The following is a 115343-nucleotide window of genomic DNA, read 5'->3' on the forward strand; positions in this document are numbered from 1 at the left end:
CGCGAACAGCGCTCGAGACTTGCGCTTCGCGCGTGCGCTTCGAGCGCTGTTCGCGCGGCCGGGCCGCTGCGCCGCTGCGCGGCGGACCCTCCTCGAGGTCGGGTCGTGCGGGGTTGGGAGTGCGGTCATGGCGGACTCGAGTGGTGCTGTGTGGCCGGGAGCCCGGTAGGTGGCGGGCTCGAGTCGTGCCATGCGGGCTGGGTGTGCGGTTGGTGACGGGCTCGAGTAGTGCCACGCGGGCTGGGTCTGCGGTAGGTGACGGACTCGAGTAGTGCCACGCGGGCTGGGAGTGCGGTAGGTGACGGACTCGGGTGGTGCCGGGGCTGAGGAGCCTGGTAGGTGGCGCACCGGGGGCGGGTTTGGGCTGTTGTTGGGGAGGACCCGGTGGTGAGGGTGGCTTCGTGTCGGTTGCTCGGGGTGGACCGGTGGGTGGACCGGTCGGTCGCATCGCGGACCAAGCAACGGTTAGGGTGCGTAAGGATCGGGGACCGGCCGTGCGGTGTGGTCGGGGTCTGTCGCGTATCGATCGGCAATGGTGCTGGTCGTGGAGAGGAACGGCTATGAGCGAGTCCGTGGTGCGGGCGCGGGATGCGTCGACGGTGATGCTGGTGCGCGACGGTGCGCGCGGCATCGAGGTTTTCCTGCAGCAGCGGGTGAGCGGGATGGCGTTCGCGGCGGGGGTCACCGTGTTCCCGGGCGGCGGGGTCGACCCGGCCGACGGCACCGCCGACATCGCCTGGACCGGGCCCGAACCCGCCTGGTGGGCACAGCGATTCGGCACCGACGAGCAGTCCGCGCAGGCACTGGTGGCCGCGGCGGTGCGCGAGACGTTCGAGGAGTGCGGTGTGTTGCTCGCCGGCCCGACCGTCGACACCGTGGTGTGCGATTCGACGGTCTACCGAGAGACCCGTGGTCGGCTGGAGCGGCGCGAGATCTCCCTCGCGGGCTTCCTGGCCGCCGAGGGCCTTGTGCTGCGTGCCGATCTGCTGCGTCCGTGGTCGAACTGGATCACGCCCGAGGCCGAGCCGCGCCGCTACGACACCCGGTTCTTCGTGGCGGTGTTGCCGGAGGGGCAGATCGCCGACGGTGCGACCTCCGAGGCCGCGCACGTGCGCTGGCAGACCCCGGTCGAGGCGCTCGAGAGCTGGCGTGCGGGCGAGCATGTGCTGATGCCGCCCACCTGGTCGCAACTCGACGCCCTGTGCGAGTTCGCCGACACCGCCGCGGTGCTGGCCGCCGAGCGGCCGATCGCGCCGATCATGCCGAGGTATTCGCCGGGCGCCGACGGTCGCCCGCTGTCGGACTTTCCCGACAACGAACGGTATTTCGACCAGCTCCCGGACGTGGACGCGCTGCGCGGCCGGTAGGTTTGGCGCCATGGCCGAATTCGTCACCCTCGAGCTGCCCGCCGAGCCCTCCGCTCGCGGCGTCGCGCTGCTGCGCATCGATCGTCCGCCGCTGAACCTCGTCGACGCCCAGCTGGCCCGCGAGGTCGCGGCGGCCGCGCGCACGGTCGCCGACCACCCGGGGGTGGCCGCCCTGATCGTCTACGGCGACGAGCGGGTGTTCAGCGCGGGCGACGAGATGCGCGAACTCGCCGAGCTCGACTCCGGCCAGGCCGCCGCCATGGCCGCCGACCTGCAGGCCGCCCTCGGCTGCCTCACCCGCGTGCCACAGCCGACCGTGGCCGCCATCGCCGGCTATTGCCTCGGTGCGGGACTCGAGCTGGCGCTCGGCGCCGACCACCGCATCGTCGGCGACAACGTGAAGCTCGGTTTCCCTCAGATCAAGGCGGGCCTGATCCCCCTGTCCGGCATTCGCAGGCTCTCGCTGCTGATCGGCCAGAGCCGTGCCAAGGACCTCGTCTACACCGGCCGTTTCGTCGACGCCGAGGATGCCGCGACACTCGGCCTGGTCGACGAAGTGGTCCCCCCCGACGACGTGCTCACCGCCGCCCGCCGCTGGGCCGACCAGTTCGTCACGGCCGCCCCCCGCGCCCTCGCCGCCGCCAAAGCCGTCTTCGAAGCGGGCCCCCACGCCCACTCGACCGCCGTCACCGAGTGGTCGGCCCTCTTCGACACCGACGACACCCGCACCGGCACCCGATCCTTCGCCGCCGACGGCCCGAACAGCGCCGTTTTCACCGGACGCTGACTCTGGACCGGTCAGTCGACCAGCAGGAATGACGCGAAACAAGACCGGCGATTGCGTGCTGAGGGTCTCCTATTACTCTTGCGTGTTATGACGGTTCACCCCGATGATCCGGCGCCGAACCCGCACGCCACCGAGGCCGAGGTCGAAGCAGCGCTGAAGGACACCAAGCTCGCCCAGGTTCTGTACCACGACTGGGAAGCCGAGACCTACGACGACAAGTGGTCGATCTCCTACGACGAGCGCTGTATCGACTATGCCCGCGGCCGCTTCGACCTGGCGGTCGGCCCCGCTCCGCTGCCGTACGAGCGGGCGCTCGAACTCGGCTGTGGCACGGGGTTCTTCCTGCTCAACCTGATGCAGGGCGGGGTGGCCAAGACCGGTTCGGTCACCGACCTCTCGCCGGGCATGGTGAAGGTGGCGCTGCGCAACGCCGAGCACCTCGGCCTCGACGTGGACGGCCGCGTCGCCGACGCCGAGACCATCCCCTACGAGGACGACACCTTCGACCTGGTGTGCGGGCACGCCGTGCTGCACCACATCCCGGATGTGGAGCTGGCGCTGAAGGAATGCCTGCGCGTGCTCAAGCCGGGCGGGCGTTTCGTGTTCGCCGGTGAACCGACCACCGTGGGCAACTTCTACGCCCGCAAGCTCGGTCAGCTCACCTGGAAGGTGACCACCGAGGTCACCAAGCTGCCGTTCCTGTCGGGGTGGCGTCGTCCGCAGACCGAGCTGGACGAGTCCTCGCGCGCCGCCGCGCTCGAGGCCGTCGTCGACCTGCACACCTTCGATCCCAGCGACCTGGAGAAGATGGCTAAGTCGGCCGGTGCCGTCGACGTGAAGGCCACCACCGAGGAATTCGCCGCCGCCCTGTGGGGCTGGCCGGTGCGTACTTTCGAGGCGGCCGTTCCCGACGAGAAGCTGACCGTCGGGTACCGCATGGCCCAGTACCGTGCCTGGCTCGGCCTGAGCTGGCTCGACGAGAACGTGCTGCGCAAGGTGGTTCCGCGCGAGTTCTTCTACAACGCGATGATCACCGGCGTGAAGCCGGGCGCGGCGCAGAAGTAGGTGGGATACCGCTTCGGCCGCGACGATGTCGCCTTCCTCGGCAGCGCGGCGGGACGTGCCGCGCTCGCCGAGGTCGAGCGGCTGGAGCTGACGGCGGCGACGCACCTGCGCGATATCGAGCAGGTGCGTCGCTCGTTTCCCGAGCACGGTGCCGCCTTGATCGAGACCGTGCGGTTGCGGCGCAAGGCGCTGGCGAAGCTGCCCGCGGCGGGGGAGTGGCTGTTCACCGACGACGCGCTGCAACAGGCCACCCCCGCACTTGTCGCCCGGCATCGGGCCGCGCGGTTGGCCGGCCGTGCTGTGCACGACGTGACGTGCTCGATCGGTGCGGAACTGGCCGAGTTGGCGATGATGTGCCCCTTGGTGGTCGGCAGCGATCTCGACGATGTGCGGCTGTCCATGGCTGCGCACAATCTGGGGGTCGTCCCCCTCTCGCCGCCGGGGCCAGGATCTGTCGGCGCGTACCCGTCGGACTGTGGTGGCACTCATTCTGGCGGTGTCGTACCGCCACCTGCGGCTGATCGCGGGCCGGGCAGCGGCGGACAACCCGCAGCGATCATGCGGGTCGGTGTCCGAAACATTGTGCTGGCCAAGGCCGATGCCCTTGTCCCGACGACCCGCGACACTGTCGTCATCGCCGATCCGGCTCGCCGAGCCGACGGCCGCCGCACCTACGACCCCGCCAAACTCCAACCCCCGCTGCCCGACTTGCTCACTGCCTACGCGGGCCGCGACATCGCCGTGAAGTCCGCGCCTGGCCTGGACTTCGACCGGCTCGGGTGGGACGGGGAGATCGAGATCGTCTCCCTCGACGGTGCCGTTCGCGAAGCGTGCCTCTGGTCGCCCGGCCTCACCGAACCCGGCATCACTCGCCGCGCCACTGTCCTCGATTCTCGCGGTGGCGCAACAACTCTCACCGATGCCGAGCCCGACGACATTCCCGAACAAGCGCCTGGTGAGTGGATAATCGACCCCGACGGTGCCGTCGTTCGCGCTGGTCTCGTTCGCCACTACGCCGCGAAACACGGTCTCTGGCAGCTGGATCCGCACATCGCCTACCTCACCGGCGATACCGTGCCCGCCGGCATGCGCGGCTTCCGCATCGAAGACCGCTTCGATCTGCGTGAGAAGACCCTCCGTCAGGAACTGGCCCGCCGCGACTGCGGTGCCCTGGAAATCCTGGTCCGAGGCGTCGACGTCGATCCGGATGCCTTGCGCAAGAAGCTCAAACTCCGCGGCAACCGGCCCTTCACCCTGGTTGTCACCCGAATAGGCCGCAACGCCACAGTTTTCCTCTGCACCGCACAGGCGGCCCAGCTTTCCTGACACACCGCACCGCTACGGGGCCACGACTCGGTGCGGTTCGCCCGAATCAGGCCTCCATCTTCTTCACCACGCGCTGCACGGTGAGCCAGGTGCGGGTGGTGATGTCCTTGCCGTAGGTCTTCTCCAGCCGGGCCATGAAATCGGGCGTCTTGCCGGTGCTGTTGTCGATCACGGTGAGGAACGCTCGTGCGGCGGGGTCGTAGCCGATGACGCGGGTGAGCGGGTCGTCGGTGAAGGCGGACGTATCGGCTTCGCGCATGGTGTGTTTGAAGAAGGTGACGGTGAGATAGGAACCGCGTTCGTGGGTGAGTCCCTCGAAGGGGTCGCGATCGAGCAGCGCACGCAGTTCGGGGTGGCTGCGCACGATGGTGCCGCCGGGGATACCGAGTTCGGTCGCGAGCGCCTGCTGGATGCGGTCTTCGAGATCGTCGCGGTCGTCGTCGGTGCGGAACACCACGTTTCCGCTGCTCAGCACCGTCGCGACGCCCGCGAAACCGAGCCCTTCGAACACCCCGCGCAACTTGTCGTTGCGCATGTTCGGGTTGGTCGGCATGATCCCGCGCAGCAGCGCCGCATAACTGTCCACGTCGCGACCGTACCGACCGTCACCGACAGGAACGGTCCTGTCGGCGGAGTGTCGTTCAGGCTTGTGCGCCCGCGTTCTTCTTCCGTTCGATATCGGCCAGCGCCGCCAGGTAGGCCTCTCGTTCGGCGGCACCGGCGTCCCAGGCCACCTTGCGGTTCTTCACGACCTTGGCGGGTGCTCCGACGGCGATGCTGTAGTCGGGAACGTCGCCGCGCACCACCGCGTGCGCGCCGAGCACGCAGCCGCGGCCCACCCGGGTGTCGCGCAGGACGGTCACCTTCGCGGCGATCCAGGTGTCGGGGCCGATCCGCACGGGGCTCTTCACGATGCCCTGGTCCTTGATGGGCAGGGTGATGTCGTCCATCTTGTGGTCGAAGTCGCAGATGTAGCACCAGTCGGCGACCAGCGTCGACTCACCGATCTCGATGTCGAGGTAGGTGTTGACCACATTGTCCTTGCCGAACACGACCTTGTCGCCGATGCGCAGCGAACCCTCGTGGCAGCGGATGGCGTTGCCGTCGCCGATATGTACCCAGCGCCCGATTTCCATGCGCGCCAATTCGGGAGTGGCGTGGATTTCCACATTGCGGCCGAGGAACACCATTCCGCGCAGCACGATGTGCGGATTGGTGAGCCGGAATTTGAACAGGCGGTAATAACGCACGAGGTACCAGGGGGTGTAGGCGCGATTGGCGAGCACCCAGCGCAACGAATCCCTGGTCAGAAAACGCGCCTGCTGCGGATCGCGGCGGCGTGATCCACGCCAGCGCGCGCTCAGCGGCGCGCCCCACATGCTCGTCACGAACTACTCTCCCTCTTCCGACCTCGACGGCGTCCACCGGGTGAGCCCCGGGGATTCGGTCATCGGGTACACAGAGTACTTTCGCAGGGCACACTTACCGTGCCATACCCCGATCCTCGGCCCGATTACCCAGGAGATCAGCAGGTGCGAACTCGGACTCGCGTCGCCGCCTCGCTCGCTGCCGCCGGTGTGGTGGCGCTGGCCGGTTGCGGCACCGATGTGGACGACATCACCGTCGGCTCCGGAAAGGGTTGGCCCGCAGCCCATCACGACGGCCGCAACAGCGCGGCGAGCCCGGTGAGCGGTGCGTCGGCGATGACGTTGAGCTGGTCGCGGCCGGTGGGTGGGCCGATCGCCCAGCCGGTGACGATCGGCGGCGAGGGTCAGCTGTTCGTCACCACGAGCACCGGCAACTGCGCGGTGTTCTCCTATCAGATGCAGACAGGCCGCAAACGGTTCTGCAACCCGCTCGGTCCGTCGACGATCGAGGCGCCCACCGTGGTCGACGGCATCAACAATGTCTACGTCGGCGACGACGGCGCGGTGAATTCGTTCAACTACCTCGGTCAGCCGCGCTGGCGCACCCCCGTCGCCGGGGTGCCGGTGGCGATCCAGTTCACCGGTGACGGCCGCGTGCTCACGGTGACCCAGTCCGGCCAGGTCGACGTGCTCAGCCGCCAGACCGGCGAACGCGAGGTGCCGACCCTGCAGCTGCTCGGCGAACCCGACTTCCTGAAGTACCCCGGCCTGACGCGCCCCGCCTCCGGCGACGGCCTCGACGACTGCCAGGTCGGCGGCCCGCGCTGCGCGGTCGCCAACACCACCGCCGTCGACCCCGAGACCGGCCGTTTCTTCGTCACCGTGTGGGAACCGGGCAAGCCGATGGCGTCGCTGCGGGCGATGTCCTACGCCGACGGCACCGTGACGCAACTGTGGAGCGCCGACATGCTCACCGACGGCAGCGCGACCAGCCCGGCCCTGTCGTCCGACGGCGCCACCGTGTACGTCGGCGACAACAGTGGCCGCCTGATCGCGGTGAACACCGAGGACGGCAGCACCCGCTGGACCCACGCGCTCGGCTGGACCCCGCGCGGCCGCATCGCCCTGGTCGACGACCTGATCCTCCCGTCCGGCGACGACGGCTACCTGGCCGCCATCCGCGATCACGGCGACCGCGCCGACCGCGCCTGGGAACGTAAGGACCTGGCCCAGCGCGGCACCCCCGCCCTGACCTCCGGCGAGATCGGCTACACGGTCGCCGCCATCGGCGCGGGCCTGAATCTCATCACCTTCGACACCACCACCGGCACCACGATCGACTCCGATCCGCTGCCGAACGCCACCGGCACCACCACCGGCACATCGATGGGGCCCGAGGGTCAGGTCGTCGTCGCCACCCGCCTCGGCGAGATCTTCACCTTCACCCCGGACGCGTAGCTCAGTACGGGTTCGCCTGCGCGGTGAAGCGCGGGTTCAGCTCGCCGGCGAGGGCGCGGGGGAACGAGACGCGCGTCGGGTTGCCGTCGGCGGTGTAGCGCTGGTCGGGGTGCGCCGCGAGATGATCGAGCCAATGGGCCGAGTCGAAGGGCACCGCACCGCGGCCGGAACGGATGCGTGGCACACCGGCCGGATCGAGCCCGGCGTAGGGCGCCGGGGCCGGATTCGAGCCGACGAGCATCACGGCGTCGAAGGTGTAGGTGGTGCCGTCCCAGCTGCCTGCCGTGGTCAGGGATTGGTTGTCGGGGTGGATGCCGAGGGGTAGCGCCATCGTGCGCACGGTGGCGCCCGGCGCGGCGGCCGTCACCGCGCGCACGTTCTCGGCGAACTCGCGTTGCACGCTGTTGTCGTCCAGCGTCGACAGGTTCGGGTGCGTGGCCGTGTGGGCGCCGATCTCGTGACCGTTGGCCACCAGCCAGGGCAGGGCGCGCGGATCGCCCTGGAACGGTTCGTTGTTCACGTAGAAGGTGGCGACCGGCCGGAAATCGGGGTAGCGGGCGCCGAATTCGGCGAGGATGCCCGCGGCGCTGTCGGGGGCGACGGCGCCGGAGTCGGTGAAGGCGAGCTGGCTGGTGGTCGAATCGTCGAAGGTGAGGACCACCGGGTGGGTGCCCGCAGGGAGGTCGAGGCGGCCGGACACGTAGTCGGCGGCGGTCACCGGGCGGTAGCCCTCGCGGTAGAGACGTTCGAGTTCGTCGCGGAATTCGGCTGGGGTCTGGTCGTATTCGCCCGCCGGGTTCGCCGAAATCTGGTGATACATCAACACCGGGACGAGACCGAGCTCGTTGGCGCCGACTTCGGCCGGGTTCGGGGGTGCCGCCGTGGTGCTGTGGGCGGCGGGTGGGTCGATCGAGGCCGCCTCGGTGCTCGTGTCCGTGCACGCCGCGAGGGCGGTGGTCAGCGCGAGGATCGGCAGCAGTCGCGAAAGAGCAGGAGAACCACCTGTCATCAATGCGATATTACGCGGCGGCCTCGGTTTACAGTTGATCTACCGATACCCGCCACATCCGTGTCGGAACCGCGAAATAGTTGGCGTGTCAACAGTATTGGAAGGCGGTGTTGGCGTTGGGGTTCTCATTCCGTTCGGCCGTCCGGTGGCGGTGGACGAGCACCGTCGTCGGAGTCGGCCTGGCGATCGTCGTGGTCGCGCTCGTGGCCGGATTCGCTTTGAGTAGATCGGCCGTGGTGCCGCTCGCCGACACCACGCCACCGACGCTGACCGTGAACCCCGCCGACCCGGTGACGTCGTACCGGTCACCGGTGGTGGTGCGAGGCACCGCCGTCGACGCCGTTCGGGTCTCCATCGGCGCGGAATCGGTGACACCGGCCGAAGACGGGTCGTTCGAGTTCGCGGTGCCGTGGGCGCCCGCCTTCGAAGTGGTCGCCGCCGACGAGGAGGGCAACGCGGCCAGCAGCACCGTCGTCACCGCGCGGACCCTGCCGAGGATGCGGGCGGTGCACGTCACCGCACACGCCTGGTCGCACGACGGGCTGCGTGAATCGGTCCTCGACCTCGCGCGTGAGGGACGCATCGACACCGTGCAGCTCGACATCAAGGACGAGGACGGAGTGGTCGGCTACGACTCGCAGGTGCCCCTTGCCCGGGAGTCCGGTGCCGCCACGAAGATCTACGACGCGCCCGCCGCGCTTCGGCAGTTGCACGACATGGGTGTGCAGGTGGTCGGGCGCATCGTCGCGTTCCGCGATCCGACTCTCGCGTCGTGGGCGTGGCACAGCGGGCGCAACGACTGGGTGGTCCAGAATCCCTCCGGCCAACCGTATTCCAGCCATTACGGGCCGATCGCCTTCACCAATTTCGCCCATCCCGACGTGCGCCGCTACAACATCGACCTGGCCGTGGAAGGTGCGCGGCTCGGGTTCGACGGCATCATGTACGACTACGTCCGTCGCCCCGACGGCAGCCTTACGAGCATGACCTTCACCGGCCTCACCGACACGCCGTCGGCGGCGATCGCGGCCTTCCTCGCCGAGAGCAGGCACCCGGTGAACAGCGCGGGCGCCCACCAGAGCGCAGCCGTCTACGGCATCGCCTCCACCCGCCCCGACCAGATCGCCCAGGACATCCCTCTCATCGCCCGCCACGTCGACTTCGTCGCCCCCATGATCTACCCCTCCCACTGGAACCCCGGCGAATACGGCGTCGCCAACCCCAACGCCCAGCCCTACGACATCGTCTACCGCTCCCTCCAGGACTTCATCACCCAGACCAAGGGCACCAACGCAGGCGTCATCCCCTGGCTCCAGGACTTCTCCCTCGGCGTGAGCTACGGCGACGCCGAAGTCAAAGCCCAGATCGATGCCACCCGCGCCGCCGGTATCGACGGGTTCTTCTTCTGGAACGCGGCTACCCGCTACCACGGGGGTGGAATCCACCCCGCGTGACAGCGGGTCGACGACGTCGGGTCAAGCCTCGGCTTGACCGATATCGGCTTGCCGTGGCGCGGCGGGAACCCATTCGCGCAGCGGCTGAACCACCGTCCCGTAGAAGGTGTCGGTCGCGGAGGTGACGCTCGAGATGAAGCTCGCCGCGGTTCCGGCGCGACGGTTGCCCATCGGGAAGCTCTGCTCGAGTGTGAACGACACGATCGAGCCGGTTCGTCCCTCGATGAGCGACTTCGGGTTCGCCCGCACGACGTCGAGCAGTTCGCAGCTCTCGGTGCCGCGTTCGGAGAACACGGCCTCCACCTGCACCCGGCCCGGTGCCTCGGCGAGCTGCTTGATCAACCAGGACACCCGGCGCGCCGAGGTGCCTTCGTCGGGGGCGGCCATCGCGATGCGGCAGCGCACCTTGTTGGTGCGCACGTCGGCAACCACCGTGAGATCGCCGACGGTGTCGGGGATGCGCAGCACCGCCTCGAAGCAGCCGTCGGCGGCCAACCGTTCGGCGACGGCCGCGGCCCTAGCTGCCGGATCGGTATGGAACTTGCGCGGCAGAATGTGTTTGACCTCGACGCCGAGTTCGGCGGTGAGCCGCAGCGCGAGATGCCTACACAGCGAGACCCAGGTATCGGCGACCGTCAGCGCCTTCTGATCGCCCGCGCGCAACGTGCCCGCCATGACCGCGTCCCGCACGACGACCCAGTGCCTGCCCATGTCGACGAATTCCGCCGCGCCGGAACGGGGATGGTCGAGGTAACGCAGGAACTCGCCGAGAACCCAGGTCTGCAGCGGGTCGTCGATACTGCCGTGCGAGAGCAACATGCGTGCCTCGTGCGCCACCTCCGCCCACGACAGGTGCCGCAGGGCGACCTTCGTCAGCTTGCGGCGGTCGACCTGGACCGGCAGTTCGCCCGGACCGGCCGGGATATCGTTGGACAGGCTGACCACGACGTCGTACTTGCGGCGTCGCGCGACATCGAGATAGCTCTCGAGCTGGTCTTTCCTGAGCTTGCCGTTCCCGGTCTTCACCTCGAGCAACCCGGTCCACTGCTTGCTGCCCCGGCTCACCCGTAGCACGGCATCGGGCACCACCGTCGAATCGCCTGCCTCGTACTGCACTTCGATATAACCCTCGAAGGCACCGACCGGTGCACCCATCCTCGCGCAGACCGCCCGCGCGAAGGGGCGCACGGCCTGCATCGTCGCGACGAGCGCCGAAGTGGTACGCCGTTCCTGTTCCTCACCTGCACCGATGCCGAAGACCGAGAACAGCCGGGCGGGCTGCCAGGTGTCGGATTCGGCCTGGCGGAACTCGATCGGCTTCGACTTGCGCACCGGTCGCTTGGCGGTGCGTACACCACGTGCGGGCGCGGCGGCAGGCGCCGGCTCGGTGACAGTGGTCGCGGGCGCGTCGTGAACCGGTTCGGCCGCTGGCTCGCCATCGTCGATCGACACCCCGAAATCCGTTGCCAGTCCGGCCAGTCCGGATTCCCAGCCCTGCCCGACGGCGCGCACCTTCCAGACGCCTTCGCGGCGGTAGACCTCGCCGAAGACGAAGGCCGACTCGGTGTCGGCGTCGGCAGTCACGTACTCGGCGAGGGAGCGGCCCGCCGCGTCGATCACATGCAGGGCGAGCTTGCCGAGTGTGCCGAAGGTGCCGGTGCCGACGCTGCCCGCCAGCGCGACGGTGTGGATGCCGGCGGGAAGTGCGGAGAGGTCGATCGAAATCCTGGCCTGCCGGCCTTCGTCCGTCACGCTTGTTCCGAGGAATCTGACCGAGCCGTCGGGAGATTCGGGCTGGTTGTAGAAGACGAAATCGGCATCGGAGGCGACGCGTCGGTCGGCGCCGAGTAAGAGTGCCGAGGCGTCGAGTTCGACAGTCGGCTCGGGCCAGCCGATGACGATGTCGACGCGTTCGACATCCGTCGGCAATGCGATGTTCTGGCCCTTGGACAACAGCGGAGACGACACAGCAGCTCACCCTTCGAGGCTCGGCACGACGATCACCGCAAGGCGAATACGGCCGACCGGCCGCCGACCCCCTTGCCGCACACCGCGATTCAGCGGTGGCCGAAGGATGTCGGCCGCGAACCCCGCACTGTTACACAGCTCACGTTTAGAACCTCAACGCATTGGGAAATCGTCGGCGTCATGTGCGTAAGCGACGTCTACTTCGGATCCCGCTCCGGGAGAGGGCGTTCGGGGATGGTAGGGCGGCCGAGTGGGGTGCGGACCCGGCGTTTGGCCGTGGTGTAGACCTGGGTGGTCTCGGCGGCCACCACGTCCCAGGCGAAGTCGGCGGTGAGGCGTTCGCGGGCGGTGTAGGCGCGGTCCTGGGCGGTGAGCGGGTCGTCGAGGACGGCGCGGGTGGCGTCGACCAGGCCGTCGATGTCGGCGGGGGCGAAGGAGGCGCCGGTGACGCCGTCGATCACCGCTTCGCCGAGTCCGCCCGCGGTGGAGGCGATCAGGGGTACGCCTGCGGCGGCGGCTTCCAGGGCGACGATGCCGAACGGTTCGTAGCGGCTGGGCAGGACGATGGCGTCGGCGCCGTGCAACCAGCCGAGCAGTTCGGTGTGGCCGAGATTGCCGACGAAGTTGACCGCACGCGCCACCCGGTGCACGCGAGCACGTTCACGCAGCCAGTCGAACTGAGTGCCGATCCCGGCGACGGTGAGGGTGGTTCCGGGATGCGCGCGCCGGATCCTCGGCAGCGCGGCGATCGCGTCCTGCACACCCTTCTCGTACTCGAGCCTGCCCACATACAGCAGCCGGGGCGGTCCGGAACGTGGTGCGCGCGGCCGGAACGTCCACGACGTGACGTCGATGCCGTTGCGGATCACCGTGATCGGGGGAAGTTCGGGGCCGTAGAGCCGCTCCACCTCGTCCTGCATGGATGTCGAGCAGGTGATGAGCTGATCGGATTCGTTGGCGAGCCACCACTCCACCGAGTGCACCTGCCGGTTCACCCGCCCCGACACCCAGCCGCTGTGGCGCCCGGCCTCGGTGGCGTGAATGGTCGACACGAGTGGCACGTCGTAGAACTCGGCGAGCGCGATCGCAGGGTGGGCGACGAGCCAGTCGTGCGCGTGCACCACATCGGGCGTCCAGCCGTCACCGACGCCGGGTTTGCCGAGCGCGACGCCCGCGCGCACCATCGCGTGCCCCATGGCCAGCGTCCAGGCGAGCATGTCCTCGCCGAAGTCGAAGCACGGCGGGTCCTCGGCGACCGCGACGACGAGAACACCGTCGGCGATATAGGAATGGGTCGGGTGGGTGAGCGAATCGGTGCCGGTGGGCCTGCGGGCGAGCACGACCACTTCGTGTCCGGCCGCGGCCAGTTCGACGGCCAGGTGATGCACATGCCGACCGAGCCCACCGACCACGACCGGCGGGTACTCCCACGACACCATCAAAATCTTCATGACGATCCTTCGGCGACCGACGGGACGGCGGTCGGCAACCGCCGTGCGTCCAGACCTGGGAAGAGTCCGTCGGCCGCGCTCCATCCTGCCGCGAGACGGGTCGCTTTGGCGAACTGACCGGCGCCGATCGCCTCCGCGAGTTCCCGCACCGCATGCGCGTGTTCGTGGGCGCGGTCGCGCGCGTAGCCCGCGGCGGAGTCCTTGCTGACCATGAACGCCCAGTCGCTGGACACGGTCAGGATCGCTTCGCGCAGCAATTGGTCGGCGACCGGATCGCGCAGCGCACCGTCGCGGCGCACCTTGTCGAGGGTGTCCAGGGCCAGCCGAACCACGTCGGCATTGAGCTCGACGAGGTCGGCCACCTGATCGCCCGCCCACACCCGCCAGTCCTTGCCGGAACCCCACGACGAGTCGTTGAGCTGCACGGGTTCGCCCACGAACCCGTTGGCCCTGGCATCGGCGAGGGTGCCGACGGTGACCCCGGCCTCGGGCAACGCGCGCAGCACTTGCTCGAGCCACTGCGGTCCCTCGTGCCACCAGTGGCCGAACAGTTCGGTGTCGAACGCGGCGACCACGAGCGCGGGCCTGCCGATCCGTTCGGACTCCTCGATCAGCCGGGCGCGCACGGTCTCGACGAAGTCGGCGACATCGCGGGTGACGGCTTCGGCGGCGAGTTCGGGATCGTAAGGGGCCTTGTCAGGACCGGCGACCGTTTTGCCGGTGACCCGCGACGGCTTGAGTCCGGTCGCATGGTCGTAGTGGTGGAAATCGCGGTACGCGCTCTGCCCCGGATAACCCTGTTTGGGCGACCACACGCGGTAACTCACCTGCAGATCGCGACCGAAGGCGACCACATCGGCGTCGCGCACCGGCCTGCCCAGGCTGGTGTCGCCGCGCAGCGACGGTCCGTCGACCATGAAATGCGTCACACCGGCGGCGTCGTAGCCGAGTTCCATGCCCGGCGTGTAACCGCACTCGGGCGCCCAGATTCCCGTGGGGGTGGTGCCCCAGCGCAACCGCGCGTCGGCGAGGCCTTCGGTCAGCTGGTACTGACGCAGGCGGGGGTCGAGCAGCGGCTGGAAGGGGTGCGCGAGCGGACCGCCGAGCAGTTCGATGGCGTCGGCGTCGATCAGCGACCGCCAGACCGGCGCGCTGCCGTGGCGCCAGTCCTGCTCGAAATCGGCGAGAGCCGTTGCGGCGAGCCGGTGTTCGTGCCTGCCGAGCGCCACATTGCCCGCCATGGATGCCTCGTCGGCACGCAACTGCCAGTTGCCGAGCCAGTGATGCATGCCCGCCAGACAGTGCGGGTCGTCGAGCTGGGCGGCGAGCACGGGGGTGATCCCCAGGCTGAGCAGATGTGAGCGACCTTCGGCGGCAAGGGTTTTCAGCACCCGGACCAGGGGAAGATAGGACGCGGCCCAGGACTGGTACAGCCACTCCTCACCCACCGGCCAGCGCCCGTGATGGGCCAGCCAGGGCAGATGCGAGTGCAGGACCAGTGTGAACTGGCCCGGGACGGAGCGAGAATCTGTCAACGCCTTGCCTTTTCGGCGATCGCGACCAGGTCCAGGCTGGCATCGATATCGCCTTCACGCAGGTCGAAATCGTCGATGGTCACGGCGGCGACGTCGGCGGTGAGGTCGGCGGGCCACGGTTCACCGGCCAGCGCGCGCTCGATCTGGGCGTCGATGAACGACCCACCGTGCTTGGCGTCCAGCGCTTTCAGGGCGTCACCGTGGTGCACACCGAGCATCCGCGACACCGTGAAACCGGCCTCGACCAGCAGCTCGGTGAGTTCGGCGGCGTTGAGTTCGCGCGTGTGGAACGGGTTGAGCGGGGTGTCGCGACCGGGGGAGAAGGTGATGCGGTTCGGGGTGCTGATGAGTAGCCGCCCGCCCGGGCGCAGCACGCGCAGGCATTCGCGCAGGAACTGCGCCTGGTCCCACAAATGCTCGATGACCTGGAAGTTCACCACCACGTCGACCGATTCGTCGTCGAGCGGGAGGTCGGCGAGATTGCCCTGGATCATCTCCACGCGCGGGTAGCGCGCGCGTACGTGCGCGACGGCGCCCTCGTCGTAGTCCACGCCGATCACCCGCTGGGCGACCCCGGCGATCATGTCCGCGCCGTAGCCCTCGCCCGAGCCCGCCTCGAGCACGGTCTTGCCCGCGCAGTGCTCGAGCAGCCGGGCGTAGGCGATCTCGTGCCGACGGAACCAGTAGTTCTCCTCGGCGATACCCGGCACCGTCCGCTCACCGGTCAGCGGCAGTGGGTCATGTGTTGCGTCCACCGGTGCGGCAGGGATCACAGCCTCGCTCATGGCCTCGACGTTACTGGTACCGATGGTCCGCTCCTGAGCCAGGGACCTGTTGCGCAAGTAGGTTACCCACCGGTAACTTAGCGTAGGGTACTGTTCCCCTCTGAGCACCCACACGGACGTACGGCCCAGCTCGTGCGGCCCACCACTCACGTGTAACCCAGAAGGAGGTCGACGAAGACCGATGCCGAACATCGTCGTACTCATCAAGCAGGTCCCCGACACCTGGTCCGAGCGCAAGCTGACCGATGGTGACTACACCCTCGACCGTGAGGCCGCCGACGCCGTCCTCGACGAGATCAACGAGCGCGCCGTCGAGGAAGCGCTGCTGATCAAGGAGGCCCAGGGCGGCGAGGTCACCGTGCTGGCCGCCGGTCCGGATCGCGCCACCGAGGCCATCCGCAAGGCGCTGTCCATGGGTGCCGACAAGGCCATCCACATCAACGACCCCGCGATCCACGGCTCCGATGCCGTGCAGACCGCCTGGGTGCTCGCCGGTGCGCTCGGCCAGGTCGAGGGCGTCGAGCTGGTCATCGCAGGCAACGAGTCCACCGACGGCCGCGCGGGTGCGGTCCCGGCGATCATCGCCGAGTACCTCGGCATCCCGCAGCTGACCCACCTGCGCAAGCTCACCGTCGACGGCGACAAGATCACCGGCGAGCGCGAGACCGACGAGGGTGTGTTCAAGCTCGAGGCGAGCCTGCCCGCGATCGTCTCGGTGAACGAGAAGATCAACGAGCCGCGCTTCCCGTCCTTCAAGGGCATCATGGCCGCGAAGAAGAAGGAAGTTCAGGTCTTCACCCTCGCCGACCTGGGCATCGACCCGTCGACCGTCGGTGTGGCCAACGCGGGCACCGCGGTCACCGCCGCCACCCCGAAGCCCGCTCGCACCGCGGGCGAGAAGATCGCGGACGAGGGCGAGGGCGGCAACCAGATCGCCACCTACCTCATCGGCCAGAAGATCATCTGATCCGGACCGTCCGAGAACTTCCTAGGAGAAAGAACAATGGCTGAAGTACTTGTGCTCGTCGAGCACGCCGACGGTGCCGTGAAGAAGGTCAGCACCGAACTGCTCACCGCCGCACGCGCGCTCGGCACCCCGGCCGCCGTCGTGACCGGTGCCCCCGGCACCGCCGACAAGCTGGCCGCCGCCCTGGCCGCCGCGGGCGCCGAGAAGATCTACGTCGCCGAGGGCGACGAGGTCGAGAGCTTCCTGGTCACCCCGAAGGTCGACGTGCTCGCCTCGCTGGTCGAGTCCGCCGCCCCCGCCGCCGTGATCGTCGCCGCCACCGCCGAGGGCAAGGAGGTGTCGGGCCGCCTCGCCGCGCGCATCGGCTCCGGTCTGCTCGTCGACGTCATCGGCGTCAACGAAGACGGCTCCGCCCTGCACTCCATCTTCGGTGGCGCGTTCACCGTCGATGCCAAGGCCACCGGCGACGTGCCGGTGATCTCGGTGCGCCCCGGCTCCATCGAGGCCGCCCCGCAGGCCGGCGCCGGTGAGCAGGTCGCCGTGGCCGTGCCCGCGCAGGAAGAGGGCGTCGTCAAGGTCGTCTCCCGTGAGCCGGTCGTCGCCGGTGACCGTCCGGAGCTCACCGAGGCGAGCATCGTCGTCTCCGGTGGTCGCGGTGTCGGTTCCGCCGACAACTTCTCGGTCGTCGAGGCGCTGGCCGACTCGCTCGGTGCCGCCGTCGGCGCCTCGCGTGCCGCCGTCGACTCGGGCTACTACCCGGGCCAGTTCCAGGTGGGCCAGACCGGTAAGACCGTCTCCCCGCAGCTCTACATCGCCCTCGGCATCTCCGGTGCCATCCAGCACCGCGCGGGCATGCAGACCTCGAAGACCATCGTCGCGGTCAACAAGGACGAAGAGGCTCCCATCTTCGAGATCGCCGACTACGGCATCGTGGGCGACCTGTTCAACGTCGCCCCGCAGCTGACCGAGGCCGTCAAGTCCCACAAGGGCTGACACCGCCGATCCGCAGGCCACTCCCGGCTCGCGAAATCTGTTGTCGCACAGGCGCAGCAGATTTCGCGAGCCGTTCGTGTTTCTGGTTGCGTGAAACGTCAAGTCCTACTGACACTGCGGTGGGTATGCGGCCCGTGCGGTGCAGCGTGTGACGGCGGGATTCTCGGGTTGCCGGGGCTTGATCGGGGTGACCAGTACGTTGTTGTCTCTGTCTCTCGGGTTTATCGGATCGCTGTGCGGCGTTACGGTTTCGGTGATGAAGCGGGGCACATCATGGTGGGATTCGGAGCCACAGGGGATAGAGCATTTTCCGGCCGACGAGTACGTGACGCAATGCGGAAAATCGGCGGGGCAGTTCCCCGCTCATCCGAGGTGGTGGAAAGGGGAGTTCGCGTTGTCGGTGATAGCGGGAGCGTTGCCGGTGGAGAAGGCGGTATATGCCGCGTTCGGTCGGTCGCTCGTGCCCGGCGACTGCGTTCGACACTTTCGGGTCGGTATGTTGACCACCGCAGAATATTGGGCCTACAGGTTCCCCACCAGGCGGAACCCGGCACATGGACGGATCTCCGCGCCGGTGACCGGTGACCGTGTTGTTGATCATCAGTGCTGGTGGGAGCGGGCCGACCGTGTCACACTGGAGAAACTCGAGGCAGGGCCGGAGGTGGCGCATGTTCCGTAACCGCAGGCGCGCTCCTTTCGATTGGATGAAAGGGTTCGACGTCGGCGAGCTCGCCGGCGCGCGCGTTGTCGCGTTGAACGGATATTCGGCGATGGCCAAACTCGGCAAAGGTGCATTACTCAATTGGGTTTTCGACCAGCCCGGCGCCGACACGACTTTCCACCTTTTCGTCTACCTCACCGACTCCGAATCTCAGCGGGTATTCGACGCCGAATACGACGCGGGCATGCTCGAGCCGGTGCGTCTCGATCTGCGGCACCGGGGTGCAATCCTGGCCGTCGAGACCGACGGCGAGGTGAGTACCCGCCGATATGTCATTCCGGATCGCGGTCTGGAAACCGAGTTCATCGCCGATCTGATGGTCGCCGCCAAACATCTTCCCGAATACGTTCAGGCCGTTCGTACCGGGTCGAACGCTCAACTGGAAATGCTGGAGCGCGACGAAGCTTCTGCTGAGACGAGGGGTTCGGCAGGCCGAGACAGCTGGACGCAATTGACACCCGGTTTGCATTCGCGAGCCCGCCACCGCGCCGGCTTGCGAGACAGGCTGAACGCAGTGCTGGACCGGGCAGACAACAGCCCCGACGACGAAGCGGTACGCAACGTGCTGCGGACGACCTTCGCTTGAATTCCGATCGAACTGCTTGACGCGCGGTTCGATCGGGGTCTGGGCTGACTCACTGTGCGCCGAGGGCCATCCAGTGCTCCGGGTTGCTGAGTGGCTCGAAGCCGAGTTTCTCGTAGACGCCGTGGGCGTCGTGGGTGGCGAGCATGATCCGGCGCAGGCCGTAAGGGGCGAGGTGGTCGCGGACGGCGGTCACCAGGGCTGTGCCGAGGCCTTTGCCCCGGACCGAGCGGTCGACGTACACGTCGCAGAGCCAGGCGAAAGTGGCGCGGTCTGTGACGACCCGGGCGTAGGCCACCTGCTCGCCCGAAACACTGTCGTAGACACCGAAATTGAGGGAACCGGCCATCGCGCTGTCCTGCTTCTCCCGCGTTCTGCCCTTCGCCCAGTACGAGTCGGTGGACAGCCAGGTGTGGACGCGATGCGCGTCGATGCGGGCGGTGTCGGTGGAGACTTCGTAGCCGGATGGGAAGTCGGGGGTCAGCGGATCCGTCATGTTCGGAAGGCTGTCAGGTTCGGTGGTGGTCTGTCGAGGGCTTTGGAATTCGATTGACGGCAGGAGTCGGCGTCGGCAGGGTGGGCTGATGGTGCCGGGTGGATTGTCTGTGGAGTTGCCGTCGGCGGTCGAGGAGACGGTTCGAGCGGTGTTCGGTGCGGCCGGTGCGCGGTGGATCGACGAGTTGCCGGACGTCGTGGCCGGGCTGGCCGAGCGGTGGGCGCTCAGCGAGTTCACCGCGCCGTTCGGCGGCGGAACGCACGCCTACGTCGCCGGGGCCCGGCGCGGCGACGGACCGCATGCCGTACTGAAGGTGCCGATGGTCGACGAGGAGAACATCGCCGAGGCGACCGCCTTGTACGCCTACGACGGTGACGGCGCTGTCCGGCTGCTCGAATTCGACCCGACCACCGGTGCGATGTTGCTCGAATGGGCCTTCCCCGGAACGGAACTGCTCACCCAGCCCGGCTTCCCGAGCCTCGAGGGACGGCCGGAGAACGCAGAGAAGGTGAAGGCGGCATGCGAGCTGTACCGCAGGCTCCGACGACCGGCGCCTGCCGTTCCCGACAGCTTTCCGGCCTTCCCCGCCGCGACCGACGTCATAGACGGCCTCCGGACCGGGCTCACCGACCCTGCTGTGGCGCAAGCGATCTCACCGTCTCTACGGACGTCGGTGGAGCGCTGGTGCGTCACACTGAGCGAGCCGGACGGTCCCCTCCTGATCGTCAACCGCGACACCCACCTCGGCAATATCGTTGCCGCCGAACGCGAACCATGGCTACTGATCGACCCGAAGCCGTGCCTCGGTGAAGCGTCCTTCGACGCGGGCTTCCTCCTGATGATCCAGATTCAGTCCGACCCGACCCCCGAGCACGCCGACACGGTGATCGCCGCCACGGCAGCAGCACTCGACGTGGACCCCGAACGCGCCCGCGGCTGGGCCCTCATCCGCACCGTCGAGGAACTCACCTGGGCAGTCGAAGACAACGACCCGGAAATGCGCGATCTCCACGCCGCGGTCGCCAACGCGCTGGCGCGACTCCCGTTCGAACGCACAGCCGAGTGATCCCCTAGCCGGCGAGAAGGGTTTCCAGCGCGGATCGCAAGCAGGCGCGGGTAACGTGCTCACTGCGAGCGGGGGAGCGGTGAGGAGTGACGGTGCTACAGACGGGGGCGAGTTTCGCCGGGTACCACCTGGAAGGTGTGCTGGGACAGGGCGGGATGGGGACGGTCTATCTGGCCAAGCATCCTCGACTGCCGCGCAGTGTGGCGTTGAAGGTGCTGAATCGGGAGTTCAGTGCCGATCACGAACTGCAGCGGCGGTTCGAGCGGGAAGCCGATGTCGTTGCGCAACTGGACCATCCGGGGATCGTCGGGATCTTCGATCGGGGGACCGACGACGGGTACCTGTGGATCGCGATGCAGTGCGTGCGCGGCACCGATGCGGCCACCTGGGACGCGCGCGCGTACCCGGCGGACGTCACCGCGCGGTTGATCGGGGAAACGGCCTCGGCCCTGGACTACGCCAACCAGCACGGTGTGCTGCACCGCGACGTGAAGCCGGGCAACATCGTGATCGCCGACCCCGAGCACGGACGCGACATCCGCGCGATCCTCACCGATTTCGGGATCGCCCGGGTCGCCACGGCCAACACCCAGCTCACCGCGACGGGCACGTTCACCGCCACCCTGGCCTACGCCTCACCCGAACAGCTCTCCGGGGAGGTCGTCGATCATCGCAGCGATCAGTACTCGCTGGCCTGCACCCTGTTCGCCATGTACGCCGGTCACCCGCCCTACACGGCGACCAACCCGGGCCAGGTGGTGGCGGGACACCTGTCGCAGCCGGTGCCGCGACTCACCGCCCTCAGGCCCGACCTACCACCGGCCGTCGATGCGGTGATCGCCCGCGCGATGGCCAAGCGCCGCGACGAAAGATTCAGCAGCGCCACGGAATTCACCACAGCGGTCAGTGACGCGCTGGAGGGCAGGCATGTGGCGGCGCCGTTGCCGAGCCCCTCGCCACAGCCGCACGTATCCGACGGGCATGCGTGGCAACCGGGACCCGACGGCGCGTACCCGGCGCACAGCTCCGGTGGGCACGTGCGGCAGTCGTGGAGCGCTCCCGGACAACACGCGCCCGCCGACAACTACGGGCAGCAACGGTCTGGCCGCACACCCCGTCCCGGTGACGCCTTCGGCGGATATCAGCCGTCGGGAATGGACTACGCCGCACCCGTGGGGACTCCGTGGCGACCGCCCGTGGCGGCGGTGAACCCGTGGAACGCCCACGGGCCGGCGCCGTCGAAAGCCACCGCCGTATTCGCCGGTGTCATGACCCTGGTGGCCGGCCTCGGTGTCCTGCTCTTCCTGATCTACGGCATCACCGAAACGCGCGCCGAGATCGACAGGGGTGACGATCCGGCCGGATCGTTCATCGCGATCGGCGTCATCCTGTGTGTGCTGGCGTTCACCACGGCGGGCGGTGTCCTGATCCTGTGTGCCCGGACCGCGGGGCGGGTCATGTCGATCATCGCCGCGGTGCCGCTGGTGATCCTCGCGCTCGTGGCGGTGGTCGGATCCGCGACGAGTGCGTACTACGGCACGACCGCCGGGGCCGCGGTGGGATTCGTGCTCGAGGTCGCGGTGATCGCCTGCGCGGCGTCGCGGTCGACCGGGAACTGGATCCGCCACCACAAGACCCGGCGCGCCGCGCGATGGTGACTCACCGTCGCGAAGGCCTGATCAGTGGTGGTGGAGCGCGTCGAGCAGCGTGCGCACGATCGGATTCTCCCGCGCGTCCTCGCGCAACACCGCCGACACCGGGATCCGCAACCGGTGGTCGGTGAGGTCGAGGGTGAGCAATCCCTTGGTCGGTCCCTCGTAGAGGATCGTCCAGGACTCCGGCCGGTTGAGTAGCTCCATGGTCGCTGTGTGGTCGGGTGGGATCGGGGGACCGAAGGTCGGGCCGGTCGGGAGGTCGGCGAAGGCCGAGCGGATGAGTGTGTGCAACAACACCTGCTCCTGTTCCGGGGGGAGCAGCAGGGGGTAGGGGCTGAGTTCGGCGAGGGTCACCGCGCCGCGTTCGGCGAGCGGATGATTGCTGGAGATGGCGATCACGAGGTCCTCCACCCACAGCTGTTCCACGGCCAGACCGGGCTGCTCCACGCTGCCGCGGATCAAGGCCAGATCGCAGTCGCCGTCGGCGACGGCGGTGATCCGCTGACGGAACGGTTTGATGACGTATTCGATCTCGGCGTCGGGGTGCGCGGCCCGCGCGGTGGCGATCGCGGACAGCGACGGCGCCGCGAAAGACATGTTGGCGGCCAATCGAATTCGCGGCCCGGTGGTGCGCACGGCCGCCCGGATCGCCGACTCGAGACTCAGCATCTGCTTGGCAAGGGGGAGCAGTCGCAGCGTCGCTTCGGTGGGTACGACGGCCCGGGTGGTCCGTTCGAAAAGCTGGGCGCCGAGGTCGCGTTCCAGGCGCGCGATCTGGTGGCTGATGGCCGACTGGGAGATGAAGCAGCGGCTCGCCGCACGGCTGAAACTGAGCTCCTCGCAGACCGCCACGAAGTACGAAAGTTGACGTAGTTCCACCTGCTGACCTCCCATATATTAGTTATGCAGATAAGAGTCATCTTCATTATGCGCCCACGCGGGGGAAACGTTTGCGTTCCGCATCGCGTTTACTCATAGGAAAGGATTCATTACCGATCTTGGAGAGCGCGCGATCATGGAACACACCGATGTCGTCATCGTCGGCTCGGGCTTCGGCGGACTTGCCGCAGCCAAGCAGCTGGCCAAGTCGCGAATCAACTTCGTGTTGATCTCGAGCACCCCGGAGCACCTGTTCCAGCCGCTGCTGTACCAGGTGGCGACCGGCGTACTCGACTCCGAAGAGATCGCCCCGCCGATCAAGAACGTACTGCGCCGCCACCCCGAGGCCGACGTCCGCCTGGGCAAGGTCACCGGCATCGACGCCGACGCCGCCGTGCTCACCTACGAGACCGCCGAGGGCACCCGCCAGATCCGCTACGGTTCGCTGATCGCGGCCACCGGCGCCAGCCAGAGCTACTTCGGCCGCGACGACTTCGCCGACAAGACCTTCTCGCTCAAGACCATCGACGACGCCGAACGGCTGCGCGACCAGATCGCCACCGTCTTCGCCAAGGCCGAGCACGCCGACGAGGCGACCAAGCGCAAGCTGCTCAGCTTCGTGGTCGTCGGCGCGGGCGCGACCGGTGTCGAGGTGGCGGGCCAGATCAAGGAACTCGCGAAAAGGCACTTCCACCAGAAGGTCTCGGTCACCCTGGTGGAGGGCGCCGACGCGGTGCTCCCGCCGTTCGGCGGCGGGCTCTCGGAGTACGCCAAGCGGTCGCTCGAGGGTAGCGGTGTGCAGGTGCTGCTCGGCACCTTCGTCACCGACATCGCCGAGGGCAAGGTGACCGTCCGCGACAAGGAGGGCATCGAGCGCGGTATCGCCGCCGAGACCGTGGTGTGGTCGGCGGGTGTGCAGGCGGGCGGCTTCGCGACGCTGCTGGCCGAGGCCACCGGCGCCGAGACCGACCGCGCGGGCCGCATCCTGATCAACCCCGACCTGACCGTCGGCGGGCACGCCGACATCTACGCCATCGGCGACATGACCTCGCTCAACGGCTACCCCGGCCAGTCGCCGGTGGCCATGCAGGAGGGGCGCCACGCCGCCGACATCATTCGCGGCAAGAAGGACGCAGGCACGCCGTTCGTCTACTGGGACAAGGGCAGCATGGCGGTGATCAGCCGTTTCAGCGCCGTGGTGAAGCTCAACGAGCGCATCACCTTCCGCGGCACCATCGCCTGGGCGATGTGGCTGGCCGTGCACCTGCTCTACCTGGTGGGCTTCCGTAACCGCTTCGCGGCGGTCGCGGGCTGGTTGGTCGCCTTCATCGGTACCGCCCGGCCGGGCTTCGCCGAAGCGGCCGAGACGCAGGTCGACGCGCCTTCGGCCGCCGCCGGTACCCGGCCCGGGGTCGAGGACAACGCCGACCGGCGCGAGCGCGTCTCTGTCTGACAGCTACGACAACGACCCGTCACCGCGTGACGGGTCGTTCGTCGTTCGCCCGGGCACGTCAGTGATGTGACGTGGCCGCGAACGTGGGCACGCTGGCCAGCAACTGCCGGGTATAGGCCGCGGACGGGCTCCCGTAGATCTGCGCGCACGTCCCGGATTCGACGAGCTTGCCGTGGCGCAACACCGCCACCGCGTCACTGACGTGGCGCACCACGGCAAGATCGTGGGAGATGAACAGCATCGTCAACGCGAGGCGGTCGCGTAGATCGAGCAGTAGATTGAGCACCTCGGCCTGCACCGAACAGTCGAGCGCGGAGGTGATTTCGTCCGCGACGATCACCTCCGGTTCCACCGCGAGTGCCCGTGCGACTGCGATGCGCTGACGTTGACCACCGGAGAACTCGTGCGGATAGCGCCGGGCGACAGCGGGATCCAGCGATACCGTCGCCAGCCAGTGCTCGATCGCCGCACTGTGCCTGCGCGGATCGGCGCGCACCGGGTCGACGGCCTCGGCGATGGCCGCGCCGATGGTCATGCGCGGGTTCAGCGACGCGTAGGGATCCTGGGAGATCAGCTGTACGCGTCGCCGCAACGCGCGCGACGACTTCCCGGTGAGCGGTTGCCCATCGAGGGTGATCTGCCCGGCGGCAGGCGTCACCAGCCCGACCACCGCCTTGGCGATCGTGGACTTGCCTGATCCGGATTCGCCGACCAGACCGAGGGTTTCGCCGGTCGGCACCCGCAGCGAGACATCGTCGACCACGGTGGTCGCTCGCCCCTTCGGGCCGTAGGCGATGCTGAGTCCGGTGATTGCCAGACCTGTGTTCATCGTGCCGGAACCTCCTGTGCTGTGGGCGCATTGACGACGTGGCAGGCCACCCCGTCGATCCGCGGCGGTAGCTCGGTCGCGCAACGCGGCACCGCGAGCGGGCACCGTGGCGCGAAAGCGCAGCCCGCCGGGCGGTCGGCGGGTGCCGGCGGGCGGCCGGGAATGGTCGCCAGCCTGGCGCCGGACGCGCTGCCGTCGAGGGTGGGGCTGGCCGCCAGCAGCGCCCGGGTGTAGGGATGGCGTGCCTGCCCGGCTCGTAGTTCGTCCGCGGTCAGCTCTTCGACCACCCGCCCCGCGTACATCACCACCACGCGATGGCACAGCGTGCCGACCACCCCGATGTCGTGGGAGATGAACAGCATGCCGGTGCCGCGGTCGTTGATCTCGCGCAGCAGGTCGAGAACTTCGGCCTGCACCGTCACGTCGAGTGCGGTGGTCGCTTCGTCGGCGATGATCAAGCGGGGATCCGGCAGGACGGCCGCGGCGATCATCGCGCGCTGACGCATCCCGCCCGAGAGCTGGTGCGGGTACTGGCCGAGTACGGTCTCTGGTTCACGCACATGCACCCGGCGCAGGGCTTCGGCTGCCGCCGACAGAGCCTCGCGACGGCTGGATCCGCGGTGTACACGCAGTACTTCGGTGAGCTGGGTACCGATGCGCAGCGCCGGATTGAAGGAGGCCGACGGGTCCTGGTAGACGATGCCGATGGCGGTCGCCAACCGCACCGGGTCGCTGTCGGCGCCGGTCAGGTCGAGCCCGTCCAGATCGAGGCAGGCCGCGCGCACGGTGAGCTCGTCGGGCAGCAGCCGAGCCACTGCCATCGCCGTCAGCGACTTGCCCGAACCGGATTCGCCGACGAGGCCGACGATCTCGCCCGGTGCCACCTGTAGGGATACCGAATCGACAAGGCGCACACCACTGTCGAGCTCGACGCTGAGGTCGGTGACGGTCAGCAGCGCGCCCGGCTCGGGCACGGTCGGGGCCACCGGCTTCGGGGCCGCCGTGGTGCGTCGTGGTCGGGTGCGTTCGCGCGGATCGAGCGTCGCGGCCAATCCGTCGCCGATCAGGGAGGCGAACACCCCGGTCAGCGTGATGGCCACGGCGGGACCCAGCGCCTCCGCCGGTGTGGTGTACAGCGAACGCAGGCCACCGTTGAGCAGCGAACCCCAGTCGAATTGGGGATTCTGCACGCCGAGCCCGAGAAACGACAGGCCCGACAACGCGACCAGGACCTGCGCGTAGGCGGAGGAGAACAGCACCAGCAGCGGCCCGGCGATATTGGGCAGCAGATGCCTGGTCATCACCCGCAGCGGAGACACACCGAGTAGCTTCGCCGCGGCGACGAAGTCGCGCCCGGCCACCGAGCCCGCGAGATTTGCGGTGAGCCGCGCGAACGACGGTGAGCCGCCGAGCACGATGGCGATCACCGAGGCGGTCGGGCCCGCGCCGAGGATGGTCGCCACCACGAGCGCCATGATCAGTGTCGGTGCGGTGACCATGATGTCGATGACGCGCAGCCCGACTTCGCGTACTCGCGGACCCGACACCCACACCGCGGTGCCGATCGCTATGCCGAGCGCCGCGGCCAGCACGGTGGCCACGGTGGTCAGCACCAGCGTGAGCCGCGCCGCGACCAGCGTTCGCGCCCACACATCGCGCCCGAGCGAATCGGTCCCGAGCCAGTGCTCGGCGGTGATGCCCCCGCGGACGGTGTCGGACATGGCGGTGGCGGTGTCGCCGAGCAGCGGTGGCGCGAGCAGGGCGACGAGCACGACGGCGGTGAAACCGACGGCACCGGCGACCAGGGAGGGATGGGGACGGGTCTTCATCGGTTGCCTCCGACCAGCGAGGAGCGCGGATCGAGGATCGCCAACGCGATATCGACCAGCAGGTTCAGCACGGCGGCCAACAGGCCGAGGACCAGGACACAACCCTGGATCACCGGGTAGTCGCGGACCAACAGCGCGTCGACCACCCGCTGTCCGATGCCGGGCCAGGCGAACACAGTCTCCACGATCACCGTGCCGCCGAGCATCGAGGCGAGCACCAGGCCGCTCAGTGTCATGACGGCCGTGAGTAGATTGGGCAGCACGTGGCGCAGGTAGAGCCGCGACGGGGGCAGCCGCCTGCCGCGCGCGGTGCGGATGTAGTCCTGCGACAACACGTTTCCGGCTTCGCGCCGTACCACCCGCGCCATCACACACATGCTCGGCAGGCTGATCGCCAGTACGGGCAGGATCAGGGACTGCGTGGTCTGCGCACCACCGGCGGGCAGCACGCCGAGAGTGATCGCGAAGACCACCACCAGCGCGGTACCGACCACGTATTCCGGTATCGCACCGAGTAAGCCGGTCGACAGGGTGAACACTCCGTCGGTGCGCCCGCTGTGTCGTGCGGCGACCGCGATGCCGAGTGGCAGCGCGACCGCGAGGACCAGGATCAGCGAGAACACCGCCAGCTGTGCGGTGAACGGCAGCCGCGTCGCGATCACATCCGAGACGGCCTCCCTGGTCTGGAACGACCGGCCGAGGTCACCGTGCAGCAGCCCCGACACGTAGTCGGAGAAGCGGGTGAGCAGTGGCCGATCCAGGCCGAGCTCGGTGCGGATGCGGGCGATATCGGCCTGGGTCGCGTTCTGACCGGCCAGCGATTCGGCCGGATCGCCGGGAATGAGCTGGATCATGCCGAAGGTGACCACGACGAGCACCACCGCCACCGCGAGGAGTCCGGCCGCGCGGCGCACCGCGAAGCCGAGCCATCCCGTCACGAGCCGACCCGCAGGGTGCTGAGGTCGATCTGGCCGTTGGGGATATGTGCCCGGACACCCTCGCTGAACACGTAGCGCACGTTGAGCGTCGACAGCGGCACGATGTCGACCGCGCTGAGCAGGCCCGCCTGACCCTGCTGCCAGGCGGCGCACTTGGCCGCCTGATCGGTGGTGACGACGGCGGCGCGCAGCCCCTGATCGAAGACGGCGTTGTGGGTGGCGCCGTAGTTGCGCCCGTGCGGCGGTTCGGCGCCGGTGAGCAGGTTGGACGCGGTGAGCAGCGTGGTCGACAGCGACGCCATCACGTTGATGTCCCAGTCACCGCCGGGCAGCACCGAGGAAGCCCAGGTGTTGTTGTCGACGTTGACCAGCTTCACTTCGGCACCGGCCGCACGCAGCGCCTCGGCGACGTAGGTGTTTCCCGCGCCGTCGGCGATCGCGTTGGTGCCGGTCACGGTGATCTTCTTGCCTGCGAGCACCCGGCTCGCGGCGGTGAGGTCGTGCCGGGTCAGCAGGGCCTCGTCGGTGTTGGCGCAGACATTGGCGGTGTTGTCGACATAGCTTCTCAGCAGCGTTCCAGAGCCGCCGAGAACCTTGTCGTAGGCGGCCGCGTCCATGGCTTGCGCGACGGCCTTGCGGAATTGCGCATCGGCACCCGGCTTGCCGGCGCGCTGGTTGAAGAACAGGAAGTTGCGCACCATCGGCGCGGTGGCGGTGTCGAAGCCCTGTTCCAGCCGGGCACCGTCGGGGCCGGTGAAGCCGGCGAAGTCGAGCTGACCGGTCTGCAGCAGGTTGGCGGCGGCCGATTCGCTCTTGACGATGCCGAGCTCGATCGTGGCGGGCGAGCGGCCCGACCGGTCGGCGGCGAAGTCGGCGAACGCGTCGAAGCCCTCGCGCAGGGCCAGCGTGTAGCGGGAGCCACGTTCGCTCGCGGTCATGACGTAGGGCCCAGTGCCCGCGCCCGCCACCGAGCCGGTGGCCAGACCCGTCGGGTCTGCCAGGCCGGGCGCGCAGATGATGCCCGAGTTGACCAGGCCGAGCGAGGGGAGCAACTCCGACCACGGCGTGGCCATGCGCACCGAGACGGTGCCCGCCGCGTCGTCGCCGGTGATGGTCGTCTTGTCACCGGCGTTGGCCGGGCCGAACGTGTACGCCGCACCCGGGGCCGTCTTGCGGAAGTACTCGAGTGAGGCCGCGACCTGGCCCGCGGTGAGGGGAGCGCCATCGGAACAGGTGAGCCCCTTCTTCAAGGTGAAGGTGGCCTGCGTCGCGGTGACGTCCCAGGCGGAAGCGAGCCGGGGCACGACGACGTTCTTGTCGTCGAGGCCGACCAGAGTCGAGTAGAGCAGCCGGTCGACGGCGTATTCGGAGGACCCGGCCGCCCGCGCGGGGTCGAAGCTGCCCACGTCGGAGGTCAGGGCCAGGCGCACCGCGGCCTCGTCCGCCGCACCGGGACCGGCGGTCTGCGATGTCGTGCACGCGGCGAGTGTCGCGACCGCCGCGACACACGCTGCGAAGAGGGGGCGTTTCATGCGAACTCCTTGATGCGTGAGGTGACATCAAGGAATCAGCGCCGCTGCCGAGCCCCGTTGTAACGCAAATATCAGCCAGCGGGAGTGGAAGCGCGCTGAAGATCCGCCTTTCGAAGGGGGCGGGCCGCCGATATCCGCCACAGGACGGATCTATGTCACACCCGCTCGATCGCCGCCTCGGGCCGACGAGTACGTGGACCGAATGCTATGGGGCGACAGCCGTGTCGGTCGACGTGGAGCGGCCGCGCAGGATGTCGACCAGGGCGTCCTCGGCACTCGACGCCGCGCTGTCCTCCCAGCGCCCGATCGGGATGTGCCGCAGGTGGCGCCCGTGCGGGTCGAGCAGGGTGGCGCCGATCTTCAACGGCCACAGGGCCATCGATCGATCGGCGATGGCCAGATCCGGCAGGTCTTCGGTCAGGCGGGTCTCGAACGCGGGCATGTCGGCCATCGTGCGCAGCCAGACATTGAAGATCAGGTTGCGCGGTCCGGTCAGCGAGTAGCACATGCGGGTCTCGCGCATGGCGGCGATGGCGGCGCCGATCTCCGGGACGCGGGCCAGCGGCGCGGCGGCCCAGAAGGTGACGCTGAGCGGCCAGCCGGAGGCGAAACGGGCCACCTCGCAGCGATAGGCGATGGCGTTGTCGTGCTCGAGCCTGGCCAGCCGTCTGCGCACGGTGGTCGGGCTCATTCCGGTGCGCTCGGCCAGTCCGGTGACCGATCGGCGGCAGTCGCGGCTGAGTTCGGTGACCAGCGGGATGTCCTCGGCGTGGATGGAGCCGTAGCCGGGGGAGCGGCGGTGCGGCCGGGTGAGCAGCGAGGTGTGTGCCATCCGGGCCCGGTCGAGCCGCCACCTGCTGCCCTCGGTGAACGAGTTGGTCACCACCTGGGATCGGGTGGTGACCACGCCGTCGAGGGTGCCGAGCCGGAAGGTGATGTAGCGGGCCAGCGAGGCGTGGTCGAAGAAGGCAGCGGTGACCATCAGATCGCGCGCACCCGTGGTGAGTTCCACGGTCACCAGGTTCACATCGAGCGCGAGTTGCGCTGCTACCTCGTGCAGCCGCCCTGGGGCGCAATCGATTTCGATGACCGCGAGGATCGGTGACACGCCGTCGATGCTGAGCGGATAGCAGGTGAGCCAGGCCAGTCCCGCACTCTGCAGGCGTGCCCAGCGGCGTGCCGCGGTCGACCCGTCGATACCGAGGGCGCGCCCGATCTGCTGCCACTGCGCCCGCGGCGCCACCTGCAACGCTGCCACCAATTGGTAGTCGAGTTCGTCGAGGGTGGGCGGAATTCTGCATGCTCGGGCCTTTCGATGGCGAGATCCGGCGAATTCTATCCGCCCGCCGACACGGTGGGCACGGTGATGTCGCCCCGCCCATTCCACCGAGGAGCCACCGTCGTGAACGACATCAGCACAGCACCCACACCGTCCCCGCTCGCCGGGCTCGGTCGTTCGATCGTCGCCGCGCCGACCGAGGACCGCTGGCAGCGGGTGTACCGGCAGCTGCACGCCAACCCGGAACTGTCGGGCGCGGAATTCGCCACCGCGAGTCTGGTGGCCGAACAGTTGCGCGCGCTGCCCGGCTGGGAGGTCACCGAACGAGTCGGTGGCACCGGCGTTGTAGGAGTGCTGCGGGGTGGGCCGGGCCCGGTCGTGTGGATGCGAGCCGACATGGACGCGCTGCCGGTGCAGGAGGACACCGACCTGGACTACGCCTCGACAACCGCCGGAGTCATGCACGCGTGCGGACACGATGTGCACGTCGCTGCCCTGCTCGGCGCCTGCGCGGAACTGGCCGCGGACGGTGTCGTCACCGGAACGGTCGTCGCGATCTTCCAGCCCGCCGAGGAGACCGGTGCGGGCGCCGCCGGGATGCTGAACGACGGTCTGCTCGAACGCTTTCCGCGCCCCGACAGCTGCCTGGGGCAGCATGTCGGGCCGATGCCTGCCGGGCTGGTCGTCACCCGCGGCGACGTCGTGATGGCCGCGTCGGACTCGATTCGGGTGCGGCTGGCGGGCACCGGTGGTCACGGGTCGAGTCCCCATCTGGCGGTGAATCCGTTGACCATGGCCGCGTCGCTGGTCCTGCGCTTGGAGGGCTCGGTCGCGCGCCAAGCCGCTCGGGGATCGGGCCCGGTGCTCACCGCGGGATCGCTGCACGTGGGCACCAGGCCCAACATCATCGCCGAGACCGCCGAACTCCTGCTCACCCTGCGCACCTTCTCGGAGCGCTCGCGCGCGCAGATGATGGACGAGATCGAGCGGATCGTCGCTGCCGAGGCCGCCTCGGCGGGCACTCCCGTCAAGCCCGAAATCGAGTTCTACGACCACTTCCCGATGACGGTGAACACTCCTGGTGTCACCGAACGGGTGATGGGAGAACTCGCCACCACGGGTCTGGCCGTCCTTCCGTTGCGCCGACCGCTCACCGGCAGTGAGGATTTCGGACTCCTCGGCACCGCGGCGGGCTGCCCATCGGTCTTCTGGCACGTCGGTGGTTTCGCGGCCGAGCGGTTCAGTGCCGACGATGCCGCGTATATGCTCGACGAAGGAACTCTGCCTGCGCGTTTCCCGATGAATCACTCGTCGCGTTTCGCTCCCGATCCGGCGGTGGCCCTACCCGCCGCGATCACCGCGATGGTCGCCGCGGTACGGGCGGAACTGGGTGTCGGCGAACGTTGCGCGGCCGTGAAATGAACGCTCGGTGTGACCCCCGTCTCGTTCACCGAACGGGCATCGACACGACACTGGAGCGTCGCCCCGATGCCAAGTCGGGCTGGCTTCATCAAGTGCATGACAATTTCGTCCGTGTTGACCGCGCCGGCGCCGGACTCCGGGGTGGGGAAGTCTCGCTACTCGCTCGTCGTCGCCTCCGACGCCGAGCATCGCGAAGCTGCGCAGCGCCTGCGCTTCCAGGTCTTCGCCGCCGAACCCGGTTTCCAGATGCCCGACAACGGTACCGGTCTCGACGCCGACCGGTTCGACGAGCACTGCGACCACCTGCTCGTCCGTGACGAGTTCACCGAACAGTTCGTCGGTTGCTACCGGATGTTGCCGCCGGACAAGGTGATCGCGGCGGGCGGCTACTACACCGCCACCGAATTCGATCTCACCCGCCTCGATCCCGAGGGCCACCGCATCGTGGAGATGGGCCGGGCGTGCGTGGTGCCCGACCACCGCAACGGCTCGGTGCTCACCCTCATGTGGGCGGGCATCCTGCACTACATCCAGCTCACCGGTTACGACTGGGTGATGGGGTGTGTGTCGGTGCCCATGCAGGACAGCCCGCAGGACCCCGCCGGGGTGAACGTGCGCGGCGTGCGCGACATGCTGCTCGGCCGCCACTCCTGCGACCCGGAACGCTATGTGGAGCCGTACAACCCGGTCGTCGTCGACGGACTGTCCCTCGACCAGCTGACCCCGCCGAGCCGCCCGAAGCTACCGCCGCTGTTACGCGGCTACCTGCGCCTGGGCGCCGAGATCTGCGGCGAACCGGCGCACGACCCCGATTTCGCGGTCGCCGACTTCGTCGCGCTGCTCGGTATGGAAACCATCAACACCCGGTACCTGGAGCGGCTGCAGAGCGCGGCCGCCAATTTCGACGGGAAGTAACCGCCATGGTGTTCGACGCGCCGCCCGCCCCCCACTCGCACTCGTGGATGCCGTCGAGCCCCTGTGGTTCCGGCTGTATCGAACCGATCGACGAGGTCGGTACCGCCAGAATGCTGACCAGGCTGGCCGGGGTGGCCGGACTGGTGCTCGGTTTCCCGGTCCTGACAGTCGCCACCCCGAAGGCGCGTCGCGAGGACATGCAGCGCCGGTACGCCCGAGCGGCGTTGCGCTGCTTGGGGATGCGACTGCGCGTCGTCGACAACCGCGGAGCCGACGCCTCGGCGGCGGGGTTCGCCGATCCGGGCACGCCGATGATGGTGGTGGCCGGGCACATCGGCTGGGCCGACGTGGTCGCGCTGGCCGCCGTACAACCGGTGAGTTTCGTGGCGCGTGCCGACATGGTCGAGTGGCCGCTGCTCGGCAAGCTGGCCCAGCTCACCCGCGTGATCCCGATCGAGCGCGCCCGGTTGCGCGAGTTACCGGGTGTGGTCGGGCAAGTCGCGCAACGGCTGAGTGCGGGCAATCGGATCGTGGTGTTCCCCGAGGGCACCACCTGGTGCGGCCGGGCCTACGGTTCGCTGCGCCCGGCGATGTTCCAGGCCGCCGTGGACACCGCCACCCCGGTGCAGCCGGTGCGGTTGCGCTACCTCGACCGCGACGGAATGCCGTGCACCGTCCCGGGTTTCGTCGGTGACGACACCTTCGCCGACTCGGCGAAGCGGGTGCTGCGCAGCAAAGGCATGACCGTCGAGATCGTGCTGGAACCGCGCGAGCACCCCGGCACCGACCGTCGCGATCTGGCACGCCGGTGTGAGCGCGCCATTCGCGGCGCCGACCGCTCGCGCCACGGTGTGCTCGACACGGAATGGATCGAATCGGGCAATACGCGCGTGCAGGATCCCTCGGTGACGCAGTTGGAGCCGGTGTCCACCGGAGCTACTGCCTGGTAACCCTCCCGGTCTTGTTTCGGTGGCGGAGGTCGCGATCGCGGCCTCCGCCACCGGTATTTGTCCTGCCGCGGAGCAGGTGCCGCCCGCAAAATGTGAAAAGGGCGCTACCGCAGCGTGTGCGTGCGATGCTGCCCTGATCACCGCGTGACCTGCGAAGCTGACCGAAGAGTCCCCTTTACCCACTTCTCTGTGAAGTGAAACCTGTGAATTGGCTATGCCATGAACTAAATGAGATATTTGCGGTACCGTCACGCAGGATTTTCCCGATACGCCGGGTGTAGTCGTCGCCCGGCGGCGTGTGAGCAGTGCGAACGCATGGGTCGATCCATGGTGAAGGGAAGCGTTTCCGGTGACCGAGCAAGTTTCTGGCGTCCGTCGACCCCGCCCCGTTCGACGTGGACGAGTATCGACTTCCGCCACCCTGCCCCGGCTGCTCATGGCAGCTGTCGAGCGCGCCCCCGAGGCCACCGCGTTGCGGTTCGCCGGCCGCTCGCTCACCTACACCGAGCTGGACCAGTGGTCCTCCCGGCTGGCCCGTGTGCTCATCGCCCGCGGGCTCGGCCCCGGTGACCACATCGTCCTCGCGCTCACCCGCTCGATCGAATCGGTGGTCGCGGTGTGGGCGGCGGCCAAGTGCGGCGCCACCTTCGTGCCGGTCGACCCGCGCTACCCGGCCGAACGCGTCGCCCACATGCTCAGCGACTCCGGCGCGGGCTTCGGCCTCGCCATGGCCGACGACGCCGCCCGCCTCGACACCGGAATCCGCTGGCTCGCCATCGATTCCGCCGCCTACCAGGCCGAACTCGCCGCCGCGTCGGACGAACCCGTGTGCGCGGGGGAGCGCACCGCCGCTCTGCGTCCCGACGAGCTGGCCTACATCATCTACACCTCCGGTTCCACCGGTGTGCCCAAAGGCGTCTCGGTCACCCACAACGGTCTGGCGGGCCTGTGTGCCGAGCAGGTCCGCCGATTCGGCATCGATACCGATTCGCGCACCTTGCATTTCGCCTCACCCAGCTTCGATGCCAGCATGCTCGAACTGCTGCTCGCGGTGGGGGCGAGCGCGACGATGATCATCGCGCCGCCGGATGTGTACGGCGGTGACGAACTCACCGAACTGTTGCGTACCGAACGGGTGACCCACGCCTTCATCACGCCGGCCGCGCTGGCCGGCCTCGATGCCACCGTGCTGCCCGAGCTGCGTGCGCTCGCCGTCGGCGGTGAGGCCTACCCGCCGGAGCTGATCGCGCGGTGGGCGCCGGGTCGCGCCTTCTTCAACGTCTACGGCCCGACCGAAACCACCATCGTCTGCGCCATGAGCGACCGGCTCGACCCCGGCGACGTGGTGACGATCGGTGACACGATCCCCGGCATGACGGCGGTGGTCCTCGACGCCCGGCTGCACCCGGTGCCCGACCGCGTCCCCGGCGAGCTGTACCTGGCAGGCGTCGGGCTGGCCCGCTGCTACCACGACCGCGCCGGGCTCACCGCGAGCCGCTTCGTCGCCGACCCGGCGGGCGGCGGCAGGCTCTACCGCACCGGTGACCTGGTGCAATGGGAGCCGGTGCCCGGTGGGATGGGCCTGAAGTTCCTCGGCCGCACCGACGCGCAGGTGAAGCTGCGCGGTTTCCGCATCGAACTGGGCGAGATCGACGCCGTGCTCTCGGCCGACGACTCGGTGCACTTCGCCGCAACGCTGATCAGGACGCTGCCAAGCGGGGTCGACGCCCTCGTCGCCTATGTGGTGCCCGCGCCCGGCGCGACCGTCGATCCGGCGGCACTGACCCGGCTCGCCGAGCAGCGGTTGCCGCAGCACGCGGTGCCGTCGGCCGTCGTGGTGCTCGACGAACTGCCACTGACTCCGGTCGGCAAACTCGACCACCGCGCCCTGCCCGACCCCGAACTGACCACACGCGAATTCGCCGAGCCGCGAACCGAGGCCGAACGCACCGTCGCCGAGGTCTTCGCCGAGTTGCTCGGCACCGACCGGGTGGGCCGCGACGACGACTTCTTCGTGCTCGGCGGCAATTCCCTGCTCGCCACCCGCCTGGCCGGGCGCCTGGGCGCGCTCACCGGCGTCAGGGTGCCGGCGCGCACCGTGTTCGAGCACGCGAGTGTGGCCGCGCTGGCGACCGCGCTGGCCGACCTCGTCGCCGACACCTGTGTGCCGTTGACCCGCCGCGAGCGTGGTGCGCGGATTCCGCTGTCGCTGGCTCAGCAGCGCATGTGGTTCATGGCCCGCCTCGACCCCGACGCGAGCACCTACAACATTCCGGTCGCGCTTCGCCTGTCCGGTCCGCTCGACACCGCCGCCCTCACCGCCGCCCTCGACGATGTGCTCGAACGCCACGAAGTGCTGCGTACGGTCTACCCCGAACACGACGGCCAGGGCTATCAGCAGGTCCTCCCGGTGGCCGCAGCCGGTCTCGAGGTGGCGGTGACCGCGATAGAAGAGTCCGACCTGCGCGGCGAGCTCGCCAGGCTCACCTTCGGCGGATTCGACGTGTGCGCGCGGGTTCCGGTGCGCGCCACCGTCTTCCAGCTCTCGGTGACCGAGCATGTCCTGGCCGTGGTGGTGCACCACATCGCCACCGACGGTTTCTCCCTCGGCCCGCTCACCCGCGACCTGATGACGGCCTACGTCGCCCGCACCGAGGGGCACGCCCCTGCCTGGTCACCGCTGCCGGTGCAGTACGCCGACTTCACCCTGTGGCAGCACGAACTGCTCGGTGCCGCAGAGGATCCCGCCTCGCTGCTGGCCCGCCAGCTCGACTTCTGGCGCACCGCGCTGGCGGGCGCGCCCGCTCTGCTCGAGCTGCCGACCGACCGTCCGCGCCCACCGATCGCGAGCACCAGGGGCGCCGCGCACCACTTCGCCCTCGACGCCGACCTGCATCGGGCGCTGGAAATCCTTGCCCGCGAACACAATGCCTCGCTGTTCATGGTGGTGCGCACCGCACTGGCCGTACTGCTGGCCCGGATGGCGGGCACCGACGACGTCACCCTCGGCGCCCCGGTCGCCGGTCGTGGTGAGCCCGAACTCGACGACCTGGTCGGCATGTTCGTCAACACCGTCGTGCTGCGCACCCGGATCGCGGCGGGGGAACCCTTCGCCGCTCTGCTCGGCCGGGTCCGCGAGAGCGATCTCGCGGCCTTCGGGCACGCCGACGTGCCGTTCGAACGTCTTGTGGCCGAACTGGATCCGCCCCGCACCCAGGCGCATCATCCGCTGTACCAAGTGGCGTTGTCGTTCCAGAACTTCGGTGCCGCGCGCCTGGAACTGCCCGAATTGAGTGTGGCGGCAGTCGATCTGGGCGACGAGGTGGCCCCGGTCGACCTGCAGTTGACGGTGGTTCCCCAGGAAGACGGGGACGGACCGGCCGGGCTGCGGTGTTCGTGGCGTTACGCCACCGCGCTGTTCGACGAGTCGACCATGGCGGCACTCGGCGCCCGCCTCGGCACGCTGCTCGCGGCCGCCGTGGCCCACCCGGACCGCGCCGTGGGTGATCTGCCGTTGCTCACCGAGTTCGAGCGGACCGAACCGGCCGGTGAGCTGCGGCTGGTTCCCGACGTGACGCTGCTCGACGAGTTCCGCACACAGGCGTCGCGCACGCCGGAGGCGCCAGCGGTGACCTTCGCCGATCGGACCCTGACCTACCGCGAGCTCGCGAGCCGGGTCAACCGGCTGGCCCGGTTGCTCGTGGCGACGGGGGTCGGGCCGGGCCGCACCGTCGGGGTGGCGATCCGGCCGTCGCTCGATCTGGTCGTCGCCATGTACGCGGTCTTCGCGGCGGGCGGCGCGTATGTGCCGATCGACCCGGAGTCGCCCGCCGAACGCCGCGCCGACATCCTGACCGCCGCGCGCCCGGCCTGCGTGCTCAGCACGGTCGCCGACACCGTCGAGGTCGACGACCTGCCCGTGATCTCGGTCGACCTGGTCGCGAATTCCGGTGCGCTGAACGCCTTCTCGGACACGTGGCTCACCGACGCCGACCGGCTGCGTCCGCTGCGGACCCTCGACCTCGCCTACGTGATCTTCACCTCGGGCTCCACCGGCAAACCCAAGGGTGTCGGGGTACCGCATTCGGCGATCGTGAACCAGACCGCGTTCATGGTCGGCGAGTACGCGGTCGGCGCCGCCGACGTTGTGCTGCAGTCGATTCCGTTCACCTTCGACGCTTCGATGATCGGTTTCGCGACTCCACTGCGCGCCGGGGCGCACATGATCGTCGCCGCCGCGCACGGACTCACCGACCCCGCCTATCTGGCGGATATCATCGCGCGCCACGGTGTCACCGGCACGACCATCGTGCCGTCGGTGCTGCAGATGCTCCTCGATGCCGCGCCCGCGGGCGCTCTGCGGTCGCTGCGTGCGGTCTGGGTGGGCGGTGAGGCGCTGCCGAACGCGACCATCGCCCGTTTCGCCGCCGCCACCTCCGGCCGGATGCACAACCTGTACGGGCCGACCGAGGCGACCGTGTCGATCACCGCCGCCGACGTCACCGAGGTGGGTGACGGCATCGTCCCGATCGGGTTGCCGCACTGGAACTCTCGCGCCTATGTGCTCGACGCCCGGCTGCGGCCGGTGCCCCTCGGCACACCCGGCGAGCTGTACCTGGCCGGTGCGCAGCTGGCCCGCGGGTACCTGGGAAGCCCCGGTCGCACGATGGAGCGGTTCGTCGCCGACCCCTACGGTCCGGTCGGCGAACGCATGTACCGCACCGGTGACCTGGTGCGCCGCCTGCCCACCGGCGAACTGACCTACCTCGGCCGCACCGACGTACAGCTCAAGCTGCACGGCCTGCGCATCGAACCCGGCGAGATCGAGGCGGCACTGCGCGCGCATCCGTCGGTGGCCGGTGCGGCGGTGACGGTGCACCACGAACAACTCGTCGGTTACGTCACGCCGTCCGGTGTCGATGTCGCCGAGGTGCTGGCCGGCGCGCGAACTCTGTTGCCGCCGTACATGATCCCGCACCGGGTGCTCGCGCTCGACGAGTTCCCGCTCGGCGCGACCGGCAAGCTCGATCGCAAGGCGCTGCCCGCACCCGCCCGCGAGATCCGCGAGTACCAGGCACCGGTCACCGACGACGAACGCGTCGTCGCCGAGGTGTTCGCGAGCGTGCTCGAGCTCGAGCGGGTGGGCCGCGACGACGACTTCTTCGTCCTCGGCGGTACCTCGCTGTCGGCGGTCCGGGTGCGCGCGAGCTTGGCCGAACGGCTCGGCATCGAGGTCGCCTTGCGACTGCTGTTCAGCTATCCGCTGGTCAGCGACCTGGCGCTGGCCCTGCGCGACGAGAAGGCGGCCTCCTCGACCGGCCCCGATCCGGCGCTCGACCGGGTGCTCGATCCGTCGATCACGCTCGACGGGTGCACCCCACCGCGCTCGGGCGAACCGGCGAACATCCTGCTCACCGGCGCCACCGGATTCCTCGGCAGCTTCCTGCTGCGCGAACTGCTCGAGCACACCACCGCGACCGTTCACTGCCTGGTGCGCGCCGCCGACGCCCACACCGCACTCGACCGGGTGGTCGCCACGGCGGCCGGTTACGGCATCGAAGTGGACCGGGCCCGATTGGCCGGTGTCCCAGGCGATCTCGCCCGGCCGCAGCTCGGCATCGACCCGCGCCGCTTCGCCGAACTGGCCGACCGGATCGACGTGATCTACCACAACGGCGCCCTGGTGAATCATCTCGAGCCGTACGGGCGGATGCGCGAGGCCAATGTCGGTGGAACCACCGAGGTGCTGCGCCTGGCCACCACCACTCGCGTCAAAGCGGTGCACTACGTGTCGACGACGTCGGTGCTCGCGGGCATTCCGCAGGCCGACGGCGTACCGGCCGGGCTTCCGGGCTATGCGCTCACCAAGTGGGTCGCCGAACAACTGATGCACACGGCGGCCGAGCGTGGTGTGCCGATCGCGGTGTACCGGCCCGGCCTCATCACCGGTGATTCCCGCACCGGCGTCGCACCGGCCGAGGACGCCTGGTGGACGATGCTGCGTTCGATGCTCGTGCTCGGCACGGCCGTCGACGTGCGCTCGGTCGCGATCGGGATGGCGCCGGTCGACTACGTCGCGGCGGGTATCGTGCGGCGGTCACGTGACGATTCGGCGCTGGGACAGGTGTTCCGTGCGGCGGGTCCGGAGGTGCCGCTCGGCATCGTCTACGACGAGATCGTGCGGCGCGGTTACCGTTTCGACTTCATCGATCCGATGGAGTTCGGGCAGATCCTCACCACGGCCGCCGAACAGCCGGGGGTCGACCCGATGCTGGCGCGTGCGTCGGCACTGAGCGGCAATTATGTGGCGGCGGTCGCGGCGGCGGGGGCGAGCTCGGTGCTCGGTGCGGTCGAGTCGAGCAGCGTCGAGTCGGCCGAAACGCTGCCCATCGATATTCCGGCGGTCGACGCGGCCGTCATCGCCCGCTATTTCGACCACTACATAGAGACCGGGTTCTTCCCGGCCCCGGCGGGCGTGGCCTGAGCCGGTCCCGCGCCCGGACGGGCGCGGGACCAGGTTCTCACTTGGCGTAGTCGTAGAAACCGCGACCGGTCTTGCGGCCGAGGCGGCCCGCGTCGACCATGCGGCGCAGCAGTGCAGGCGGGGCGTAGTGCGGCTCGGCGAACTCGGCGTACAGCGACTCGGCGGCGGCGAGCGCGATGTCGAGGCCGACGGTGTCGAGCAGCGTCAGCGGGCCCATCGGGTAACCGCAGCCGCCCTTCATCGCGGTGTCGATGTCCTCGGCGGTCGCGTAACCCGACTCGAGCATCCGGATCGCGGAGCACAGGTACGGGATGAGCAGCGCGTTGACGATGAAACCGGAACGGTCACCGGCCTGCACGGTCAGCTTGCCGAGGGTGTTCTTGGCGTAGTCGGTGACGGCCTCGGCCGCCTCGGGCGCGGTGACCAGGGTGGAGATGATCTCGACCAGCGGCATCACCGGCACCGGGTTGAAGAAGTGCACGCCGACCACGCGCTCGGGGCGCTGGGTGGCACCGGCCACCTTGATCACCGGGATCGAGGAGGTGTTGGTGGCCAGGATGCCCTCGGGCTTGACGATCTTGTCCAGCTTGCCGAAGATCTCGTACTTCAGCGACTCGATCTCCGGGGCGGCCTCGATCACCAGGTCACGGTCGGCGAACTCGTCCATGTCCAGGGTCACCCGCACGCGGGCGATGGCCGCGTCGGCGTCTTCCTGGGAGATCTTGCCGCGCGCCACACCCTTGCTGATGGACGTGGCGATGCGCTGCTGCGCGGCATCGGCGAACTCCTGCTTGGTCTCGAGGACGAGCACCGAGCTGCCCGCCTTGGCACACACCTCGGCGATACCCGCACCCATCGTGCCGCCACCGATTACACCGATCAACTCCACTGCAGAACTCCCAACATCGCGTTTCCCTGGCTGTCCCGGCGATTATTTCACCTCCCCTGGCACTCAGTGCCAGGGGAGGTGGAACGTGGCCTATCCCACTGGTGTCAATTCCGGCTCGTCCGGATCCGGTCGTCGGCGACCGAGCACGGAATGCCTGCGGCCGTAGGCGAAGTAGACGACGACACCGAGTGCCATCCAGATGACGAAGCGCAGCCAGGTCTCGATGGAGAGGTTGACCATCAGCCACAGGCAGGCCAGCGCGCCGAGGACCGGAACAACCGGGACGAACGGCACCCGGAACCCGCGCGGCAGGTCGGGGCGGGTGCGGCGCAGCACCAGCACGCCCACCGCCACCAGCACGAAGGCGACCAGCGTGCCGATATTGACCATCTCCTCGAGCGTGCCGAAGTCGACGAACCCGGCGAGCAGCGCGCAGATCACACCGACGATCACGGTGAGCCGCACCGGCGTGCCCTTGCGACCGGTCTGGGCCAAGCTGCGGGGGAGCAGTCCGTCGCGGGCCATGGCGAACAGCACCCGGGTCTGCCCGAGGAACATCACCATGACCACCGTCGAGAGCCCGGCCAGGGCGCCGATGGCGATGATGTTCTTCACCCAGGTGGCGCCGTGGATGGCGAAGGCTGTTGCGAGGGTGGCATTTCCGTCGGCGAGCTGGGTGTAGGAGACCATGCCGGTGAGGACCAGCGACACCGCGATGTAGAGCACGGTCACGATGGCCAGCGAACCGAGGATGCCGCGCGGGATGTCGCGCTGCGGGTTACGGGTCTCCTCGGCGGTGGTGGCGACGACATCGAAGCCGATGAAGGCGAAGAACACCAAGCTGGCGGCGGCGAGCAGGCCGTACCAGCCGTAGCTGGTGCCACCGGACCCGGTGACGAAGGCGAACAGCGACTGCCGCAGCCCCTCGGCCTTCTCCGACGGCTCGGCGGGCGGAACGTAGGGCGACAGGTTCGACGGCTCGAAGTAGGTCGCGCCGACCACGAGCACCAGCGCGATCACGCCGAGCTTGATGGCGACGGCGATGGCCGAGACCCGCGACGACAGCTTCGTCCCGGTGGCCAGCAGCACGCCGACCACCGCGATGATCACCACCGCACCCCAGTCGAAACTCACCGACCCGATGTGCACCACCGGCGCCGACGACCCGAGCACGTCACCGAGATATTGCGACCAGCCCTTGGCGACCACGGACACCGCGAGCGCGAATTCCAGGATCAGATCCCAGCCGATGATCCAGGCGATCACCTCACCGAAGGTGGCGTAGGCGAAGGTGTACGCGCTGCCCGCCACCGGAACGGTCGAGGCGAACTCGGCGTAGCAGAGGGCGGTGAGCCCGCACGCGATGGCCGCGAAGACGAACGCGAGCGAGACCGCGGGCCCGGCCACCGTGCCCGCGGTGCGTGCGGTGAGGGTGAAGATGCCCGCACCGATCACCACCGCGACACCGAAGATCGTGAGGTCCTTCGCCGTCAGGTCCTTGCGCAGCTTGGCATCGGGATCGTCGGTGTCCCGGATCGATTGCTCGACAGATTTCGTGCGGAACAACCCGCTCGTGATCGCCACTGTGTCTCCTCCTTGAAACTCGGGCGCGCTCAGAGCGAGCGGGGGATGGCGTCGAGACGGCGTTCGGCGAATCGATTGGCGGCGGCGCCCGTGCCGATGCCGTCGGCTTTCGCCGCGGCGATGATCTCGCGGCAGCGCGGGAAGATGTCGGTGACCTCGGCTTCCACCTCGGCGGGTGGGGCGGCGCGCAATTCGCCTGCCACCTGGACGAGTCCGCCACTGTTGGCGACGAAGTCGGGGACCCAGGTGATGCCGCGTTCGGTGAGTGCCTGCTCCACATCGGGGGTGGCGAGCTGGTTGTTGGCCGCGCCGCAGACGAGTTTGGCCTCGATCGTCGCGGCGGTCGACGCGGTGAGGGTGGCGCCGAGCGCGCAGGGGGCGTACACGTCGACCGGTGCGGTCGAGACCGTGGACAGCAGCCGGACCTCGGGGTGCTCGGAGGCGATGCGGCGCAGTGCCGCTTCGTTCACATCTGTCACGCACACCTCGGCGCCGTCGGCGAGCAGCAGGGCGGTGAGCTCGCGGCCGACCTTGCCGACGCCTTCCACGCCGACGGTGCGTCCTGCCAGTGTCGGTGCGCCCCAAACGGATTCGGCGCCCGCGCGCATGGCCTGGAACACGCCGAGCGCGGTGAGCCGGGCGCTGTCACCGCTGCCGCCCGCGGCGACGCTACGGCCGGTGACATAGCGGGTGTGCCTGCCGATGATGTCGAGGTCGTCGGTGGTGGTGCCCACGTCGCCCGCGGTGATGTAACGGCCGCCGAGGGTGTCGACGAAGCGCGCGTAGGCGGCGAGCAGTTCCTCGCTCTTCATCGTCGCCGGGTCACCGATGATGACGGCCTTGCCGCCGCCGAGGTCGACACCTGCGGCAGCGGCCTTGTAGGTCATGCCCCACGACAGTCGCAGCACGTCCTGCAAGGCCGCGGATTCGTCGGCGTAGGGGTAGAAGCGGGTGCCGCCGAGAGCGGGGCCGAGCGCCGTGGAGTGGATGGCGATGATCGCCTTCAGCCCGGACCTGTCGTCCTCGCAGAACACCACCTGCTCGTGGGCGCGGGCACTGAACTCGTGCGATCGTCCGAAAACTCCTGCTTCGGGGTGTGCGACGGTCACTGTCGATCCTTTCCGGTTGCCTCCACCACGGGTCGTGTCCGGGTGGTTCGTTCGTGCCGCGGGTCTGCGGCCTGATGTTGTGCTGTTGGGCGCCGATGGATTCGGCGCCGTGATCACTCAGAAGTCGATGCCGAGATCGCGCAGCCCCGCGCGGTACAGCTCGACATTGGCGAGTTTGATGTCCTCGTAGCCGCGCACGACGTCGGCGAGAGCGGCTGCCGCAGTTGCTGTCTCGTAGTTCTCGGGGGTCAGTTCGGCGGCGAGCCGCGTCACCATGCCGGTGTAGTGGGCCAGGAGTTCGCGTTCGACCTTGCGCACGTGGGCGTAGCCGAAGGGGTCGAGCTTCGTGCCACGCAGGAACTTGCCCTTGGCGAGGACCTTCAGCGCCACATGAGATTTCGGCGCGAGCCCGATCTTCTTCTTCCGGCCCATCGCGCGCAGGACGGGCGGGTGCAGCTTGTAGGTGAGCTTCTCGCCACCCGGCACCTGGGCCTGTACCTCGGCGAGGAACGCCGGGTCGACCAGCAGCCGCGCCACTTCGTACTCGTCCTTGTAGGCGGTGAACTTGTAGAGCCCGCGTGCGACGGCCTCGCTGAACTCGGTTCGTTCGGTGACGGAACGTTCTGCGGCCCAGATTGTTTCGACGGTGTCGATGTAGCGCCGCGCGACCGTCATGTTCTGGTAGCCGACCAGCTCACCGGCTCGCCGTTCCACGATCCGTCGTACCTCGCCTTCGAAGCCGGTGTGCGCCAACAGCTCAGCCGGTGCGGTCGGCGGAATCCGCCGCGGCTGCCCCTCGTCGACAGCCGCGGCGAAGGCCGCCGGATCCGCGACGGCGACACGACCCCAGCGGAACGCGGCCAGGGTGGCCGACACGGCGACCCCGTTGATCCCGATGGCCTCCTCGATCGCCGCCACGGGCAACCGCAACCCGCCCGCTTGCACCGCCGCGCCGACGACGAGGAAATTGGCGGCCGCGGTGTTGCCGAACAGGGTCTCCGCGGCCGCGAGTGCGTCGAAGTGGTCGATCGAACGCGTTACGGCGGCAAGGCGATTCAGCAAAGCATCGGTCTCGGGGTAGGACGTCGACTTGTCGTACACCATGTCGCCGGTCGGTGTCTTGCTCGTCGACGCCACGGCCACCGTGCTCGCCGCGTTGCCGTAGCGCAGGTATCGGGGATCGGTGGCGGTCAGCAGGTCGACCGCGAGCAGGCAGTCCGCGCTGCCCGGGGTGAGCCGGTTGGCCGGTTCCAGCTCCGAGCCCGAGAACCGCAGGTGCGACACCACCGGCCCGGCCTTCTGGCTCAGCCCGATCTGATCGAGCGTCTCCACCTCGTACCCGGCGCGCAGGGCGGCCGTAGCCAGCACCTGGTTCACCGTGACGATGCCGGTGCCACCGATACCCGCGATCAGCACGTTCTGGGTGCGCTGCGGCACGCCCGGTGCCGGATCCGGAACGGCGGGCGGCTCCAGGGTTTTGCGGCCGGCACGCTTGTCGGGTGACACCTCCACCGTCACGAACGACGGGCAGTCGCCGTCCAGGCAGCTGTAGTCGGTGTTGCAGGAGCTCTGATCGATGCGGGTCTTGCGCCCGAATTCCGTATCGACGGGCTGCACGGACAGGCAGTTCGACTTGGTGCCGCAATCGCCGCAGCCCTCGCAGACGGCCTCGTTGATCACCACGCGGGTGTTGCGGACCGGCAGTGTGCCGCGTTTGCGCTGCCTGCGGGCGTCGGCGGCGCAGTGCTGGTCGTAGATCAGCACGGTGACGCCCTCGATCTCGCGCAGCATCCGCTGGGCCTCGTCGAGCCGGTCGCGATGCCACAGCAGCGTCCCCTCGGCCAGCGCCCGCTTGCTGTGCCGCTTCGGCTCGTCGGCACAGACGATGATCTGCTTCACGCCCTCCACGGTGAGTTTGTGGGTGAGCTGCGCGACGGTGAGCATGCCGCCCACCTCCTGCGCCCCGGTCATCGCGACGACCTCGTTGTAGAGCAGCTTGTAGGTGATGTTCACCCCCGCCGCCACGCACGCCTGCACGGCCAGCTGCCCGGAGTGGAAGAACGTTCCGTCGCCGATGTTCTGGAACAGGTGCGGCACATCGGTGAACGGTGCCTGCCCGATCCACTGACTGCCCTCGCCGCCCATCTGCGTCAGCCCGGTGACGGCGCTGTCGGCGCGGCCCGACATGGTGACCAGCGTGTGACAGCCGATGCCGCCGCCACCGATCGAGCCCTCGGGCAGGGCGGTGGACCGGTTGTGCGGGCAGCCGCTGCAGAAGTACGGCGTGCGCTTGGTGCTGAGCACCTCCAGCGGAAGTGCTGGCGGCGCAGCCCTTTTCAGCTCGACGCGCTCGCGCAGCACCCGGCGCAGCGGGGCGAGCAGCCGCCCGGCGTCGAGTTCGCCGTCGACCGGCATCAGCCGGGCACCGCGCTGGTCGTGCTTGCCGAGGATGCGTGGGGTGTGCTCGGTGCCGTAGAGGATCTCGCGGATCTGGGTCTCGATGAAGGCGGTCTTGTCCTCGACCACGATCAGTTCCTCGAGTCCGCGGGCGAACTCGGCCACCTTGGCCGGGCCGATCGGGTAGGGCATGCCGATACGCAGCAACCGGATTCCGGCCCGGTGCATCGCGGCCTCGTCGACGCCGAGCTCGAGCAGTGCTTGGCGCACGGCGTCGAATGTCGTTCCGGTGGCGGCGATGCCGACCTTCGCCTCCGGCGGGTCCACCTCGATGCTGTCGATGGCATTGGCCGCGCCGTAGGCGTGCACCATCGCCCAGCGCGGGCCGTACAGGTCCGCCTCGGCGAGCAGGCTGTCGGTCGGAGCGGCCATCGGGCGCTGCCGATATGTGAAAGGCCTTCCCTCCCACTGCACCTCGGGCACCGTCACGGCGAGGTCGGCCACGTCGGCGTCGACCGTCCACGCGCCGTCGGCGACATCGGCGACGATCTTCAACGCCACCACGCACCCCGAGGCCCGCGACAGCGCGATGCCCTGCATACCGAGGGTGATGATCTCCTCGGCATTGCGCGGGAACAACACCGGCACACCCATCGCGGCCAGCGAACGTTCACTCACGGCGGGCACGGTCGACGACTTCGACGACGGATCGTCACCGACCAGCAGCAACACCCCGCCACGCGGGTTCACCCCGTACATGTTGGCGTGGCGGATGGCGTCGGTCGCCCGGTCCACACCGGGGCCCTTGCCGTACCAGACCCCCACCACGCCGTCGTGGGTCGGGCGCCCGGCGGGCAGGTCGGCCTGGCTGCCCCACACCGAGGTGGCGGCCAGTTCCTCGTTGAGTCCCGGCACGAAGGTGATGTCGTGTTCGGTGAGCACCTCCGGCATGCCGAGCAGCATCTTGTCGACGCCACCCAGCGGGCTGCCCTGGTACCCCGAGACGAAGGTCGCGACCCGGCGCCCGGCGCGGATGTCACGCACATGCTGTTCCACGAGCAGCCGGGCGATGGCCTGGACGCCGGTGAGCAGGACCGGACCCGCACCGGACCGATACCGGTCGGCCAGATCGTAGGACGCGGCCGGTTCGGCCAGCGGTCGGGCGGTGGAACAGACGACGCTGGTCATGAACACCTCACTGCACGAAGGAAAACTGCTACCCGTGCTGCGAAATGTGCCGTGAAGGGGTGAACTGTGTCAACAGTCACACAAAAAGTTGATCAGACTGCTCAAAAGTGATCTAGGACACTGAAGCGGATGCGTCAATCTGCTCGAGTCGAGAGACCTAGCTCACATCGTCGTCGGATCGACGTGCCGTCAGATCCTCGACCAGCGGCAGGCTCCGGTACCCGATCGGTGTAGCCAGCGCGAGCATCGTCTCGGTATGGTTGACCCCATCGATGGCGTGTACCCGCTGAATGATCTCCAGCAGATCCTGCTGTGAGCGCGCGGCCACCCGGACCAGCAGATCGGCGCGACCGGTCGTCGCGTGGACCTCGAGCACATGCGGGAAGTCGCGCAACCGCTCGATGATCGGGTCCATCTTGTTCTGATCGAGCTCGATTCCGAGAAACGCGTGCACCGCGAACCCGATCGCCGCCACATCGATATCCGGCGGATACCCCCGCACCGCCCCCGAGGACTCGAGCCGCTTCATCCGCGCCTGCACCGTGTTGCGCGCGATCCCGAGCCGCTGCGCCAGCTCGAGAATCGGCGCCCGGGGATCCCGCGCCAGCTCGGCGAGCAACGCGGCGTCGACAGCATCGAACTTGATGGCCATCCGCGCATTCTGGCACAACGGAAATGGAGTGAAAGAGATGAAGACCGAACGGATTACCGATGGTGGGGAGCGGCTGCTTCTCGAGAACATGCTCGACCGCAACCGCGAAGCGCTCATCGATACCGCGCGCGGGTTGTCGGAAACCGACGCGCGCAGACGTCTCGTCCCATCGCTCACCACACCGATCTCGCTCCTCAAGCACGCCGCGGGTGCGGAACGGATCTGGTTTCAGCGGTTCTGGGCCGGGCTCGCGGAGTCCGAATGCGACGGGTACTCGCGCCGCGACGAAGGTACGTTCGCCGTGTCCGACGACGAATCGCTGGACGACGTCATCGCCGAGTTCGAACGCGCGAGTCGCCGCTCCCGCGACATCGCCGCCCGCTTCGACCTCGACGACACCCTCGACATCCCCGGCGAGGGGAGGGTCAGCATGCGCTGGACACTGCTCGCCATGATCGAGGAGTTCGCCAGGCATGCGGGCCACGGCGATATTCTTCGCGAGCAGATCGCGGCATCGCACGCCTACCCCAATTCTTCGGCCAGCCCGATCAGCAACCCTTCGGGACCGCGCACGTAGCAGAGCCGATAGACATCCTCGTACCGCACCACCTCGTCGACAACCCGCGCACCGTGCTTGCGCAAGCGTTCGAGGGTGTCGTCGAGGTCGTCCACCTGGAACATCACCCGCAGGTAGCCCAGCGCGTTCACCGGGGCGGTGCGGTGATCGGCGACCACCTCGGGCTCGAGAAAACGCGAGAGTTCGAGCCGACTGTGCCCATCCGGCGTGCGCATCATGGCGATCTCGACCCGCTGGTCCCCGAGCCCGGTCACCCGCCCGGCCCACTCACCCGCCACCACGGCCCGCCCCTCGAGCTCCAAACCGAGCTCCTGGAAGAACTCGATCGCCACCCCGAGATCCTCGACGACGATGCCGACATTGCTCATGCTGACTGCCATGCGGTTCATCGTAGGGGGCATCGCCGCGCCGAATCCGCGATCGCGCGATGCATACCATCATCGCCATGAGTTCGACCAAGCTGTCCGCGGAATCCCGGGCCAGACGGAGCGCCGAGATGAAGGAGTTCCTGCGATCTCGGCGGGCCCGAGTGAGCCCCGAGGATACCGGCCTGGCCGTGGGCGACACTCGGAGCCGACGCACTCCTGGCTTGCGTCGCGAAGAGGTCGCGGTGCTCGCCGGGGTCGGGGTGTCTTGGTACACCTGGCTCGAGCAGGGGCGGGATATCAACGTGTCCGGTGAGGTGTTGGATGCGATTGCCAGGGTGCTTCGGTTGGACTCGGCCGAGCGGGAACATCTCTATCTGCTGGCCGGGCTCAATCCACCCCGACAGGCGCCGTCGGCCCGCCCGATTCCGGAGGGTATGCGCCAGGTCATCGATTCCTGGCTACCGCGCCCGGCGTACCTGTTGGATCGGCATTGGAATCTGGTGGTGGTCAACCGTGCGGCCGAGGTGGTGTTCGGGTACGGCGAGGAAGAGCACAACTGCCTGGTGACGTTCTTCACCAGCGCCCGCTACCGGTCCTCGCTGTGCCACTGGCACGACGGGGCCCGTGCGATCGTGGCCCAGTTCCGGGCCGATGCCGCGCGCTACCCGGACGACGCGGAGTTCGGCCGGATCGCCGCCGACATGTGTTCCGTGAGTGCCGAATTCGCGGAAATCTGGGCCGAACACGATGTTCGTGACACGACGACGGGCAGGAAGGTCCTCCTGCACCCGGAGGCCGGTGAAGTCGTCTTCGACTACACCACTTTGCTGTTGCCCGACCTGCCCAGCCATCGCCTGCTGCTGCACACCCCGGCCGCCGACACCCCGACACAACTGCGGTTGGACCGTTTGCTCGGGGCGGCCGCACGGTAGTTCGGGGAGCCACGGGCGGGCCGTGGGTGGTGGTGGCAGACCCATGTTCGTCCGGCACTGCTGAAACACCGCAGTGGAACACAGGATCGTCGGTATGAATCGTTTTGCCAACCGCACCGTTCTCATCACCGGCGGCACCTCGGGCATGGGCCTGGCCACCGCGCGTCGCCTTCTCGACGAAGGCGCCTATGTCGTCATCACCGGACGGGATGACACCCGATTGCGCAGTGCCGCAGCCGAACTCGATGCGGGTCAGCGGGTACTGACTGTTCGCGCCGACGTGGCGAACCTCGACGACCTCGATGCCCTGATGCGCTCCATCCAGCGTTGGCGCGGCCACCTCGACGCCGTCTTCGCCAACGCCGGTACAGGAATCTTCAAACCCACCTCGGAACTCACCGAGGCCGATGTCGACCAGTCCGTCGACATCAACTTCAAGGGCGTGTTCTTCACCGTGCAGAAGGCCCTCCCGCTCCTGAGGGAGGGTTCCGCGATCGTCCTCAACGCCTCGTGGACGCTGTACCGCGGCCTACCGGTCGCCTCGGTGTACTCCGCGACCAAGGCCGCGGTCCACAACCTGGCCCGCACCCTCGGCTCGGATCTCGCGCCGCGCGGTATCCGCGTCAACTCGGTGAGTCCCGGTTTCATCGACACACAGATGTACCGCGACGCCACCACCGACCCCGAGGCCGACGCACGCAACGCCGCACAGGTACCGCTGGGCGCCGTCGGTCACGGCGCGGAAGTCGCTGCGGCGGTGGCTTTCCTGGCTTCCGACGACGCCTCCTACATCACCGGGCAGGACCTCGTCATCGACGGCGGACTCGTCGGTTCGTTCCCCAACCGGTGACCCTCACCGGAAGGAGTCGATGTTCTCCTCGGCCCACTGCTCGAAGGTCCTGGCCGTCGACCCCGTGACCCGAGCGACGGTGTCACGCACCCGCAGCAGCGCGTGGTTGACATCGCCACCCGTCACATCCAGAACGGCATCGGCGGCGTCCTCCCCGAAGACCGCGACCATCCCTGCCCGGGCTTCCTCGCGGGTGATCTCGGTGACCTCGACGTCGCGGTGCAGCAGCCCGGCGATGGTCGTCACCTGCTGACGCGCGCTCACCGGTGCGGGGCCGGTGAGCGCATACCGTTGCCCTCGGTGCCCGGGTTCGGTCAGCGCGACCCGGACCACCGAGGCGATATCGGCGGGATGAATCGTGGGGAGCCCGACGTCGGCGTAGGGCAGCTGGACGGGCTGCCCCGCCTGGATGGTCGGCGCCCACATGAGCGCATTGGACGCGAACTGCGTCGGCCGCAGAATCGTCCAATCCATCCCACTGGCCTCGAGAATCTTCTCCACCGACGCCTTGTCGACTGCGGGACCGAGGTGAGGGTGGGTCTCCACGGTGATCGACGACACCAGAACCACATGCTCGACGCCGGCTCGGCGGGCGCGGTCGATGATCTCGGCGTCCGGCCCGATACCCGGCACGAGGAACATCGACCGCACCCCCGTCAGCGCCGTCGCCACCGAGGAGGGGTCGGCCAGGTCGCCCTCCACCGCCTCGATCCCCGCCGGGAAGGTAGCGCCGGAAAGATCACGGGTGAGTGCCCGGATCGGCTCGGAGCTGAACGCCCGCAACTCTTTCAGCAATGGGCCTCCGATATTTCCGGTGGCCCCGGTAACCAGAATCATGAGCATGTCCTCTCGCGTGGTGATCGACGAACGTCACGCTAAGACCTCAACTCGACTTGGGGTCAAGGGTTCGGACTGGTGCACCGGCCGGGCACAGTCGCGTCCCGTTCTGACAGCATGGCGAGGTGATGAAGGCCCTGGGTTCGGCGCGAGACAAAGCACGTCGGTTGCCGGGCGCTGTCTGGTATCTGGCGGTCGGTGGTGTCACCGCTCTGCTCGCGCTGTTCGCGGTGGTCGGCCTGCTACTCGTCGGCGCCTTCTGCCTGATCGGGGTCGGGATACCGGCCCTGCCCGAGGCTGTTCGGCTGGTCCGCCCGTTGGTGTCGTTCGACCGGCGCCGGGCGGCCCGGTATCTCGGTGAGCCTGCGGTGCGGGCCTATCAGCCGTTCACCGGTGGGCTGCGGCAGCGAGTCGCGACGGTGTTCACCGATCCGGCGAACCGCCGGGACTTCGGCTGGCTGGTCGCCCACGCGCTGACCGGCCTCTACCTTGCCGTGTTCGCCCTCGCCCTCCCGCTCAGCACCCTCATTCAGCTGACGATCCCCGCATTCTGGCAGCTGATGCCGCCGGGGGAGGAGTTCGCCAGTCTCGGATTCACGGTCGACTCGTGGCCGATGGCGATACTGAGCTTCGTCCTCGCAGTCCCGGTGGCCTTGGTGACCCTGCAGCTCCCCGTCGCCGCGCGCTGGCAGGCGATGGCCACCCGCGCCCTGCTGAAACCGCCCGAGGGTGCCCTGTTGGCCGACCGGGTCGCGGCCCTCACCGCCACCCGCGCCGCCGCACTCGACGCGCACGGCGCCGAACTGCGCCGCATCGAACGCGACCTGCACGACGGCGCGCAGGCCCGGCTCGCGGCGGTGATCATGCAGCTCGGACTGGCCGACCAGCTGCGCGACCAGGACCCGGACACCGCGCGCGAGCTCGTGCGCAAGGCACAGGACACCGCCACGGCCGCGCTGGCCGAGCTGCGTGATGTGGTGCGCAACGTGTATCCGCCGGTGCTCACCGACCGTGGGCTGGCCAGTGCCGTCGCGGCGGTGGCCGCTCGCAACCCGATCCCCTGCACGCTCGACCTCCACGAGGTGGGCAGGCGACCCGCCGCGGTGGAGGCGGCGGCGTACTTCGTCATCACCGAGGCACTCACCAACGCCACCAAGCATTCCGGTGCCACGGGCATCTCGCTGGTGCTGGGCGGTGCGCCCGGGCTGTTGACGATCGAGATCCGCGACGACGGCGTGGGCGGCGCGTTGGAAACCTACGGCGGCGGGCTGGCCGGAATCCGGCGCAGGGCCGAGGCGCTCGACGGCCGGATGACGCTGACCAGTCCACCCGGTGGCCCTACTGTAGTGCGGGTGGAGTTGCCGTGCGGGTCATGATCGCCGAGGACAATGCCCTGCTGCGCGAGGGGCTGGTGCTGCTGCTGAGCACCGCGGGAATCGAGGTGGTCGCCGCCGTGGACAACGCCGACGACTTCCTCACGGCGGTGGCCGCTGATCGCCCGGACGCGGTGGTCGTCGATGTGCGCCTGCCGCCCACCTTCACCGACGACGGCTTACGCGCGGCCGTCAGCGCGCGCAAACTGCACCCGGGGCTGCCCGTGCTGGTGCTGTCGTCCTGGGTGGAGGACAGCTACGCCGCGGAACTGCTCGGCGACGGGATGGGCGGTGTCGGCTATCTGCTCAAGGAGCGGGTCGGCAAGGTCGATCGCTTCCTCGATTCGCTGCGCCGGGTCGCGGCCGGTGGCACCGCGATGGACCCCGAGGTGATCTCGCAACTGCTGGTGCGCCGCAAGGCCGACGACCCGATGGCCGCGCTGACCGCCCGTGAGCGAGAGGTGCTCGCGCTGATGGCGGAGGGCCACAACAACGCGACCATCGCCGAGCGGTTGGTGGTCAGCGAAGGCGCTGTGCACAAACACATTCGGAGCATTTTCGCGAAGCTGGGGCTGTCTGCCGAGGACGTCGGCCACCGTCGGGTTCTCGCTGTGCTCGCCTACTTGAACGCGTGAAGCCCTGAACCCGTGCAGGGTTCAGGGCCACACCCGAGTCCGGTCAGTCGGCTCGACAGGTCATGTCGTCGGCGGGCAGTGTGCCGTCGCGGAAGTAGGTGTTCACGGCCGAGTACACGCAGGAGTTCGGGTAGCGCCCGAAGATCCAGTGGATCGGGACGTCCTGGAGGGTGACCATGCGGGAAGCGCTCAGATCTTCGTGCAGGGCGACCGCCCCATCGTAGGTGGTTCTGGTGTCACCGGTGGACTGCACGATCAGGGCAGGCACCGAGTTGCGCACCACCGTGGCCGGTTCGACGGGCGGCGCCCAGAACGCGCACGGAGTGATGTTGTTCGTGAACCCGGCGAACAAGGGCTGGGTGGCGCGGGCGGCCTCGATATTGCGCCGGTAGAACTCGGGATCGCGCGGCGTGGCCACATCACCGCACATGATCGCCATCTGCGACGAATTGTCTTTCGGCCGTGCCTTCAAGGCGAATCCGAGGGTGGAATCCAGTGTCTCGTCGGGCTGGGCGGGTTTGCCCGCCGCGGCGTCGGCGATGGTCCGGATCTGGCGTGCCACCATCTCGTACTGGTCGGGGCTGTCCAACCCGACGAACAACACCACCGGCAGCCAGTGTTCGTCGATCTCATACTCGCCCAATCGGATCGGCGTGACGGCGGCCTGCCCGATCAGCGCTCGAACGGCCTCGCGAACCTGGGCGCGGCTGGTACCGAAGTGGTATTCCGCGTCGCGCGCCGCGACCCAATCAGCCCACAGGTCGAACGCGGCCTCGTTGAGCGGACCCATGGCCCGCATCATGCCGACCGGCCCGTACTCGTCCGGGTCGGCCGCGCTGTCGAGCACCATCCGGTCGCTGCGGTCGGGGAACATCTGCATGTACACCGCACCGAGGTAGGTGCCGTACGAGGTGCCGAAGTAACTGATCTTCTCCGCGCCGAGAAGGCCGCGGATGACGTCCATGTCCCGTGCGGTGTTGCGGGTGGTGATGTGAGGCAGCCGCGTCCCTTCGGTCGCGGCACAACGGGCGGCCAGATCACCCTGCATCGCAACGGATTCCGCGAAGCCGACCGCGTCGAGCCCTGCCGAATGCAACCCGAAGCCGACCGGCCACTTGCAGTCGACAGCCGACGAGCGCCCGACACCACGCGGATCCATCCCGATCAGGTCGTAGCGCGCCCGCACCTCGGGCGTCATCGCCTTGCCGACATCGACCATGAAGTCCAGGCCTTCACCACCGGGACCGCCCGAATTGGACAGCATGACGCCGTGCTGGGGGTCGGTACCGGCGATCCGGGAGATCGCCACCGTCAGCGTCGGGCCCTGTGGGTCGGCGTAGTTCACCGGCACGGTGACGTCGGCGCACTGTGCCCCGGCCTCGTCCAGTTTCGGAACCCCGCAGTCTTTCCACTCCAGTTGCTGACCGGTGAACCGGTCCGGGACCGGGGTGTGTGGGCCCGCCTCCGCCTCGGGACCGGCACAGCCGATCAGGGCGGCACAGGCCATCAGGCCGGACAGGGCGACCGTCAGCCCTTTCGCGCGTTTCACTGTTTCTCCTCGTAAGTTGTTCGGCCGCATAGGTCTTGGTGACGGGCGATCACGAAGCGCACAGGGCGGCATCCAGCACGCTGTCCAGCGCGTCGGCTTCTTCGTCGCCGGCCGGCAACTTGTTGACCGTGACGGTCACCGCGGTGCCCTCGGCCGTCACACCGTTGCGGGTCGCGAAGCCGGGAATGCTGCCGCCGTGCCCCCACGCCTGCGCACCGCACGGCGTTGTTCGGTGGATCAGGGCCAGTCCGTAGTCCGCGCCCGGCATCCGGTCGAACGGCACGGTGCGCTGCATCTCGGCCAATTGCGCGGGCGGCACGAGCTTTCCGGACAGCAACGCGATGAAGAAGCGGTTCAGATCGGTCGCGGTGGCGACCATGTCACCGGCGGTGGCGGCCCAGGACGGGTCGAAGTCGGTGAAATCGACCGACTCACCGTCGACCCGGTGGTAGCCACGGGCATGCGGGCCACGGATGCCGGTTTCGCGGGAAGCGGGCACATAGGTGTCGCGCAGACCGAGCGGCTCGAGGATCCGGCGCCCGATCTCGTCGGCGGCCGGATTGCCCGTCACCCGCTCGATCAGCAGGCCTGTCAGCAGGTAGTTGGTGTTCGTATACACCGATTTCGCGCCCGGTTCGAACTGCGGCGGTGCCGTCATCGCCCGCCGGACCAGCTCGGTCATCTCGAAGTGCTGCCACCGCAGCGCCTCCTCGTCCGGGTCGAGCTGTTCGGAATCCTGGGCTGTGATGCCGTCGCCGGAACCTCGGCCGAGGTAGTCGGGCACCCCGCTGGTGTGCTGCAACACCTGCCGCACCGTGATCCGATTGCCGTCGTTACCGTTGCCGCGCACTACCCCGGGCAGGTAGCGCTCGATCGACGCGTCCAGGTCGACCTTGCCCTCGGCGACCAACTGCATGATCACCGTGGTCACATAGGTCTTGGTATTGCTCCCGATCCGGACGCGCGCGTCGTCCGGGAACGGTGCGCCGGTGCCCAGATCACCGACGCCCGCACTGAACGTCCGATGCCCGCCGGGCCCATCGATCACCACCTGGACACCCGGGAATCCCTGGCGAACCACCGCGTCCATCGCGGCGGCCACCGCGGGCGGCGGCATCGTCACCACCTCGTCCGATGCCCCCACCGACGTCCCACCCCCGCACGCGGCCACCGCGAGCACCGCACCCACCACAACAACTGAAAGGCCCGCTTTACCGGAGTTCCACCGAAATCGGTTCATGAGCAGTGTCTTTTCTCCTGTTCGAGCCGGAAATCATCGGTGCGTTTCCGACAATTTCGAGCCTAGGAATCGACAACCCGCCCGCCCATGCCACGCGCACCCGAATACGGGCTCCCGCCTACTGCCGCGAAGTGGTAGTGCCAGCACCACCACGCCTGCTCACCGGCCGTCCGATTCTCGACTGGCTCGCGGTCCATGAACACGCACCGCTCCTGCGGCGGCTGCCACCTTCCCGCCATGCCGGGGTACGCCATGGCGAGGAATCTTGCGCGGATTCGAGCCGACGGAAAGCCGTGCGCTGACCCCGGGTGCGTGCGCGACGCTAGATGTTCGAGGTGACGCGTCGACCGATCGCCGCCAACGCGAACTCGGCCCAGCGAATGTTCTCCTATACGAAGGAGATTCCGCGCAGCAGGGTGAGATAGGGGCCGATGCGTTCGGCCTCGGCGAGGTAGGCCTGTTCGCTGCGAGGTCAGGAGAATATTCAAATGTCCATGTAGGGGGGATGCGCTTAGAGGCAAAACCTCGCTACCGTCAACACGCGATACACAAAAAATTGACTATGGAAGGTGAGGGAATGCATCCCTTCCGAGCAGCCGTGGAGGCCCACGACGAGGCCGCGATCGAAGCCGTGCTCGCTGAGAACGTGGTGTTCACCAGCCCGGTGGCGTTCAAGCCGTACCCGGGCAAGGCGATCACCGCGGCCATCCTGCGCGCGGTGATGCGCGTATTCGAGGACTTCCGCTACGTCCGCGAGATCGTGTCCCCGGACGGGCGCGATCACGCGTTGGTGTTCGAGGCGAGCGTGGATGGCAAGCAGATCACCGGTTGCGACTTCCTGCACTTCGATGCCGACGGCCGCATCGATGACTTCATGGTGATGGTGCGTCCGCTGTCGGCGGCGCAGGCACTCGCAGCACGCATGGGCGAGCAGTTCGAGCGGATCGAGGCCGAGGCCACCGCCCAGATCGCACGCGAAGGAGCCGGTGCGTGATCGACTAGCGGGAACACGACTTGTACCGGGCGGTGATCCCCGGTCAGCTGGACCTGACCTTGCCTGCGGACTGGGACGGTGCGCGGCGGACCAACTTGGCAGGTACCCCCAAAGGTGAGTTGGTCGATTTCCGCATTCGACGCCCGACTGGTCCGCGCCAGGCCGGCTAGTGCTCAGCAAGTCACAGCCCCTGCGTCGAGAACGGCATGCTCCTCGGCAATACGGCGGCCGATCGTGCGACGGCGATCGATCGGGCCATCGAGCGGCTTCGGGCGGACCGTCGGCGCGGCTGACCCGCTTGCACGTCAAAGGGCCCCTGGCTTAGTGGTCAGGGGCCCTTTGATCGCTCTTGGTCAGCGCGGCGACGCGGCCTCGTCGGCATGCTCGGCGGCGTACTTCTTGGCCGCCGGGTAGTTGGCCTTGCCACTGGGCTGACGCATCATCTCGTCGACGGTCCAGTACGAACGGGGCGCCTTGTAACCGGCGATCTTGGTGCGGGCGTGGGCATCCAGCTCGGTCAGGTCGATGGTGGCGCCGGAGCGGGGCTGGATGATCGCGGCGACGGTCTGGCCGTACCGGTCGTCCTTCAGGCCGATGACCAGCGCGTCGAAAACGTCCGGGTGCGACTTGAGTGCGCCCTCGACCTCCTCGGGGAACACCTTCTCGCCGCCGGTGTTGATGCATTCCGAACCGCGACCGAGCAGGGTGACGGTGCCGTCTTCCTCGTAGCGGGCGTAGTCGCCCGGCACGACGTAGCGCTTGCCGCCGGTCTCGACGAAGATCGTCTTGGTCTTCTCCGGATCCTTGTAGTAGCCGATCGGCACGTGACCGGTGCGCGCCATCCGGCCGATCGCACCGGGTTTCGGCTCGACCAGGTTGCCGTCGTCGTCGATCAGCGCGGCCTGCGCACTGAACTTCACCCGGGGACCCTGCGAATGATCGGAATCCTTGGTCACCACACCGAGGCCCGTTCCGCCGCTCTCGGACGAACCGATGACATCGGTGATGAACACATTCGGGAACAGTTCGAGGTATTCCTGTTTCAGTGACTGCGAGAACAGCGCGGCATGGCTCGTGAACGCCCACAGCGACGACGAATCGTAACTACCGGCCTTGTAGGCGTCGAGCAGCGGCTTGGCCATGGCGTCGCCGACAACGGTGAGGACATTGACGCGATGCTTTTCCACCGTCTGCCACACCACATCGGCATCGAACTGCGGAATGAAAACGACGGTGCCACCGGAGTTCAGGGCGATGAACGCCGCCCACTGAGCCGCACCGTGAATCAGCGGCGACAGCGGCGCCATCACGATACCGACCGGGGACTGCTTGGCGTTGTTCGCCAGTTCCCATTCGTCCTTCACGTATTCACCGGTGACATGGTTGATACCGCCACCGAGCGCGCGCCACACATCTTCGTGCCGCCACATCACGCCCTTGGGGAAACCCGTTGTGCCACCGGTGTACAGGATGTAGGTGTCGTCGGAACTGCGCTCGCCGAAATCCCGTTCGGGCGATTGCGCGGCGATGGCTTCGTTGTATTCGACGCCGTTGTAGCGACTGAAATCGGCGTCCGAGTCGTCGTCGACCACCACCACGTCGGTGAGCTTCGGCGTCTGCGGCAGCACCTCGGCGACGATGTCGGCGTAGCGACGTTCGTGCACCAGCGCCACCAGGTCCGCGTTGTCGACGATGTAGCGGACCTCCTCGGCGGTGTAGCGGTAGTTGATGCTGACCGAGATCGCGCGCAGCTTGTACGTCGCGATCATCGTCTCGAGCGCCTCGATCGAGTTGCGCGAGTACACGCCGACATGGTCACCCTTGCCGACGCCGCGCGAGGCGAGATGGTGCGCCAACCGGTTGGCGCGCTCGTCGAGCTCACGGTAGGTGACCTGCCGGTCTCCACAAATGATTGCGGTGCGATCGGGCACCGCGTCCACAGCATGTTCGAGCAGATCAGCGACGTTCAAAGCCATATCAGCAAGATAGAACGTGTTTCAGTTTTAGGCAATAGAACGGGTCGGATCCGGGTTGGTGTAGAGCAGTCCGTCGGACCACACGTACCGTGTGCCACCCCACCGAAGGGCCGACGCGACATCCGGGAAGAAGCCACTGCCGTTGAGGTTCGCGCTGGTGTTGCAGAGCACGGGGACGCCTGTGAGTGCCTCGTAGGCGGTCAGGATCCGGGCCGCGGCGGTATCGTCGGTTCGTTGGACGGTCTGCAGCCGTGCGGTGCCGTCGAGATGGATGACCGCCGGGATGCGATCGACCCAATCGGGGCGAATTTCGTGCTCGAACAGCATGTAGGGATCGCTACCCCCCGGCGTGAAGATTTCGGTGGCCCGGTCGGCGAGGCATATGGGCGCAACTGGTCGATAGTCGGCTCGATCCTTGATCAGGTTGAGTCGCTGCTTCATTGCTGCGTCCCGAGCGGGTGCCAGAATGCTGCGATTACCCAGTGCCCGTGGGCCGAGTTCGGCGCGGCCGGAAAGGACGACGACCGGCTCGTCGTATTCGTGCAGAATTCTGGCTACCCCGGCTTCATCGCAGGGCGTGACCGTCCATGATTCCGGAACCGTTCCGGTGCGAATGGGCGGACCGCTGAAGACGGACCAGTCGAGCGCTGTCAGCCCGTTGTGCCACATCTCGCAACACGCTGTGCCGATGGCGGCCCCGGCATCGTTCGGAAATGGTGGTACCCACACGTCGGTGAACAGTCCCGACGCTCGTATCCGGCTGTTCCATTTGATATTGAGTGCGCATCCACCACCGAGACACAGGTTTCGGGGCGCGCCGGGAAAGTGTTCGGCTACGACGCGAGCCAGTGCCGCGAGTAATCGTTGTCCCAGGTATTCCTGGAAAGTGGCGATGATGTCCGCATCGGACAGGCCGGGTAGGTAGGCATCTCGTTTCGCCAGTATGGCTCGAGCCATCGCTGCGGCGTTCTGTGGAACGACGCTCGGGAAGCTACCGAGCAGATCGTCGAATGCCGGGAACGCCACTTCCGATGGGGTGCCGAGGGCGGCGTAGGCCATGGCTTTGCCTGCCACGGAAAGGTGGTGGCGGATCATGGCGTTCATGTCGAGGCCGCGGCCGTCGAGACGGAAGGGGCCGAAATGCGCGTTGAAGTCGGAGAAGAAGTTGCCGGGTACCCGCAGCAGCGAGGAGACGGCGCGGACCGACCGATCCGCGGGCCGGACGTCGTAGAGGCGCGGGGTCGTTCCGCCGTCCCACACGAGCACCAGCGAGTCTTCGTTCCGCTGCGCGAACGGGCTCGAACAGTACGACCCGAGTAGGTGGTTGGCGTTGTGGAAGTAGCTCGTATAACCCTTGCCCGAGCCGAAATCGTGTGCATCGAAGTGGTAGCGCTGAATCGGCTCGGAACGGCCCGGGGAGTCGGCGTAGGCGGCGACCGGCAGGTGAACGGTCATATCGTCGCGTCGAAGCGGTACGGCCGGTTCGAACGGATCCTGGCCGGGCTGGGCCCACCACCCGTCGACGACGTAGGCGTCGACATCGCGATGGTCGATGCCCGCTGTGCGTAGGAGCTCCGGGACGCGCGCGGCGTCGCCCAGTGGGGTATAGCGATCGAGATTGTCGATCTTCTCCATTTCGATGCTGGTGACCAACCGGCCGTTGTCGATAAGTGCGATGCCCCCGTCATGGGTTGCTTTGATCCCGCAGATCAGCATCGGATCCTCCTTCGTGTCGTGGCTGCCCGAGAACCGAGCGTGACTTCTCGAACGGCGTCGTCAGCGCTCGGACTCGCGACTCAGCACGAACATGCGCAGCTCTCGTTGGGATCGGGCGGCGTAGTCGGTGTAGTCGGGCCAATGCTCGATCACGTGGGCCCACAGTTCGGCGCGCTGCTCCGCGCGCACCGGATGTGCGATCACGGAGAACGTTTCACCCTCGACGCGGACTACCGCCCGCCCTGCGGCGGCCAGGTTGGCGGTCCATGCGGGGTGGGTGGCCTGGCCGAAATTGGAGCCGACCACGATCATGTCGTCGCCGTGTGGCACGTAGAGCAGCGAGACGGTCCGCTCGGCTCCCGTCTTGCGCCCCTTGGTGGTGAGCAGCAGGTTGGGAAAACCGCCGAGTGTCAGCAGCCCGACGCGTCCTCGGGTGAGGCGCTGGGCTGCGAGGTCGACCTTGGCCGCGAATTTGACGAGGGTCAGATAGTAGGGACTGTCTCCGAACGCCCGGACGAACCTCGACTGCGACTCCATAACACAATTCCCCTCACTTCAACTTGCAAGAACTGCAACAGGTTTCACTTACCAGAATGTAACGTGTTCTACCGCAGTATGTCTGGCATTGTCCAGGCTACGTACAGTCGATGTAGCGCATGTGGGGAGCATCTGAATGAAGCACGAGCGACCAGTTGTCGTGGTGACGGGAGCATCGTCGGGGATCGGTGCCGCCGTGGCGCTGCGCCTCGGTGCGGCAGGTTGCCGAATAGTCGCCACCGGGCGCGACGCCGCGCGGCTCGACGGTACTGTCGCAGCGATCCGGGCCGAGGGCGGAGCGGCGACAGCTGTCTGTCTGGATCTCACGGCCGCCGCTGAGATCGAGGCGTTCGCCGCGGGTTTCGGCGAGTCCCACGGTGCGGTCGGCGCACTGGTTCTGTGCGCCGGTGACGCCGACATCGCCACGGTCGAGGAGCTTTCTCCTGCTGGTCTTGCGGCCATGGTTGACGTGAATCTGCTTGGTGCACACCGGCTTATCCATGCTCTGCTGCCGGGGATGATCGAACGCCGTCGCGGTGACATCGTGGTCGTCAGCAGTGAGAACGTGACCCGGTTCAAGCCGATGATGGCTGCCTACACCGCCTCGAAGTGCGCCTTGGAAGCGCTGGCGGTGACCATGCAGAAGGAGTTGGAGGGGACCGGAGTTCGGACGTCGATCGTGCGGCCGGGATCGACGCGCACCGCCATGGGGAGCACCTGGGCGCCCGCCGAGCTCGGTGCGCTGTTCGGGTTGTGGGGGCGGTGGGGTCTGGCTCGTCATTCGGGGCGGATGGATCCCGACCATGTCGCGCAGGTGGTCGAATTCGTCCTCGGCGCGCCGAGGGGAATGAATGTGGCCTGTGTGGAGGTGCAGCCTGAAGCGCCGGTGGCTTCGGTCGAAGAGGTGAAAACTGTTGCGGCAAAATAGAACCTGTTCTACTGTGCATATTGGTACCGGTTCTTAGAATCGTGAACGGGTCGATGGGGAAATCTTGGCCTGGCGCTGGGTAGTAGAACCGCCCAGAGTGATTTGCAGACTGAACGGTCTGCGGAGGGGAAATTGTGGCTCTTTTCGTGCGCACGGCGGGGACCAGCCGTCCGAGTGGCTACGCCCGCAGCCAATGGGATCCCGAGGCGGTGAACGGCACGGCTGTCGCAGCCCTGGCCGGGCAGGAGCTCGGCGACCATGCCTCCGGCGCCGGTCTCGTCCCGGCCCGCTTCTCATTGGAACTCCTGCGTCCGGTTCGCTTCGCGGGCCTGGAAACCACAGTGGTGACCACCCGCAAAGGCGCGAATATCGAAGTCCTGGACTGGGCTTCGCACCAGGAAGGGCAGCTCGTGGCGCGGGCGACCCTCACACTGCTACGCGAGTCGCGACAGCCACCCGGCGAGTTCTGGACAGCCGAGCACGGAGCGCGACCACCGTGCCCGCCCGGCCCGCCGACCAGGCCCGGCCTGTGGTGGAACCACGACAGTGCCGGACCGGACCTGTGGACCGAGCAGCCACGCGATGTGCAGAACGCGCAGCGCAAACGCATCTGGATCAATCATGTCGAGGCAATCGAGGGAGTGCCGATGTCCTCGGTCGCCCGGTTGGCCGCGACCGCCGAGCTCACGAACACGATCACCGCCTTGGGATCGACGGGCATCGGCTACATCAACCACGACACGACAGCGGCTTTCACGCGCGTACCGGCCGCAGGCGGCCTCGGGCTCGAAGCGCACCAACACCTGGCCGCGGCTGGGCTGGCTGTCAATGTCGCTCAGCTCTATGACGCCGAAGGCGTACTCGGAGTCGCCGTCGTGAGCTCGCTCTCGGTGGCCGAGCGCCGATTGGACCTCTCCGAAACGGACCCCGAATGGGCCGACTCAGGCAACCTGTCGCGGGCGCATCGCGCCAGTTAGGACTCGACATGACCCTTGTTCACTGGGACAAGTCTCGCATCATCGATGAAACATGCCGCGAATACGGCGAACTCGGCGATCGTTTCGCCGATATCAGTGTGCGCGAACTCGACAACCCCACCCGCTGTTCGGGCTGGACCGTCCGCGGCGTGCTCGCCCATCTACTCGCGACCGGCGAAGACGTCATCGACGGAACGATCGGTACCCGGCCGCCGGACGTGCAGGCCCGCGGCTACCCGCAGGCCACACCGCAGTTCTTCGCATCGGGATTCCGCTCGGTCGCGCAGCGTCTGCGACCGCACCTGGAATCGCTGGACGACGCGATCTGGGCAGCGGACACCTACGGTGTCGCCGGGCAGCCCTTCGGAGTCGGAGTGCTCACGCTCGTGCACGAGATCGCCGTGCACGCCGATGATGTGGACGACGCGCTCGGCAGGCGAGTTTTGTTATCCGACAGCGCTGTCACGACCTCGACCGAGTGGTTGTCGACCGAATTCGATCGCCTCGACTACCCGAAAACCAGGGTCGTCCTGTCCACCGGCCAGGAACTGACGGCCGGCAGCGGCGGTGAGGAGATGGTGCTCACCGGTACGCCACTGGAATTCATGCGCGCCGCCACGGGACGCATCGACGCCGAGGTGGTCGGCGGACCGGCCGATCTGAACATCTACGGCCGGGATCGCAGACATGAAGGGGTCTAGGGAAGGGAGTGGCAGCTGATGAGTCCTAGTGTCGTAGAGCTCGGTACATCACCGGCGGGAGATCCCAGCTGGGTGGTGAAGGATTATCAGACGATCCGTCGTCTGCTGTCCGACGGCCGACTCAACAGGTTCCCGCCGGTGGATGTCGAATGTCCGCCCCGGTTCACCCACGCCGAGATCATCCGGTTCAAGCACCTCGATCCGAACGCTCCGCCGCCGCCGGACGACCTTATCCGGCGCACCGTCGCGCACGCGTTCTCCAAGCGCCGGATGCACGCGATCGAAGCCAAGGTCGAGGCGATCACGACGTCGTTGATCGACGCGATGATCGCCGCCGGACCGCCCGCCGAACTACGTCGGGACTTCGCTGGACCGCTCTCCTCGCAGGTGATCTCCAGCCTGATCGGCGTCCCGGACGAAGATCACCAGCTGATTCAAGAGTTGTCCCAATCGGCGGCCAACCTCGCCGAACCCGAGATCTCCGCGCCGGCCGACCAGCAGCTGAAGGATTACATGCGTCAGCTGGTCGCCAAGAAGGAAGCCGACCTCGGCGACGATGTCATCAGCGACATCATTCGTCTGCGGGTCGACCACCCTGCCCTGGAAAATGTCGACCTCGTCATCGGATTGGCTACCGGCTTGCGCTTCGCCGGACAGATCAACACAGTGACACTGATCGACCGTGGCATCGTCCATCTGCTTCGCAACCCGGAGTTCCAGGCCGAGATAGTCGTCGGCGACCGTGCCGCGCGGGCACGGGTGGTCGAAGAGATCCTGCGGTTGCCGCATCCGGTGCAGGGTCGCCTCGCAGGTGTACCACGCTATGCCACTGCCGATTTCGAGCTGGGCGGGTGCACGATCCGGCGCGGCGATCTGGTGGTCATGGACATCGAGGCGGGAAACCTCGATCCATCGGTCTTCGCTGACCCGGGTGACTTCTGCCCCGCCCGCCCCGCCACGTCGCATCTGTCCTTCGGAGCGGGAACGCACTACTGCGTCGGTGCCGCGCTGGCCCGCTGCGAAATGGAGACGGCGTTCGCGATGCTGCTCGGGCGCTTGCCGGAACTGCGGTTCGCTGTGCCGTTCGAAGAGCTCGAACCGCTGAGCCACGAGCTGTCCGGCGGAGCGACCCGCGTCCCGATCACCTGGAAGGTGTCCCAGTCGTGCTGAAAGACGAAGAGATCACCCAATTCCCTTCTGCGGCATGCCGATCACTCGGCTTGGATCCAGTGCTGCGGGAGATGCTGGCACAGGGGGAGCGCGCACGGAAGGTCCAGCTTCCTCACGGCCCGCAATCCTGGATCATCACCGGCTACGACGACAACCGGGCGATCTACAGCCGCCCCGAGTTCACCCGCCAGGGTATCGATACCGAGGAAGCGCCCCGCCTGACCGCCGGATTGATGCTCGCGGGGGCCATCGGGTGCCAGAAGGACAAAACACACGCCGCGCTGCGGCAGGCCGCGACCAGGGTCCTCGATCGCACGATGATCTCTCAGGTCGAGGACATCGCCCTGCGAACCGCGAACGAACTCGTCGACTCCATGCGTGAGCGTGGCGACCGGTGCGATTTCGTCCGGGATTTCGCCAGGCCGTACTCTATCCGTGTTCTGTGCCAAATCCTCGGGATACCCGGCACCGACGAGGAATTCGTCATCGAGATGGTCGGCGCGATCCTCGCTGGTGGGCACAGCGGAGACGCCGGGACCGCGACCGAGGCGAGCACCCGGTTGGGTGTCTACATCATCGAGCTCGTCAACGAACGCCAGCGGAATACCGGCTCGGACTTCATCTCCCGGGTCGTCTCGCACACCGCCCTTTCCACCTACGAAGTGGTGGTTCTGACCTACGCGATGGTCATGGGTGGGTTCGAGACGACAGCCAACATGCTGGCCAAGTCGCTGGCCAGACTGCTGGTCGAAGAAGAACTCGTCGAGCGGGTACGTCACGAACCGGCGCGGATCCCCGACATCATCGATGAGCTCTTGCGGCTCACCTCGGTGGCAGGCGGCGAAGGAATTCCGTGGCTCGTGCGCGAGCCCGTCGAGATCGCCGGAATGCAACTGCAACCGGGTGAGTACGTCGTTCCGGCGCCCGGTGCCGCGAATCGGGACCCGGCTGTCTTCGACAATCCGGAGGAGCTGCGGCTCGGCCGCGACGAGCGCCAACATCAGACACTCGGCTACGCGGCGCATTACTGCTTGGGGAACAAAGTCGCCAGGGTAGAGCTCGACACGGCGTTCCGTGTTCTGCTCGAGCGATTCAGCGGCCTGCGCCTCGCGGTCGATATCGACGACCTGGACTGGGACGAGGAATCAGCCATCTGGCATCTCCGTGCGCTCCCGATCGCCTGGCGCGGGTGACGGTGACATGACACCAGAAGTGGGCGCGGCGGCGTCGGACCCCGCGGCGTCGCCGATTCCGACCGAGCGGACCTGTCCATTCGATCCACCCGACGGTTTGCGTGGACTGCCTGCGGTGAGCCCGCTCAGATTCGCCAGCGGTGCCGAAGGCTGGTTGGTCACCGACTACCGGATCGCGCGCAGCGTCCTCAGAGACTCCCGATTCAGCACCGACCGGAAGTTGACCGAAGCGCCGATTCGGGAACTTCCGCCGATCCTGCGCGAATACGGCACACCCCCGGGCATGTTCAACTGTCTCGACGGCGATTCCCATGCGCGGTACCGACGGCTCCTCGCGGGGTACTTCTCGGCGGGGCGGATCGCGGAGTTCGCGCCGCGGGCCGTCGACATCGTCGACGAACAGCTCACGACAATGGCCGAGGTGCTCGATTCCGCCGGTGAAGCCGATCTGCTTGCCGTGTTCGCGATGCCGGTTTCGTTGCGCCTGATCTGCGAACTGCTCGGGGTTCCCGATCGACTCAGCGGGGATATCGCACGGCTGGCCTCCGTATTGTTCGATCTGTCGGCGTCGGGCGACTCGATGATCGCGACCATTCTCGAGCTCCGCGAGATTCTGCTTGACGCCATCAGGCATACCCGCACCTCGCCGTCGAGTGGGCTGATCGCCGACCTTGCGCGTGATCCCGAGATCGACGACGAAGAACTGTTCCAGATCAGCCAGGTTCTCCTGCTCGCCGGATTCGAAACGACCGCGAACATGTTGGCACTGAGCACATTCGCGTTGTTGTCGGCGCCGGATCAGCTGCGTCGATTCCGTGCCGGGGAGGTATCCGCCGCGGCGGCTGTGGACGAACTCCTTCGCTATTTGTCGGTGGCCCATATGGGCCCGGTCCGCGCGGCGAGTGAATCTGTTCGCCTGGGGGAGGTGACCGTTGCGGCGGGCCAATCGGTGATGATCTCGGTCCCGGAGGTGAACCGCGACCCCGCATTGCTCGACGACGCCGACAGATTGCTCCTCGATCGTCCACCGGTGAACCACATTTCCTTCGGGGTCGGCGCACATAAATGCATCGGCCAATACTTGGCGAGAACCGAACTAGAGATCGGGCTGACGCGACTGTTCGCGCGGTTCCCGACCCTGACGCTCGCGGTGCCACCCGAGCAGGTACCGCTGCGGACAGACATGTTGGTCTACGGCGTGCACGAGCTGCTGGTCGGCGTCGAAGGCTGAGACAACGCACCGGATGAGGAGAGAACCGTGGCACTGAACATCGCAGATCTGTTCGAGCACACAGCGGATTCGGTACCCGATCTTCCGGCGGTGAAGGTGGGGGCGCGAGCGCTCACGTTCCGCGAGCTCGACGTCGCCGCGAATCGGCTCGCGCATTTTCTCGCCGAGCGGGGGATCGGGCCCGGGGATCATGTGGCGTTGTATGCGAAGAACAGCATCGAGCATGTGGTCGCCTTGCTGGCGACGTTGAAGGTGCGCGCTGTTTCGATCAATGTGAATTATCGCTACGTCGAAGGCGAACTCGACTACCTGTTCGATAATTCCGACGCCGTCGCGGTGCTGCACGACCGCACCTACGCACCGGTGCTCGCGCGCTGTGTACCCCGGCATCCGAGGATTCATACGTGTGTGGCGCTGGTCGATCCCATGGCTCCCGACGACGAATCGGACCTGTCGGGTTTCGGCGGCCTCACCTATGCGGAGGCGATCGATGGCCGGCCCGGTACGCGTGATTTCGGGCCACGCAGCGGCGACGACATCCATATCATCTACACGGGCGGAACAACCGGGTTCCCGAAAGGCGTGATGTGGCGTCACGAGGACTATTGGCGGGTGTTCGGCGGTGGCACCGATTTCGAAACCGGTGCGCTCCTGGGCGAATTCGACCAGTCCGAGGCAGCCGCGAAAACTCACCGGATGGTGAAGTTCCCGCTGAGCCCCCTTATGCACGGCGGCGCCCAGACCGGGCTCCTCCGGCACCTGTTCGTCGGCGATCTGACAATTCTCGAACCCAAATTCGACCCCGCGACCACCTGGGACGTCATCGATCGCGAGCGCGTCCAATTCCTGTTCCTCACCGGCGACGCCATGGCCCGACCGCTGATCGAGGAATATCAGCGACGCACGGCGAACGGTCTCGGCAGTGGTTCCAGCCTCGTCGTGGTGGCGAGCAGCGCCGCGGTATTCAGCCCCGAGGTCAAGAACAGGTGGCTCGACAATTTCCCGAACACCGTATTCACCGACTCGATCGGGGCGACCGAAACCGGATTCCAGGGCACAGCGGCGCAGTCCCGCGAGAATGTTCGACAGGACGGCCCCCGCGTCGCCCTCGGCCCGGATTCCGTCGTCCTCGACGACAACGGCCACCTCCTCGATCTCACCGCCGACGTCGGCGCCATCGGCCAACTGGCCCGCGCCGGCCGCATCCCCCTCGGCTACTACAACGACCCCGTCAAGACGGCCGAAACGTTCAAGACCATCAACGGCATCCGCTACGTCGTCCCCGGCGATCGCGTCCGCATCGAGCCCGGTGCCCGCGTCACCCTCCTCGGCCGCGGCTCGAACTGCGTCAACACCGGCGGTGAAAAGGTCTACGTCGAGGAAGTCGAGGCGGCAATCAAAGCCGTTGCGGCGGTGTACGACTGCATCGTCGTCGGCGTGCCGGACGAACGCTTCGGCAACGCTGTCGCCGCGGTCGTCGAACTACGACCGGGACACCAGTTGACTCTCGACGAACTCCGTGCCTCCCTACGCACCTCGCTGGCCGGGTACAAGCTCCCGCGCGTGATGACGACGGTGCCGAAGGTCCCACGCAACGACGCCGGAAAGGCGCAGTACCCGCGAGCGCGAGAGCTGGCATCGTCAGCCGCTGCGCGATGGCTGTGAATCTTCCACGATTGGTCCGCCTCGACTCCCGAACCTCGAGGTCGCCGCCCGGGTCAGCTATGAGGCATTCAGCTCTCGGACGCCGACAAGAACGCCGCGAAACTGCGTCTCGTCGAGTCGCAGGCCTTCTCGAACGGCCTGCAGCTCTACGCCTTCGACGTCAACGGCTGACCATCGCCGTCTTGACGCGGCCGCCGGCGCACCACCAGCGGGCACGGCGGTGGCTTCGCCGGTCTCGGTGCAAGGTCGATGCACCGGTGACGAGCGGAGTCCCGACTGTCACGGGGATCGCCTGATCGAGACGCAGATCCGCGACGGTTGCTTCGTCGACGGACACCGACTCCACCGGCGATGGCTCCCGCGGCCGGACAACACTGTCAGCGCGCACCGGCGCCCCGTCACACGCCGGGCGGCATTCGCAGCCGCCAGAGCCGGCCTCGAACGTCGATACCAGAGGCTGGGTAGCCCGTACACAGCTCGTCAAGCGACCTCGTCCAGGCCTTTACGCGGCGGTACGACGACAACCGTGCCAAGTGATCTCGGGTCCGCCCGTGCATGCACCGGTGGCGGCCCGCCACGGCTGTTGTCGGCAGCTGCACGGGCGTTCCCGGCCTAGCAGGCGTGTGCGCTGCAGGCAGCCGTCGGCGGTCCGAGGAGCATCTACACGGGTGCGGATCTCGCATCATCTGACTACCGGGTCGCCGGGCCGCTGTGGTCCGACAGCCCGGCCTTCGCTCGCAAGCTATCTCGACCATCTCACCGGCCCACTCTTCGCCGATTCGGGAATGAAAGTAGGCGATACACGTGTTGGAAGTCCTGGGTAAATCGTAGAAAAATCGTAGAAGGCAGGGGTGGACCCCGAAGATGACCAGGTCAGCGGTGGTATAGGCTTTGTCGGTCATGAAGTCGGCTTATTCGGGTGCGCCCAAGACGGTCTACCTCGATCATGCGGCGACCACTCCGATGTTGCCTGCCGCTGTCGAGGCGATGACGGCTGCCTTGGGGATGGTGGGGAACGCCTCGTCGCTGCACGGGTCGGGGCGGGCGGCGCGGCGGACGCTCGAAGAGGCGCGCGAGTCGATCGCGGCTGAGCTCGGGGCGCGGCCATCGGAAGTGATCTTCACCTCTGGGGGCACCGAGAGCGACAATCTCGCGATCAAGGGGATTTTCTGGGGGCGGCGGGCTGCCGATCCGCGCCGGACCCGGCTGGTGGTGAGCTCCGTCGAGCATCACGCGGTGCTCGACGCCGTGGAGTGGCTCGAGCAGCACGAGGGCGCGCAGGTGAGCTGGTTGCCCGTCGACGGCGAGGGTGTGGTGTCGCCGCACGCGCTGCGCGAAGTGCTCGCGGCGCACGGTGACGAAGTGGCGCTGGTGAGTGTGATGTGGGCCAACAACGAGGTCGGCACCGTGCAGCCGATCGCCGAATTGGCTTCCGTCGCACAGGAATTCGACATTCCGATGCACAGCGACGCGATCCAGGCGGTGACCCAGGTTCCGGTCGCTTTCGGGGTGAGCGGGCTGGCCGCGCTGAGCGTCGCGGGGCACAAGGTCGGTGGTCCGCACGGAATCGGCGTGCTGCTGCTGGGCCGGCAGGTGCCCTGTGTGCCGCTGATCCACGGTGGCGGGCACGAACGAGACCTGCGTTCGGGAACCTCCGACGTGGCGGCCGCCGTCGGCTTCGCCGCTGCCCTGCGCGCCGCCTCCGTCGAGGCCGCGCACAGCCTGAAAGCGTTGCGAGACAAGCTGATCGCCGGTGTGCTCGCACTGGAACCCGACGCTGTGCTCAACGGTCCGGCCGACGAACGCAGACTCCCCGGCAACGCCCACTTCACCTTCCCCGGTTGCGAGGGCGACTCCCTGCTGATGCTGCTCGACGCCGCCGGTATCGAATGCTCGACCGGCTCGGCGTGCAACGCGGGGGTGGCCTCGCCGAGTCACGTCCTGATCGCCATGGGTGTGGAACCGTGGCAGGCGCGCAGTTCGCTGCGGTTCTCGCTGGGCCACACCTCGACCGAAGCCGATATCGACACATTGCTGACCGTGCTGCCGCAGGTCATCGAAAGGGCCAGGGCCGCGGGTCTGGCCGGCGCTAGAGGAGGTGCCTGATGCGAGTACTTGCCGCCATGAGTGGTGGAGTCGATTCGGCGGTGGCCGCGGCGCGGGCCGTGGACGCCGGTCACGAGGTGGTCGGGGTGCACCTGGCGCTGTCGGCGTCGCCGGGCACCCTGCGTACCGGCTCGCGTGGCTGCTGCTCCAAGGAAGACGCCGGTGACGCCCGGCGCGCCGCCGATGTGCTCGGCATCCCGTTCTACGTGTGGGATTTCGCCGACCGCTTCAAAGAAGACGTGATCGACGACTTCGTCGCCTCCTACGCCGCGGGCGAGACCCCGAACCCGTGCCTGCGCTGCAACGAGAAGATCAAGTTCTCCGCCCTGGCCGACCGCGCGCAGGCCCTCGGCTTCGACGCCGTGGTCACCGGGCACTACGCCCGCCTCGAAGACGGTGTGCTGCGCCGCGCGGTCGACGCCGACAAGGACCAGTCCTATGTGCTCGCGGTTCTCACCGCCGAGCAGCTGTCCCGGGCCATGTTCCCGGTCGGCGACACCCCGAAGCCGCGCATCCGCGAGGAGGCGGCCGAGCGGGGTCTCGCCGTGGCGAACAAGCCCGACAGCCACGACATCTGCTTCATCCCCTCCGGCGACACCCGGGCGTTCCTCGGCGCCAAGATCGGCATCCGCCCCGGTGCGCTCGTCGATTCCGACGGCACCGTGCTCGGCACCCATGAAGGCGTGCACGGGTTCACCGTCGGTCAGCGCAAGGGCCTCGGCCTGAGCCACACCGCCGCCGACGGCAAGCCTCGCTACGTCACCGGGATCGACCCCGATTCCGGCACGGTGAAGGTCGGTTCGGTGGAAGACCTGCAGGTCGACGTCATCACCGCCGACCGCGCCATCTGGACCTCCGGCGTGCGCCCGACCGAACCGGTCGAGTGCGTGGTGCAGGTGCGCGCCCACGGTGGCACCGCGCCCGCTGTGGTCGAACCGGTGGGTGACGGGCTGGTCGCGCGGCTGCGTGAACCGCTCAGCGGCGTCGCGAAGGGGCAGGCCATCGTGCTCTACCTGCCCGATACCGACGGTGGCGACACCGTGGTCGGCAGCGGCACCATCAACGGCACCGATCGTGCCGGGGTCGACGCGGGGATCACCGACGCTTCCGCCTGAGGAGCGCGCCGTTCGACGACACGAAAGGTGTTGTGCACGTGACATTGTCGCGAAGCAAGAACTCCGAGGAGAGCGCGCCCGCGGACCTGCTCGCCGGCGGCATCGCCACGGGCATCGGGTCGTGGCCGGGCACCGATCCGAGGGAAGCCGCCGCGACGATCATCGGTGAACTGCCCGACCTCGCGCACCTGGTCGAACTGCCGCAGCGCGGAATCGGCGCCGACATGATCGGCCGGGTTTCGGCCTTGCTGGTCGACCTGCGCTTCGATTCGACAACGCGCGGATACCGGCTGGCCGCCCGTCCCGGTGCTGTTTCACGCCGAGCGCGCGATCTGCTCCAGTTCGACCTCGACGCCATCGAAGAGGCGTGGGAGACAGCAGGTCTGGTCGGTACCGGCCGCGTCGTGAAGCTGCAGTCGGCGGGGCCGCTCACTCTGGCCGCCGAAGTGGAACTGCCCGGTGGGCATCGGATTCTCACCGATCCCGGTGCGGTGCGCGATCTTTCGGAATCCCTCGCCGAAGGTTTGGCGCGGCACGCGGACGAGTTGCGCAGAAGGCTAGGGGCCCAGGTGGTGATCCAGCTGGACGAACCGCAGCTCACCACGGTGCTCGAAGGTTCGTTGCAGGGACCGAGCATCCTCAACACCATTCGCGCGCTTCCCGAACCCGACGCCCTGCGCATTCTCGACACCGTGATCGAGGCACAGAATGCGCCGGTCCTGTTGCACACCTGCGCATCTCGTCCCGCCCTGGCCACCATCGGCCGCACCGCCGCCGCAGGCATCTCCTTCGACGCCGCGACCATAACCACCGCCGATCTCGACGCCCTCGGCGACATCGTCGACCGGGGCAAGAAGATCGCCCTCGGCCTCACCCCGGCCGAGCAGCCGGCCGCGCCGATCACCTGGCGCGCGATCGCCGAACCCGCCGTCCGCCTTGTCGACCGGCTCGGCTTCCCCCGCACGACCCTGGCAACCCAGATCCTGGTGACTCCCGCCTGTGGGCTGGCCGGTGCCTCTCTCGAATGGTCCCGCCGCGCACTCGCGCTCAGCGCCGAGGTGGCGCGCGCCTTCGCCGAGGAACCGGAGTCGTTGAACGTCGAGTAGCGGTCGCCTGGCCGGTGCCGTAACCAGACGGGCGCTTCGGCGTCCAGGGGTTCGGACCTCAGTGGAAGACGGGTCGGCGACGGGCCCGGACGGTCGCCGAAAGTGTCGGTGGCCTCCACTAATGTGCTGGGTGTGAGTGAGAGCGACAGCGCGGTTTCCGTGAGTGCCGAAGGTGCCACCCCCGAGCAGCGGGTGCGGTGGCAGCAGTTGGCCGACGAGGTGCGTGAGCACCAGTTCCGCTACTACGTGCGGGACTCGCCGATCATCACCGACGGCGAGTTCGACGCGCTCCTGCGTGAACTGCAGGCGATGGAAGAGGCGCACCCCGATCTGCGCACACCCGATTCGCCGACCCAGCTGGTCGGCGGCGGATTCGCCACCGAGTTCACCGCGGTCGACCACCTCGAGCGCATGCTGTCGCTGGACAATGTGTTCGACTTCGACGAACTGCGCGCCTGGGCCGCCCGCGTGGAGGCCGAAACCGGTCCCGACCTGCACTACCTGTGCGAGGTGAAGATCGACGGTGTGGCCCTGAACCTGGTGTACGAGAACGGCAGACTGGTGCGCGCCGCCACCCGCGGCGACGGGCGAACCGGTGAGGACGTCACCCTCAACGCCCGCACCATCGACGACATCCCCACCGAACTCACCGCCACCGAGCAGTTCCCCATCCCGGAACTGCTCGAGGTGCGCGGCGAGGTGTACTTCCGGCTCGAGGATTTCCAGACGCTCAACGCCCAGATCGTGGCCGAAGGCAAACCGCCCTACGCCAACCCGCGCAATACCGCCGCCGGCTCGCTGCGCCAGAAGAACCCCGCGATCACCGCCCAGCGCAGGCTGCGGATGATCTGCCACGGCTTCGGCCGCATCGACGGTTACCGCCCCACCTCCATGCACGAGGCCTATCAGGCGCTCGCCGCGTGGGGACTGCCGGTGTCGGAGCACACCCGTCTGGTGCAGGGCGTGGACGCGGTGATCGAACGGGTCGCCTACTGGGGTGAGCACCGCCACGACATCGAGCACGAACTCGACGGGCAGGTCATCAAGGTCGACGAGATGGCGTTGCAGCGGCGGCTCGGCTCCACCTCCCGTGCCCCGCGCTGGGCCATCGCCTACAAGTACCCGCCGGAAGAGGCGACCACCACGCTGCTGAACATCGAGGTGAACGTCGGCCGGACCGGGCGCGTCACCCCGTTCGCCGTGATGGAACCCGTCACCATCGCGGGGTCGACGGTCGCGATGGCCACCCTGCACAACGCCTCGGAGGTGAAGCGCAAGGGTGTGCTGATCGGCGACACCGTCACCATCCGCAAGGCCGGTGACGTGATCCCCGAGGTGCTCGGCCCGGTGGTCGACGCCCGCACCGGCGACGAACGCGAGTTCGTGATGCCAACCCACTGTCCCAATTGCGGCACCGAACTGGCGCCCGCGAAAGAGGGCGACGCCGACATCCGCTGCCCCAACCAGCAGTTCTGCCCCGCTCAGCTGCGCGAGCGCGTGTTCCATCTCGCCGGGCGCGGGGCCTTCGACATCGAGGCGCTCGGCGACAAGGCGGCCGACGCTTTGCTGCGCTCCGGCGCCATCACCGACGAAGGTGATCTGTTCGACCTCGACGAGCAGAAACTGCTGTCGGTTCCGCTGTTCACCAACAAGGAAGGCGGCTTGTCCGCCAACGGCAGGCGGCTGCTGGAAAATCTGCAGGCGGTGAAGGACCGGCCGCTGTGGCGGGTGCTTGTCGCGTTGTCCATCCGGCACGTCGGCCCGACCGCCGCCCGCGCGCTGGCCGCCGAGTTCGGCAGCCTCGAGCGCATCGAATCCGCGACGGGGGAAGAACTTTCGTCGACCGACGGGGTGGGCCCGACCATCGCCGCGGCCGTGGTCGAGTGGTTCACCGTCGACTGGCATCGCGCCATCGTCGACAAGTGGCGGGCCGCCGGTGTGCGCATGGAGGACGAGCGCGACGCCTCGATCGAACGCACCCTCGAGGGGTTGTCGATCGTGGTCACCGGCTCGCTGCAGACCTTCACCCGCGACGGCGCCAAGGAGGCGATCCTGGTCCGCGGCGGCAAGGCGGCGAGCTCGGTGTCGAAGAAGACCGCGTTCGTGGTGATCGGCGATTCCCCCGGTTCCAAGGCGGCCAAGGCCGAAGAACTCGGTGTCCCGATCCTCGACGAGGACGGTTTCCGCCTGCTGCTCGAGCAAGGGCCGGAAGCGGTCAGCACACCGGCCGAATCAGAAGCCGAGTAGCGACCCCGGGCCGGGTTCGGCTCAGCGCGGGGTGACGGTGACCGTGTTCGCCATCTGGGTGCGGATGTCGAACTGGGCGCACTGGCCGTTGGTGAGTTCCACGTGCCGGTGCGTCTTCTTCGAGTTGCCCTCGATGTCGACGACGACGTCGCTACCGGTCATCGAGCACACCTTCGACACCGGTGCCTCGGTGTAGCTGACGGTCCCGGCCCCTTGGCAACTGTTCGTCGAGTTTCCCAGGAACACCCGTGCGGTCCCGTCCGGACAGGGATCGGCCGCCGCGGTCGGCGCACCCACCATCAGCACCGGAACCACGGCCCCGGCCCCCAACGCCGCAACAACCAGCCCACGAATCATCACTGCAGCTCCGCCTCTCACCGATTTTCGGCCAGACTACGCCAGACCCACACCCCCGCGCGCGACATGCACACGATCGCAAACCTGGACACTTCCCCGAGACCCAGCGACTCTCAGCCGCCCAGGGGTGCCGATGACACCTGCTACCGTCGGTCCACACAGACCTTCTGACGTCTGTTCGAAGCCTCGGGCATCGACTGTCGCGTCGACAGCAGGTGAGAACATGGGTAACTCACCGGGAACGGGCGACGGTGACCTGCTACATGGTCTGGCCGCCAACGGGAGTCCTCCCCCCACCTGAATCTGGCCTAGATTCTCGGGGAGGCGGAATAGAGAGGCGGACAAGCACTTGTTGCGGAGTTTTCAGGTGGCCAATCATGGGTCTTTGGCCGAGGCGCAGCAATTGCGGCTGACCAAGGGGGCCGGTGGACCGCTCGCGGTGCCGGTGACGGCGGTGTACGGCGTCGCGGCGTCGGGGAAGACCAGTGTGGTCGACGCGCTCGCGCAGATGCGTGATGCCGTCTTGAATTCGGTGAGCGGGTGGGATCCGTACGCGGGTCCGGTGCGTCGGCCACATCTCGGATTCGCCGACCGGCCGACCGAATTCGTGGCCGGTTTCGTGGCGGAGGGCGTTCCGTATACCTACGGCTTCCGCCTCGACAGTGCCGATGTGATCGCCGAGTGGCTCTACACCCATCCGCGTTCGCGGAAGCGAATCGTGTTCGAGCGCAACGGGGATCAGGTCAAGATCGGCCCGATGTTCGAGGCGGCCCGGTACGGGGTGACGGCGCTGGTGCCGTTGCTGCGGCCGAACGCGTTGCTGCTGAGCCTGGCCGGTCAGTTGTACGCGGAGGCTCTGGTACCCGCGTATCGCTGGTTCGCGGCGAATCTGCAAGTGCAGCAGGGCGATATCGGTGCGGAGGCGTTGGCGTACGAGCTCGGCAGCCACATCTCTCGTTCGCCCGACAACGCCGCGCGCCTGCTGATGCTGTTGCGCACAGCTGATCTAGGGATCGAGGATCTGCTGATCGCCGAGCACGACCCGATGTACGCCGACTACCTGCGTGACATGGATGCCGGAATCGCCTCGCTCACAGCACAACTGGACCAGGGCGGCGCCGATGCCGTGCTGGTGGAGCGGGAACTGAGCACGCTGCGTGCCGCCCGCGACACCCTGTACCGCCGCATGGTCGACCGGCGCGGCCCCGGCCTGAGCCTGGTGCACGAGGGCATCGACATCGCGTTCGACCTGGCCGACGAATCGACGGCGACCCGCGCATTGCTGCGGGTGCTGCCCGCGATGCTCGAGGCGCTCGACACCGGCGGTGTCCTCGCCGTCGACGATCTCGGTGCGGGCCTGCCGGTGGAGGAGACCGACCGTCTGGTGCAGCTGTTCCAGAACCCGGAGACCAACGCCCGCGGCGCCCAGCTGATCTACACCACCGCGAATCGCGCGCTCATCGACCGTAACAACGGCCGGTCCCAGCGCACCAGGACGGCGGTGTGGCAGGTGCGCCGGACGCAGGGCGTCAGCGAACTCGTCGGTCTGTAGTCGGCCTACCATGGGGTCATGCTCGAAGTGGTGATGGCGGCGGCCATGGTGACGATGCTCGTGGTCATGATCGGCGCCCTCCTGACCAGGCGTGGCGGCGGTGGCGGAGTTCAGGTCGAGCACGGGTCGCTGTCGGTGACCGGGGTGAGCCCGCTGCCCGCCATGACCGGCGAGCACTACGTGACCATCACCGGCACCATCACGGGCCCGTCGGTGCCCGCGAAGGTCGTGTACGGGCGGTTCGCGTGGGACGCGGCGCAGTGGCCGTCGATCGGTGACCAGCTCGATGTGGTCTACTCACCGCGCAACCCCGACCGCTGGTCCGCACAGCACCCGGGCCTGCGGCCATATCTCGGTAGCTGAGACGGTCCCGGTGGTCGGGACGGGTGCGTCGAAGCTCACAGCCGCCCGGGTGCGATCATGCGGGAATGCACGGCAACAACCACGCAACAGTGAGCGGTCCGCAGATCCGGACCGCGCAGCCCGACGAATACGACGCCATCTCCGCCCTCACCGTCGACGTGTACGTCGGCGACGGGTATGTGCCCGCCGACAACGACTACACGCGGGAACTGGGTGACGCGGCGCACCGGGCCGCGCACGCACAGGTGCTCGTCGCCCTGCACGAAGGGCAGGTCGTCGGATCGCTCACCATCGCCGAACCCGGCAGCCCCTACGCCGAGATCGCCCGCCCCGGCGAACTCGAGTTCCGGATGCTTGCGGTGTCGAAGCGGGCGCGTGGCCTCGGGGTGGGAACGGCGTTGGTGCGCACCGTGATCGAGGAGGCGAAGACTGGTGGCTACGAGGCGGTGGCGCTGACGACCATGTCCACCATGGTCGACGCGCATCGCATCTACGAGCGTCTGGGCTTCGTCGCTGTGCCCGAACGCAATTGGCGCACCGACGACGGGCTGCCGCTGTTCGTGATGCGGTTGGCGCTCAGTTGAGCACGGTCGCCACGATGCCCGCGAGGTAGCCGAGCCGCGCGACCTCGGACGGGCGGAAATCGGGCCCGCCCGGGCGGCCGAGCAGCAGCGCTTTACCGGATCCGCCGAGCGGTGCGGCCGCCAGCTTGGTGTCCATGTCGCGCCAGATCTGCGGCACCCATTCGGCTTCGCCGTCGAGCCACATCGGCTTCTCGATGGGCATCCACGGAGCCGAACCGGCTTGTGTCTCAGGGGCACTCGGGCTGCCGACCACCCGGTAGGCGCCCGAGGGGCCGAGCGCGATGATGGTCGACCAGCCCGCCCGTAACACCCGTGGCACCCCGTCGACGAGGACCTGCATGCGGTCGTCGCGCGCGCCGGCGACCTGATCGATCAGCTCGAGCTCGCGATGGGTGTCGAGGACGCCGGAGTACGGGCGGATGGAGTCGACACTCACATCGCGCACGGATTCGGCGGCGGTGATGAGGGTGTCGGGCAGTGCGCCGGTAGGCACTTCGACGACCAGATCGTCGATGGCGAATCCCGCGCCGCGCTCGACGACGTCGAGCGAGAGGATGTCCGCGCCCACTCCGCCGAGTGCCAATGCGAGGGAACCGAGGCTTCCCGGTCGATCCGGAAGTTGCACGCGGAGCAGGTATGACACGTGCGTTCCTTTCCTTGACGGCCGAGGCTGTTCGAGACGAATACCCGGTGAAGCAATACTTACACCCCCAACCGAGGGATCTCGACTCGAGTATGACCCCATCGCGCCGAGGAGGGTGAAGTTTCGTGCGAGGCGGGTGCGTCCGGGGCTGTTCGCCCACCTCGTTAGGCTGTACCGGAAGTTCTTCCCACCCGAAGCCGAAAGGGGTCCCGCGGTGCCCGCAATCTCCCGCGACGAGGTCGCTCACCTCGCCCGGCTGTCCCGGCTGGCGTTGACCGACGCCGAACTCGACCAGTTCGCCGGTCAGCTGGATTCGATCCTCAGCCATGTGCGGACCATCACCGAGGTCGCCGCCGATGTCCCCGCCACCGCGTCGCCGAACCCGACGACGAATGTGACCAGGCCCGATGTGGTGGTGCCCGGTCTCACCCCCGAGCAGGCGCTGGACCAGGCGCCCGCCGTGGAAGAGCAGCGTTTCCTGGTCCCGCAGATTCTGGGAGAGGGCGAATGAGCGAGTTGACCACGCTGTCGGCGGCCGAGCTGGCCGGCAAGATCCACGGCGGCGAGGTGTCTTCCACGGAGGTCACCCAGGCGCACCTGGATCGCATCGGCAAGGTCGACGGCGAGCTCAACGCCTTCCTGCACGTCGCGAGCGAGCAGGCGCTGGCCGCGGCCGCCGTGGTCGACGCCGCGATCGCCGCGGGGGAGCAGCCCGCCTCGCCGCTGGCGGGAGTTCCGTTGGCGCTCAAGGACGTTTTCACCACCACCGACATGCCGACCACGTGCGCGTCGAAGGTGCTCGAAGGGTGGATGTCGCCCTACGACGCCACCGTCACCACCCGGTTGCGCGCCGCGGGTATCCCGATTCTCGGCAAAACCAACATGGACGAGTTCGCGATGGGCTCGTCCACCGAGAACTCCGCCTACGGCCCCACCCGCAACCCGTGGGACACCACCCGCATCCCCGGTGGTTCCGGCGGTGGTTCGGCCGCCGCGCTCGCCTCGTTCCAGGCGCCGCTGGCCATCGGCACCGATACCGGTGGGTCGATTCGTCAGCCCGCCGCCGTCACCGCCACCGTCGGCGTGAAGCCCACCTATGGCACCGTGTCCCGGTACGGCCTCGTCGCGTGCGCGTCGTCGCTCGACCAGGGTGGCCCGTGTGGTCGCACCGTGCTCGACACCGCGCTGCTGCACGAGGTGATCGCCGGGCACGACCCACGCGACTCCACCTCCCGCAACGTGCCGGTGGCCCCGGTGGTCGAGGCCGCACGGCAGGGCGCCAACGGCGACCTGACCGGTGTGCGGGTCGGCGTGGTGCGCGAATTGCATTCCGACAGCTACCAACCCGGCGTGCTCGCCTCCTTCGACGCCGCCGTGGCGGTGCTGAAGGAACTGGGCGCCGAGGTGATCGAGGTGTCGTGCCCGAGCTTCGAGTACGCGCTGTCCTCGTACTACCTGGTGATGCCCTCGGAGGTGTCGTCGAACCTGGCGCGCTTCGATGCCATGCGCTACGGCCTGCGCGTCGGTGACGACGGCAGCCACAGCGCCGACCAGGTGATGTCGCTGACCCGTGAGGCCGGTTTCGGCCCGGAGGTCAAGCGCCGCATCATCATCGGCACCTACGCGCTGTCGGCCGGCTACTACGACGCCTACTACGGTCAGGCACTCAAGGTGCGCACGATGATCGCGCGCGACTTCGACGCCGCCTACGAGAAGGTCGACGTGCTCGTGTCGCCGACCAGCCCGTTCACCCCGTGGAAGCTGGGCGAGAAGGTCGACGACCCGCTCGCCATGTACCTGTCGGACCTGTGCACCCTGCCGACCAACCTTGCCGGGCACCCCGGCATGTCGGTGCCGTCGGGGCTGTCGGCCGACGACAACCTGCCGGTGGGCCTGCAGATCATGGCGCCCGCCCTGGCAGACGACCGGCTGTACCGGGTCGGTGCGGCCTATGAGGCGGCCCGTGGCCCGCTGCCCACACCGGGCGCGGTCTGAGAGTTCGTACCGAGCGGGGCTCGTCGAGGATGAGAATCCTTGACGGGCCCCGCTTTTCGTAGGCGCGGACAGCGAGTTCGGTTCGCGGCCGGGCGGTCATCGCGCCGAGTCCAGCGCGCGGGCGACGTTACGAGACGGCGCGAGCGGCGACCCCGGCCGTCATGGCGTCGAACCCGGCACGCAGGTGCTTGCCGAGCGCCAGGGTGACGACGGGGCTGAGCCAGCCGGCCAGGGTGAAGCGCGATTCGTAGCGGCAGCGGTCCTCGCCGAGCGGGACCACGGTGTGCGAGCGCAGGCTGTGCAGCGCGCCCAGCGGCACCGGCTTCATCGCGTAGCTGAACTCGACGCCCGGCGTGTGGGTGCGGATCCACTCGCGCTGGGCGCGCTTGTTGCCGCCGAGATTCACCATCATGTCGATCGGCTCGCCGGGCACCAGGGTGCTCGAGGCCTCGTAGCAGAAGGTATTCCACTCGCCGTAGTGTGCGAAATCGGTGAGCACCTGCCAGACTTTCGCGGCGGGGGCATCGATCTCGACCGTCTCGTCGATCACCAGAGTCATGCGTGAAAGCTAGAACAAGTTCTAGAAAACGGCAATGTGCTCAGACCACGCGGCGGCGTTTGCGCAGCGCGTCGATGATCACCGCGCACGCCGCCGTCACCGCGAACAACCCGAGCACGGTGCGTGCCAGCGGCCACAGGTTGGGCCGGTCGGCCGGGTCGGTCTCGGCGAAGACGTTCTCCACCACCGGTGCGGCGTAGTCCTGCCTGCGCGAGTTCACGTCGACGGCGGTGAAGGCGATATCGGCCATCACACCGCAGCGCGCGCGGGAGAACTCGTCGTCGCGCAGCTCACAGGCGGCGTGGATGCGCCGGTTCAGGGCCGCGTCCACCGAGCGCCGTGCCCACGGGCCGAGCGGCTCGTCGACCCGTTCGGCGTAGCGCAGCATGTCGTAACCCAGGTCGTGGGCCTTGCAGGCGGCCTCGAACTCGCCCGGCAATGTCACGGGGGAGGAGCAGCCGCCGTTCGGGTTCACCAGCATGCCGTCCTGCTCGGCGGGGTCGTACCCGAACTTGAAACCGAAATCGCGGGGGATGAGCGCGGGCGCGTCCGGGTCGTCGTCGGTGAGGGAGCGCACCACGGCGGTGGCGGCCGCGTTCTCGACCCCGCTGCCCGGGGTTGTACCCATCGCACCCGGTGCCGACATGACGACCGCGGAGGCCATCGCGAGCCCGGCGGTGCACAGCGCGATGCCACTGCGGCGGCGATGGGGAGTGGTGGTGTCGGCGGGCGACGCGGAAGCTGTGGCACGGGCGCGGCGAGCGGCGGGTGCCGGGCGAAGCGGGGTTTTCATGGCCTCCGACAGTAAGGAGCGGGTCGTACGGCGGCATCCCGCTGTGGACCGGTTTCGCGAGGCGCGCGGGTGGTGTCCCGGCGCCGGGGTCACACCAGGGTAGGGGGTCGGAGTTCGTTCGTGGGTATGAGGTGGGTCGACGGCCCGTTTCCTAGGCTCGTGACCATGACCGGACAACTGCGCACCTCGGCACGCCGGATCGACGCGAACACCTGGTTCGATCTGGCGACCGTGCTGGTAGCGCTCATTTTGTACAGCGTCGCGTGGCCGACGCTGTTCGTCACCCACGAGGTGCCCTCGGCGGTGGCACCGCTGATCTCGGGGCTCGCGGTGTTCCCGCTTCTGCTCGTCCGGATCAACCCGTCCCTCGGCTGGGCCATCTCCGCCGGCGCGGCGCTGCTCATCTCGCTGGTGCTCTCGCCGATACCGGGCAACGATCTGCCGTTCCAGGTGGTGCACGTCATCGTGCTGTTCGTGCTGCTGTTCGCGGTGGCCTTACGCGCGCCGCTGCCGGTGGTGGTCGTCGCCTGGGCGGGGCAGTCGATGCTGTTCGCCACGACCATGCCCGGTTCTGCCGACGGTCCGCTGTGGGGCTGGCCCATCGGGTTCGGCGCGCTGGCCCTGCTGGGCTACCTGTTCCAGACCGTCGGCGCCTCCCGCGCCAAACTCGAGCGACAGGCCGAGGTCACCGAGGTGGAACGCGCGCGCCGCGCCATCCTCGAGGAGAAGGCGCGCATCGCCCGTGACCTGCACGATGTGGTCGCCCACCACATGTCCATGGTGGTGGTGCAGGCCCAGACCGCGCCCTACCGGATCGCCGATCTGCACCCGGCGGCCGCGGCGGAATTCGAATCCATCGGCGTCTCCGCGCGCACCGCGCTCAACGAGATCCGCGGCATGCTCGGCGTGCTGCGCAGCGACGGGCAGCTGCCCGAACACGCACCGCAACCGCGCGCCGCCGACGTGCCCGCGCTGTGCGAGTCGGCCGCGCGTGCGGGTCTGCCCGTCGAGTGGACCGTCGACGGTGACCTGTCGGCCGTGCCCGAGACCACCGGGCTGGTCGTGTACCGCGTCGTCCAGGAATCGATGGCCAACTGCGCGCGGCACGCACCCGGCGCCCCTGTGCGCGTCGCGGTCGGCGTGCGGCCCGGGCTGGTGACGGTGACGGTCCACAACGACCCCGCCACCGGTGTGCCCAACAAGAGCACGGGCGGCGGGCACGGCATCGACGGCATGCGTACCCGGGTGGCGGCGGTCGGCGGACAACTGCTCGCCGGACCCACTGCGACCGGCGGATTCGAGGTCTCGGTGACGCTGCCGACCCCGTAAGGTGGTCGCGTGGCTATTACCGTCTTGATCGCCGACGACCAGGCGATGGTCCGGCAGGGCTTCGGCGCTCTGCTCGGTGCCCAACCCGACATCAGCGTCGTCGGCGACGCCCCCGACGGCAAAGTGGCGGTCGCCGAAGCGAAAAGGCTTCGCCCCGACGTCGTGCTGATGGATGTGCGCATGCCCGAGATGAACGGGCTCGACGCCGCCCGCGCCATCCTCGCCGCCGGTTTCGACCCGCCCGTGCGGGTGCTCATGCTCACGACCTTCGACATCGACGACTACGTGTACGAGGCACTGAGCCTGGGCGCCAGCGGATTCCTGCTCAAGGACGCACCCGCCGAGGAACTGGTGCGTGCGGTGCGGGTGGTCGCCGACGGACAGGCGCTGCTCGCACCGACGATCACCCGCCGCTTGATCGCGGACGTGACCCGGCGGCGCAACACCGTGCGCACCGCACCGGCGCCCGCCCTGTCGACACTGACACCGCGCGAACGCGAAGTACTCGAACTGGTGGCCAAGGGCCTGTCCAACACCGAGATCGCGAGCGAACTGTTCGTGGCCGAGCAGACCGTGAAAACGCATGTGTCCAAAGTCTTTTCCAAGCTCGGCCTGCGCGACCGGGCCCAAGCGGTCGTCCTCGCCTATGAATCCGGTCTGGTCGTTCCCGGCTGAGCGGGCCCGCTCAGCGCGGGCACACTCCGCCCCGCAGGTCGGGCAGATGACGTGCCAGCAACAGCGCCATCCGGTCGAGCAGGGCGGTGGTGTCCTCGAAGCTGCCCGAATCCGCCTGTGCGGCAAGGGCGACCGCCAATTGGCCGCTGCCGACGGGGATCAGCCCGAACTGGCGGACCGTGTACATGCCGGTGTCGTCGTCGGGACCCCAGCCGCCCTTGAACTCCGCGTGGTCGAGCAGGCCGAGGCCCCAGCCCTGCTCGGGGGTGATCTCGCCCATCAACCGCATCACGACCTCGGTGTCGGGCAGGCACGGCAGCTTGGAGGCGAAGCGCACCTGGTTGGCCAGCGACCATTCGGTGACACCGAAGGCCGTGTAGTCGAGTTCGGTACGCATCTCCGGCTTGTCGGTGTTCACCTCACCGGCCTCGTCGAGTACCTGCTGCACCGCCTCGGCCGCCGCCGTGCCGTCGCCGAGGGACTGCCACAGGCCGTAGGCGGCGTCGTTGTCCGACACCGTGATCGCGGCCTGCACCATCTCGAAGATGGACTGGTCGTGGTCGTGGCGCAGGGCGGCGACGGCGAGCGGAACCTTGATGGTGGACCAGGCGATGCCGGTGGTCCAGTCGCCGTAGATCGTCATCCGTCCGCCGCCGACCGGCATCAACGCCATCCCCACCTGGCCGGGCAGGGTCGCCTGCAGCTGGGTGAATTCGGCGGCCAGCGAGTCGGGCAGGATCACCGACTGACCGGGACGCCAGGCCTCGCCCTCGTCGCGCTGGACCGTCGGCGCCGTCGCGGCGGTCGGGTTGCCGGGCACCGCGCACGAGCCGGTCAGCGCCGCCGACATCAACAGCACACCGGACACGAGACCGCGACAGGCAGCCTTCACAGTAGAGCCAGCCACCTGAAAACCCTCCCCACCACCGGTTGCGCGGGGGCGCTGTGTTCCGGCGGTGCAAACTACTCGTCTAGCGCGCCCGGACGATCTCGGGCGTATGCCAGTAAGTTTCGCATATGCCGGGACGGTCGCGCTGTCCGGCGACGGGCGCTGAAAGGGGGTCGTGGTGCACGAGATCGGTGATGTGTTCGCCGGGTTCACCATCGAACGGATGCTCGGCCAGGGCGGTATGGGGACGGTGTATCTGGCCCGGCACCCGCGCCTGGACCGGTTGACCGCGTTGAAGCTGCTCAACCGGGATCTTTTCGCGGACGCGCGGATTCGGGCCAGGTTCGAGCGTGAAGCGGATCTGGCCGCGGCGCTGGATCATCCCGGCATCGTCACCGTGTTCGATCGGGGCGCCGAGGACGAACAGCTGTGGATCAGCATGCAGTACGTCGACGGGATCGACGCGGCCACCGTCGATCCGCGTACCCTGCCACCGCAGCGCGCGGTGCAGATCATCGAAGGTGTCGCCGACGCACTGGATTACGCGCACGGACACGGTGTGCTGCACCGGGACGTGAAACCGGCCAACATCTTGCTGGCACGATCCGGCGGCGGGCAGGGGGAGCGGGTGTTCCTCACCGACTTCGGGATCGCCCGCCTGCGCGCCGACTCCACCCACCTCACCCAGCAGGGCATGTTCACCGCCACCCTGGCCTACGCCTCGCCCGAACAGATGACCGGCGCCGAGCTCGACCACCGCTCCGACCAGTACTCCCTGGCCTGCACCCTGTACTGGCTGTTGACCGGCCTGGCGCCCTTCGACTCGCCCGACCCCAACGAGATCATCCGGGGCACTCTCTACGCACCCCCACCGCCACTCGCCTTGCGCCGAACGGGCCTACCTCCCGCCATGGACGCGGTTCTCGCCGCCGCCATGGCCAAACATCCCGCGGCCCGCTACGAGTCGTGCACCGCCTTCGCCAAGGCGGCCCGTCGGGCCCTCACCTCGTCCAAGCCGCCGGTTCTTCCTGCGTCGTACTCGCCGCAACCTGTCCCGGGGCAGCCGGCATCCATGCCGGCCCCTGGTTATGCGCCACCGTTACCCGCTGCCCCCCAACCGAATTGGCACCCGGCGGCACCTCCAGTGGCACCGGCCGGCCCGCCCGCCGGGCAGCCCTACGTCGGCCAGCCGCCGGTGCAGCCGCCTGTGGCTCAACCGCCGGTGCAGCAGGGTCTGGCCCCGCAGCCGCTTCCACAACAGCCTGGGATTCAACCGCCTGCACAGCAGCTCGCGCCTCAGCCTCCGCCGCCTCAATTGCTCGCGCCGCCTGTGTCTCACCAGCCTGCGGCCCAACCGTCGGCCCAGCGACCACCGGCTCAGTCTGTCGCGCAGCACCCTCCGGTCGAGTCACCAGCCCAGCCCGCTCAGCAGTCGGCGCCACCGCCGGGTGGTGCTCCGGGGGCAGCGAAAGCCGCTGCGGCAGACGGTTCGTCGTCGGTCGGCAGTGCAGTCGTGCCCGCCGAACCCGTCGCAGAGGAGGTGTCGAGCACCGCTGCGACCGATGTCCTCGGTATGCCGAACCAGGATCGCTCGGACTCCGAAAATGCCTCGGCACAAACGGAAGTCACTGCTGTTCCCGGCATGGCCGCGACCAGGCAGGACAGCGCACCGGGAGCAGCCGGTGGTGCGACGCACACGACGACCAGCGGTTCGGAAGCGGACTCGCCGGTCATCATGGCTGACGGAGGAAGTGCCGCCAGTTCGGCTGTGGAAGCTGCCGAGCCGGCGGCCCCGCGCGCAGAGACCGCCTGGGAGGAGGCGGCGGTGAGCGCGCGGTCGACGTCGACCGGAAGTGGAACCCCAGCGGTCGGCGGGGCGGAAGTCGGGAACGCACGCACGCACGTCGATATGCCGGACGGTTCAGCGGTTTCGGGTGCTGGGGAACACACCGCCGATGCCGAGTCGGACACCGACGCCGGCGCTGAAGAACTGCCCGATCGGGGCGATTCCGTTGCGCCGGATCTGAAAGACGAGTCGGATCAGGGTGCTTCCCCTGCCGGCGGCCCCATAACAGGTGCCGCGGCGGTGGACCGACCGTTTGCGCTCGGCGGCGTGCCGGGGTCGGACGGTGGTGAGAAGGTGGCGTCGCCCCCGGTTGCTGGGGAGGCGGCGCAGGGCGGAGAAGGCTCCGACGTCCCGGATTTCGGTGCGCACCGGGATGGTTCGGGTGGCGGTGAGCGCGGGCACGATGTCGGGGCGGTGCCTGCGCAGGCCGCGGCCACACCGGTCGCGTCTGCGGGGATGCCGATGCGACCGCCGGGGGGAGGGCCGGGAATGGGTGGTCCTGGGCGGCCTCCGCAAGGACGGCATCCTTGGCCGGTTCCCTATCGTCGGCAGTCGGCGGTGTCTCGGCCGGTGTCGGGGTTGCAGCGGCTCGGGTGGGTGGTGCTCGCGGCGCTGGTTGTCGTGTTGGTGACGGTGGTTCTGGCGCTGGTCGTGGTGGTTCTGCCGGACGGGGACGACGACGAGGGGGCCATCGGAGGTGTGGTGACGGGGCCGTCGAGTGCCGTGGCCGAGGCGACCGATTCGTTCCTGGCGAGCAGGCGGGTGTTCCCGACGCTGGTCCCGCAGGGCACCGGGATCGAGGGACAGGGGTATCGCGGGGCGAATTGTGTCGGGGTTCGGCAGGTGAGCGAATTGGAGTGGAAAGAGCCTGCGCTGCAGTGGAACCCGATCAGCGCGGGATGGCAGTGTGAGCGGGTGGAGAACGGGCTCGGCGCGGTGAGCTATCTCGTCCTCGAATACGCGAACTCCGCGCAGGCCCGCTCCGCCATGGACGCATTCCCCGCCGCCGTCCGCTTCGGGGCGGAGAAGGACGGTGTGCCGGTGACGGTGCGGCGCTGGGTGGTGCCCGATCCGGCCACCAGCCGCATGCAGACCGCGCACCAGGTGATCGGCTTCCCCGGCGACCCGGACCGCGACAACTATCTCGTCGTGGTGAGCCGCCGGGGCAGCAGCGGGACCGGCGGCGCACCGCGGCCCTCCGCCCAGGACGAGGTGATCGCCTGGTGGGCGGAGGTGCCGCTGTGACCTCAGTCGACGGCCAGCGCAGCGACGATCGGCATGCGCGACGCGCGCACCGCGGGCGGGATGGAGCCGAGTAGCGCCAGCCCCAGCGCGACGATGCCGTAGACGACGAGCAGCGGGCTCGGCGCGTAGGCGATGTCGATGGTCATGGCGTGCCCGATCGCCACGGTGCCCAGGTACTGGACCGCCGCACCGGTGACCATGCCGATCGCCGCACCGACGATCCCGATCCCCGCTGCCTCAGCGAGTACCGAGCGCAGCAGGAACTTGCGATTGGTGCCCATGGCGCGCAGCACACCGAGCTCGCGGCGGCGTTCGAGCACCGAAAGCATCAACGTGTTCAGCAATGCCACCGTGGCCACCAGCACCACGATCCACAGGATCATGGTGCTCATCGCCGCACCCTGCTCCACACTCGAGGAGATGGCCGCGACCTGGGCCGCACCGGTGTCGACGTGGATCTCCTCGGGCACCACCGCCCGCACCGCCGCGTGCACGGCGGCCGGATCGGCACCCGGTTCGAAGCGCACCGCGAGCACCGTCTCGCCGGGCCGCTGATACCACTCCCGCATCTGGTCCAGGCTCATCATCACCACGCCGGAGATAGCGGTGAAGTACGGAATCACTTGGAGCACAGTGGATTCACGCTCGCCAGAAGGGGTGGGCATGGTGATCTGATCGCCGACCTCGAGGTCCAGCGACCGGGCCACGTCGCGGGTGACGACCACGCCCTCCCCGCGCGCCATCCGGTCGATGACGGCCGGGTCGACGGCGCCGAGCCTGCTGTCCTCGACCCGCGGCGGGTAACCCTGCAGCATCACCCGCCCGCTGCCGATGGTCGCGAACGCCATCTGTCCCGGGCTCACATTGGCCACACCGGGCACCGCGGCGACCTTGTCCGACACGTCGGCGGGGAGCACGGGCCCGGTGGGGAACTGTTCGACCGGACTCGGACTCACGTACAGATCTGCTTCACCTAGACTCTGGAACGAGTCGGTCGCCGAATCGACCATGTTCTGCGACGCGCCACCGAGCGCGACGACCGCGGCTACCCCGATCGTCACCGTCATCGCCGTCGCCCACACGCGGCGCGGCGCACGTTCCAGTGTGGTCGCACCGAGCGCTCCGGGCGCACCGAACCAGCGGGCGATCGACCCGGCCGTCCGCACGATCGGCCCGGTCGCGGCGAAGCACAACACCACCGTCGCGGTGAACGACACGGTGATCGCCGCCAACGAGAGCCGGCCGAGATCGATGTAGGCCAACGCGACGGCCGCGCCGATGAGACCGATACCGCCGACCAGCGCGGCCCACCGCAGCCCGCGCCCCGCGGCGGCGACATCGCCCGACTCGACAGGGGCGAGCGCCTCGACCGGCGCGACCTGATACACCTGCCGGGCCGCGATCGCCGCGGCCAGCACGGTCGCGACCACACACGCGGCGATCGCGACGGGCACCGCGTAGTTCGGGACGAGGAACTCGGTGCGTGCCTCCACCGACTGCACCATCGCGGCAGGCAGCCGGTCGATGGAGAACCGGCCCATCACGGCACCGATCGCCGAACCGATCGCGCCACCGACGAGCCCGAGAATCGCCGCCTCCACGAGCAGATCACGCACCATCGGCCCACGCTGACCGCCGATCGCGCGCAGCAACGACAGCATCGGCCTGCGTTGTGCCACCGCCATACTCATCGCGTTGTAGATCAGGAACGCCGCCACGATGAGCGCTGCCGCCGAGGACATCAGCGTCGAGTACCGCATGATCTGGATGGCGCCACCCGCCTGCGCCGTCCGCAGGCTGGGTTCGGCGACCACGGCCCGTCCGTCGACCGCCGCGGTGAGCGCCGCGCGCAGCTCGGCGATATCGGTGCCGGGCTTCGCCATGATCTGCACCGAATCGAGCCTGCCGACGCGGTCGGTGAGGAACTGGGCCAGCGGCAGCGGCGCGGCGACGACGTGACCACCGTTGAGACGATCGGTGGCCGACTCGTCGAGCACAGCGGCGACCGTCGCGGTGCCGCCGCCGATCGGGATCGAGTCACCCTCGCGGTAACCCGTCGCCGCACCCACCAGCACGCCGCGCGGTGTGCTGACCAGCTTGGCCGTGTACTGCGACATGGGTCCGGTCAGATCGCCGCCGAGCGCGCTGATGTTCTGGTCGGCACCGATCAGCAGAGCCCGGTCGGGGCCCGCGCCGAGCGTGCTGCGCAGCATGGGAGCCGCCGTCGCCACACCGGGCGTGGCCGAAATAGCAGGCAGCAGAGACTGTTCGAACCCCGCGTCGGTGATACCGGTGATCTCGAGGACCGCATTGCCCGCGAGCCCCTTGGTGAGCCGGTCGACCGAACCGGTCACCGATCCGGAGATGCTCAGCACCGCGACGAGCAACGCCGCCGACACCGCCATCACCGCGGTCGACATGACGGTGCGCCCAGGGTGCCGGACGAGGTCACCGATATTGAACAGCCGCAACCGGTCCAGTGCCGCGATCATGCGCGCACCCGCGCGGGCACCTGGTCGTCGGCCCCGATCTGCCCGTCGCGCAACGTGATCACGCGATCGCAGTAGGCAACGGCACCCATGTCGTGGGTGACCATCACCACCGAATTGCCCTGCGCGGTGATGTCACCGAGCAGGCCGAGGATCGACTCACCGGTCTTGGAGTCCAGGTTGCCCGTCGGCTCGTCGGCCAGGATCAACGGCGGGTCCATGATGAGTGCGCGCGCCACCGCCACCCGCTGCATCTGTCCGCCCGAGAGCTCGGCGGGCCGGTGCTGCGCGCGGTCGCCGAGCCCGACGAGGTCGAGCAGTTCCAGCGCGCGCGGCTTGGCCTTGCGTAATCCGGTGCCGTCCAGCAGTTTCGGCACGGCCACGTTCTCCCAGGCCGACAGCGTGGGCAGCAGGTTGAAGAACTGGAAGACGAAACCGACCTGCTCGAGCCGGAACGCGGCCTGCCGGTCTTCGTCGAGATCACCGATCTCGGTGCCGCGGAAGCGAATCGAACCCTTGTCGGGCCGGTCGAGTGCGCCGAGCAGGTGCAGCAGGGTGGACTTGCCCGAACCGGACGGACCGATGATCGAGGTGAACTGCCCGGTCTCGATGCGCAAGCTCACGTCGTCGAGCGCGCGGACCTGCTGGTCACCTACGCGATACCGCTTGACGACGCCGGTCAATTCCAGCATCGGAGGTTGCGGCGTGCCGTTATCGGTCATGTGTTGTCCCCCAAGAGTATTCGGGTGGCGGGTGTCAGCGCGCCAGGGCGCGGTCGCGGGTAGTCTGCCCGATCGCGGTGTGCGCGTCGAGAAGAGCACGCAGCGCGGGCTGTTCGGCCGCGAGCTCGAGATACGCCTCGACCAGGGTTTTGCCGTCGAACTCGGCCTGCTCGACTTTGACGCGCAGGTGGTTGTCCCAGCGGTTCGCCAGCGCCCGGAGCAGGCCGTCGACGCCGCCGAAGAGACGGTCCAGATCCGGCAGACCGGCGAAGAGACCCGGGTCGTTCGGGTCGACCTGCGCCCTGGCGAGAACGGTGTGCACGATGTCGGTGCGTTGATGCAGCTCGGTCCAGGTCATGAACTTCACCTTCCGTGAGCGGGTGCAGCCAACGCTACGGAGCGCGACGCGGCTATTCGTCGTGCCGGAGACGCGACTTCTTCTCCTACCCAGGTAGGAGACGCGGACCGTTCCCGGGACGATGTCGCGGGCTGCCCAGGCGGCTAGCCTGACAGGATGGAGGTGATCGACACCGTTGCGGCACGGCGGCCGAGGCCGACGGCCCGGCTGCGCGCGGTGGCGCACCGGTTCACCGAGTCCGTGCGGACGCGGCTCGCCTCGTTGCCCTACGACTATCCGCCCGCCCTGATCGTGTCGGCCGACGTGGCATTGCTCGCGGTCACCGGCGCCGCGATCATCCAGCGCCACGAGTACTTCCCGACCGTGCTGCCGCTGCTCGCCATGTTCGCGGCGTTCCTGCCGGTCCCGCTGTACGCGCTGTTCGACATCAAGCCCTATCCCGTCCTGCTGAAGGCCAGCGGGCTGCTGGCCTGCGCGCTGTTCCTGCTGCAACCCGTCCCCGCCGACTTCGCCCCCTTCGTCCTCGTCGTCGTCGCGGGCGAGGTGGCCGCGGTGACGACCCGGGGCATGACGCTCGGTTTCACCCTGCTCGCGATCGCCGAACTGATCGCCTTCGACCTGGCCGGACACCTGGAGTGGGGTGGAGAACGGCTGGAAGGTCTGCCGATGTACGTGCTCGGCATCGTGCTCGGCACCTTCGTCGGGATGATGCTGCAGTACCAGCGCCGGTTCCTGTATCAGGAACGCGAGAACCAGGCCATCCGAGCCGGTCAGGCCGCCGACGAGGAACGACGCCGAATCGCGCGCGAAGTACACGACGTGATCGCGCACTCGCTCTCGATCACCCTGCTGCACCTCACCGCCGCGCGCCGCGCACTGCAAACCGACGAGGACGTCACCGAGGCGGTGGAGGCGCTCGTCGACGCGGAACGCCTCGGCCGCCAGGCCATGGCCGATATCCGTCGCACCGTCGGCATGCTCGACACCAGTCCCGCCCAGCCGAAGCCGGAACCCGGCGCCGCCGATATCGACGAACTGGTCGGTGACTTCCGGCGCGCGGGACTCACCGTCGATTACCAGCGCACCGGCGAGCTGTCGGTCGTCACCGGCGCGGTCGGCCACGCGCTGTACCGCATCGGGCAGGAATCGCTGGCCAATGTCGCCAAACACGCACCGGGTGCCGCGGCGACGGTGCGGCTGGACGTGACACCGGAACTCGCCGCCCTCGAGGTGCGCAACGCTCTGCCTCTCGGACCGCCACCACGCCTCGGCACCGGAATGGGCTTGCGCGGCATGCGCAAACGCACCGAACTGCTCGGCGGAACCATCAGGGCCGGAATCGACGACGACGGCTGGACCGTGCATGCCCAGTTTCCGCTGAAATCGGGCTCCTGCGGAACACTGTCCACCATGCTGCCCGGCTTGCTCCGGCCGAAAACCCAGGAGGACCAGTGACGGCCGCCGCGCCGATCGACAACCCCGTCTCCGTGCTCGTCGTCGACGACCAGGAACTGGTGCGCGGCGGACTGCGCCGCATCCTGCGCCGTCGCGACGGGTTCGTCGTCAGCGAATGCGCCGACGGTGACGAGGTGGCGGCCGCCGTCGCCGCCGAACGGCCCGACGTGGTGCTGATGGATCTGCGCATGAAACGGGTCGGCGGCATCGATGCGACCCGTTTGCTGCGCGCGCGGTCCGATGCGCCACCGGTCCTCGTCCTCACCACCTTCGACGACGACCAACTGTTGTCGGGCGCCCTGCGCGCGGGTGCGGCGGGCTTCCTCCTCAAGGACTCACCGGCCGAGGACCTCATCCGCGCCGTCCGCACCGTCGCGGCGGGCGGTGCCTGGCTCGATCCGTCGGTAACCGGCCGGGTGCTCACCGCCTACCGAACCGTGAAACACGCCGGTACCCGTACCGACCGCCGCCTCGGCGACCTCACCGCCCGCGAGTACGAGGTGCTCGAACTGATCGGACGCGGCCGGGTCAACGGCGAGATCGCCACCGAACTGGGCATCTCGGAAGTAACTGTGAAAAGCCATGTCGGGCACATATTCGGCAAGCTCGACCTGCGCGATCGCGCCGCCGCCATCGTGTTCGCGTTTGACCACGGCATAGTGACACCGGGAGAATCGTCGTTCTGAGACGCGGGTCCCACGGCCCGCAAGACGTGGGAGGCGGACGCCGGTGCAGGCACCTGGGTCACGGACGGGGAGCAGATTCGGCCCGTACGAGTTGCGGTCGATGCTGGGCAAAGGCGGTATGGGGGAGGTCTATGAGGCCTACGACACCGGCAAGGACCGGGTAGTCGCCCTGAAGTTGCTGGCCGCCGAACTCGCCCAGGACCCCGCCTACCAGGTCCGGTTCCGGCGCGAATCCCAGGCCGCGGCGAAACTGGCCGAACCGCACGTCATCCCGATCCACGACTGGGGCGTCATCGACGGGGTGCTGTTCATCGACATGCGACTGGTGCCCGGCACCGACCTGCGGAGCGTGTTGCGCGCCGGGGGGCCGCTGCACCCGGAACGCGCGGTCGCCGTGGTCGAGCAGATCGCCGCCGCCCTCGACGCCGCGCACGCGGGCGGGCTCGTGCACCGCGACGTGAAACCGGCCAACATCCTCGTCACCCCCGCCGACTTCGCCTACCTCGCCGACTTCGGCATCGCCCACACCGAGGGCGACAGCGCGCTCACCCAGGCCGGGATGGCCATGGGCTCCTACATCTACATGGCGCCCGAACGGTTCGACGCCGCCCCCATCTCGCACCGCGCCGACATCTACTCGCTGGCCTGCGTGCTGCACGAATGCCTCACCGGCGCATCCCCTTTCCCCAGTGCCAGCATGAGTGTGCTCATCCGCTCCCACCTGACCGAGGAACCGCCGCGCCCGAGCACCGTGATCGCCGGATTGCCCGCCGCGTTCGACGACGTGATCGCCGTCGGCATGGCGAAGGATCCCGCCGAGCGGTACCCGAGTGCCGGTGCGCTGGCGTCGGCCGCCAGGCAGGCCTTGGCGAGCGCACCCGGAGCAGGCCCGATCGTCGGCCGTGGGCCGGTCAATGCGCCCGGTCACGGGGTGCCCGCGGCGGCCGGATTCGGTAATGCCGCAGGTGGAATCATCGGTGGCGCCGCTGCGGCCGCGCCAGGAACCGGGGCGCGGGGCACCGATGCCGCCGCAAGACCAGGCACGGGCCGTGGCTCGAACGCGCCGCGTGAGCGGGACGACGAGGCACAGGAGCAGCCCAAACCGACGCCGACCGGGGAGTTCCGGGTGGTCGGCGCGGTGACCGCGACCGGCGGCATCGAGACCTCCCGCAGCCAGACATCCGCGACCGGCGCCCAGCCGACGCTCATCATCCGCCCGCCCGAAGCACGCACCGACACCGCGGGCTTCCACCGTGTTCCGGTCGAGGGCAGCGGCGAGGTGTCCATCCCCGCCGTCATCCAGCCCACCGGCCCCACCGAAATCCACCCCGCCGACACCTATTTCGCGCCCCTCCCGGCCGACGACGCCACCCCCGAACCGGTCGTCCCCACACCACCTCCCGCCTACACCCCCGACCAGGGCCTCCCGCGGATGCGCCCGTTCCCCGACGCCCACCTCTACGGCGACAACCAAGCAGGCGAAACCTCCTCGCCCGTACCGCAACCCAGCGCCCCGCACCCCGGTGGTCTGGCGTACGGCGGTGGTCGGCCGGGTGAAACTTCTTCGCCTGTCCCGCAACCGGGCGGTGTTCATCCCGGTGGTCTGGCGTACGGCGTCGGTCGACCAAGCGAAACTTCCTCGCCCTTCCCGCAACCCGGCGGCTCTCACCCCGGCGGTATCGCGTACGGCGGCGATCGCCCGGGTGATACTTCTTCGCCTGTCCCGCAACCCGGCGTCGCGAGGGGCTCTCATCCCGGTGGTCCCGCGTATGGCGGTGGTCTGCCGGGCGAGACCTCCTCGCCGGTCCCGCAACCCGGCGGCTCGCACCCCGGCGGTCCCGCATACGGCGGGGGTCGGCCCGGCGAAACCTCCTCGCCTGTGCCGCAATTCGGTGGTCCCGGCGACGCCAAGCGTGGCCCACTGGTGCCGCCACGCAGTGCCCCGACCCAGCGCTACTCCGGGGAGTACCCGGTGCCGGGTGGGCAGCCGCCCGCTGATTTCGGTTCCCGTCAGAGCCCGGGTGACCGTCCGGCCCCACCCGCCCGGCTGGTCTCCCCGCCGGCCCCCGGTGGCACCGGACCGAACCCGCTGGCCGGCACCGACCTGCCCGAGCGCAACCCCGGATTCGGTTCTCCCGCAGAACCTTTCGGTGTCGAGAACGGTCCGGAACCACGTCCGGGTCAGCCGTACGGGCCGCGACCGGGCGAGAGGGCGAACACGCCCGCGCCCGCGACTCAGAAGTTCGACGCGGATCGATTCGGCCCTGCTGCCGGGCAATTCGACGACGAGCGATTCCCGGGGCCTGGTCACGCACCGGATTCCCGGTCCGCTGGCGCAGCCAATCCGTTCGGTCCGTATGCGGCGGAGGCGAGTTCGGCGCACGGCGGTGATCGGTTCGGTCCGGACGGTGATGACCGGTTCCCGGCCGACGAGGACTCGGCTTCGCGGCGTCCCGATGCCTTCGGTCCGCCGACCGAGCAGTACGACCCACGGTCTGTCGACGACCAGCGAAAAGACCCGCCCCACGACCGTCGAGACCCGGCCCAGCCGGGCAGCGGCAACCACTTCGCCCCACCCACCGAGGTGTTCGGTCCGGAACATCGGCGGTCGGCGCCCACCGAGCACTACGGGCAGAACGATCAATTCAGCCCGCCCACCGAACAATTCGACCCGGCGAACATCGGTGACGAGCGGTCCGCGCAGACCCGGCACTACCCGGACGCCCAACGCTCCGCGCCCACCGAGCACTACCCCGGTGGCCCGGAGGTGCGCCGCTCCTCTCCGACCGAGCACTACGGGTTCGACGGGCCGGACTCGCAGCGCTCCCAGCCGACCGAGCATTACGGCTTCGACAGCCCGGACCCACAGCGCTCTCAGCCGACGGAGCATTACGGCTTCGACGACCCGGACCCGCAGCGTTCCCAGCCCACCCACCAATACCGTGGTGGCGCAGCGCCCTTCGGCGCGCACAATGCTGTCGACCCGGCGAATCCGTACAACGATCAGGCCGCCTACTCCCAGTACGACGACCAGCAGGCCTACGGCGACCACGCCTACCGCGACAACGACGGCCCCTACGGCCCCGAACCAGCCTATGCCCCGGAACCCGCCTGGTCCCAACAGGACTCGAACCGCCGATCCATGCTGCTGCCGATCCTCGTCGGCGTGCTCGCCGTCATCGTCGTCGCCATCGGCGGGGCGATCGGCTGGCGGCTGATGGCGGCCACCGACTCCACCGACACCGCGGGCGCGCCGTCGACCTCGCTGGTGCCCGCCGGACCGACCGGCACCACCGCACCACGGGCGACCACGGCCGCACCGACCACCTCGGCCGGCCCGGTCACCCTGCCCGCGGGGGCGCAACCGTGCGATTCCGGTTCGGACAGTGGCAGTTTCAGCAAGGCGGCGGTCGGCAACACCGTCACCAGCTGCCCGTTCGCGCAGGCGGTTCGCGAGGCGTACGCGGGCGGCGGCGCGAGCGGTGCCCGCGAGGTGGTGGCGACCAGCCCGGTGACCGGCCGCACCTACACGATGACGTGCACGCCCGCGGGCAAGCTCGTCACCTGCACCGGCGGCGAGAACGCGGTCGTCTACGTGTACTGACCACCGGCTTCGCACCACGCCGCGCCGACCTGCGGACGCAGATATGCGAATCGTTGCATACTGTCGGTATGGCTGATGACGACCAGTGGTACTACTGCCTCAAGCATCACAAGGCCGAGCAGGGCAAGTCCTGCTGGTACGGCGACCGGATGGGGCCGTACCCGGACCAGGCGACGGCCGAGCGGGCGCTCGAGATCGCGCGGGCACGCAACAAGGCCGCCGACGACGAAGACGACTAGACCCGGCCGGTTCGCCTACCGTCGTTCCGGCGACGACGAGCACCGCTCGTCACCGACTGATCGGCACACCTGATGAGCAGAGTCACCGCACGACGCAAGACCGTCCGGCTGTCACCGGCCGGGCGGGTCGAGCGCCCCGACACCCTCGCGGTCGAGGAACCACTCGAGATCAGGGTCGACGGGCAGTCGCTCTCGGTCACCATGCGGACACCGGGCAACGACATCGACCTGGTGCACGGCTTCCTGCTCGGTGAGAACGTCATCGGCACCGCCGACGACATCGTCACCGCCCGCTACTGCGCGGGCACCGACAGCGAGGGCCGCAACACCTACAACGTGCTCGACGTGCGGCTGCGCGATCCCGTGCCGCTACACCCGCGCAACCTCGTCACCACCGGCGGCTGCGGCCTGTGCGGCAAGAGCGCCCTCGACGAGGTCCGCACCCACACCCGCTTCCCGCTGCCGCCCGCGGTCCCGGCCGTCGACACCGAGGTGCTGACGCGGATGCCCGGCCTGCTGCGCGAAGGGCAGAAACTCTTCGACGCCACCGGCGGTCTGCACGCGGCTGGCCTGTTCACCACCGACGGCACCCTGCTCGCCCTGCGCGAGGACATCGGCAGGCACAACGCCGTCGACAAGGTGATCGGTTGGGCGGTGCGGGAGAACCGGATCCCGGCGCACGACCTGGTGCTCGTGGTGAGCAGCCGGGCCTCCTTCGAACTGGTCCAGAAGGCCGTGATGGCGGGCATCCCGATTCTGGCCGCGGTATCGGCGCCGAGTGCCCTCGCCGTCGACCTCGCCGTGGAGTCCGGATCGACGTTACTGGGATTCGTCCGTGGCGAATCGATGAACATCTACTCGGGTGAAAACCGTGTGACCTGACGGTTTACGGACGAAGTGGGCGTTGGGCCATACAGCCCAGTACGGTGTCGGACACGGCTACCCAGCACCGAAAGCCCGGGGGAGTTCACAAACGAAAATGCTTCACATCATGACGAACAACCGACGCCACCTGATACGGGTGGCGCTGTCAGCACTGCTGGGCGTTGCCGTATTGGTCACCGCGGGCTGTGGTTCCGACAGCAGCCCCGCCGCACCGCAGGTGACCACGAAGAGTCCGGCCACCTTGCCGGGCGGCCCGGTGACAGCCGAGGTCTCCGTCGCGGTGCCCGGCAGCCTGGCCGCCGACTTCGCCGATCTGCAACGCGGTCTGCGTGGCAGCGTGGGGATGGCGATCATGCCGGTCGCCGGGACCAAGATGGTCACCTTCGGCGACTGGACGACCGGCCCGGCCTGGTCGACGATCAAGGTGCCGCTCGCCATCGCGGTCTCGCGTCGCACCAGCGCCTACAACTCGTCGGTGAACGCCGCCATCACCGCCTCCGACAATGCCGCCGCCGACGCGCTGTGGTCGACCTTCGGCGACAACGCCGACGCGGCCGCCGCGGTGGAAGGGGTCCTGCGCGAAGGCGGCGACGCCACGACGACCGTGCCGACCGTGCGTACCCGCTCGGACGCCTCTATCTACGGCCAGGCCGAGTGGGCGCTGGCCGATCAGGTCCGGTTCGCCGCCCAGCTGCCGTGCCTGCCGCAGAGCGAGCGGGTGGTCGGTTTGATGCAGCAGATCGTCGTCAGCCACCGCTGGGGTCTCGGGGCATTCACCAGCGCCGAGTTCAAGGGCGGGTGGGGGCCGGATACGTCCGGAAAGTACCTGGTCCGTCAGTTCGGGCTGATCGATTCGCCCTCGGGCCGCATCGCGGTCGCCTTTGCGGCCAAACCCGATTCGGGCGCTTTCGCCGACGGTATGACCATGCTCGACAAGATGGCGACCCTGCTCTCGGGTCACCTCGACGAGCTCGCCGGAGGCCACTGCCCCTGATCCGCGCTGGTGGGGCAAGATGAACGCCATGCGCATCGGAGTCTTGACCGGAGGCGGAGACTGTCCAGGGCTGAACGCGGTGATCCGGGCGGTGGTCCGAACCGCGAACGGCCGCTACGGCGACGCGATCGTCGGGTTCCAGGACGGTTGGCGAGGCCTACTCGAGGACCGCAAGATCCGCATCCACAACGACGACCGCACCGACCGGCTGCTCACCAAGGGCGGCACCATGCTCGGTACCGCCCGCACCAACCCCGACGTGCTGCGCGCCGGGCTGCCACGCATCCAGCAGACCCTCGACGACAACGGCATCGAGGCCCTGATCCCGATCGGCGGCGAAGGCACCCTCACCGCGGCCAGCTGGCTGGCCGAGGAGGGTGTGCCGGTGGTCGGCGTGCCCAAGACCATCGACAACGACATCGACTGCACCGATGTCACCTTCGGCCACGACACGGCGTTGTCGATCGCCACCGAGGCCATCGACCGCCTGCACACCACCGCCGAATCGCATCAGCGGGTGATGCTCGTCGAGGTGATGGGACGGCACGCGGGCTGGATCGCGCTGAACTCCGGCATCGCCGCGGGCGCGCACCTGACGCTGGTGCCCGAGGAACCCTTCGATGTCGCGCAGGTGTGCGCGATGATCAAGTCCCGCTTCCAGCGCGGCGAGAAGAGCTTCATCTGTGTCGTCGCCGAAGGTGCCCACCCCGCACCGGATTCCGGGTTCACGCTGCGTGAAGGCGGAATCGACGAATTCGGGCACGAGCGGTTCACCGGTGTCGCGCAGCAGTTGGGGTCCGAGATCGAGCGCCGGATCGGCAAAGAAGTGCGCACCACGGTGCTCGGCCACGTCCAGCGCGGCGGCAGCCCCACACCTTACGACCGGATCCTGGCCACCCGCTTCGGCGTGCACGCGGCAGAGGCCGTGCACGCCGGACATTTCGGGATGATGGTCGCCCTGCACGGTACGACCATCGGTCTGGTCCCGCTGTCGGAGGCGACCAAGCAGCTCAAACGGGTTCCGGCCGAACGGCTCAGCGAGGCGCAGGCCTTCTTCGGCTGAGGGCTGCCTGGCGAGGCGTTGCGTGGACTTGTCGGTGGGCGTCGGTACCGTGGTTCCATGCGCACCGGTCGAGTGTTCGTTTCGGTTCTTGCAGTCCTCACCGCCCTGGTCGGCGGATGCTCCGGGTCCACACCGGATTCCGGGGAGACCACCGTGCACGGCAACTGGAACGGCGCGATCGAGGTGCCGGGGCAGCCGATTCCGATCGGGGTGAGTTTCGCCGAAGACGGTTCGGCCACCCTCGACATCCCCATCCAGGGTCTGCGTGAGGCGCCGCTGAAAGACGTTGTCGCCGAGCCGGACAAGGTCGAGTTCGCGCTCCCCGACGCGCCGGGTGCCCCGCGGTTCCGCGGCAAGCTCGAGGGGGAGCAGATCACCGGTGACTGGTCGCAATCGGGCCAGTCGGCGCCACTCACGCTGCGGCGCGGCAAGATCGAGAACGTCGCCCGTCCGCAGGACCCGAAGCCGCCGTTCCCTTACCGCAGCGAGGACGTCACCTATCGCAGCGGCGACATCACCATCGCGGGCACGCTCACCGAACCCGAAGGGCCAGGCCCGTTCCCGGCGGTGCTGATGATCACCGGCAGCGGCCCGCAGGACCGCAACGAGGAACTGCTCGGGCACCGCCCGTTCCTGGTGCTCGCCGACACCCTCACCCGCGCGGGCTACGCCGTGCTGCGCACCGACGACCGCGGCGTCGGCGGAACCGGCGGCAAGCTCGACGACGCCACCTACGACACCCTCGCCGGCGACGCCGCGGCCGGTGTGGCGTTCCTGCGCGAGCGGCCCGAGATCGACGACGCGAAGGTCGGCCTGTTCGGCCACAGCGAGGGCGGCTACCTCGCACCGCTGGTCGCGGCAAGACCAGGAAGCGATATCGCGTTCGCGATCCTGATGGCCGGCCCATCGGTGCCGGGTGCCGACGTGCTGATCGAACAGAACAAGGTCATCATGGCCGCCTCGGGTGCGCCACCGGACAAGATCGATCAGCAGGTCGACTACCTCACGACATGGACCGCGATGCTGCGCGCCGGTGACCTCGAGGGCGCCCGGGCGTACTCACAGCAGCACAACGATTCCTTACCCGAGAACGAGCGCGCACCGAAGGAAGCGGTCGATTCGTTCAACACCCCCTACATGACGTCCTTCATGACCTTCGACCCGCAACCGTCGCTGCGCGCGCTGCGCGTGCCGGTGCTCGCCTTCTTCGGGGGCAAGGACTTGCAGGTTCCCGCCACCCAGAGCGAGGGCCCCATGCGCGAGGCGCTGGCGGGCGCGCCCGACCCGACGGTGCACACCTTCCCCGGCCTCAACCACCTGATGCAGCCCACCGAAACCGGTAACCCCAGCGAATACTCGAGCATCGAGACCACCATCGATCCGGCCGTTCTCACCTATGTCACCGACTGGCTCAGCCGCCGTGTCCCGCCGCGCTAGGACCACCGGCCGCCGCCGTGAGCGGCTTACATAGACTGCTAGGCATGAGCGCACCCACGGTCGAGTTGATGGATTACGCCGATGTCATCTCCCGGTACGAGCCGGTGCTCGGCATGGAGGTCCACGTCGAGTTGTCCACGGCGACCAAGATGTTCTGCGGCTGCCCCACCGAGTTCGGCGCCGAACCCAATACCCAGGTGTGCCCGGTGTGCCTCGGGCTGCCCGGCTCGCTGCCGGTCGTGAACGAGAAGGCCGTCGAGTCGGCCATCCGCATCGGCCTGGCGCTGAACTGTTCCATCACCCCGTGGGGCAGGTTCGCGCGCAAGAACTACTTCTACCCGGACCAGCCGAAGAACTACCAGATCAGCCAGTACGACGAGCCCATCGCCACCGACGGCTTCCTCGACGTGGTGCTCGACGACGGCAGCACCTTCCGCGTCGACATCGAGCGCGCCCACATGGAAGAAGACACCGGCAAGTCGCTGCACGTGGGCGGTGCCACCGGCCGCATCCACGGCGCGAGCCACTCGCTGCTCGACTTCAACCGGGCGGGTGTGCCGCTGATCGAGATCGTCACCAAGCCGATCACCGGCGCGGGCGAACGCGCGCCCGAGGTGGCCCGCGCCTATGTCACCGCGCTGCGCGAGGTGCTGCGCGCGCTCAACGTCTCGGACGTGAAGATGGAGCAGGGCTCGCTGCGTTGCGACGCCAACGTGTCGCTGATGGCGATCGGCGCGAAGGAGTTCGGTACCCGCACCGAGACCAAGAACGTGAACTCGCTCAAGAGCGTCGAGGTCGCGGTGCGCTACGAGATGCGCCGCCAGGCCGCCGTGCTCACCGCGGGCGGGGAGATCGTGCAGGAGACCCGCCACTTCAACGAGGCCGACGGGTCCACGTCGGCGGGTCGGCGCAAGGAGACGGCCGAGGACTATCGCTACTTCCCCGAACCCGACCTCGAGCCCGTCGCCCCGGCCGCCGAGTGGATCGAGGAGCTGCGCGCCACCATCCCCGAGTACCCGTGGCTCGTTCGCGCGCGCATCCAGGCCGATTGGGGCCTGTCCGACGAGGTGATGCGCGACCTGGTGAACGCGGGTGCCCTCGACCTCATCATCGCCACCGTCGAGGCGGGTGCCCCCGCCAACGAGGCCCGCTCCTGGTGGGTCGCCTACCTCACCGAGAAGGCCAAGGAACGCGAGGTCGCCCTGGTCGATCTGCCGATCACCCCCGCGCAGGTGGCGGCGGTCATCGCCCTGGTCGAGGCGAAGACGGTGAACAACAAGGTCGCCAAGCAGGTCGTCGACTTCGTGCTGGCCGGCGAGGGCGAACCCGCCCAGATCGTCGAGGCCAAGGGTCTCGGCATGGTCAGCGACGACACCGCCCTGCAGGCCGAGGTCGAAAAGGCCCTCGCCGCCAACCCCGATATCGCCGACAAGATCCGCTCGGGCAAGGTCCAGGCGGCGGGCAAGATCGTCGGCGACGTCATGAAGGCCACCCGTGGCCAGGCCGACGCCGCGCGCGTCCGCGACCTGGTTATCGCGGCCTGTAGCTGAGAAACGAAGCAGCCCAACTGTTCTCGCCCGGTCGGGGGAGAACAGTTGGGCCGGCTTTCGACCGCCGGAGCTCTAGTCGGGGCCGCCCGCGCCGCCCTGGGGCGATGGGATGCGCACGACGCGGTCGTCGAATTCGCCTGGGGCGCCGTCGGTTTTGTTGACCGTGCTCACCCACACGGCGCCGTCGGCACCACCCGTGGCGCCGAGCAGCTTGCCGTACTTGTCCTGGGCGATCAGGGTGGGCGCCGTGGTGACCGCGAAGGTGGTCATGTCGGCGGTGACGGCGGCGAGCGCCTTTCCTTCGGTGAGGGCGACGGCCACACCGTCGGTGGTCGCCGCGCACCCGCCGACGCCGGGGCGGTCGGGCCAGGTCCACGACACGGTGAGGGTGCCGTCGGTGCCGAGATGCTGCAGTCGGTCCTCGGCGGCGGTGCGGTCGGTGACCCACATGCCGTCCTTGCCGTCACGGCACAGGTCTCCGGCGGTGCCGATGCCCGAGGCGAGCACCTGCGGAGTGTTCGCCCCCGACGACGGTGAATCCAGCCGCAACAGTTTTCCCCCGAGCGAGCCGGGATCGGCCGCGGCGCCGGGATTGCCCGCGTCGCCGGTGAGGACCAGCAGCTGGTTCGGTGTCGCCCATTCCAGCGCGCCGCGATTCCCGGTGGCGCCCTTGGGGATTCCGGTGAGAATCTCCTTCGGCGCGCCGTCGCGGGACAGGCGGACCACCCGGTTGTCGCTGCCGGTGGTGATGTAGGCGTACATCAGCCCGTCCTCGGAAAAGGTCGGGGACAAGGTGATATCGGAGATGCCACCGTCGCCCGACCCGTCGACGGGCAGCACCGCGACCTCCTCCGGCGGCGGCTGCGGAGTGCTCGCGTCGACCGGGGTCACCGACAGGATGCGACCGGTGCGCCGCTCGGCGACCAGCGCGCCGTCACCCACCGCGATCAGCCCGGCGGCCGAATCGAGGCAGGTGCCGATGACATTGGGATCGGGATCGATACACGGCCCGGTCGGGCGCGGCGCCTGCGAGGGCGAGTCCTGCGGCGGCTTCGGTTCCGCGTTGGCACCGCCGATCGACGGCTCGGTGGTGAACGGGCTCGACGCCGACTCGTCGAAACGGGCACACCCGGCGACCAGAATCGTGCCGAGCGCCAATCCGACTGCCACGCGGCCCGCGAATACCGAACTCATGGTGCAGACGTTACCGGCAGTCGAGCGGGGCTGACACGCCTGATGCGGCGAAGGGCGGCGCACCGCGATCCCACGTCCTAAGGTGAGACCGTGACCGACAAGTCGAACGACACTTCCCCCGATGACGGGACGGCGCGGGCCGGAGAGGCCGCCTCCGCAGCGGGTCGGCCGGTGACCAGCCCCTTCGATTCGCCGACCACGCAGATGCGCAAGCCCGACCCCAAGGACGTGCCGCGCACCGACGAGGACCTCGGCCTGGATCCCGGCGACGAGGTCCCCACCGCGAGCAGCGCCGAGACCGGTGCCGACCGCGACGACTACGGCTACGCGACGATCCCGCCCGCGACGGCAGCGTCGGCGGAATCGGTCCGCCTGCAGCGCCGCAACCGCGAGGCCCGGCGCGGCACCCTCGACTTCGGCCTGTTCGTGCTGCGCCTGGTGGTCGGCGGCACCTTCATCTACCACGGTCTGCAGAAGCTGACCGGCTGGTTCCACGGGCCCGGCATCGACGGAACCAAGGACATGATGGCCGGTGGCGGCTGGGACCACCCGTCGCTGGCCACCGCCCTGGTGATCGCCGGTGAACTCGGCGGCGGTGTGCTGCTGGTCCTCGGCCTGGCCACCCCGCTCGCCGCGGGTGCCATCCTCGCGACAATCTCCAACGCCTGGATGTGGAAGCAGGGCATGATCCCGGGCTTCCAGTACAACGCGGCGACCAAGTCCGGCGTGGAGATCGACACCATCCTCGCCGGTGCCGCGCTGGCGATCATCCTCACCGGCCCGGGCCGCTGGTCCCTCGACCGCACCCGCGGCTGGGCCACCCGCCCCGCGTACGGCTCCTTCGTGGTGGTCCTGTTGGCGATCGCCGCCGCCATCGGCACCTACTGGTTCCTCCACGGAGGCAACCCCTTGAAAGGCATCGGCCCCTTCTGAGCTGACCCGATCAGTTGTCGCCCATGGCAAATGGGAAATGGCGGCCCTCGGATTTCCGGGGGCCGCCATCTCTTTTCGGCTTACGGCAGCTTGCGGACCGCGCCCTTGTCGGCCGATGTGGCCAGGGCCGCGTACGCGCGCAGGGCGGTGGTGACCGTGCGGTCGCGGTTCACCGGCTGCCACGGGCGCTCCGAGGCTTCCATTTTCGCGCGGCGTTCGGCGAGCACCTCGTCGGACACCAGCACCTCCAGGGCACGGGTGTGGACGTCGATGCGGATGCGGTCGCCGTTCTCGATCAGGCCGATGACACCGCCGGAGGCGGCCTCGGGGGAGACGTGACCGATCGACAGGCCCGAGGTGCCGCCGGAGAAGCGGCCGTCGGTGATGAGCGCGCACACCTTGCCCAGGCCGAGGCCCTTGAGGAACGAGGTGGGGTGCAGCATCTCCTGCATGCCGGGACCACCGGCCGGGCCCTCGTAGCGCACGACGACCACATCGCCGGGCTGGATCTTCTTGCCGAGGATCATCGACACCGCCTCCTCCTGCGACTCGACCACCACGGCCGGGCCCTCGAAGGTGAACAGCTCCTCGTCGATGCCCGCGGTCTTGAGGATCGCGCCGTCGGGAGCGATGTTGCCGCGCAGCACGCACAGCCCGCCTTCGACGGTGTAGGCGTGCTCGATGTCGCGGATGCAGCCACCGGCGGCATCGGTGTCGAGCGAGGACCAGCGGTTGCTGGTGGAGAACGGTTCCACCGTGCGCACCCCGCCGGGGGCGGCGTGGAACAGCTCGAGGGCCTCCTCGGATGCCTTGCCGGAGCGGATGTCCCAGGTGTCGAGGAATTCCTCGTAGCTCGCGGTGTGCACGGTGGTGACGTCGAGCTCGAGCAGGCCGCCGCGGCGCAGCTCACCGAGGATGGCGGGGATGCCACCGGCGCGGTGCACATCTTCCATGTGGTAGTCGGAGTTGGGCGACACCTTCGACAGGCACGGCACCCGACGGCTGATCTCGTCGATGGTCTGCAGATCGAAGTCGATCTCGCCTTCCTGAGCGGCGGCGAGGGTGTGCAGCACGGTGTTGGTGGAACCGCCCATCGCCACGTCCAGGGCCATCGCGTTGCGGAAGGCCTTGGCGTTGGCGACGTTTCGGGGCAGCACCGAGGCGTCGTCGTCCTGGTACCAGCGCTTGGCGATATCGACGATGACGGTGCCCGCCCGCTCGAACAGCGCGCGGCGCGCGGCGTGGGTCGCGAGGGTGGAACCGTTGCCGGGCAGGGCGAGGCCGAGCGCCTCGGTGAGGCAGTTCATCGAGTTCGCGGTGAACATGCCCGAACACGAACCACAGGTGGGACAGGCGGACCGTTCGACCTCGTCGAGGCCCTCGTCGGACACCGCCTGGCTCGCGCTCGCCGAGATCGCGCTCACCAGGTCGAGCGGTGCGTGCGCCACACCGTCGACGACCACCGCCTTACCGGCCTCCATCGGCCCACCGGAGACGAACACGGCGGGGATGTTGAGGCGCATCGCGGCGTTGAGCATGCCGGGAGTGATCTTGTCGCAGTTGGAGATACACACCAGCGCGTCGGCGGTGTGCGCGTTGGCCATGTACTCCACCGAGTCGGCGATGATCTCGCGGGAGGGCAGCGAGTAGAGCATGCCGCCGTGGCCCATGGCGATACCGTCGTCGACGGCGATGGTGTGGAATTCGCGCGGCACACCACCGGCGGCGCGGACCGCCTCGGCCACGATGTCGCCCATGTTCTTCAGGTGCACGTGGCCGGGCACGAACTGGGTGTAGGAATTCGCGATCGCGATGATCGGCTTGCCGAAATCGGAGTCGGTCATGCCGGTCGCGCGCCAGAGCGAACGAGCGCCCGCGGCATTGCGGCCGATGGTGGTGGTGCGTGAGCGAAGCGGTGGCATGGGAGTCCTCGTCAAGTGTCGCTGGGTGCGCTCGCGGCGAGCGCGCAGGGGGCTGACCTGCGCGGCACAGAGCGCGGGCGCGGTGCGTCCGGCAACCCTGCACGTTACTCCGGCGGGCGGTGGTCGCGTCGCGCCGGTCGTCGGTGCAGGGGTGGGGAACCGGGCTCGAGGCGGGAGTGTCGCTCCGGAGGGTGTCGCCGCGGTGGTGCCGTCGGCGCGAGGGTGCCCGGTGCCGTCAGCTTACCGTGCAACTCTGTGCGGCATCCTGTGGATTCCCACAGTGCGATCGGACCGCGTAGCTCTCGGCGCTGATGTGCCGGGTTCCGCGGGGCCCGGGTCACGGCGTCCGCGTAGGCGCGAGGTGGTCACCGTGTGGTGCCGGGCTCCCCGTTCTCGGCGGAGTGCGTTTCGGGCGCGGCATCGGTCTCGCCGGTGGGCGTCTCCGGCGCGTCGGCATCGGTGTCGGTCGACGCGCCGGCCTGCGCGCGCTCAGCGGCGAGACGCTCGGCTTCGGCAGCTTCGGCCGCCGCGAAGACATCCGGCAACCGGCCGTCGGATGCCTCGATCAGCTCACGCAACCGGTCGTATCCGACGGCAGGCAGCTTCACCTCGGAGTCGTCGGCGAGCCTGGCCCGGATGTACCCACGCTTGGGGATGCTGATGCCCTTGACCTGTGCCCAGTCGAGGTGCTTCGAGGAGACCATCGTGGAGAGGTCGAGCCCCGCATCGGAAACCGTTGTGTGCGTGCGCATCACCCACCACACCGCGATCACCGGCGCCAGCAGCAGCCACCACAGCGCGATCGGCCAGCCGACGAACGCGAAGAACACGCAGAACGCCAGCACCAGCACGCCGATGTAGGCCAGCCGGGGTACGCCGATCACATGCACACCGGGTGTCGGGGTGCTCGCCTTGCGCGGGATCAGCAACCAGACGACCACGGCGGTCGGCACGACGAGCCCGATCCGCAGCCCCAGCGACCAGTCCTGCGCGGTGCCGACGACGACGAAGATCAGGTACGCCAGTACCACCGCGGCGATGGCCGCGAGCCTGCCGGGACCGGCGGCGCGCAGGCCACCGGGTCGCGCGGGCCGACCCGTCGCGGTCGTCTCGTCGGCGGTGTGGGACGATTTAGCCGGTGGCACGGACTGATGCGGTGATGACACCCCACCATCCTCGCATCTCGGTATACGGACCCACGCAACCACTCGCGTCCCACATAATGGGACACGAAAGGTAGCCTGTTTGACTCATCGGTTCACACACGCATAACGTCGTAGCCGTGAATCGAAGCGAGCTCGTACTCGGCCGGCGCGTCCAGCGTTGAGCCTGACTGCCTGAGTCGAATACGTCAGCTCGCGTTGCGACGCGCCACCCTCGAACAGCCATGCGCTGATCGGGGGCTTTTTTGTGTTCCGGCGAATTCCGCGCCAGTCCGGAGTCAGAACAACACAGTTAGGAACGAAGACGGTGAGTGCACCTACCGCACGACCCGGGCCATCGGCCCGCAGGTCAGCGCCTTCAACGGGAGCCGCTAACCCGGCGACCACCCCCGCCCGTCGCCAGGTCGCGCCCGAGCGCGTCACCGGCGCGCAGTCGGTGGTCCGGTCCCTCGAAGAGCTCGAGGTCGACACCGTATTCGGCATTCCGGGCGGTGCGGTCCTTCCCGTCTACGACCCGCTCTTCGACTCCAAGAAGGTCCGCCACGTGCTGGTGCGCCACGAGCAGGGCGCCGGTCACGCGGCGACCGGTTACGCGCAGGCCTCCGGCAAGGTCGGTGTGTGTATGGCCACATCCGGCCCCGGCGCGACCAACCTGGTGACGCCGCTGGCCGACGCCCAGATGGACTCGGTCCCGATCGTGGCGATCACCGGCCAGGTGCCGTCGAGCCTGGTCGGCACCGACGCCTTCCAGGAAGCCGACATCTCAGGCATCACCATGCCGATCACCAAGCACAACTTCCTGGTGAAGGATCCCGCCGACATCCCGCGCATCCTGGCCGAGGCGTTCTACCTGGCCTCCTCCGGCCGTCCGGGCGCGGTGCTCGTCGACATCACCAAGGACGCCCTGCAGGCCCAGACCACGTTCTCGTGGCCGCCGGAGATGCGTCTGCCCGGCTACCGTCCGGTCACCAAGCCGCACGGCAAGCAGGTGCGCGAAGCGGCCCGGATGATCCTCGAGTCCAAGCAGCCCGTGCTGTATGTGGGCGGCGGTGTCATCAAGTCCGACGCCTCGGCCGAACTGCTCGAACTCGCCGAACTGACCGGCATCCCGGTGGTCACCACCCTGATGGCGCGTGGCGCGTTCCCCGACAGCCACACGCTGAACATGGGCATGCCCGGCATGCACGGCACGGTCGGTGCTGTTGCCGCCCTGCAGAAGTCGGACCTGCTGATCACCCTCGGCGCCCGCTTCGACGACCGCGTGACCGGTCAGCTGGACTCCTTCGCGCCCGACGCGAAGGTCATCCACGCCGACATCGACCCGGCCGAGATCGGCAAGAACCGCCACGCCGACGTCCCGATCGTCGGTGACGCGCGCGAGGTCATCATCGAGCTCATCGAGACCCTCAAGGCCGACCCGCAGTCCGGTGCGGCGCCGTTGCTGAACCTCACCGAGTGGTGGGCCTACCTCAGCGACATCCGCGACAACTACCCGCTGGGCTGGAAGACCCCGAGCGACGGTTCGCTGTCGCCGGAGTACGTCATCGAGACCCTCGGCCGCCTGGCCGGGCCCGACGCGGTGTACTGCGCCGGTGTCGGCCAGCACCAGATGTGGGCCGCGCAGTTCGTCAAGTACGAGAAGCCGCGCACCTGGCTCAACTCCGGTGGCCTGGGCACCATGGGTTACGCGGTGCCCGCCGCCATGGGCGCCAAGATGGGTGCTCCGGAGAAGGAGGTCTGGGCGGTCGACGGTGACGGCTGCTTCCAGATGACCAACCAGGAACTGGCCACCTGCGCGGTGGAGGGTGTGCCGATCAAGGTCGCGCTCATCAACAACGGCAACCTCGGCATGGTCCGCCAGTGGCAGACCCTGTTCTACGAACAGCGCTACTCCAACACCGATCTCGGCACGCACACCCTGCGTATCCCCGACTTCGTCAAGCTGGCCGAGGCGCTGGGTTGCGTCGGCATCCGCGTGGAGAAGGAAGACGAGGTCGAGGACGCCATCCGCCAGGCGCAGGCCATCACCGACCGCCCGGTCGTGATCGACTTCATCGTCGGCAAGGACGCCCAGGTGTGGCCGATGGTCGCCGCGGGCACCAGCAACGACGAGATCATGTTCGCCCGCGGTATCCGCCCGCTGTTCGACGACGACGAGCAGGTCTCCGAACCCGCCGTCATCCACGAGGCGATGGAACGTGAGCAGGGCGCATTCGAGAAGGGCACCGAAGCATGAGCACCACCCACACGCTGAGCGTTCTCGTCGAGGACAAGCCGGGCGTGCTGGCGCGTGTCGCGAGCCTGTTCTCGCGCCGCGGCTTCAACATCGAGTCTCTTGCCGTCGGTGGCACCGAGATTCCCGAGATCTCGCGCATGACGATCGTCGTCACCGTCGACGATCTGCCGCTCGAGCAGGTCACCAAGCAGCTCAACAAGCTGGTCAACGTCATCAAGATCGTGGAGCAGGACGCCGACGCGTCGGTGGCCCGCGAGCTGATCCTGGTGAAGGTGCGCGCCGACGCCTCGGTGCGCACGCAGGTGATCGAGGCCGTGCAGTTGTTCCGCGCCAAGGTGATCGACGTGTCGCCCGACGCGCTCACCATCGAGGCGACCGGTACCCGTTCCAAGCTCGACGCGCTGCTGCGCATGGTCGAGCCGTACGGGATCCGCGAGATCGTGCAGTCCGGTGTCGTGGCCGTCGGCCGCGGTCCCAAGTCCATCACCGCGACCCGCTGAGCCGACCTCAGCGACCTCCGCGATAACTTTTCTTAACCATCATCAGAAGGGACCAATCAAGTGGCAGTCGAGATGTTCTACGACGACGACGCTGACCTGTCGATCATCCAGGGCCGCAAGGTCGCCGTGATCGGCTACGGCAGCCAGGGTCACGCGCACTCGCTGAGCCTGCGCGACTCCGGTGTCGACGTGCGCGTCGGCCTGGCCGAGGGTTCGAAGTCGCGCCCGAAGGCCGAAGAGGCCGGCCTCACCGTCGGCACCCCCGCCGAGGTTTCGGCCTGGGCCGACGTGATCATGGTCCTGGCGCCCGACACCGCCCAGGCGTCGATCTTCACCAACGACATCGAGCCCAACCTGAAGGACGGCGACGCGCTGTTCTTCGGCCACGGCCTCAACATCCACTTCGGTCTGATCAAGCCCCCGGCCGGCGTCACCGTCGCCATGGTCGCCCCGAAGGGCCCCGGCCACCTGGTGCGTCGTCAGTTCGCCGACGGCAAGGGCGTTCCGGCCCTGATCGCCGTCGACCAGGACCCGACCGGCGAGGGCCAGGCCCTGGCGCTGTCCTACGCCAAGGGCATCGGCGGCACCCGCGCCGGCGTCATCAAGACCACCTTCAAGGAAGAGACCGAGACCGACCTGTTCGGTGAGCAGGCCGTGCTCTGCGGTGGCACCGAGGAACTGGTCAAGACCGGTTTCGAGGTCATGGTCGAGGCGGGTTACGCCCCCGAGATGGCCTACTTCGAGGTGCTGCACGAGCTGAAGCTGATCGTCGACCTCATGTACGAGGGCGGCATCGCCCGCATGAACTACTCGGTGTCCGACACCGCCGAGTTCGGTGGCTACCTGTCGGGCCCGCGCGTCATCGACGCGGGCACCAAGGAGCGCATGAAGGCGATCCTGTCCGACATCCAGGACGGCACCTTCGTCAAGCGCCTGGTCGCCAACGTCGAGAACGGCAACACCGAGCTCGAGGGCCTGCGCAAGGCCAACGCCGAACACCCCATCGAGGTCACCGGCGCCAAGCTGCGCGGCCTGATGAGCTGGGTCGACCGCCCCATCACCGAAACCGCGTAACTCGTTTTCGCGAAGGGCCCGTCCGCCGAAATGCGGACGGGCCCTTTTCGGTTTGCATGGTGTTTGCGGCGGTTCGATCGGCCGCGTCGACGGGCGGGTTCTTGCCGTTCGGGCCGTGTAGCGGAAGACTTGCCCGATGACAACCGTCGAGGAATTCGATCGTGATGCGGTGGAGTTGGGGCGTGCCGCGCGGAAGATGGTTTCGCGTTCGGGGTTGGGGGAGTGGCGGGCGGGGCCGAAGCGGGAGGATCCTGTCGCCGTTCTGGAGCGGCAGGGGGAGTCGCGGGTGCGGGAGTTGCTGCCCATCCGGTATGCGCGAATGGCCATCTCGCCGTTCACCTTTCTGCGTGGGGCGCCCGCGATCATGGCGGCCGATCTGGCGAGTGGGCCCGACACCGGGCTGACCGTGCAGCTCTGTGGTGACGCGCATCTGTCGAATTTCGGGCTGTACGCCTCCCCGGAACGCAACCTCGTCTTCGACGTCAACGACTTCGACGAGACCCTGCCCGGCCCGTTCGAATGGGACGTGAAGCGCCTGGCCGCCAGCGTCGCCGTCGCCGCCCGCGACAACGGTTGTTCCGACCAGCGGGCCGGACGAGCGGCCGAGGCCGCCGCGCGCGGTTACCGGGAGGCGATGGCCGCGATGTCCGAGCTCGATTCGCTCGCCATCTGGTACGAGCGCGTCGACGCCGACGTCGTGACGGCGACGATCCCGAAGGAGAAGCGGCGCAAGCTCGCGGAGAAGACGATCGAATCGGCGCGGACGCGCACCAGCCTCGACGCGCTGGAGAAACTCACCGAACCCGATGCCGACGGTGTTCCCCGGATCAAGAACCAGCCGCCGCTGCTGGTGCCGATCGAGGCCCTCACGGAGAAGGACATCAAGGCGGTCCTCAGCGACTACCGCCGCAGCCTGCCCGACGAGCTGCGCATTCTGTTCGACCGCTACACCGTCGTGGACATGGCGATGAAGGTGGTGGGCGTCGGCAGCGTCGGCACCCGCTGTTTCATCGTGCTGTTCATGGACTCCGAATCGGGTGCCCCGCTGTTCCTGCAGGTCAAGCAGGCAGAATCCTCGGTTCTCGCGGCGCACACGAAGCCGAGCAAGTACCACCATCAGGGGCACCGCGTGGTGGCGGGCCAGCGCCTGATGCAGGCTGCCAGCGACATCTTCCTCGGCTGGGCGACGGGCCCGGCGGGTAATTACTTCTACTGGCGTCAGCTCAAGGACATGAAGGGCTCGGTCGACATCGGCGCCCTCAGCCACCACGAGCTCACCGGATACGCGGGCCTGTGCGGCGGCGTACTCGCCCGCGCCCACGCCCGCTCCGGTGACCGCCTCGCGATCAACTCCTACCTGGGCGACAGCGACAAGTTCGACAGCGCGATGAGCGAGTTCGCCCTCGCCTACGCCGACCAGACCGTCGTAGACCGCGACGCCCTGCTCGCCGCGATCGATTCCGGCCGGGTACCGGCCGCCGCACACCCGTACTGACGCCTCAGGCTGATCGACACCCGGCGACCGCATCAGTTCCTCGAGCCGCCACCGCAGCCGTCGGGAACCCTCTCGATATACTCATTACTGATGAGTAACTTCTTTCCCT

At 68.4% G+C, this 115343-nt stretch carries 94 protein-coding genes and 1 pseudogene (1 of these 95 running past the window's edge); 56 read left to right on the forward strand and 39 right to left on the reverse strand.

The features are described from left to right. Positions 1 to 192: hypothetical protein (locus ACWEVR_RS12475; protein ID WP_452467036.1), on the reverse strand; the 192-nt coding region annotated here is incomplete at its 3' end. A gap of 368 nt (positions 193 to 560) precedes the next feature. Here ACWEVR_RS12475 and ACWEVR_RS12480 point away from each other — a divergent pair. The 4 genes from ACWEVR_RS12480 to ACWEVR_RS12495 all read left to right on the forward strand — a co-directional run bounded on the left by ACWEVR_RS12480 (position 561) and on the right by ACWEVR_RS12495 (position 4545). Beyond that, positions 561 to 1367: an NUDIX hydrolase gene (locus ACWEVR_RS12480; protein ID WP_452467037.1), complete on the forward strand. Its 807-nt coding sequence runs from the start codon at positions 561 to 563 to the stop codon at positions 1365 to 1367. 10 nt (positions 1368 to 1377) lie between these two features. Next, positions 1378 to 2154: an enoyl-CoA hydratase-related protein gene (locus tag ACWEVR_RS12485; RefSeq protein WP_452467038.1), complete on the forward strand. Its 777-nt coding sequence runs from the start codon at positions 1378 to 1380 to the stop codon at positions 2152 to 2154. A gap of 87 nt (positions 2155 to 2241) precedes the next feature. Then, positions 2242 to 3219 (forward strand): methyltransferase domain-containing protein, encoded by a 978-nt coding sequence (locus tag ACWEVR_RS12490; RefSeq protein WP_357150555.1) that lies wholly within the window; start codon positions 2242 to 2244, stop codon positions 3217 to 3219. Continuing rightward, entirely contained in the window at positions 3220 to 4545 is a 1326-nt protein-coding gene (locus ACWEVR_RS12495) for a THUMP-like domain-containing protein (protein ID WP_452467039.1), read from the forward strand. It begins immediately after the preceding gene. 46 nt (positions 4546 to 4591) lie between these two features. Here ACWEVR_RS12495 and ACWEVR_RS12500 read toward each other — a convergent pair whose 3' ends face one another. Then, complete coding sequence (locus tag ACWEVR_RS12500; RefSeq protein WP_452467040.1) at positions 4592 to 5131, reverse strand: DUF1697 domain-containing protein; 540 nt, start codon at positions 5129 to 5131, stop codon at positions 4592 to 4594. Positions 5132 to 5186: 55 nt separating this feature from the next. Then, positions 5187 to 5924, reverse strand: coding sequence for an acyltransferase (locus ACWEVR_RS12505; RefSeq protein WP_174550295.1), 738 nt, complete (start codon positions 5922 to 5924; stop codon positions 5187 to 5189). Between the two features lie 153 nt (positions 5925 to 6077). Between ACWEVR_RS12505 and ACWEVR_RS12510 the strand changes: the two genes are divergently transcribed. After that, positions 6078 to 7370, forward strand: a complete 1293-nt coding sequence (locus ACWEVR_RS12510) for an outer membrane protein assembly factor BamB family protein (RefSeq protein WP_452467041.1) — start codon at positions 6078 to 6080, stop codon at positions 7368 to 7370. Position 7371: 1 nt separating this feature from the next. Here ACWEVR_RS12510 and ACWEVR_RS12515 read toward each other — a convergent pair whose 3' ends face one another. After that, positions 7372 to 8379 (reverse strand): polysaccharide deacetylase family protein, encoded by a 1008-nt coding sequence (locus ACWEVR_RS12515; RefSeq protein ID WP_452467042.1) that lies wholly within the window; start codon positions 8377 to 8379, stop codon positions 7372 to 7374. A 116-nt stretch (positions 8380 to 8495) separates the two neighbouring features. Between ACWEVR_RS12515 and ACWEVR_RS12520 the strand changes: the two genes are divergently transcribed. After that, positions 8496 to 9833, forward strand: a complete 1338-nt coding sequence (locus ACWEVR_RS12520) for a putative glycoside hydrolase (RefSeq protein ID WP_452467043.1) — start codon at positions 8496 to 8498, stop codon at positions 9831 to 9833. A gap of 21 nt (positions 9834 to 9854) precedes the next feature. Here the strand turns inward: ACWEVR_RS12520 and ACWEVR_RS12525 are convergent, their stop codons facing one another. The 4 genes from ACWEVR_RS12525 to ACWEVR_RS12540 all read right to left on the reverse strand — a co-directional run bounded on the left by ACWEVR_RS12525 (position 9855) and on the right by ACWEVR_RS12540 (position 15572). Then, positions 9855 to 11801: a TerD family protein gene (locus ACWEVR_RS12525; RefSeq protein WP_452467044.1), complete on the reverse strand. Its 1947-nt coding sequence runs from the start codon at positions 11799 to 11801 to the stop codon at positions 9855 to 9857. Positions 11802 to 11998: 197 nt separating this feature from the next. Next, complete coding sequence (locus tag ACWEVR_RS12530) at positions 11999 to 13252, reverse strand: glycosyltransferase family 4 protein (protein ID WP_067493171.1); 1254 nt, start codon at positions 13250 to 13252, stop codon at positions 11999 to 12001. After that, positions 13249 to 14787 (reverse strand): 1,4-alpha-glucan branching protein domain-containing protein, encoded by a 1539-nt coding sequence (locus ACWEVR_RS12535; protein ID WP_067636984.1) that lies wholly within the window; start codon positions 14785 to 14787, stop codon positions 13249 to 13251. The genes ACWEVR_RS12530 and ACWEVR_RS12535 overlap by 4 nt, the downstream gene beginning before the upstream one ends. Further along, entirely contained in the window at positions 14784 to 15572 is a 789-nt protein-coding gene (locus ACWEVR_RS12540; RefSeq protein ID WP_452467045.1) for a class I SAM-dependent methyltransferase, read from the reverse strand. The genes ACWEVR_RS12535 and ACWEVR_RS12540 overlap by 4 nt, the downstream gene beginning before the upstream one ends. A gap of 181 nt (positions 15573 to 15753) precedes the next feature. Here ACWEVR_RS12540 and ACWEVR_RS12545 point away from each other — a divergent pair, with 181 nt between their 5' ends. From ACWEVR_RS12545 to ACWEVR_RS12555, 3 genes are all read left to right on the forward strand, one after another. Beyond that, positions 15754 to 16539 (forward strand): electron transfer flavoprotein subunit beta/FixA family protein, encoded by a 786-nt coding sequence (locus ACWEVR_RS12545; protein WP_067987896.1) that lies wholly within the window; start codon positions 15754 to 15756, stop codon positions 16537 to 16539. Between the two features lie 36 nt (positions 16540 to 16575). Continuing rightward, positions 16576 to 17532, forward strand: coding sequence for an electron transfer flavoprotein subunit alpha/FixB family protein (locus ACWEVR_RS12550; protein WP_357150546.1), 957 nt, complete (start codon positions 16576 to 16578; stop codon positions 17530 to 17532). A 704-nt stretch (positions 17533 to 18236) separates the two neighbouring features. Then, positions 18237 to 18839, forward strand: coding sequence for a hypothetical protein (locus tag ACWEVR_RS12555; protein WP_452467046.1), 603 nt, complete (start codon positions 18237 to 18239; stop codon positions 18837 to 18839). Positions 18840 to 18888: 49 nt separating this feature from the next. On the opposite strand, the gene ACWEVR_RS12560 is transcribed toward ACWEVR_RS12555, so the two are convergent. Beyond that, entirely contained in the window at positions 18889 to 19332 is a 444-nt protein-coding gene (locus tag ACWEVR_RS12560; protein WP_452467047.1) for a GNAT family N-acetyltransferase, read from the reverse strand. A gap of 109 nt (positions 19333 to 19441) precedes the next feature. Between ACWEVR_RS12560 and ACWEVR_RS12565 the strand changes: the two genes are divergently transcribed. Together ACWEVR_RS12565 and ACWEVR_RS12570 are read left to right on the forward strand one after the other, a co-directional pair. Then, entirely contained in the window at positions 19442 to 20398 is a 957-nt protein-coding gene (locus tag ACWEVR_RS12565) for an aminoglycoside phosphotransferase family protein (RefSeq protein WP_452467048.1), read from the forward strand. 86 nt (positions 20399 to 20484) lie between these two features. Next, a complete protein-coding gene (locus tag ACWEVR_RS12570; protein WP_452467049.1) occupies positions 20485 to 22056 on the forward strand; it encodes a protein kinase domain-containing protein in 1572 nt (523 codons plus the stop codon). 21 nt (positions 22057 to 22077) lie between these two features. Here ACWEVR_RS12570 and ACWEVR_RS12575 read toward each other — a convergent pair whose 3' ends face one another. After that, positions 22078 to 22932, reverse strand: coding sequence for a LysR family transcriptional regulator (locus ACWEVR_RS12575; protein WP_452467373.1), 855 nt, complete (start codon positions 22930 to 22932; stop codon positions 22078 to 22080). 136 nt (positions 22933 to 23068) lie between these two features. Between ACWEVR_RS12575 and ACWEVR_RS12580 the strand changes: the two genes are divergently transcribed. After that, positions 23069 to 24385 (forward strand): NAD(P)/FAD-dependent oxidoreductase, encoded by a 1317-nt coding sequence (locus ACWEVR_RS12580; RefSeq protein ID WP_452467050.1) that lies wholly within the window; start codon positions 23069 to 23071, stop codon positions 24383 to 24385. 58 nt (positions 24386 to 24443) lie between these two features. On the opposite strand, the gene ACWEVR_RS12585 is transcribed toward ACWEVR_RS12580, so the two are convergent. The 5 genes from ACWEVR_RS12585 to ACWEVR_RS12605 form a co-directional block, all read right to left on the reverse strand. Next, a complete protein-coding gene (locus ACWEVR_RS12585) occupies positions 24444 to 25214 on the reverse strand; it encodes an ABC transporter ATP-binding protein (RefSeq protein WP_452467051.1) in 771 nt (256 codons plus the stop codon). Then, positions 25211 to 27043: a dipeptide/oligopeptide/nickel ABC transporter permease/ATP-binding protein gene (locus tag ACWEVR_RS12590; protein WP_452467052.1), complete on the reverse strand. Its 1833-nt coding sequence runs from the start codon at positions 27041 to 27043 to the stop codon at positions 25211 to 25213. Before ACWEVR_RS12590 ends, ACWEVR_RS12585 begins: the two co-directional genes overlap by 4 nt. After that, on the reverse strand, positions 27040 to 27981 hold the full coding sequence (locus ACWEVR_RS12595) for an ABC transporter permease (RefSeq protein ID WP_452467053.1): 942 nt from the start codon (positions 27979 to 27981) through the stop codon (positions 27040 to 27042). Before ACWEVR_RS12595 ends, ACWEVR_RS12590 begins: the two co-directional genes overlap by 4 nt. Continuing rightward, entirely contained in the window at positions 27978 to 29513 is a 1536-nt protein-coding gene (locus ACWEVR_RS12600) for an ABC transporter substrate-binding protein (protein WP_452467054.1), read from the reverse strand. Before ACWEVR_RS12600 ends, ACWEVR_RS12595 begins: the two co-directional genes overlap by 4 nt. Before the next feature lie 205 nt (positions 29514 to 29718). Further along, positions 29719 to 31026 carry an Lrp/AsnC family transcriptional regulator gene (locus ACWEVR_RS12605; protein ID WP_452467055.1) on the reverse strand — a complete coding sequence of 436 codons (1308 nt, stop codon included), beginning with the start codon at positions 31024 to 31026 and terminating at the stop codon, positions 29719 to 29721. Here ACWEVR_RS12605 and ACWEVR_RS12610 point away from each other — a divergent pair. The 4 genes from ACWEVR_RS12610 to ACWEVR_RS12625 all read left to right on the forward strand — a co-directional run bounded on the left by ACWEVR_RS12610 (position 30916) and on the right by ACWEVR_RS12625 (position 40563). Further along, positions 30916 to 32214: an amidohydrolase gene (locus tag ACWEVR_RS12610; protein WP_452467056.1), complete on the forward strand. Its 1299-nt coding sequence runs from the start codon at positions 30916 to 30918 to the stop codon at positions 32212 to 32214. The genes ACWEVR_RS12605 and ACWEVR_RS12610 overlap by 111 nt on opposite strands. Before the next feature lie 96 nt (positions 32215 to 32310). After that, on the forward strand, positions 32311 to 33129 hold the full coding sequence (locus tag ACWEVR_RS12615; protein ID WP_067636974.1) for a GNAT family N-acetyltransferase: 819 nt from the start codon (positions 32311 to 32313) through the stop codon (positions 33127 to 33129). 5 nt (positions 33130 to 33134) lie between these two features. Then, positions 33135 to 34079: a lysophospholipid acyltransferase family protein gene (locus tag ACWEVR_RS12620; RefSeq protein ID WP_452467057.1), complete on the forward strand. Its 945-nt coding sequence runs from the start codon at positions 33135 to 33137 to the stop codon at positions 34077 to 34079. 436 nt (positions 34080 to 34515) lie between these two features. Next, a complete protein-coding gene (locus ACWEVR_RS12625) occupies positions 34516 to 40563 on the forward strand; it encodes an amino acid adenylation domain-containing protein (protein ID WP_452467058.1) in 6048 nt (2015 codons plus the stop codon). A 37-nt stretch (positions 40564 to 40600) separates the two neighbouring features. Here the strand turns inward: ACWEVR_RS12625 and ACWEVR_RS12630 are convergent, their stop codons facing one another. The 5 genes from ACWEVR_RS12630 to ACWEVR_RS12650 form a co-directional block, all read right to left on the reverse strand. After that, entirely contained in the window at positions 40601 to 41452 is an 852-nt protein-coding gene (locus ACWEVR_RS12630; protein ID WP_067493193.1) for a 3-hydroxybutyryl-CoA dehydrogenase, read from the reverse strand. A 90-nt stretch (positions 41453 to 41542) separates the two neighbouring features. Then, the gene (locus tag ACWEVR_RS12635) at positions 41543 to 43036 is read right to left on the reverse strand and encodes an amino acid permease (protein WP_452467059.1); all 1494 of its coding nucleotides are present in this window, start codon (positions 43034 to 43036) and stop codon (positions 41543 to 41545) included. Positions 43037 to 43065: 29 nt separating this feature from the next. Continuing rightward, complete coding sequence (locus ACWEVR_RS12640; RefSeq protein WP_452467060.1) at positions 43066 to 44145, reverse strand: Glu/Leu/Phe/Val dehydrogenase dimerization domain-containing protein; 1080 nt, start codon at positions 44143 to 44145, stop codon at positions 43066 to 43068. A gap of 117 nt (positions 44146 to 44262) precedes the next feature. Further along, the gene (locus ACWEVR_RS12645; protein ID WP_452467061.1) at positions 44263 to 47730 is read right to left on the reverse strand and encodes an indolepyruvate ferredoxin oxidoreductase family protein; all 3468 of its coding nucleotides are present in this window, start codon (positions 47728 to 47730) and stop codon (positions 44263 to 44265) included. A 157-nt stretch (positions 47731 to 47887) separates the two neighbouring features. Further along, complete coding sequence (locus ACWEVR_RS12650) at positions 47888 to 48382, reverse strand: Lrp/AsnC family transcriptional regulator (protein ID WP_067493199.1); 495 nt, start codon at positions 48380 to 48382, stop codon at positions 47888 to 47890. 37 nt (positions 48383 to 48419) lie between these two features. Here ACWEVR_RS12650 and ACWEVR_RS12655 point away from each other — a divergent pair, with 37 nt between their 5' ends. Next, positions 48420 to 48959 carry a DinB family protein gene (locus ACWEVR_RS12655; RefSeq protein ID WP_452467062.1) on the forward strand — a complete coding sequence of 180 codons (540 nt, stop codon included), beginning with the start codon at positions 48420 to 48422 and terminating at the stop codon, positions 48957 to 48959. Here ACWEVR_RS12655 and ACWEVR_RS12660 read toward each other — a convergent pair. Next, the gene (locus tag ACWEVR_RS12660; RefSeq protein WP_067637007.1) at positions 48905 to 49339 is read right to left on the reverse strand and encodes a VOC family protein; all 435 of its coding nucleotides are present in this window, start codon (positions 49337 to 49339) and stop codon (positions 48905 to 48907) included. The two genes, ACWEVR_RS12655 and ACWEVR_RS12660, sit on opposite strands and share 55 nt — an antisense overlap. A gap of 65 nt (positions 49340 to 49404) precedes the next feature. On the opposite strand from ACWEVR_RS12660, the gene ACWEVR_RS12665 reads away from it, so the two are divergent. Both ACWEVR_RS12665 and ACWEVR_RS12670 read left to right on the forward strand, forming a co-directional pair. After that, complete coding sequence (locus ACWEVR_RS12665) at positions 49405 to 50259, forward strand: helix-turn-helix transcriptional regulator (RefSeq protein ID WP_452467063.1); 855 nt, start codon at positions 49405 to 49407, stop codon at positions 50257 to 50259. Between the two features lie 94 nt (positions 50260 to 50353). Then, on the forward strand, positions 50354 to 51109 hold the full coding sequence (locus tag ACWEVR_RS12670) for an SDR family NAD(P)-dependent oxidoreductase (protein WP_452467064.1): 756 nt from the start codon (positions 50354 to 50356) through the stop codon (positions 51107 to 51109). 3 nt (positions 51110 to 51112) lie between these two features. Here the strand turns inward: ACWEVR_RS12670 and ACWEVR_RS12675 are convergent, their stop codons facing one another. After that, entirely contained in the window at positions 51113 to 51946 is an 834-nt protein-coding gene (locus tag ACWEVR_RS12675; RefSeq protein ID WP_452467065.1) for an SDR family oxidoreductase, read from the reverse strand. A 128-nt stretch (positions 51947 to 52074) separates the two neighbouring features. Between ACWEVR_RS12675 and ACWEVR_RS12680 the strand changes: the two genes are divergently transcribed. Next, positions 52075 to 53322 (forward strand): sensor histidine kinase, encoded by a 1248-nt coding sequence (locus tag ACWEVR_RS12680; protein WP_452467374.1) that lies wholly within the window; start codon positions 52075 to 52077, stop codon positions 53320 to 53322. Then, positions 53310 to 53954 (forward strand): response regulator, encoded by a 645-nt coding sequence (locus ACWEVR_RS12685; RefSeq protein ID WP_067493207.1) that lies wholly within the window; start codon positions 53310 to 53312, stop codon positions 53952 to 53954. Before ACWEVR_RS12680 ends, ACWEVR_RS12685 begins: the two co-directional genes overlap by 13 nt. A 43-nt stretch (positions 53955 to 53997) precedes the next feature. Here ACWEVR_RS12685 and ACWEVR_RS12690 read toward each other — a convergent pair whose 3' ends face one another. The 3 genes and pseudogenes from ACWEVR_RS12690 to ACWEVR_RS12700 form a co-directional block, all read right to left on the reverse strand. After that, on the reverse strand, positions 53998 to 55503 hold the full coding sequence (locus tag ACWEVR_RS12690) for an alpha/beta fold hydrolase (RefSeq protein WP_452467066.1): 1506 nt from the start codon (positions 55501 to 55503) through the stop codon (positions 53998 to 54000). 49 nt (positions 55504 to 55552) lie between these two features. Further along, the gene (locus ACWEVR_RS12695) at positions 55553 to 56743 is read right to left on the reverse strand and encodes a serine hydrolase domain-containing protein (RefSeq protein WP_452467067.1); all 1191 of its coding nucleotides are present in this window, start codon (positions 56741 to 56743) and stop codon (positions 55553 to 55555) included. A 322-nt stretch (positions 56744 to 57065) separates the two neighbouring features. Then, positions 57066 to 57212: pseudogene (locus ACWEVR_RS12700) on the reverse strand (PadR family transcriptional regulator); the annotation flags it as partial. Positions 57213 to 57320: 108 nt separating this feature from the next. Here ACWEVR_RS12700 and ACWEVR_RS12705 point away from each other — a divergent pair. Further along, on the forward strand, positions 57321 to 57737 hold the full coding sequence (locus tag ACWEVR_RS12705) for a nuclear transport factor 2 family protein (RefSeq protein ID WP_452467068.1): 417 nt from the start codon (positions 57321 to 57323) through the stop codon (positions 57735 to 57737). Between the two features lie 353 nt (positions 57738 to 58090). On the opposite strand, the gene ACWEVR_RS12710 is transcribed toward ACWEVR_RS12705, so the two are convergent. The 3 genes from ACWEVR_RS12710 to ACWEVR_RS12720 are packed head-to-tail and all read right to left on the reverse strand — an operon-like array spanning position 58091 to position 61966. Next, positions 58091 to 59713 carry an acyl-CoA synthetase gene (locus ACWEVR_RS12710; protein ID WP_452467069.1) on the reverse strand — a complete coding sequence of 541 codons (1623 nt, stop codon included), beginning with the start codon at positions 59711 to 59713 and terminating at the stop codon, positions 58091 to 58093. Between the two features lie 27 nt (positions 59714 to 59740). Further along, on the reverse strand, positions 59741 to 61429 hold the full coding sequence (locus ACWEVR_RS12715) for a carbamoyltransferase N-terminal domain-containing protein (protein WP_452467070.1): 1689 nt from the start codon (positions 61427 to 61429) through the stop codon (positions 59741 to 59743). A gap of 60 nt (positions 61430 to 61489) precedes the next feature. After that, positions 61490 to 61966 (reverse strand): nitroreductase family deazaflavin-dependent oxidoreductase, encoded by a 477-nt coding sequence (locus ACWEVR_RS12720; protein ID WP_452467071.1) that lies wholly within the window; start codon positions 61964 to 61966, stop codon positions 61490 to 61492. Between the two features lie 136 nt (positions 61967 to 62102). Here ACWEVR_RS12720 and ACWEVR_RS12725 point away from each other — a divergent pair, with 136 nt between their 5' ends. The 11 genes from ACWEVR_RS12725 to ligA all read left to right on the forward strand — a co-directional run bounded on the left by ACWEVR_RS12725 (position 62103) and on the right by ligA (position 76405). After that, positions 62103 to 62894: an SDR family NAD(P)-dependent oxidoreductase gene (locus tag ACWEVR_RS12725; protein WP_452467072.1), complete on the forward strand. Its 792-nt coding sequence runs from the start codon at positions 62103 to 62105 to the stop codon at positions 62892 to 62894. Between the two features lie 134 nt (positions 62895 to 63028). Continuing rightward, a complete protein-coding gene (locus tag ACWEVR_RS12730) occupies positions 63029 to 63871 on the forward strand; it encodes an acyl-CoA thioesterase domain-containing protein (protein WP_452467073.1) in 843 nt (280 codons plus the stop codon). 8 nt (positions 63872 to 63879) lie between these two features. Continuing rightward, a complete protein-coding gene (locus ACWEVR_RS12735) occupies positions 63880 to 64572 on the forward strand; it encodes a maleylpyruvate isomerase family mycothiol-dependent enzyme (RefSeq protein WP_452467074.1) in 693 nt (230 codons plus the stop codon). An 18-nt stretch (positions 64573 to 64590) separates the two neighbouring features. After that, positions 64591 to 65742 (forward strand): cytochrome P450, encoded by a 1152-nt coding sequence (locus ACWEVR_RS12740; protein WP_452467075.1) that lies wholly within the window; start codon positions 64591 to 64593, stop codon positions 65740 to 65742. Next, a complete protein-coding gene (locus ACWEVR_RS12745) occupies positions 65736 to 66935 on the forward strand; it encodes a cytochrome P450 (protein WP_452467076.1) in 1200 nt (399 codons plus the stop codon). The genes ACWEVR_RS12740 and ACWEVR_RS12745 overlap by 7 nt, the downstream gene beginning before the upstream one ends. Before the next feature lie 115 nt (positions 66936 to 67050). Further along, positions 67051 to 68166: a cytochrome P450 gene (locus tag ACWEVR_RS12750; RefSeq protein ID WP_452467077.1), complete on the forward strand. Its 1116-nt coding sequence runs from the start codon at positions 67051 to 67053 to the stop codon at positions 68164 to 68166. 27 nt (positions 68167 to 68193) lie between these two features. Beyond that, positions 68194 to 69831, forward strand: a complete 1638-nt coding sequence (locus tag ACWEVR_RS12755; RefSeq protein ID WP_452467078.1) for an acyl-CoA synthetase — start codon at positions 68194 to 68196, stop codon at positions 69829 to 69831. Positions 69832 to 70731: 900 nt separating this feature from the next. After that, positions 70732 to 71937 (forward strand): cysteine desulfurase family protein, encoded by a 1206-nt coding sequence (locus tag ACWEVR_RS12760; protein ID WP_452467079.1) that lies wholly within the window; start codon positions 70732 to 70734, stop codon positions 71935 to 71937. After that, positions 71937 to 73052, forward strand: coding sequence for a tRNA 2-thiouridine(34) synthase MnmA (gene mnmA, locus ACWEVR_RS12765; RefSeq protein WP_452467080.1), 1116 nt, complete (start codon positions 71937 to 71939; stop codon positions 73050 to 73052). The genes ACWEVR_RS12760 and mnmA overlap by 1 nt, the downstream gene beginning before the upstream one ends. Before the next feature lie 38 nt (positions 73053 to 73090). Next, positions 73091 to 74158, forward strand: coding sequence for a methionine synthase (locus ACWEVR_RS12770; protein ID WP_452467081.1), 1068 nt, complete (start codon positions 73091 to 73093; stop codon positions 74156 to 74158). 132 nt (positions 74159 to 74290) lie between these two features. After that, entirely contained in the window at positions 74291 to 76405 is a 2115-nt protein-coding gene (gene ligA, locus ACWEVR_RS12775) for an NAD-dependent DNA ligase LigA (RefSeq protein WP_452467082.1), read from the forward strand. A gap of 21 nt (positions 76406 to 76426) precedes the next feature. Here ligA and ACWEVR_RS12780 read toward each other — a convergent pair whose 3' ends face one another. After that, positions 76427 to 76567, reverse strand: a complete 141-nt coding sequence (locus ACWEVR_RS12780) for a hypothetical protein (protein WP_452467083.1) — start codon at positions 76565 to 76567, stop codon at positions 76427 to 76429. Positions 76568 to 77129: 562 nt separating this feature from the next. Between ACWEVR_RS12780 and ACWEVR_RS12785 the strand changes: the two genes are divergently transcribed. From ACWEVR_RS12785 to ACWEVR_RS12795, 3 genes are all read left to right on the forward strand, one after another. Continuing rightward, positions 77130 to 78314: an AAA family ATPase gene (locus ACWEVR_RS12785; protein WP_357150510.1), complete on the forward strand. Its 1185-nt coding sequence runs from the start codon at positions 77130 to 77132 to the stop codon at positions 78312 to 78314. A gap of 18 nt (positions 78315 to 78332) precedes the next feature. Continuing rightward, positions 78333 to 78677 (forward strand): hypothetical protein, encoded by a 345-nt coding sequence (locus tag ACWEVR_RS12790; protein ID WP_067493220.1) that lies wholly within the window; start codon positions 78333 to 78335, stop codon positions 78675 to 78677. Positions 78678 to 78742: 65 nt separating this feature from the next. Then, positions 78743 to 79261, forward strand: a complete 519-nt coding sequence (locus ACWEVR_RS12795) for a GNAT family N-acetyltransferase (RefSeq protein ID WP_452467084.1) — start codon at positions 78743 to 78745, stop codon at positions 79259 to 79261. On the opposite strand, the gene ACWEVR_RS12800 is transcribed toward ACWEVR_RS12795, so the two are convergent. Further along, a complete protein-coding gene (locus ACWEVR_RS12800; protein ID WP_067493223.1) occupies positions 79254 to 79904 on the reverse strand; it encodes an ACT domain-containing protein in 651 nt (216 codons plus the stop codon). The genes ACWEVR_RS12795 and ACWEVR_RS12800 overlap by 8 nt on opposite strands. Before the next feature lie 214 nt (positions 79905 to 80118). Between ACWEVR_RS12800 and gatC the strand changes: the two genes are divergently transcribed. Together gatC and gatA are read left to right on the forward strand one after the other, a co-directional pair. Then, the gene (gene gatC, locus ACWEVR_RS12805) at positions 80119 to 80415 is read left to right on the forward strand and encodes an Asp-tRNA(Asn)/Glu-tRNA(Gln) amidotransferase subunit GatC (RefSeq protein ID WP_067987962.1); all 297 of its coding nucleotides are present in this window, start codon (positions 80119 to 80121) and stop codon (positions 80413 to 80415) included. Next, entirely contained in the window at positions 80412 to 81899 is a 1488-nt protein-coding gene (gene gatA, locus ACWEVR_RS12810; protein ID WP_452467085.1) for an Asp-tRNA(Asn)/Glu-tRNA(Gln) amidotransferase subunit GatA, read from the forward strand. The genes gatC and gatA overlap by 4 nt, the downstream gene beginning before the upstream one ends. A gap of 127 nt (positions 81900 to 82026) precedes the next feature. Here the strand turns inward: gatA and ACWEVR_RS12815 are convergent, their stop codons facing one another. Both ACWEVR_RS12815 and ACWEVR_RS12820 read right to left on the reverse strand, forming a co-directional pair. Continuing rightward, the gene (locus ACWEVR_RS12815; RefSeq protein ID WP_067636924.1) at positions 82027 to 82458 is read right to left on the reverse strand and encodes an SRPBCC domain-containing protein; all 432 of its coding nucleotides are present in this window, start codon (positions 82456 to 82458) and stop codon (positions 82027 to 82029) included. A 40-nt stretch (positions 82459 to 82498) separates the two neighbouring features. Next, positions 82499 to 83251 (reverse strand): hypothetical protein, encoded by a 753-nt coding sequence (locus tag ACWEVR_RS12820; protein ID WP_452467086.1) that lies wholly within the window; start codon positions 83249 to 83251, stop codon positions 82499 to 82501. A 165-nt stretch (positions 83252 to 83416) separates the two neighbouring features. Here ACWEVR_RS12820 and ACWEVR_RS12825 point away from each other — a divergent pair, with 165 nt between their 5' ends. Both ACWEVR_RS12825 and ACWEVR_RS12830 read left to right on the forward strand, forming a co-directional pair. Beyond that, a complete protein-coding gene (locus ACWEVR_RS12825; protein ID WP_452467087.1) occupies positions 83417 to 84580 on the forward strand; it encodes a sensor histidine kinase in 1164 nt (387 codons plus the stop codon). Between the two features lie 9 nt (positions 84581 to 84589). Then, positions 84590 to 85255 carry a response regulator gene (locus ACWEVR_RS12830; RefSeq protein WP_452467088.1) on the forward strand — a complete coding sequence of 222 codons (666 nt, stop codon included), beginning with the start codon at positions 84590 to 84592 and terminating at the stop codon, positions 85253 to 85255. 10 nt (positions 85256 to 85265) lie between these two features. On the opposite strand, the gene ACWEVR_RS12835 is transcribed toward ACWEVR_RS12830, so the two are convergent. Next, positions 85266 to 86162 carry a hypothetical protein gene (locus tag ACWEVR_RS12835; RefSeq protein ID WP_452467089.1) on the reverse strand — a complete coding sequence of 299 codons (897 nt, stop codon included), beginning with the start codon at positions 86160 to 86162 and terminating at the stop codon, positions 85266 to 85268. A 160-nt stretch (positions 86163 to 86322) separates the two neighbouring features. Here ACWEVR_RS12835 and ACWEVR_RS12840 point away from each other — a divergent pair, with 160 nt between their 5' ends. Further along, positions 86323 to 89235 carry a protein kinase domain-containing protein gene (locus ACWEVR_RS12840; protein ID WP_452467090.1) on the forward strand — a complete coding sequence of 971 codons (2913 nt, stop codon included), beginning with the start codon at positions 86323 to 86325 and terminating at the stop codon, positions 89233 to 89235. 2 nt (positions 89236 to 89237) lie between these two features. On the opposite strand, the gene ACWEVR_RS12845 is transcribed toward ACWEVR_RS12840, so the two are convergent. Genes ACWEVR_RS12845 through ACWEVR_RS12855 form a run of 3 tightly spaced genes read right to left on the reverse strand, consistent with a single transcriptional unit; the run spans position 89238 to position 92804 of the window. Next, positions 89238 to 91727, reverse strand: coding sequence for an FtsX-like permease family protein (locus ACWEVR_RS12845; protein WP_452467091.1), 2490 nt, complete (start codon positions 91725 to 91727; stop codon positions 89238 to 89240). After that, positions 91724 to 92446, reverse strand: coding sequence for an ABC transporter ATP-binding protein (locus ACWEVR_RS12850; protein ID WP_452467092.1), 723 nt, complete (start codon positions 92444 to 92446; stop codon positions 91724 to 91726). The genes ACWEVR_RS12845 and ACWEVR_RS12850 overlap by 4 nt, the downstream gene beginning before the upstream one ends. 34 nt (positions 92447 to 92480) lie before the next feature. Then, the gene (locus tag ACWEVR_RS12855) at positions 92481 to 92804 is read right to left on the reverse strand and encodes a hypothetical protein (RefSeq protein ID WP_067493456.1); all 324 of its coding nucleotides are present in this window, start codon (positions 92802 to 92804) and stop codon (positions 92481 to 92483) included. Between the two features lie 156 nt (positions 92805 to 92960). Between ACWEVR_RS12855 and ACWEVR_RS12860 the strand changes: the two genes are divergently transcribed. From ACWEVR_RS12860 to gatB, 9 genes are all read left to right on the forward strand, one after another. Continuing rightward, positions 92961 to 94259, forward strand: a complete 1299-nt coding sequence (locus ACWEVR_RS12860) for a sensor histidine kinase (protein ID WP_084476578.1) — start codon at positions 92961 to 92963, stop codon at positions 94257 to 94259. Continuing rightward, complete coding sequence (locus ACWEVR_RS12865) at positions 94256 to 94945, forward strand: response regulator transcription factor (RefSeq protein WP_357150499.1); 690 nt, start codon at positions 94256 to 94258, stop codon at positions 94943 to 94945. The genes ACWEVR_RS12860 and ACWEVR_RS12865 overlap by 4 nt, the downstream gene beginning before the upstream one ends. 100 nt (positions 94946 to 95045) lie before the next feature. Then, positions 95046 to 98549 (forward strand): protein kinase domain-containing protein, encoded by a 3504-nt coding sequence (locus ACWEVR_RS12870; protein WP_452467093.1) that lies wholly within the window; start codon positions 95046 to 95048, stop codon positions 98547 to 98549. Positions 98550 to 98617: 68 nt separating this feature from the next. Beyond that, on the forward strand, positions 98618 to 98788 hold the full coding sequence (locus ACWEVR_RS12875; protein ID WP_166655716.1) for a hypothetical protein: 171 nt from the start codon (positions 98618 to 98620) through the stop codon (positions 98786 to 98788). Positions 98789 to 98860: 72 nt separating this feature from the next. Then, positions 98861 to 99670, forward strand: coding sequence for a formate dehydrogenase accessory sulfurtransferase FdhD (gene fdhD, locus ACWEVR_RS12880; protein WP_452467094.1), 810 nt, complete (start codon positions 98861 to 98863; stop codon positions 99668 to 99670). 109 nt (positions 99671 to 99779) lie between these two features. Next, on the forward strand, positions 99780 to 100667 hold the full coding sequence (locus tag ACWEVR_RS12885) for a hypothetical protein (RefSeq protein WP_452467095.1): 888 nt from the start codon (positions 99780 to 99782) through the stop codon (positions 100665 to 100667). Positions 100668 to 100695: 28 nt separating this feature from the next. Then, positions 100696 to 101730 carry an ATP-dependent 6-phosphofructokinase gene (locus tag ACWEVR_RS12890; protein WP_067493464.1) on the forward strand — a complete coding sequence of 345 codons (1035 nt, stop codon included), beginning with the start codon at positions 100696 to 100698 and terminating at the stop codon, positions 101728 to 101730. A 57-nt stretch (positions 101731 to 101787) separates the two neighbouring features. Beyond that, positions 101788 to 103167, forward strand: coding sequence for an alpha/beta hydrolase family protein (locus ACWEVR_RS12895; protein ID WP_452467096.1), 1380 nt, complete (start codon positions 101788 to 101790; stop codon positions 103165 to 103167). Between the two features lie 44 nt (positions 103168 to 103211). After that, entirely contained in the window at positions 103212 to 104717 is a 1506-nt protein-coding gene (gene gatB, locus ACWEVR_RS12900; protein WP_452467097.1) for an Asp-tRNA(Asn)/Glu-tRNA(Gln) amidotransferase subunit GatB, read from the forward strand. Between the two features lie 72 nt (positions 104718 to 104789). On the opposite strand, the gene ACWEVR_RS12905 is transcribed toward gatB, so the two are convergent. After that, positions 104790 to 105911: a PQQ-dependent sugar dehydrogenase gene (locus ACWEVR_RS12905; protein ID WP_452467098.1), complete on the reverse strand. Its 1122-nt coding sequence runs from the start codon at positions 105909 to 105911 to the stop codon at positions 104790 to 104792. Positions 105912 to 106001: 90 nt separating this feature from the next. Here ACWEVR_RS12905 and ACWEVR_RS12910 point away from each other — a divergent pair, with 90 nt between their 5' ends. Further along, the gene (locus tag ACWEVR_RS12910) at positions 106002 to 106844 is read left to right on the forward strand and encodes a DoxX family protein (RefSeq protein ID WP_452467099.1); all 843 of its coding nucleotides are present in this window, start codon (positions 106002 to 106004) and stop codon (positions 106842 to 106844) included. A gap of 80 nt (positions 106845 to 106924) precedes the next feature. On the opposite strand, the gene ilvD is transcribed toward ACWEVR_RS12910, so the two are convergent. Beyond that, the gene (gene ilvD / locus ACWEVR_RS12915; protein WP_452467100.1) at positions 106925 to 108766 is read right to left on the reverse strand and encodes a dihydroxy-acid dehydratase; all 1842 of its coding nucleotides are present in this window, start codon (positions 108764 to 108766) and stop codon (positions 106925 to 106927) included. Between the two features lie 365 nt (positions 108767 to 109131). Then, complete coding sequence (locus ACWEVR_RS12920) at positions 109132 to 109932, reverse strand: PH domain-containing protein (RefSeq protein ID WP_452467101.1); 801 nt, start codon at positions 109930 to 109932, stop codon at positions 109132 to 109134. Positions 109933 to 110236: 304 nt separating this feature from the next. On the opposite strand from ACWEVR_RS12920, the gene ACWEVR_RS12925 reads away from it, so the two are divergent. The 5 genes from ACWEVR_RS12925 to ACWEVR_RS12945 form a co-directional block, all read left to right on the forward strand. Further along, the gene (locus ACWEVR_RS12925; RefSeq protein WP_452467102.1) at positions 110237 to 112165 is read left to right on the forward strand and encodes an acetolactate synthase large subunit; all 1929 of its coding nucleotides are present in this window, start codon (positions 110237 to 110239) and stop codon (positions 112163 to 112165) included. Beyond that, on the forward strand, positions 112162 to 112665 hold the full coding sequence (gene ilvN, locus ACWEVR_RS12930) for an acetolactate synthase small subunit (protein ID WP_067493262.1): 504 nt from the start codon (positions 112162 to 112164) through the stop codon (positions 112663 to 112665). Before ACWEVR_RS12925 ends, ilvN begins: the two co-directional genes overlap by 4 nt. Positions 112666 to 112737: 72 nt before the next feature. After that, positions 112738 to 113739, forward strand: coding sequence for a ketol-acid reductoisomerase (gene ilvC / locus ACWEVR_RS12935; RefSeq protein ID WP_357150607.1), 1002 nt, complete (start codon positions 112738 to 112740; stop codon positions 113737 to 113739). A 136-nt stretch (positions 113740 to 113875) separates the two neighbouring features. After that, a complete protein-coding gene (locus ACWEVR_RS12940) occupies positions 113876 to 115234 on the forward strand; it encodes a DUF2252 domain-containing protein (protein ID WP_452467103.1) in 1359 nt (452 codons plus the stop codon). 90 nt (positions 115235 to 115324) lie between these two features. After that, positions 115325 to 115343: the 5' portion of an AAA family ATPase gene (locus ACWEVR_RS12945; RefSeq protein ID WP_357395490.1), read on the forward strand. It continues 860 nt past the right edge of the window; the window shows 19 of its 879 coding nt (coding positions 1-19); it begins with the start codon at positions 115325 to 115327; its stop codon lies beyond the right edge, outside the window.

This window comes from Nocardia sp. NPDC003979, assembly GCF_053605015.1.

Coding starts and splice junctions, on each gene's coding strand:
- ACWEVR_RS12480 (WP_452467037.1), top strand. CDS start 561: ATGAGCGAGTCCGTGGTGCGGGCGCGGGATGCGTCGACGGTGATGCTG.
- ACWEVR_RS12485 (WP_452467038.1), top strand. CDS start 1,378: ATGGCCGAATTCGTCACCCTCGAGCTGCCCGCCGAGCCCTCCGCTCGC.
- ACWEVR_RS12490 (WP_357150555.1), top strand. CDS start 2,242: ATGACGGTTCACCCCGATGATCCGGCGCCGAACCCGCACGCCACCGAG.
- ACWEVR_RS12505 (WP_174550295.1), bottom strand. CDS start 5,924: ATGTGGGGCGCGCCGCTGAGCGCGCGCTGGCGTGGATCACGCCGCCGC.
- ACWEVR_RS12515 (WP_452467042.1), bottom strand. CDS start 8,379: ATGACAGGTGGTTCTCCTGCTCTTTCGCGACTGCTGCCGATCCTCGCG.
- ACWEVR_RS12530 (WP_067493171.1), bottom strand. CDS start 13,252: ATGAAGATTTTGATGGTGTCGTGGGAGTACCCGCCGGTCGTGGTCGGT.
- ACWEVR_RS12540 (WP_452467045.1), bottom strand. CDS start 15,572: ATGAGCGAGGCTGTGATCCCTGCCGCACCGGTGGACGCAACACATGAC.
- ACWEVR_RS12545 (WP_067987896.1), top strand. CDS start 15,754: ATGCCGAACATCGTCGTACTCATCAAGCAGGTCCCCGACACCTGGTCC.
- ACWEVR_RS12550 (WP_357150546.1), top strand. CDS start 16,576: ATGGCTGAAGTACTTGTGCTCGTCGAGCACGCCGACGGTGCCGTGAAG.
- ACWEVR_RS12555 (WP_452467046.1), top strand. CDS start 18,237: ATGAAAGGGTTCGACGTCGGCGAGCTCGCCGGCGCGCGCGTTGTCGCG.
- ACWEVR_RS12560 (WP_452467047.1), bottom strand. CDS start 19,332: ATGACGGATCCGCTGACCCCCGACTTCCCATCCGGCTACGAAGTCTCC.
- ACWEVR_RS12580 (WP_452467050.1), top strand. CDS start 23,069: ATGGAACACACCGATGTCGTCATCGTCGGCTCGGGCTTCGGCGGACTT.
- ACWEVR_RS12585 (WP_452467051.1), bottom strand. CDS start 25,214: ATGAACACAGGTCTGGCAATCACCGGACTCAGCATCGCCTACGGCCCG.
- ACWEVR_RS12590 (WP_452467052.1), bottom strand. CDS start 27,043: ATGAAGACCCGTCCCCATCCCTCCCTGGTCGCCGGTGCCGTCGGTTTC.
- ACWEVR_RS12600 (WP_452467054.1), bottom strand. CDS start 29,513: ATGAAACGCCCCCTCTTCGCAGCGTGTGTCGCGGCGGTCGCGACACTC.
- ACWEVR_RS12615 (WP_067636974.1), top strand. CDS start 32,311: ATGACAATTTCGTCCGTGTTGACCGCGCCGGCGCCGGACTCCGGGGTG.
- ACWEVR_RS12620 (WP_452467057.1), top strand. CDS start 33,135: ATGGTGTTCGACGCGCCGCCCGCCCCCCACTCGCACTCGTGGATGCCG.
- ACWEVR_RS12625 (WP_452467058.1), top strand. CDS start 34,516: ATGGCAGCTGTCGAGCGCGCCCCCGAGGCCACCGCGTTGCGGTTCGCC.
- ACWEVR_RS12645 (WP_452467061.1), bottom strand. CDS start 47,730: ATGACCAGCGTCGTCTGTTCCACCGCCCGACCGCTGGCCGAACCGGCC.
- ACWEVR_RS12650 (WP_067493199.1), bottom strand. CDS start 48,382: ATGGCCATCAAGTTCGATGCTGTCGACGCCGCGTTGCTCGCCGAGCTG.
- ACWEVR_RS12655 (WP_452467062.1), top strand. CDS start 48,420: ATGAAGACCGAACGGATTACCGATGGTGGGGAGCGGCTGCTTCTCGAG.
- ACWEVR_RS12660 (WP_067637007.1), bottom strand. CDS start 49,339: ATGGCAGTCAGCATGAGCAATGTCGGCATCGTCGTCGAGGATCTCGGG.
- ACWEVR_RS12665 (WP_452467063.1), top strand. CDS start 49,405: ATGAGTTCGACCAAGCTGTCCGCGGAATCCCGGGCCAGACGGAGCGCC.
- ACWEVR_RS12670 (WP_452467064.1), top strand. CDS start 50,354: ATGAATCGTTTTGCCAACCGCACCGTTCTCATCACCGGCGGCACCTCG.
- ACWEVR_RS12675 (WP_452467065.1), bottom strand. CDS start 51,946: ATGATTCTGGTTACCGGGGCCACCGGAAATATCGGAGGCCCATTGCTG.
- ACWEVR_RS12680 (WP_452467374.1), top strand. CDS start 52,075: ATGAAGGCCCTGGGTTCGGCGCGAGACAAAGCACGTCGGTTGCCGGGC.
- ACWEVR_RS12695 (WP_452467067.1), bottom strand. CDS start 56,743: ATGAACCGATTTCGGTGGAACTCCGGTAAAGCGGGCCTTTCAGTTGTT.
- ACWEVR_RS12705 (WP_452467068.1), top strand. CDS start 57,321: ATGCATCCCTTCCGAGCAGCCGTGGAGGCCCACGACGAGGCCGCGATC.
- ACWEVR_RS12710 (WP_452467069.1), bottom strand. CDS start 59,713: ATGGCTTTGAACGTCGCTGATCTGCTCGAACATGCTGTGGACGCGGTG.
- ACWEVR_RS12715 (WP_452467070.1), bottom strand. CDS start 61,429: ATGCTGATCTGCGGGATCAAAGCAACCCATGACGGGGGCATCGCACTT.
- ACWEVR_RS12720 (WP_452467071.1), bottom strand. CDS start 61,966: ATGGAGTCGCAGTCGAGGTTCGTCCGGGCGTTCGGAGACAGTCCCTAC.
- ACWEVR_RS12725 (WP_452467072.1), top strand. CDS start 62,103: ATGAAGCACGAGCGACCAGTTGTCGTGGTGACGGGAGCATCGTCGGGG.
- ACWEVR_RS12735 (WP_452467074.1), top strand. CDS start 63,880: ATGACCCTTGTTCACTGGGACAAGTCTCGCATCATCGATGAAACATGC.
- ACWEVR_RS12740 (WP_452467075.1), top strand. CDS start 64,591: ATGAGTCCTAGTGTCGTAGAGCTCGGTACATCACCGGCGGGAGATCCC.
- ACWEVR_RS12760 (WP_452467079.1), top strand. CDS start 70,732: ATGAAGTCGGCTTATTCGGGTGCGCCCAAGACGGTCTACCTCGATCAT.
- mnmA (WP_452467080.1), top strand. CDS start 71,937: ATGCGAGTACTTGCCGCCATGAGTGGTGGAGTCGATTCGGCGGTGGCC.
- ACWEVR_RS12780 (WP_452467083.1), bottom strand. CDS start 76,567: ATGACCGGTAGCGACGTCGTCGTCGACATCGAGGGCAACTCGAAGAAG.
- ACWEVR_RS12790 (WP_067493220.1), top strand. CDS start 78,333: ATGCTCGAAGTGGTGATGGCGGCGGCCATGGTGACGATGCTCGTGGTC.
- ACWEVR_RS12795 (WP_452467084.1), top strand. CDS start 78,743: ATGCACGGCAACAACCACGCAACAGTGAGCGGTCCGCAGATCCGGACC.
- gatA (WP_452467085.1), top strand. CDS start 80,412: ATGAGCGAGTTGACCACGCTGTCGGCGGCCGAGCTGGCCGGCAAGATC.
- ACWEVR_RS12815 (WP_067636924.1), bottom strand. CDS start 82,458: ATGACTCTGGTGATCGACGAGACGGTCGAGATCGATGCCCCCGCCGCG.
- ACWEVR_RS12820 (WP_452467086.1), bottom strand. CDS start 83,251: ATGAAAACCCCGCTTCGCCCGGCACCCGCCGCTCGCCGCGCCCGTGCC.
- ACWEVR_RS12825 (WP_452467087.1), top strand. CDS start 83,417: ATGACCGGACAACTGCGCACCTCGGCACGCCGGATCGACGCGAACACC.
- ACWEVR_RS12845 (WP_452467091.1), bottom strand. CDS start 91,727: ATGATCGCGGCACTGGACCGGTTGCGGCTGTTCAATATCGGTGACCTC.
- ACWEVR_RS12850 (WP_452467092.1), bottom strand. CDS start 92,446: ATGACCGATAACGGCACGCCGCAACCTCCGATGCTGGAATTGACCGGC.
- ACWEVR_RS12855 (WP_067493456.1), bottom strand. CDS start 92,804: ATGACCTGGACCGAGCTGCATCAACGCACCGACATCGTGCACACCGTT.
- ACWEVR_RS12860 (WP_084476578.1), top strand. CDS start 92,961: ATGGAGGTGATCGACACCGTTGCGGCACGGCGGCCGAGGCCGACGGCC.
- ACWEVR_RS12870 (WP_452467093.1), top strand. CDS start 95,046: ATGCTGGGCAAAGGCGGTATGGGGGAGGTCTATGAGGCCTACGACACC.
- ACWEVR_RS12875 (WP_166655716.1), top strand. CDS start 98,618: ATGGCTGATGACGACCAGTGGTACTACTGCCTCAAGCATCACAAGGCC.
- fdhD (WP_452467094.1), top strand. CDS start 98,861: ATGAGCAGAGTCACCGCACGACGCAAGACCGTCCGGCTGTCACCGGCC.
- ACWEVR_RS12885 (WP_452467095.1), top strand. CDS start 99,780: ATGACGAACAACCGACGCCACCTGATACGGGTGGCGCTGTCAGCACTG.
- ACWEVR_RS12890 (WP_067493464.1), top strand. CDS start 100,696: ATGCGCATCGGAGTCTTGACCGGAGGCGGAGACTGTCCAGGGCTGAAC.
- ACWEVR_RS12895 (WP_452467096.1), top strand. CDS start 101,788: ATGCGCACCGGTCGAGTGTTCGTTTCGGTTCTTGCAGTCCTCACCGCC.
- gatB (WP_452467097.1), top strand. CDS start 103,212: ATGAGCGCACCCACGGTCGAGTTGATGGATTACGCCGATGTCATCTCC.
- ACWEVR_RS12905 (WP_452467098.1), bottom strand. CDS start 105,911: ATGAGTTCGGTATTCGCGGGCCGCGTGGCAGTCGGATTGGCGCTCGGC.
- ilvD (WP_452467100.1), bottom strand. CDS start 108,766: ATGCCACCGCTTCGCTCACGCACCACCACCATCGGCCGCAATGCCGCG.
- ilvN (WP_067493262.1), top strand. CDS start 112,162: ATGAGCACCACCCACACGCTGAGCGTTCTCGTCGAGGACAAGCCGGGC.
- ilvC (WP_357150607.1), top strand. CDS start 112,738: ATGTTCTACGACGACGACGCTGACCTGTCGATCATCCAGGGCCGCAAG.
- ACWEVR_RS12940 (WP_452467103.1), top strand. CDS start 113,876: ATGACAACCGTCGAGGAATTCGATCGTGATGCGGTGGAGTTGGGGCGT.